Below are 83,792 nucleotides of genomic sequence, written 5' to 3'. Positions count from 1 at the left end.
AATGACACGCCCTAGTATAGCCATATTATAAATTAAAGATTGTGAATGAAAAAGCCGGCCTACAAGCTGGCTTTTTGTATTTAGAATTTAATATTTCTCATAAAACATCATTAACAACTCTAAAAAAAGCAATAAAAAAGACCATCCGTAGACAATCTTTTTTATTTATTCAGTATATTAACTAAGCCTAACCACTAAATATAATTACCAAAAGCAGTAACTAAACATAATAGCAAGGAGAGTGAGCAACAATATTAATATTAATGCTACTCTCCGCTTGAATAGCTATCATGTCGAGCATTTATAGTAAAATACGGCGCGGATCCGCAAGTAGACCTGCAACATAACGCGTAAATACTGCAGCGTCAGCACCGTTAATGACACGGTGGTCATAGGATAATGACAATGGCAACATTAAACGAGGCTCAAAGGTCTGACTTTTAGTATTCCAGTGTGGTTGCATAGTCGCTTCTGAAGCGCCTAAGATACCCACTTGTGGCCAGTTGACCAGTGGTGTAAATGCCGTCCCACCTAGGATACCTTGGCTTGAAATCGTAAAGCTAGCGCCTTGCAAATCTTTGGTGCTTAGCTTTTTATCGCGAGCTTTTACGGCTAGCTCACCAATTTCGATGGCGATTTGCTTGATACCTTTATCTTGCGCATTCTTGATAACAGGCACAATCAAGCCATCGTCAGTGGCTACGGCAATACCCATGTTCACACTTTTACGTAGGATAACTTGCGTATTATCATCACTTAAATGACTGTTAAAGCGTGGGTGCTGGGTTAGCGCATAGGCAGTTGCTTTAACGATAAAGGCTAAAATAGTAAGGCCAACCCCTTCAGCTTTCATGCCGCCTTTTAATTCACCACGTAGCTTTTCAGTTTCAGTGATATCGGATACATCGAACTGAGTTACTTGCGGCAGGTAAGTATTGTAATTGAGCTGCGGTATTGAGACTTTTTGCAAACGCGTAAGGTCTTGCGTCTCGCTCTCACCCCAAATCTCAACATTGCTCATATCAGGCAGTTTTGGAAGACTTGAGCTTGCACCACTACCGCTCGCAGGTGCTGCTTGCTGCGTGTTCAAGCTGTTTTTGACATGCGCAAACAAGTCTTCTTTTAAAATACGGTCATTTAATGCCGAACCACTAACTTGGGTAATATCGACACCCAATTGACGCGCAAGCTTACGCACGGCAGGGCCTGCATAGACTTCTGTTAACTTAGCATTTACCTGAGATTCAGTTAACTTACCACCGGCATTAGCCACTACTTCATTACTGCTAGAAGTAGACTTAACCGCTGCTTGTTTTGGCTCACCTGTAGTTTGCGAAGCTTGTTTGCCTGATGAGTCTTCTTTATTAACATCAGGCGCATCCGCTTCATCGCTTTTAGCATCTGCGCTATTAGTACTAGCATCAGCATCGCTACCAATAATCACGATAAAATCTTGACCGTTGGCAACCATATCGCCTGCTTTTACCAGTATTTTTTCAATCTTACCCGCTTCTGGCGCGGGCACTTCGACTGAGGCTTTATCAGATTCAATCAATAAAACTGACTGATCAGCAGTGACCATATCACCAACGCTAACCATAATCTCAGCAACTTGCGCTTCATCGACACCTAAGTCTGGGAGCGCATGAGTCGTTGCCGTACCTTCTTTAGCAGCAGGTTTTGAGGCATTAGTATCAGTTGCAGCAGAAGCGCTGGCGTCTTTGCTTTTTTCACTAGCATGAGACTTATCACCCTCAGACTTGTTAGCTGGGGCTTTTTCAGGCGCTTTATCAGTTTCTTCAGCACTTGCCTCTTGGCTATCACCACCAGCATCGCTGTCGAGTTCAATCAGCACTACACCTTCGCTAACTTGATCACCAACGGTAACGCTAATTTTGGTGACTTTACCAGCAGCAGAGCTCGGCACTTCAACCGACGCTTTATCTGACTCTAACAAGATAATATTATCATCTTTTGCGATGACGTCACCGACCTGCACCATAATCTCGCTAACTTCGGCGCTATCTACACCCAAATCGGGGGCTTTAATTTCCATCCTTGTTCTCCTTGTCTTATGATTATTATTCTTTGACGTCATCATCATTGAGTAACTTGGCATCGGCCTGATCTTCAGCACGACCCTCATTACTGATTTCATCATCATCTTCAGCGACAAACTCAGGTACAGGATTTGGATTCACATTACCAGGCGCCGGTGCGTCCGGAGAATGATCATAATAAGGCTGTTGCTCCCAGGCCGGTGGATGATCGATATCGATATCCAAGCTAGAAATGGCGTCTTTAACCAAGCGCATTTCTACTTCGCCTTCGTCTGCCAAACGTTTAAGTGTGGCGACGACAATGTGTTCAGCATCAACGTTAAAGAAGCTACGTAGCTTCTCACGAGTATCAGAGCGACCATAGCCATCAGTACCTAGTGTGGTATAAGGGCGGCTGTCTGGTAACCATGCGCGGATTTGTTCTGAATAGTTGCGCATATAGTCGGTGGCCGCAACGACAACCCCTTCGTGCGGCGCAAGCTGTTCGGTGACCCAGGGCACGCGCTCTTCATCCATTGGGTGCAGACGATTATAGTCATCACAAGCCATGCCATCACGAGTCAACTCATTAAAGCTGGTCACACTCCAGACGTTAGATGTAATATTGAACTCGTCTTTTAAAATCTGCGACGCTCTTTGTATTTCGCGTAATATAACGCCAGAACCTAATAGCTGCACTTGGGCTGAACCGTTGTCTTCTAACAAATACATACCCCGTTTGATGCCTTCTTCTGCACCCTCTGGCATTGCAGGTTGCTCATAGTTCTCATTCATCAATGTCAGGTAATAATAAACGCGCTCACCCTCACCATACATCCGGCGCAGACCGTCATGCATCACTACTGCTAACTCATAACCAAAGCATGGATCATAGCTGACGCAGTTTGGCACGACGTTAAATAAGATCTGTGAATGACCATCTTGATGCTGCAAGCCTTCACCGTTCAAAGTAGTACGACCAGCCGTGGCCCCTAATAAGAAGCCTTGAGCCTGACAATCGCCGGCGGCCCATGCCAAGTCACCAACGCGCTGGAAACCGAACATCGAGTAGTAAATGTATAGCGGAATCATCGGTAACGCGTTAACAGAATAGCTGGTTGCAAGCGCCATCCAAGTACTCATCGCACCGGCTTCGTTGATACCTTCCTCTAACATGTGACCGTCGATGGCTTCTTTATAGCCCATTAAGGCTTCACTATCTTCTGGGGTATATTTTTGGCCAACAGCAGAATAGATACCCAATTGACGGAACATACCTTCTAGACCAAAGGTACGTGCTTCATCAGGAACGATAGGCACGACGCGATCTTGAATGTCTTTATTTTTAAGCATGGCAGCAAGCAGGCGCACAAATACCATGGTAGTCGATTGCTCTTTACCGTTACTGCCTTTTAATACCCGATCAAAAATAGACAATTCAGGAATATTAAGTGGAATATGACCACTACGGCGATTAGGCAAATGACCACCTAGCGCTTCACGACGACCTTTAAGATACTTCATCTCTGCTGAATCTTCGGCAGGACGATAAAACGGTAGGGTTTCCAACTGCTCATCGGTAAATGGTAAATCAAAGCGATCGCGGAAATATACCAAGCCGTCTTGATCAAGCTTCTTGATTTGATGCGATTTGTTTACCGCTTGAGCTTGATCCGACAAGCCGTAGCCTTTAACTGTTTTTGCCAAAATAACGGTTGGCTGACCTTTGGTTTTCATCGCTTCGCTAAAGGCAGCGTAGACTTTCATGGGATCATGACCGCCACGATCTAAGCGTGAGATATCGTCGTCAGTCAACGCATCTGCCATTTCCTCTAGCTCAGGATACTTACCAAAGAAGTCTTTGCGGGTAAATTCAGGCGTACGCGCTTCATAGAGCTGATACTCACCATCAACTGCTTCTTCCATACGATGTTTAAGAACACCAGTATGATCATTGGCTAGCAAACTGTCCCAGTTGCCGCCCCAAACGACTTTAATCACCCGCCAGCCTGCGCCGCGAAATACAGACTCTAGCTCTTGGATGATCTTACCATTACCACGAACCGGACCATCGAGGCGTTGTAAGTTACAGTTGACTACCCAAATTAGGTTATCAAGCTTCTCACGACCTGCAAGAGAGATGGCCCCTAAGCTTTCTGGTTCATCCGTCTCACCATCACCTAAGAATGTCCAAATCTTACGACCTTCTTTCTCAAGTAAACCGCGGTTTTCCATATAGCGATGTACGTGAGCATGATAAATCGACATGATGGGGCCAAGACCCATGGATACGGTTGGGAACTGCCAATAATCCGGCATTAAATATGGATGCGGATAGCTTGATAAACCCTTGCCGCCCACTTCACGGCGGAAGTTATCGAGCTGATCTTCAGTCAAACGGCCTTCTAAATAAGAGCGCGCATAGATACCCGGTGCTGAGTGACCTTGATAATAAATCATATCACCGCCGAAATGATCACTGGCAGCCCGGAAAAAATGGTTAAAACCTGTCTCATAAAGGGTCGCACTAGATGCAAATGTCGCTAAGTGACCCCCTAAATCATCGTCATTTTTGTTCGCACGCATCACCATTGCCAAGGCATTGTAGCGAATCAACGCGCGAATCTTACGCTCGATAGTCAAATCACCGGGATACATCGGCTCATCTTCAACTGCAATAGTATTAATATAAGCAGTATCGAGGCGATTAAACGGTAAGCCTTCTTGCACCCCCATGTTGTATAGCGCTTTTAGCAAAAACTGCGCGCGGTCTTTATCAGCATGTTTAATGACTGATTCAAAAGCCTGTAGCCATTCCTGTGTTTCGGTGCTGTCAGCATCCTTATAATAATTCATCTTTATTGATCCTTTTATATCAGTCATCCCTGTGTCATGACAGGGTGTTATTGAATGGGGTAATGAGATAACGATTGACTTAACGACGTCCTTGTTACACTTAAGCAATCCATTGCCTAACGCGGTAATGTACTGCGCAGTTATATTCGAGTAATGTGCGATTAACCTTATTAAGCTAATCAGATACGGCAAGCTTGCTATTAGCATACCAAAGCTAGGGGCTAACCGTACAGTAATGTTTGAACATTTAAGAGATTAGGACAATCTATTATAGACGGTTATTGGCGAGATGTTTATGGCTGTGACGAAATGACGCCATAACAAGTATTTTTCAATAAAATAGTCATTACTTATAAAGTATATAATTATCATGAAATTAACTTGCTAATAAAAAAAATAGTGTCCAACAATGGGCTGTTCAGTCGGATCTCTCTTATAAAACAGAAGTTATCTCTCTCGACAAATGATCTTCGCCAACAGACCCCTTAAAAACTACCTTTTGTCATGATTATAGTGATATCGTGTAATCATTTTGTAAAATCATAGTACAAAAAACAAATAACTTGTATCAGTTTTATTATTTTATTATTCTGTTGTCATATTGTTGCATTGCCTCGACTGAATACCTATTCTAATGATAGTGACATTGCTCAAAATCTAAATAACTCTGACAGCATTGGGTTAAGAAAGGATCTTATATGAAATATCTTAAGTATTTGCGCAGCGCTCTATTAGTTACTTCAGCCTCAATCTGCTTGTTGGACACAGCTCACGCCGATGACGCTTTACAGATGCAGCTAACAGCTAATAAAGTCGTTACCAATGCTGCGGGTGAAGTGAGCTACTCACCCGCGCGTACTGCGCCTAAAGGGGCGGTTATTCAGTATAAAGCGACCTATTCGAACAGTATCAATAAAGATATCAAAGACTTAGCGGTGACATTACCTATTCCTGCCAACATGACCTTTACCGGTGAGGCCAGTCCCACTAGCGCCCAAGCCAGTATCGATGGCAAAAACTACGCCGACATGCCACTGATGCGTAAAGTCAACGGCCAGCTGGTCAAAATCCCATTTTCTGAATACCGTACCCTGCGTTGGGATATCAAGTTATTACCAGCAAATAAATCAGTAGTCGTTGCTCTTAATACGATTGTTGACTAAAACCCAGTTGTCCCTACCTGTCAGTGCCTACCCTTTAACCTATCGTCTAAGGCGTAATTAGTCTATACGCCAGCACAGTTACCGTTTTTTATTAGTACTATTCACTCATTTATACGGTCTATAAGTATCTACAGGTACTTATAGACCTCTTTTAGTTTAAGCATACTATCAATTTTTTTTATTGGATAAGCGACTCATGACAACGTCTATAATGCTGACGTCTAAACATATTTCATTATGTACAGCCAAGATCTCAGCGCTACCTGAATTCGGCCTCAATCTAACTCAGCCACCAATACAGACGGTGGCTCCGAACACGGTCGATCGGAATGTTGCTTTTATTAACCTGAGCTCAGGTCAGCGATTGGACAAGAAAAGCAAAGCATTACCGCATTTTATTACTATGCCGTTGAGTTTAAACCTGGACGCAATACCTTACACGGTATCGCAACCGATGTCAGTGGTAAGGTTATCTCCGAGCAAGCTCTTGAGATTCTAACCCCAGATAGTTTGCAGGCCATCGACTATCGTACGCAAGCGCAGCTAGCAGAGGCTGACGGCGTAAGTGAATATCAAGTAATTATCAGTCTAAAAGACCGTGATAATCGCCCTTATATTTCTTCAACTCAGATTACCATTGATACCAATATTGGCCGTATCAACCTAAAAGATAGTAACAACGACCAAGCTGGTATCCAAATGACTGTTAATGGTGGCGAGCTATTGGTCCCAGTAATTGCTCCAACCGTGCCGAGTAAAGGTGAGCTCGTCATCAATACTGGTAATAGTAAGCAAGTCATTCCGCTACAGTTTACCGCTAAATTGCGCCTACTTATCGCCATTGGTATCGTTGAAGGGGCCAGACTTCGACAGTAACAAGAATACTCACGCTCAAGGCGCGCCGCTATGTTCCTAAAAGGTAAAGTACGCGGTGATTACCTATTGACTTTAGCTTATGATGACAGCACCCAGCAAGGCGCTTACTTTAGACTGCACATTAAATTTGATGAGGATTTGTTTAAGCGTAACAACCCTAGTAAAAATAAACGCCTCACAGCTAGGACGGCCTTATAATTATAAGACGAAACTGTAGCTGTTGGCGTTGAGTACATATCATCATGGCTATCGTCTTAAAAATGGAGGTGGCTTATAATGAACGTTATCATAAGTATTATTTATTCATGAAAGTTAATAACCGGTTCACTGTAAAACAAGGTTTGTGCTATGTTTAACCGTACCATTTTAGCGCTCAAAGGAGCCAATCACCGACTACCGAGCAGCGCTCTATTATCAGCGTTGTTATTAGTAACGGCTGCACCAGTAACACAAGCAGCCAACAACAGCATTAATATCAGTCCAAAAACCAACATCAATAACAGTAAAGCTGGCTATGGCTGGGCTGAGCATTCTATTAATCCTGCGGCTTACTGTGATAGTGACATTAGTAGGGATGCGACAGCGCAAACTACCAAGCCCAAGCATCAAAAACACCAAAGCGCACAACGTCGTAGCATGGATTGTATGCTCACACAGCTACACATATATCAGCAAAATGATAAATCAGCGCGCCAGCAATATCTTGCTTACAAGGCACAGGCCTGGTTAAACTACGCCTATCATGAAGACAGCGTCAAGAGCAAAACTCCTGCTGGTAGCCAAGCCTTACAAACCGGCACTGCTATTTTACAAGCGCTACAAAACAATACTGCTGAGCAGATGAGTATCACTACCGATATTCCAACCACATCCGCATTAATGCGCCCCGACCTTTGGGCGACGCTGAATGCTCTAAAGGCCAGTGATGGTATAAGCGTAGCACCACGTGAAGTGGCATTTAGTGAGGTGGCACTCATTTGGGCTGCTGCTGACCAATGTGAGCACGGTTGGCGGCAATCGGGAACCCATTTTCGCATGGCGGATCGCTGGCTGGAACAAGCACGCGAGGCTTATGTGAATAGACATGACTCAACAACGAACGTGGCACTTGAAGAGCTTATAAACCGTTATTTTAAGCTATACGCACCCCTAGATAAGGGCGATGATAGTTGTCGTGGTCAAGTGCTGCCGACGAATACTCAAACCTTACATACAGAAACTGACCGCAGCCTTGCTATAGCGCAAACAACCATTATTCCTATACCGACTGCAACCCATCGCCTCGTTTATTAAACTAGCTTTATGATGCCATCAGCTTATTACTTCTAAACATTTGACACAAAAAGGCCGGCTTTACACCGGCTTTCTGATTACATTGCTTGACGAACATTTTAGCGACTTTTACGTGGTAGCTTCTCTGGTAAATAGCAGCGCAGATAAGAAATAGAAGCAGTGATCGCTTCTTGCAGATAGTTATCAGTGATACTTTCGTGATGACGATAAGATAAAGTAAATACACCATTAATAATGCTGTAGGTGACTAATAAGATGTCCTCAATATTTCCGAGCTTTGGCATCTCATAGCACTCTGATAAGCGCTTATATACCAACTGTACGATTTGATGGTCAATATCTTCACCGAAGCTATCGCCTTCAAAATCTGGAGTATTGGCGCTATATATCAACTTAGCCTTAGTCTGATCATTATGAAAAATTTTCACACCACGCTCAATCAGAGCCGTCAAATAACCTTGCCATTTGTCATAATTGGCCGTCTCGACCGTTGCTAATATCTCTAAGATATCAATAGCATTTAAAAAACGTAACGCTAAGAATATCGCTTCAATGTTAGGAAAAAAGTGATAAGCAGAAGCTCGCGGAATACCCGCTTCTTCGCAAACAGCGGCTAAAGTAATATCATTGATAGAGTGGGTTTCGCTCAGCTTTTTAGCACCCATCAATAATTTCTGACGGCGTACACGGCCCTGCTGACTGGTAAACTTAAATTTATTAGGCACAAGCTTTCTGGCTAGCTCCGAATCTACTAGTACGTCTTCAATTTTGTCGTCTTTAGTGTCACTCATTGTAAACCTCTTGATGTTACGCCCCATTTATATGGATATCTTTTTCATTGAATAGTATTTGCACCAAACTGGCGTGCTACTGGTAAATTTTTGGTCAATGTAACCACTACCAAGCTCAATGAATATGCATAATAAACACTTGTGCATATTCATTCAAGGGCGCATATGGGTTAGAATCATAATGTAACGATTAGCGTTATCAATTACTTAATCAAAAAGCTTTATTTTCGCCCGTATAATACCATGGTCAGTGACTCTATCTGCATAATCCCACTTCAGATGGTCATTGAAATAATCCACCCGCTCAACTTGCCCAAGCGCAAATTTGCTATCAGGTAAAAACTCTTCTGAGACAAACAGTTGGTCTATAACCTCGGGCATACCTTGATAGATATGGGTATACGCCACATCTTTCATCCAACCATAACGAGCTTGAATTCGTGCTGCATCGAATAGTGCGACATCACGCATACTTTTATCATAATTTACCTCCCCCGTCTCGGTCATCAACTGAGTAGTCACGCTACCTGTAACATCATTCATATCACCTAATAATATTAGCGGCTCACGAGTATGTTGTAAACGCTGAATAATAGACATACGAATGGACGCCGCTTCTGCCGCACGCATACATAAGCTGCGCAACTTAGCACGAACACGAATATTAGGATCGTCCATATCCTCTAACAAGTTACCGTCGCTATCGCGTAAGAAAAAAGCACGCTTACTTTTAAGATGGGCGGTGATAATCGTTATCGGTTGTCCAAAGGCATTCACGCGTAGTAGCAGTGGTGGACGATTGAAGCGGCGATACGGCCCAATGTCAGGAATATCTATGACAGCCTTTTCGGCAACCTCTTCTAGTAAGCTAGTTTCTAACTGCTCAAAACGGCTGATAATACCCACAGCAGGCGTCTTTTGTGCGCCGTGCCCTTGAGTATATGAGCTATTCGGATCATTACTCGCTAGCGGAATAACAACATGTTCTGGTTTAAAGCCTAACGATACCGCGACCGCCTCTAGCGCCTGACTGTCCCATACCTCTTGCACTGCAATGATGTCAGCATGAGCCTTAGCCAATAACTCTGTTATACCTTGAACTTTCTTATCATAAGTTTCATTATCGTAAGCGGGAGCATTCTCGTAATAAATACGATTGGGATTGGCAAAGTTGAGCAGGTTTGCAGTGGCAATATAAAATTGCTTATGATCCTTGCTTCGGGTTTGGTTAGTCATACAACACCTATTTTTATCTGCTTTTTATGAATCGGGTTAAATAAATTTTTAAATAACCAACGTCTTGAATATTAGTTTTTAAACCTTGAGTTTATCGTCACTTTCATACTTACTGTGTCATGAGATATCAAATAATTATATGTATCAATATATTCTTTCATTCTACAAAAACTAGGTTTTATAAATAGAAAAAGCTCCCAGAATATTGTCTGGAAGCTTTAACATGACATAGTTAATGTTCACTTATACCTTAATATTTCAACGGACTTATGAACTTATAAAGCTAAGGGATGTAAAAATTCCTTAGCTTACACGGTTCCAAGCATCACGAGATGCTGGGCGTGCCTCATTCCATTCCATACGTGACTCGCCTTTAACTTCATTCCATGAACGCTCTAAGTCAGCTTCGTGATCTTCAAAACGAGCATCAGCTGGATAGCGAGCACGATTCGCATAACCTACGGCATAGGCTGGATGTAAGTCACGGTCATAGTCATAGCCTTCTTTATAATAGTCAGCATTGGCATACTCTGCACGCCAATAAGCGTCTTCACGCGTTGGATCGATCGCCTCTGCTGCCGCATGGCCAGCGCCGCCACCAACGATTGCGCCAATTGCGCCGCCAATCAATGTACCAAGTGGGCCCGCCATAGTGCCAATAGCTGCACCTGCTGCCGCACCGCCGACACCACCAACTCCTGTGCCTACTGGATGTGAGCCCGGCTCCCCAGTAATGACATCAGCATTCAGATCCTTTTTCGACTCTTTTGATAAGTGTTTTACAGCATCACGGTCAATGTTATCGCGGTCATTCGTCATCCTATCGTTCGTCATATTATTGTTTGTTATGCCGTCATTCGTCATTCGATCGTTATCAGCTAACCTACGATCATTATCATCCATAATACGTTCTTTATCACCTGCTACAAGATTGTCACCGGTGATCACACGATCATTTTCGTCTATTACACGGTTGTTAGCGCCTGAAATGCGGCCTTTATCATTTAACTTACTGTTATTGTTATTCATAATATCGTCCTTAAATTATTTTTTATATGTCAATTCTATTTTCTGCTAAAATCTCATTTCTTGCTAAGAATTAACAGTTTTATTGAACTCATCTAAAGTATAGGAAATTAAGTGCAATAACAGGTAGGTCTGATATGTAAACTGTGTCCAAATCGCGATGACCTTACGTTACAGCGTGTAGCTTTACAACGATTTTGTACGTCGGCATAAGTTTTTGAGTAACCTTTAACACAATAATTGGCAAACCTATCAGTCAAGTATTTATTATTTAAGCAAAAACCACAGATCTTTCTATTTCATTTATCGAATAACTCAGTGGTTTATATATCCATTAATGCTCTTTTAATCGCTTGTTGCCATTTATTAAGATGCTGTTCACGTGTTTCAGTCGCCATATTCGGCTCGAAGATACGATCGACCTGCCATGATGCTTTCATCGTTGTTTCATCATATAAGCCACTCTTAATACCCGCTAATAAGGCAGTGCCTTTAGCCGTAATTTCAGTATCTTTTGGGCGCAATACGGGCACGCCAAGCAAGTCTGCCTGAAATTGCATCAATAAGTCATTATTGGCCGCGCCCCCATCAACCCGTAGCTCAGTCAGCGGGTGCGGACTGTCTTTTTGCATGGCAATTAGCACGTCATAAGTTTGATAAGCAATCGCTTCAAGTGCCGCACGAGCAATATGTGCTTTGGTTGTGCCGCGACTCATACCACTGATGCTGGCATTAATATCTGAGCGCCAATACGGCGCACCAAGACCCGTAAAAGCAGGTAACAAAACCACCTCCTCGCTACTGCCCACTTGCTGGGCCAATGCTTCGATATCACAGCTTTGCTTAATCATGCCCAAATTATCACGCAGCCACTGCACGATTGCACCCGCCATAAAGACACTGCCCTCTAGCGCGTAAGTCACGTCCCGTCCTGCTCTAGAATTAGTTGCTTGCAGCATACGCTTACCGGATTGCATCATGTGACCAATGGATAAATTATCTGCACGACTGGCTAGCGTTGTCCGTTGCCAAGCGATGGTCGTTAGGAGCTGATGCTCACTAAGCTTAGGAGTCGTGCCGATATTCATCAGCATAAAACAGCCGGTTCCATAAGTATTTTTGGCCATACCAGGTTCAAGGCAACCTTGCCCAAAGAGCGCCGCTTGCTGATCACCTAATACGGCGTGAATGGGTATTTGCTTGGCGAACAGTCCTTTTTTAGTCTTACCAAAATCTCCATCAGAGGGCAGTACCTTTGGCAATATTGCCTTTGGAATGTCAAAGCGCGCGCACAGCTCATCCGACCATGCCAGTTTATGAATATCGTATAACAAGGTTCGTGAAGCGTTCGTAATATCAATGACATGAGCGCCGCCTGTCAGCTGATAAATAAGCCAACTGTCAATAGTACCAACCGCTATCTGACCACTTTGATTACTGTTAATCCACGCCTTAATCTTAGGGTCATTTTCCAATAACCAAGCAATTTTACTGGCACTAAAATAAGGATCGAGGCGCAGTCCGGTAATACGCTGCACTTCATCCGACATATTGCTATTATTCTTACTATCACTGTTATTGCTATTTTCACTCGCTAGCTTTTCACAATAGCTTGCGGTACGCCGATCCTGCCAAATAATCGCTGGTGCTAGTGGCTTCCCCGTTTGTTTATCCCAAATAACAATCGATTCACGCTGATTGGTAATGGCGATACTAGTAATATCGGTTGCCAGCAGTCCCGCTTGGTTAATGACATCGTGGGCACAACTGATTTGCGTCTGCCAAATTTGACGGGCATCTTGTTCGACGTAACCGGCCTTTGGCGTTTGTAGCGTGGTGGGCTTTTGCACCATGTTAATCGGACGGGCATGATCATCGTATAAAATCGCCCGACTCGATGTGGTTCCTTGATCCAAGGCTAAAATATATCCTGCCATTACCGATTCCTTTTTTATGACTGCTTATTTTTATAGCATACACTATCATTAGATTATGGTTATAAGGCCTACTGTACCAAAACGTTGGTTTTTAACGATGGAAACTTTTGTATGATTTTAGGATAAAGATGCCAAACCATACTCTAATACTAAATCTCTAACATAACTGACTACTTTATTCAACATACAATAAGCCATTAATGAGCATTGACCCGTCATGATTGTGGCTCTACAGTGTACGCCTTGTTATCAGTATCACCTTCTTTTCCTAATGGCGTGCTTAACTTATGAAATTTGCTTTGTCGTCTTTGCCTACTGCCATGATTGCGGTCATGTTGATGGGCCTATCCAGTCATACGCTTGCAAATATTGAGAATGAGGCACAGAGCAGCGATAAGCGTTTAAATACCCTGACACCTGTTGCAACCAACAAGATTATTGATAATAACGTTAACTTTACTGATAACTTTAATGGCAACAACAGTAACAACACAGCTATAAATGCTGATGACCGCATCATTAAACAAAAAGAGGTTAAGCGAAACAATGTCCTTAACCTCAACACTCTAACCGATCCTATTACCCATAAACGAGTAGATAATAGCTATCCGTTAGAAGTTTCTAGTTTTTTGAGCCTTGAACAAGCACAAAATATCTTATTACAAGTCTCGCCTAAACTTGCCGCCAATCAAGCGGCTATCGCTGCCAGCAATTATCAAACGGACGCCCTTAAAACGATAGACAATCCTTTTGTATTTGCGCAGGTATCCGCTAATGCTTATACCTTACAAGCAGATATTGACTTATCGACCCTCAAAAATGGTGTCATCAACGGTGTTAATAACGCCGGTTCCGATATAGGCGCTAATGTTGGTGATATCATTCCACCTACCCCCAATCTACCTAATTTTGGTGAATTGATCGGTGAGCGTATTCCTGACTCTTATAATCTTAAACGTTCAGGCACGCGTACTGGGGCAGGTGTCGGTGTGGCGTGGCCAGTGTATACTGCAGGGCGTACTACCGCTTTGACTGGATTATCAGATGCCCGTACGCAAGAGGCACTGGCAGATAGTGTATTGGATAAAAATGAGCTGTATAACACCTTAATTGAGCGTTACTTTAAAGCACAGTTGGCAATTATTGCAGCCTACTTACGTGAAGATGCCTACGATACCTTGCAACAAACTGACCACATGGCAAAGCGACTGTTTGAAGAAGGCTTTATCTCACGTGTTGACCGCCTAGAGGCGCAGTCGGCCCTTGCCGATGCGAATAGTGAAGCCGTAAACGCCAATAATGACGCGCGCCTCGCTATGATTGCGCTGCAACGTCTGCTGCGTACCGATTATCGCATCAAGCCCACCACCCCATTATTTGTCTCTAGCCGGCCGCTACCTGATGTCAGCTACTTTCAAGACTTGGCGCTGAACCATCACCCCGGCTTACAAAAAGTCGCTGCCAAACGTGCGCAAGCTCAGCAGCTGCATTCTTTATCGGATACCGGTTATAAGCCAACCGTGATGTTATATGGTTACGGGCAAGTTGAAGAAAAACCCAGCTGGGTTGCTGGGGTATCAGCCAGCTGGAAGCTATGGGGCGGACTCGATAAAACAGCAGCACTAGCTTCCAGCACTGCCAAAATTCGCCAAGCTGATTTATCAGAGATTGAACTTAGCGATAATCTATTGCTACTGGTCGAGAAAAACTGGCACGATGTCAATAATGCTCAATCCCGTTATCAAGCTCTGCAAAGCAATGTTGACTTGTCCGCTGAGGTATTACGCCTGCGTCGTTTGGGTCTGCAAGAAGGCGTTAATACCACCGTTGATGTGGTACAAGCACAAACGCAAGCACTCAAAGCGCGTACGGAACAAGCGCAGGCCGCAAATAATTACGTGCAAGGACTTGCCACATTAATGCAAAGTTGCGGTACTCCACTGGCATTCAATGCTTATCTCAACGCCGCTGATATTCAGCTACCGACCTTGTATAAAGAATAGCTAGCAGCTGCCTTTAAACAATAGCGGCTAATAAAGAGCATAAATTTATACTGAATAGCGCTGATAAATGTTAAAAATGCACCCTTTATTCTGATTATTATTGACCTTACTGCTTTAGGAATCTCATTGTCATGCATGACCCCCACCATAAATCTGACGACTTAAGCAAGCCCGACACGCCGCATAATGAAGATGTGACTGATAATGGAATGGCTAATAGTGCTAACAACCTTGAGCAACCACAGGCCATGCTTGCCTATCATCGTGAAAAAATTGGCAAATCAAAAAATGATAAGTCAGGAAGTATCAAGAAAATTATCATTGCGCTAGTAGTTATTATCGTGCTTGGCATCATCGCTTATGGGTTATTCAAAAGTAACCAGCACAGCGAGCCAGAAATTATTACCTTGCAAGGGCAAATGCAAATGCAGCAGACCTCCATCGCTGCAAAAGTGCCGGGGCGTATTGCCAAAATTTTAGTCACTGAAGGCGATAACGTGACAGCAGGTCAGCAGCTTATTGAGATGGATTCCCCTGAAATTAACGCTAAGATTAATCAGGCACGTGCTGGTAAGCAAATGGCGCAGAGCCAATTAGATAAAGCAGAGAATGGCGCACGCCCGCAAGAGATTGCCCAAGCAAAAGCGGCATGGCAAGCCAATAAAGCGGCCTCTGATTTGGCAGCCAATACTTATGAGCGTATCAATCGCCTTTATGAAGAAGGCTTAATGGCGCGGCAAAAGCGCGATGAGGCATTCGCACAATCTTTAGCCACTCAAGACCAAACCAAAGCGGCACGCTTGCAATATGAGATAGCGATGGAAGGCACGCGCACTGAGGATAAATCAGCCGCCACCGCACAAGTCGCACAAGTCGCTGCTCAGTTAGAAGAAGCCTTAGTCGCCAAAACAGAAGCCAATCTGAAAAGTCCGATTGCGGGTATTGTAGACAATGTGATTGTCAGTGCTGGCGAGGTTATTGGCCAAGGCGTGCCCTTATTGACTTTAGTCGATACTAACAACCAATGGGTAGTATTAAATGTCACCGAAACCTATCTAAATCAGTTCGCCATTGGTAATCAGTTTACCGGTACTATTCCTGCTCTATCGACAACTGAATACCCTTATTCTAAACAGTTCACTGTCTATGCTACCTCGACCTTGTCTGACTTTGCCACGTGGCGGCCGACCAATAATGATGACGGCTTCGATGTGCGCACCTTTGAAGTTAAGGCGCGTCCAACTTCTCCAGACTCGCGTATTCGTTCAGGCATGAGTGTCATCGTGCGCATCAATCCACAAGCGTCTCAAGCTCTAACCAACAATCAGACTCCAGAGTAAACCATGCGTCTGATTCAAGCCTTTGTGCGTAGTGCCGCCTATGAGCGCCGTTTTTTAAGCAAAAATCCGTGGGATTTGGCGATGGTGGTATGGATACCACTGGCGACGGTATTGCTGATTTGGTGGATATTTTCGCAAACCCAAATTACCGATTTGCCTATCGGGGTGATTGATCAAGACAATGGCCCTGTTGCCAATACGCTGGTGCGCTATCTAGAAGCCAGTCCTGATATTACGGTCAAGCAGCTTTATTACTCGCCGACAGCAGCAAAAGACGCTATCTTGCAACGCGATATTTATGCCGTGGTTATTATTCCTCAAGATTTTTCGCGCAACATTTTATCCGGTAAGCCATCGCCATTAGTACTGCAAGTCAATGCCCAATACGGTACCCATTCTGGTATTATCCAAAAAAGCGTGCAATCAGTTGCTGGTACGTTATCGGCTGGCGTTGAGATGCAGCGCTTAGTCAAACAAGGTATGGCACCCTCGCAGGCTGCTATCGCTTACTCACCTATTGGCATTCAGCGTGTTAGCCTATTTAACGCGGCAACCAATTATCAGCAGTTTTTGGCCTCAACTGTTATACCTGCCTTGCTCCATATTTTAGCGATGGTGATTGGTGCCACTACCATCGGCCGTGAGCTACGTGATAAGCAACTTGGTCGTTGGTATGGTTTTATTGATAGCGCCAGTCCTAATAGTAATAGTCCTGATTTAACTTTATCAATAAATGAAAAGCTAGAATACAAGTTAGAAAATCAATTAATCGCACCGAGACAAGTCAGTATTTTAGTATTGCTATCGGGTCTAGCAGGTAAATATTTTTGGCCAACGCTCGCATATAGTCTATGGTCAGCATTAGCGTTATGGCTGGCCATTGGTCAGCAAGAGATTGCGAGCGCCTCTATATTAGCCACCTATCTTGGACTAGTGATGTTGATGATACTGTCATTTTGGCTGGGTGCTATTTTTACTTTGGGCTCGTTCTCACTACGTAGTGGTTTATCAGCAACTGGGTTTATATCCGCACCTTCTTATGCTTTTGCTGGGGTAACTTTTCCTTATATCGCTATCAGTGACAGCGCTAAACATTGGTCGGACACTCTACCTTTAACTCATTATCTCAAGCTGCATATCGCACAATTACAGATGCAAGCACCAGTCGCCATATCACTGCCTATCATTTATGGCTTAGTCCTAGCGACTGCCATTGCTATGATGCTGACAGCTCTGTTGACCAAACGCGCTTTGGCGCATCCTGAACGTTGGGGAGCACGCTAATGTCGCCATCATCAAAAAACAAGCTGTCAGAAGCTAAACTACTAGAAAACCAGCCACCAGAATACACACCAGCCTCACAGAATTTTTTGGGTAGCTTTTCACAAACCCTAAAAGACATTTTTGTAGATAAAGGCGTGCTGTTAATGCTTATTATCGCGCCCATTATTTATGGCTTTTTCTATCCTTGGCCGTATTCAACCGAAGTGGTCAATCATGTACCTGTAGGCATTATTGATAACGACAATAGCAATCTATCGCGCACTATTATCCGCTATGCTAGCGCCAGTCCGCAACTGGACACGCAGCACTTTATTGATGAAGAAAGCGCTAAAGAAGCTATGTGGTCAGATGAAATCGCTGGCTATATGATTATTCCCAGTGGCCTTGAGCGACAAGTACTCTCAGGTAAAGCCGCCAATGTCATTGTCCTCGGTAACGGTGGCTACTTTATTTTGAATAAAAATGTCCAAATGGGATTTTTGCAGGCAGTTAGCACCGTATCTGCAGGTATCGAGGTTGAAAAGAATGTCGCACAGGGGGCTTATCTACCGACGGCTGCCAACAATACGCAAGCCGTCCCTCTAAAAATCATTCCTTTATACAATCAAACTGAGGGCTACGGTGCTTACGTGGTGCCAGCAGTGTCTATTCTTATTTTACAACAGACCTTATTAATGGCGACCGCCATGCTTATAGGCACTTGGTATGAGCAACGCCGCCATGCGACCAGCGTACGCGGTTGGCTTGGACGTATTATGGCGCTGAGCTTAATCAGCTTTATTATGGGTTGCTTCTATTACGGCTGGGCGTTTGAGCTGCATCATTATCCACGCGGAGAGAACTTACTGGGCAGTTTACTATTTTTACTGTTGTTTTGTCCGACGGTGGCGACTCTTGGTTGCGTACTTGGATTATGGTTTCGTCAACGTGAGCGCAGTATGCAAATTTTAATTTTTAGCTCACTGCCTGTATTTTTTATCAGTGGCTATCCATGGCCGGCAAGCCAATTACCAGAGGTACTACAACTGGTACGCTGGCTCGTGCCTACTACCCCTGCTATCAATACCTCAGTGCAGCTTAATCAAATGGGAGCAAGCGTCGCGCAAGTTGTTACTGGATTTTATGCCCTTGCCAGCTTATGGTTGTTTTACTTTGTGCTACTGATGTTGTTCCGTTGGCGCACGCAAGCGAGTAATATTACAATTGAGAACAAAACAATTTTATAGCTAAAACGTGGTTTATAGATTTTAGTAACCATCACTGAAGAAAAAATTAGCCAAAAAAAAGCGCCTGCTAAAATTGCAGACGCTTTTTTATTGAATCACTTTTTATTTTAGTAACTTTTAAAGCAAACTTGAAAGAACTTAAAATACGCGGTTTAGACCGTTCAGTGCAGCTACCCGATAGGCTTCTGCCATCGTTGGATAGTTAAAGGTCGTATTCACAAAGTACTCAAGGGTATTGTTACATTTCATGACCGCCTGACCTATATGAATAATCTCTGAGGCATGGTTGCCGTAACAGTGGATACCTAAGATTTCTAAAGTCTCACGGTGGAATAATATTTTTAAGACGCCCGTACGCTCGCCGATGATTTGGGCGCGTGCAAGGTCTTTAAAGAACGCTTGCCCCACTTCATAAGGAGCCTGCTCATCAGTTAGCTCCTGCTCGGTTTTACCAATACTTGATATTTCAGGGATAGTATAAATACCCGTTGGTACGCTAGAGACAGGTTCTGCATCACTGTCACCAACCATGAAGGCTGCAGCACAGCGCCCTTGGTCATAGGCCGCCGAAGCAAGCGATGGCCAACCAATCACATCACCAGCGGCATAGATATTGTCAACTTCCGTACGATAGGTATCGTCTACTTTTAGCTGTCCACGGCTATTGGCTGTTAAACCAACGGCTTCTAGGTTTAAGCCTTCGGTATTACCTGAGCGACCATTTGACCAAAGAATCGCATCTGACTTGATTTTCTTACCACTTTTCAGATACAAAATCACATAATCATCATGAGTCTCTAAGTGGTCGATTTCTTCATTACTGCGAATAAGTACCCCAAATTGTCTAAAGTCATGGGCGATGGCGTCACTAATCTCGCTATCGAGATAGCTGAGCAGTTGGTCTGTATTATTGATCAAGTCAACCTTATAGCCGAGACCAGTAAAGATAGAAGCATATTCACAGCCAACCACGCCCGCTCCATAAATAATGATTTTTTTGACCACATAATCCATTTGTAGGATTTTGTCAGAGTCAAAGACCCGTGGATGATCAAAGTCTAACATCTCAGGGCGATATGGACGGCTACCCACGGTAATAATGGCTTTATTAAAGGTAATAGTTTCAAAGACGTTCTCTTCAATCTCAATCCGTAAGGTATGCGTGTCAACGAAGCTTGCCCAACCATGAATAACCTCAATTTGGTTACGCTTATAAAAACGGGTATGGGTACTGACTTGACGACGAATCACTTGGCGGGCATTCGCCAATACTTTATTAAGCGGGACTTGTTGATAGTCCATCGTTTTGGCGAATAGCGGATCGCGGCGAAAGTTAATCAAGTTAAATACTGATTGGCGCAGCGCCTTACTCGGAATCGTCCCAACGTGGGTAGAGTTACCGCCGACTTCCTCACGTGGATCGATGACCACTACTCTTTTACCAGCTTTGGCAAACTTCATCGCGGCCGCTTCACCAGCAGGGCCTGCCCCTAATACGACGGCATCATATTCAAACTCGTGTTTATCATTTTTTATGCGCTGTGAGTCTTTGTTGAAGCCAGACTTAACATCGATGCGGGTATCATCTAGTGGATTGACTAAATCAGGGTGATGTATGATATCGTCGGCTATTTGTTCATGCGTTTGCTCAATTTTTTCTTGTTTATCCGCACTTTTAGTCTGCTCAAGATCAGTCACAGGTGCGCTACCATTATTTTTATTTGAAACCTCGGTATGAACATCTTTACCGATATCGTTGGTAGTATCATTTTTGCGTTTATTTCCCATTGTACCCTCTTTTCTTTTTCATTTATTAGCGAACTAATATGTAATAATTAAATAATATAGTTTCAAGTTTGCTGAACCTTTACTGGTTCATGCAACTATTCATAATGGTCTTTATAACCACAATATTTGTAATAGCTAGGTTTAGATTTATAATAGCTTCGTGTGTAATCGCGGCATATGTGTCTTAGAGCTGCCCACCTTACGTTGTGATATGCCCTTTTGCAATACTCATTGGTTGTCAAGCGGCCTACAACCTTAACCAATACGACGTTTCAGACCCGTCATCTGCAAGATACGGGTGGCAATCTCTTCAACCGACATCTCAGAGACATCAAGACTTGGAATACCTTGAGAGGTATAAATGCCTTGTATCGCACGCTGCTCTTGCTGACACTGCTGATAGCTTGAATATCGACTACCCGCACGGCGTTCTTGACGAATTTTTACCAAACGATCGGTATCAATAATCAATCCGAACAGTTTGTCTTTATGCTCACGCAATGCTTTTGGTAATTGATTGTCGAATAAATCTTCTTCAGTCAACGGATAGTTGGCAGCACGGATACCAAATTGTAAGGCTAAATATAGCGAAGTTGGGGTTTTACCTGAGCGTGAGACCCCAATCAAAATAATATCCGCCATATTATAATGCCGTGTACGCGCACCATCATCATTATCTAGCGCAAAATGCACCGCATCGATACGTTCTTTATAAGTCTCAGAATCGACATTGTCATGCGCATGCCCTGAGTGTCCATCAGGCTCAATGCCCGTCTCTTCAGCAATGCGACCAATCAAGCCTTCATACATATCCAAATTACAGCTGTGCGCTGAGTTGATTTTTTCGCGAATTTCAGGGCTAACAATGGTGTCGAAAACCAAAGGCAACAGTCCATCACGTTGATACGCCATATTGATTTGCTCAACGGTATCATTGGCACGCTCTAAGGTGTCAACGTAAGGTAAAACACGAGTCTCAAATGGTACTGAAGCAAACTGACTTAAGATAGAGCGGCCCAAGGTCTCAGCGGTAATCGCTGTACCATCGGAGATAAAAAAAGCACTTCTTATCGTTTGCGAATTATCTAAACTTAAGGCATGACGGTTTTGAATAGTGGGCTTATCCTGTTCGGATGGATTGCTTGAGTACATAACTTAAAAACCTCGATAGTAGCCTTTGAGTGACTCGTAATATGAAGACAGCAGATAGCCGACACATGATCACGCTCGTTTGACAGGCGTGCTTGATAGATTCTATCCTACATTATACTCATAATAAATGCTTAATAGAAATCAATGTTAGCATAACTGGGTAGCAACTGGGCCGGCGCGCCTTTCTATTTTGCCACATTAATGTATACATCATTAGATGATCTGTTAAAGCAAAGATGGTCTGTATGAAAAGTAGAGATGGCTTATATAAAGGCACACTTATATGTTATACATAGAAACCGAAATTATGAGAATATTTTAACCAGGCTACTATTTTTTAAGTGGTTTCTTTTTTTAAGTAACTTTTTAAGTTTTAAATAGTCTCTTTAAAATCACTTCTCAACCATCTTTTTTATATAGCTTTTTAGAATAAAGTCTTACCGACTCACTCTTAAATCTATTCGGCCAAATAAGAAAATATTACCCTCAATTATTCGGGTAGTTGTCAGCCTTATCTAAATATTTGCCAGCTAATTATCACTAAATTCTATGATTTGTAACTTTTTCATAGTTTTTTTGACTTAACCCCTCGAAATTGTCCTAATATAGCGGTATAATTTGGCGTTATAATCCTTACTAAATAACCTTATTTTTTGGAGTTATCATGGCAGTTCAATCTTCAGCACTTGTAATCAACCTTGATCAGCTAGGAAAAGACGACATTAACATGGTCGGTGGTAAGAATGCCTCGCTTGGCGAGATGATCAGTCACCTATCTGATTTGGGTGTGAGTGTCCCAGGCGGCTTTGCCACTACTTCAAATGCATTTAATCGTTTTTTGACTGAAACAGGCTTACTTGATAAAATCAATAATGAGCTTAAAGACTTAGATGTTGATGATGTTAATAAACTGACCACTACGGGTAAAAAAATCCGTAACTGGATCATTGAACAAGAATTGCCAAAAGATTTAGAACAAGAAGTGCGTCAATCCTTCGAAGAAATGAGTGATGGCAAAGATATCGCAGTTGCCGTACGTTCTTCTGCAACTAATGAAGATTTGCCAGACGCTTCATCTGCCGGTCAACAAGAAACCTTCTTGAACATTCGCGGTATTGATAACGTTCTTATCGCCATTAAAGAAGTGTTTGCATCCTTATATAATGACCGTGCCATCTCTTACCGTGTCCATAAAGGCTTTGAACACGAAGGTGTTGCTCTATCTGCTGCAGTTCAGCGTATGGTACGTGCAGAGACGGGCGCTGCCGGTGTCATGTTCACCCTAGATACTGAAAGTGGTTTTGATCAAGTGGTATTTATCACGTCAAGCTACGGCTTAGGCGAGATGGTCGTACAAGGCGCGGTTAACCCAGATGAGTTCTACTTGTCTAAAAAGTTACTTGCTAATGGCAAACCTTCGGTCATTCGTCGTAACCTAGGTAGCAAGCATAAGAAAATGATCTATGGCAATGAAGGCAGCACCACTAAGTCTGTCAGTATCGTTGATGTTGAAAAACAAGACCGTATGCAGTTTTCACTATCTACTGAAGAACTGGTTGAACTTGCCAAACAAGCCATGACCATTGAAAAGCATTATGGCCGAGCGATGGATATCGAATGGGCAAAAGACGGCGATAGCGGTGAACTCTTTATCGTTCAAGCTCGTCCAGAGACGGTTAAGAGCCGTCAAGACAGTAATGTCATGGAACGTTATGTTATCAACACGACCGGTGCTAAAGTATTGTGCGAAGGTCGCTCAATCGGTCAACGTATCGGTTCTGGTAAAGTACGTATCGTTGATAACGTAAACGAGATGGACAAAGTACAAGACGGCGATGTGTTAGTTTCAGACATGACGGATCCAGATTGGGAACCCGTTATGAAGCGTGCGTCAGCCATTATCACTAACCGTGGCGGCCGTACTTGTCACGCAGCAATTATCGCTCGTGAACTTGGCGTACCAGCTATCGTTGGTTGTGGTAATGCCACTGAGCTATTGGTCGACGGTCAAGACGTCACCGCTTCTTGTGCCGAAGGGGATACTGGCTTTATTTATGAGAGTCAGATTGATTTTGAAGTACAAACCAACTCTATCGAGTCTATGCCAGATTTGGCATTCAAAATTATGATGAACGTCGGCAACCCCGATCGTGCATTCTCATTTACCCAAATGCCCAACGAAGGTATTGGTCTTGCACGCCTTGAATTTATCATCAACCGTATGATTGGTGTGCATCCAAAAGCACTACTCAATATGAATAGCTTACCACGTGAAGTGGCACAAGCGATTAATGAGCGCATTGCTGGCTATGCTTCACCTGTTGATTTCTATGTTGATAAATTGGTTGAAGGCATCTCAACTTTAGCCGTTGCCTTTATAGATCAGCCAGTTATCGTGCGTATGTCAGATTTTAAATCTAACGAATATGCCAACTTGCTGGGTGGTAAGTTATACGAGCCATCAGAAGAGAATCCAATGTTGGGCTTCCGTGGTGCTAGCCGCTACGTTTCTGATAACTTCCGCGACTGCTTTGAGCTTGAATGTAAAGCCCTGAAGCGTGTTCGTGACGAGATGGGCTTGACCAACGTCGAGATTATGATTCCATTCGTCCGTACCGTTGGCGAAGCCAAACAAGTCATTGAACTGCTTGAGAAAAATGGTCTAAAACGTGGCGAAAATGGTCTACGCGTCATCATGATGTGTGAGCTGCCCACTAACTGCTTACTCGCAGAAGAGTTCCTAGAACACTTCGATGGCTTCTCAATTGGCTCTAATGACTTAACCCAGTTAACCCTCGGTCTTGACCGTGACTCAGGTATCATCTCTCATCTATTCGATGAGCGCGATCCTGCAGTTAAAAAGCTATTATCTATGGCGATTGATGCCTGCCGTAAAGCAGACAAATACATCGGTATCTGTGGTCAAGGTCCATCCGACCATCCAGATCTTGCTTACTGGTTGATGGAACAAGGTATTAGCTCAGTATCACTTAATCCTGACTCCGTGCTCGATACTTGGTTCTTCCTAGCGGGTGAAGAAGCAAGGTAAGCCGCTGTTGTAAGATACCTTAGTAAAACACTGCTATAAGGAAATTTATTATTAGGGTCTGTTTAATTTTTACGAACAGACCCTAATATATTAAAAGGAAGTCACTATATTCTAAGTTACTTAAGCTGAAGTAACTTAGAATATAGTGACTTAAGATATGACTAACCATGCAGGCAACTATGCAGATTTTTCTTGCTCGAAATAACGTACAAGCAGGTCCTTATAATTTAGATCAGCTCAATATTATGTTGGCATCTGGCGAAGTAACGCTTGATGATTTAGTGTGGCATGACGGTTTAGATCAGTGGCAGCGTATCGGGAATTTGACAGGCAATCAATACGCCTATCGTCCGGTAAATAATACTGCGCCTAATAATACTGTTAATGATTCAATTATTAACAACGTCACTGTGTTTCCTGAAGATGCTGAGAGCGATCAAGATAGCGACAAGGTTTCTATTGATAGACTCTATGGTAAGCCTGAGCGCCCAGCTGCTGACACTAAAAAGTCTAAAGCTGATATGACCGCCAATCGTCAGCAGACGCCGCATAATAACGTGTCATTGAACAAGTCTAGCAAGGCTAAACTTGCTTCTGCTAAAGACAAGGTTGTCGGTGATGTGGTACTTGCGCCTATCATGTCGCGAATATTGGCCACCGCTGTCAATGCTTTGCTATATCTACTAGCGATCATTCCGCTAGTAATGGCACTGACTAAAATGGATATAGACTATACTAAGTTTCAAAACATTCAAGATATGGATGCTGCTTATCAATATTCTATGACGCTGATGGAAAGTATTCCAAGCTCGATCCTGATGATGTCACAAGTGATGATATTTGGGTTATTTGCCTTGCAGCTATTGTTTATCATGCTGCGTGGACAGTCGCTCGGTAAGCTACTTACTGGTATTCGCGTCGTGGATCAAACCACCCATCGTCTGCCATCATTTACCAAACTTATTTTAATGCGTACCTTACTGCTATTTATTATTTATAACTTACTGTTCTCGTTTACCAGTTTTCTAGGTTTTGTCGTAATTGCTATGCATTATTATACGGCCTCCAAAAGTCCCGAAAATATTGGTTTGCATGACAAACTGGCAAAAACTTTAGTGGTAAAAGCGGACAAGAATCAATTGGTTAAGCAACCAAAATAATTATAAAATAATAATCATAGCAATAAAATCAGCGTTTAAACGTTGCTGTTATTCTAGTTATGCTTTTTTATTCAGCGTCGTGCGCTTATAAGCCTTTGTGTTAATGCACGTTTACTGTTATAATATAGCGCTTTATAAACTAAGCTTATCTGTTGTTTTTTAGCGATTGAGCTTATCTTATAAATCTCCTTGCTATTAACATAGGGTTAATAGCTACTAATCCGTAAGGAGTCCATTATGCGACATTACGAAATGGTGTTAATTGTACACCCAGACCAGAGCGACCAAGTGGTCGGCATGGTTGAACGCTACATTAAGTTAGTTCAAGACAACAATGGCATCATCCACCGTCTAGAAGACTGGGGCCGTCGTCAGTTGGCTTACCCTATCAATAAGATTCATAAAGCTCATTACGTTCTTTTCAATATTGAAACTGACGGTGAGACTTTAGCTGAGCTTGAAGAATTATTCCGTTATAACGATGCGATCATTCGTAGCCTAGTCATGCGCCGTGACGACGCAATCACTGAAGAGTCGCAGTTAGCTAAGAATGCCGATGAAAAACGCGCACGCAAAGCGACTACTACTAACCGTCGTCCAGACAGTCGTAATGACAACAACAATAATGACGACAACAACAACAGTGAAGACTAATTAAAGGAGAATACTCATGGCACGTTTCTATCGCCGTCGCAAATTCTGCCGTTTCACTGCTGAAGGCATCACTCACATCGATTATAAAGATGTTGAATTGCTAAAACAGTATATCAGTGATAATGGTAAAATCGTACCTAGCCGTATTACAGGTACCTCTACTAAATATCAGCGTCAATTAGCTACTGCTATCAAGCAGGCTCGCTATCTTGCGCTACTTCCGTATACTGACAACCATCAGTAATTCGACAGTTAACTAGGAGTGACTCATGCAAATTATTTTGTTACAGCGTATCGTCAACCTTGGTAAACTCGGTGAAACTGTCGATGTGAAACCAGGTTACGGACGTAACTTTCTTATCCCTCATGGCAAAGCGTTACCTGCTACTGCAGCTAACATTGAAAAGTTCGAAGCACGTCGTGCTGAACTTGAAGCCGAGGAAGCAACCGAGCTTAACGCCGCTCAAGAACGTGCTGATGCCTTAACTGACGTTAATGTCATCATGCGTGCTAAATCAGGCGACGAAGGTAAACTATTCGGTTCTATCGGTACACGCGATATCGCCGAAGCATTAACCAGTTCTGGCTTAGAAGTTGATCGTGCTGAAATTAAGCTTCCAGAAGGCGCTTTACGTCAAGTTGGCGAATATAATGTTGATATTCAGCTACATCATGACGTTATCGCCAGCATCTTAGTGACTATCCTATCTGAAGATGGTGATGACGAAAATCAAGTAGAAGAAGCTGACAGCGAAGAAGATTATTCTGAAGAGTAATCTATAGAGTACCTGATTTAAGCATAAAAAAAAGCCAGTAACTTAGTTGCTGGCTTTTTTGTGGGTGGAAGATTTAAATCTCTATTTATTAAGTTATATTAGAGACATATTATTAGTATGGTCAAATTCTTTTAAAAATGTTATAAACCAAATAAACTCACCCATTATCCTCACAAATAACCATGACCTATTCACTAGATTTTCGCAAACAAGTACTCAAAAGCTTAAACGTTGGTATGACCTATGCTCAAGCGGTTGAGTTCTATGAGCTCAGCCCAACCACCATATAAAACTGGAAGAGACGTGTCCATAGTAAAGTAAAGAGACAGAATAAGCCTCATAAAATAATGGATGACGTTTTACTTAATGATGTTAAAGAATATCCTGATGATTATCAGTATGAGCGAGCTCGACGATTAAACTGTAGCACGACAGGCATTCAAAATGCCTTAAAGCGCTTGCGCATTAGCAAAAAAAAAGACGCTGGAACACCCCAAAGCCTGCAAGATAAAGAGAGCTAACTATCTAAACAAACTTAGCGACTACATTGCTCAAGGCTTTGCTATTGTATACATGGATTAGAGTGGCTTTGAGACTGAAACCATCAGACCGTATGCCTATGCACCGATTGGCACACCTTGTATTGATAGCTATAACTGGCAAGGTAAAAAACGAACCAACGTTATTGGAGCCTTGTACGAAAAAGTGTTATTCGCGCTTGATACCTTTGAGAAAAATATTAATGGTGACATATTCTATGACTGGTGCAAATATACCTTCATCCCAAGCCTTAAAATTAAATGCGTGATTGTGATGGACAATACAAGCCTTCATATGAGCGAGGATAAAGCAAAGCACTGCTTTGCCCAAGTGCAAGACGAGAGCTGTGCTCGAGGGTTCAAAAGCTTCTTAATAGGCACGGGCATCGTCTGTTGTTTTTACCACCCTACAGCCCCCGATCTAAATCCTATTGAGAAAAAGTGGGCAAAAGCTAAGTTTCTACGCCAAGGCTGGATGGAGATTAATTTAAAGAAACTATTCCATGATATGGGTTATATCTCTTTTATTTAGGATGGATTATACATTAGAATCCTCAATAACAATATATGAATTCATTGTGACCAGAATAAAACCATCAATTGAAGAATAATTATTAGCTAAGATATTGGCTATCAAGCTAGATACTACTCTTATAGAGAATGATGTAATCCCGTCATTGACTAACACCACTACTCCTCTAGATTCAGGACATTTTAGCCATTTTTTTATCTGCTGGTTTGCTTTTTTTAGCATTCTAGATATTGGTAGTCTAACCAACCTAGTATAGTCTTGCCAAAAATTGTTAGAAAACTTACCTTCAAAAACATCGCTGAATGATAGGTTATTTTCTTTAATGTGCGTATCATCTTTCTTTTTATCCAAAGACGCTGCCTGTATCTTTCTCAACTCAATAATTACTTGATATTTATCAAACCAGAAGTCAGCATTAGCAAAGTTCACAGATGTACCAAACTCATTAGATAAAAACTTGCCCTGTCGAAGTCCAACAAACTCTTGCCAAACTTCTTCTACATCCAAACTTTGACTAAGCTTATTTATTCATTCCATAACTAAAACTCCTTTTCTAAATTATTTGTATTATCTCCAATTATATTAAAATCTAGACATTAAAAAAGGCCAACCACCTAAGTGATTGACCCTTTTCAAAGTATTTGGTGGAGATGGCGGAAACTAAACTACCTACATAAGCTATTGATTAAAATACAAATAATTATTAACGAAAGCTCTTATACCAACCAATATACCAACATTAAATTTCTATTACTTCCTATCTATCAGATCGTTATCTAAGCTAAATTGGGCTATAAATAATATTGTTATTATCTGTAATTACTGATTTAAACATGCGTTAACTTCATTCGGTATTTTCTCAATCACTGGGAGGATCTTATATATTCCACTATTTTTCCATGTACCAATTTTTGAGTAACTAGTTTCTGGTTTATTCCCAAACTCATCATCCATTGCTTGTTTAATATTGTATAAAGACATACCTATATTATTGTCGTTAAGTGAAACCTTTAGGTTATATCTTATTACTGGAACAACTCCAATAAAATTACCTTTACCCCTAATACTACCAATAGCAACTATAACTTTCTGTGTGTCTAGCTTGATAATCTGCTTATCATTATTCTCGATGACATCAGCTAAACAGATTAGAACATCGTCTTTTGTAGTGCTTTCTAGTTTAGAAAAAGAGTATTCAAGCGACTTGAGATATTCACCATGCTTAGCTGGTTCTGTAGTTGCATAGCTTGGCAGCTCATTATTTGCTTTTGCTGATATACTCATTAATGCAAACAGACACAATCCAACTAGCTTTTTCATAATAACCCTCGATAAAACATTTTAAAAAATTAGTATAGCAACTTTTAATGGCGAACAAAACTTTAGTTAACACTTGCTGGTTTGCGAGCGTCAACGGTTTGAATTACTATTTTGACTGGCTGCACCTCGTTATCAAGGTAGCTGTCTGCTCTATCCAACCCCAGTAGCTTAGCTTTGCTCATTGTCGCTGCAATCATGGCGGACGGCTTTTCACACTCACTAGCGAGCTGTAAGGCGTTATCTAGCTCAGCGACTAAGTCATCAATCGTTACTTTGCTCATAAGTTACAGCCCTTGTATTTTCATTGTTGGATAACTCATTCATAAGCTCGCTAAGTGTCTGTACGTCATCAGCATTAACGTCTTTAATCTGTGGCTTGTCCAAGCCTAAAAGTTTAGCCTGTGCAATAGTAGCAATAACTAGGGCGTTTGGATTATGGTCATCAATCGCCATCTGCTTAGCTAGCTGCAAGTCCTGTATAAGGTCGTTTAAATCAGGTAGTCGCATAATGTGCCCCTATTATCTTTTGTTCTAGATGCTCATACTCTTTTAGCAGTCGATTATATGTTTTAGCATGCATTCCTTTAGGTCGTTCACCAATGCCATGAATAACGCCTACTTGCCAGCCCATATGCGCCCTGATAGCGTTTAGCTTGCTGTAAATGCGATCAATAGGTTGTTGTAGCTGACTGCCATAATTAGCCCCTATGCAATGTCTGCAAACATACAAGCCAGCATAATATAAGGTTGATGTTCTTTGATTACATTTAGGACAAAGCCACCAGTAACGATGACCGCCATAGTTGCATGATATTTTTGATAGCTGAATAGAGTATTGATAGGGTTTGCTGCGGTGGGTGTAGCTAAATTCGATACTTTTAGCGCTGCTATTTCTTAGCTGATCTCGATAGTTTGATATAACTAATTTACGATAGTCATTCAAGCTGTGAGTGGTGGCAATGGCTGGCATGACTATATTCACCTGTTATCTAAATCATTAAGTAGTTTTGTTATAATATAACATAACTAAAAATTATTTTATCAATAAAAAAGGGTTACATTCGAAATGCAACCCTCTACTGTATTCTAATTCACAAGGTCTGTTTATTCTACTGACTCAAAATACAACCATAAACCAAGAGCTTTAGATGCAATGACACCGTATTTTACATCACCAACTATTTTACTTTCTGTTGCTTCACCAGTTTGTGCAAATTTATTAGCAGCACTAATCATTAAATCCCCAACTACCTGAGATGTTTGCTCTTTTGGCAAATCTGGATTAAGTACTCTAGCAGTAATTCCACCTAGCAATATCATATTCATAGCAGCCTCATCACCCTTATCTGTTTTACCCATTATGTATGTCAGGCTTCTTAATTCACCGTTTTTATCTACACCGCCATTCAACACAAGAGCGTCACTAATCTTAATAGTAAAAGTATCATTAACTGCACCTTCTTTAATATCTACTTTATCCCAAGCATGCTCACCTAAGCCTAACTTTTTAGATTGAGCCATAAAGCGTTCCCCAAACTCATCAGGGGTCATACCAAGAGTTTTATTTTGTTCTTCTACTTGAGCTTTCTTCGCTTGTGTTTCAGCCACTACCGACTCAGGTGTAGGTTCGCCATTTACTACTTCTGCAGACGATGCTGTTGTTGCCTCGGTTTCATCAGGATCACTAGAACACATTGCCAAAATCAGAAGTAAGATAACAGCACCTATTAAAAATGAGACCCATTTTTCTGGTTTCGGTTTTTCTTTCGGTGGTACTACTGGTGCGCCACAATTAGGGCATGTTGATGCGTTTACGCTAACTTTTTTATTACAGTCAGAGCATTTAATTAATTTTGCCATAATACAACTCAATTCAATATACAATAGTTAAGTAATTACTCACTATAACTGATTAGCAACATACGAACAATGTTATGCCAATAGTTATATTTTTTTATCAATCTTGAAAAATTAGTTATATAGAGTCTTTCTTATTAAAATATGTTTTGATTAACTGAAAAAACTAATCTAAGTAATAAAAAAGGCGCTATTATTTCAATAACGCCCTAAATGCTCACTGACAAAACTGACGAAACTATAAAAGCTCTGTTAGTCTTGAGTTGATAGAGTAACGCTCTGTTGGTCTGCCTCCTTGCCCTGTGCTTTGTATCTCCTGCCAGCTCAGCCAATTGTGTTCGACTAATATTTCAAGCGCATTCAGTACGTCATCAGCATCAGTTAAACCTTTCCAACCTTTTCGGATCAGTTGCCTAGCCGTAAAGCCGTGACTACTCCAGTCGGTTGTGTCAGTTTTGTCAGCTCCCTTTTTGACCATTTTCATTATTTTACCTGCTAAATAAGAGGCTTTGATATTAGCGCTGTCAGTGACGGTGCTGTATATCCTCATCATGTGACTCTCTAATACTTCGCACCATGCTAGCGCTGCTCTGAGTGCGTTCATGTTGACTGCACCTAAAGAAGTACCGTGTTCGATACAATCCACTAGATGAAAGACTAGCGCTAATGATGGTACTGTCTTAGCATACTTGATTAGATGCTCAGCTATGATGCTATGCTCAGCTTCACTAGCTCTGATTTTAAGCGCATCATACCAATTCATAAATACTTGAAAGGCGTCATCAGTAAAGCGGTAATAGGGGCGCTTGTGGTAGTCATCAATCGGATTTGCACCATAGCGCATGAAGTCACCTAGCTGCATACTGTCAATAGTTTCAAAAAAACTATAGATTGCATCACGACTTTCTTTATCTGGTGGCAAGTCACGCTCTTTACTGTTTGGCAATGGGTCAGGATAGACCATTAATTGAAAGCGTTGTATCAAGCCGTCATTGCCTAAACCTTTCATCGTCTTAGATAAATAATACTCAAGCTTGTCAGGCTGAATACCACCAATGACTGATAGACAATGAGTGTCGATGAATACTGAGCCTCTGCCTATTCTATCGACTTGAAAGCTCCCTAAGCCATTAAAGCCCTCAAGATAGAATGACCGTGATTGTTGATTACTTTCACTCTCTAATGAGGCGAGCCAGCCTGTCAGCTCATCACGTTTCACTAACATACCGTTTTTGTGCTTGCTCTCAAGTTCTCCGATACTCTCAATCGTACCATCATCAGTAACGTAGCGTTTAATCTCAGGTATTAGCTCATCACTCTGTTTGGCTTCTGCCAACTCCTGCGCTTTGGCTTTTAAGTCATCTTGGCTTATCTCAACCTCATTATCAGTTTGAGTTGCCATTTTTTTAGCAAGGTCACTGAGCTGCTTCTCAGCTGCCTTTGTCATATGCTTGTTTAGCTCTTTTTGGGTGTCATGCTCGAGCTTGTCCTCATTGTATTTATCTTTAGCGAGTGCGACTAAATGTGATAATGGCTTCAAGCCCTCAGATAATGACGGTGATTTCTTACTCGAGGGGTTGCCAACAATTGCACCATAAAAATTAGGTACTACCTCCCAGTTATCATACATCTTAGGGTATATACTCAGCTTCGAGCCTATCAAGCTGCCTAACGATACCATCAAGGGCATCAGCACATATTCGATAGGTACGCTCAAGCGCTCAGCACTGTTTGAGCTATAATCCCATAGCAGTTTTGGCATCATAGCGCTTGTCAGCGTCTTAACTAGTGGCAGTGTTTGGCTGATAGGTTTGGGCTTTGGTTTGCCTAGCGCCTGTAAGTTGATAATCTCAGCATCAGCCATTAAGTCATCATAATCAGCGTCAAACTCGAGCGCATCATAAATAAGTGTATGTTCACATATAACGGCTTCAACATTCACGCCTTTAAGCGGTGTTATCACTTTGGCTTTATGCTGTGAGGTAGTAATAACAGTAACTTGCTTCACCTCTGCAAAATGCTTTACCGTCCGATTAAACAAACTAGGTACAAGGCAAGTGAGTACCGTAACATCAATACTTTGCTTGCGATAAGCGTTATAGCATCGCACTGCCTCAGCTAAGTCAACTATGACTATCCACTTGCTATCCTTACTCATTGAGCCAATGACAAAGGCGCTTGGTAGGTCAGTATCAGATATAAAGATACGTCCGTTATCTTCAAGCGGTACGCTGGCAAGTGTGACGATCTCAGCCTGATTATTGAATTTTAGCAGTCCTATAGTATTGGCGGTGTCGAGCTGTTTCTCTCCTGCAAGCGCTCCTGTAAATATGCTAATATCTCTATCTAGATAGATGACTGAGTTTAATACGCCATTGCTTAGTAAACTTTCTAATGTGTCGTGACCTGCTACATCTGCCAATGTAGCGAGTCTAAAGTCTGCAATATATTGTGACAAGCCTATGCTAACAGCGTGGGCTTTGTTGTCATTAGCGTCTGTCATTGTTGCCTCCACTACCTGCCTGCCAATGCTTTTTATAACTTCTTTTTTTACGCTTTATTTGTCTGTTGTACTTCGATTTTGCAAACGCAAGCTGAGCATCTAAAAAGGTTTGTTCTGTGTGCACTAAGGCGTTAGACAACTCATCATGATTAGGTTGCTGACTATCTATAGTAATATCACTATTCATCAGTATCGCCTCCTAAGTCATCAATTAATGCATTATCTGTACCATCAAAGTTCAGACTAGGTTGCATCTGCTTGAGCGTGTCATCTATCTGCCTTTTTAGTTCAGGCTTTACTTGTTTGCCTAAAATGCTTAGATAGCGACCAGCGTTACTTGCCCTATCAGATATAAGCGTAAAGTCTTGGCATAGTTGATTGAGTTGTAAACTTAGTTGCTGATGATGAATAGCTATGGAGTCAAACGCACGTATAACCATTAAAGTGAATTCAGGGCTAATCCACATAGCATAGGCGTACACAAGCTCACGGCACAAATAAGTACCTTGATTTTTACCTTTACCTTTCACAACTTTTAATGCTTTTTTCTTAGCTGTTGGATTTCCAACATCATAACTTTCTGACTCATATACTTTAATTAATGCTTTTGTCGAGTCATTCTGTAAAAAGAAAGTGATACGGTTCTTATTTTCGCCTCCACTAGCTTTGAATAAATCGTTAGCTGAATAATAAGCGCCCATAGTTCTTATGCATTGATCGGTATTAGATATAATCAACATTACACTCCCTCCACATCATCTGAGGCGAGGCTGTGACTTTCCAACCAAGCTATTACTTCTTGGTTTTTGTAAGCCACCATAGTAGGTGATAATTTGATTGGCTTAGGAAAGCGGACACCATCACTCCATTCATGCAACGTTGTACGGCTGAATGGTACGAAGTCTAAAACTTGTTTGGGGCGCATCATGCCTTGAGGTGGGATTATTTTTGCATACTCGCACTTAGCGACTTGCTCAATATCATTATTGGCTTTTTGGCTAAAGTTGACAACTTGATTGCCGATAGGATTTTTCATTAGTGTTACTCCATACAGTTTAAATTTAACGGCTGTGGTGCTTTACCGTCTGTATGGAATATAAAATAAGAATGGAGTAGTTACTTCACGTGAGTAGGTAAAGTGACATTATAGGGAGAAAAATGGTGTTCTAATCTAGTAAGCCTCTACGGTGCTTGCTAATAATATTTGATAGCGTTCGTTCCGAATAACCTAAAGCAATTCCTTCTTTTTTCTTTATATCCTTAATAATTTCACGTGCTGTTTTATCATTACTATATAGCCATTTACCATTATCTCTTTTAGCAGTGAAGTGTTTATCATGATAATTCAGAGCTTTTTGTTTAGGTTCACTAAAATTAATACCTTTTTGATCTCCTCCTTTTTTGGAGGTTTTAGCGTGTTTCAAGTAAACTTTAAGTAAAGTGCTTGTTTCATCAAAAAATGTTTTATAAGCCAATGACCAAATATAGTTTTTATCTATATATGCGACAATTACTAAATATAGCTCTAAAGCGGCCTGTATCATTAGCTCAAATTCTTTGTCTACAGTAAATAACTTTGTGAATTTATCGGATTTATAGCCATAAAACATACTATGGCAATCATATTTTACGGTTGAGGGTTTTAGTGAGTACAGATACTCAGCTAAACAATATACATCTGCTAATATTTCATGCAAGTCATCTATTATCTCGGCATCAGCAGGAATTTTATAAACTGATCCATACCGACCAATTTTTTTTGATTTAGGGTATAAGCAGTATCTAAGAAGTTGATGACCAGACTTCATAAATTCTAAATAAGCATTGTCTAAGCTATTATTAAAATTTCTGTGATTAATACTTTCAATTTTAATGAGTTGATAAGGTTCATCGTTTGCGATTTTAATGTCCATAAATCACCTTTACTACACCTTTAGATCAGAAAAGATGCAAGGCAGTGGCAGTCTAAACATGTTAATAACTGCCGTTCGGTTAATTAGTCCTAGCCTTGCAATATGGTATAACGGTTATTAACCATCAATAGGGTTCTGTCAGTTGTATCTTTAACCGTTTTGTATTTTTTCAGCTTTTGGCATCATGATTAGATTGTCAGTTTTACCAGCAAAGGCATCATCAATATAGTTTGCCCATTTATTCATCATATCGACACGGTACGGTAAATGTTGAGCGCCATTGTATGCCTTGCTGATTTTGTTCTCTCTATCGTGTGCAAGTTGCAACTCAATAGCCTCATGCATGAAGCCTTGCTCATGTAGTGTGGTGCTGGCAAGCCCTCTGAAGCCATGTCCTGTCATTCTGCCTTTATAACCTAATCTCCATAAGGCAGTAATAAAAGCATTTTGACTGTATGGTTTGCGAGTTGACGGATTAAAGAAAACATACTCGGCAGAGAAGCCTAGCTCTTTAATTTGTTTTAGCAGCTCTATGACTTGCGGTGCGAGTGGTACGATATGCAAGCGTCTAGCTTTCATTTTCTCAGCTGGAATAGTCCATAAGCCTCTCCTGAAGTCTACGTCTTGCCATTCCATGTACCTAATCTCATTGGTACGCACGAACGTATAGCACATAAACCACAAGCCTAATCTGACTAATACATCACCATCATAATTATTAATATCTTGTAGTAATTTTGGTAATTGCTGAGCATTGATACGGCTATGATGTTTAGTTCTATGAGGTTTGATAGCTTCTGTTAAGTCAATGGCAGGGTTTGAAGTGGCTAAGCCTGTGCGTATGGCGTGTTTGAATATCTGTCCGACTTCTCTGATAGTTCTACGTGCCATTTCATTAGCGCCTCTCTGCTCTACTGCTTTACCAATGGCTAGCACGTCAGGAGGTGTAATGTCATCTATGACCTTGTGACCAATAGCAGGCTTAATATCACGCTCATAAGCTGAATAATTACGGAAAAAAGTGCTTTCTGCTAGGTAGGTTTTGCGCTCCGCATACCATGACTGAGCTATATTATCGAATAGCTTTGAGCCATCTTGTGTGGCTTGCTGTTGTTTCCTATGGTCTTTGGGATTGACACCATCATCAATTAATCTTTTAAGCTCAAGATTACGCTGGCGTGCACTTTGAAGTGTTAGTGTTGGATATTTTCCAATAGTAAGGGTTTGCTGTTTACCTTGCCATCTATACGCACTAATCCAAACTTTGTTGCCTGTATGTCTAACCCATAGTTGAAGCCCATCGCCATCACTATGCTTGTCAGGTCTGTTAGGTGCGCATTTATCGCTAGGTACTAGCTTGTTGATTATGTTATGAGTTAAAGCCATGTTGGTATAATCCTGTGGTATAAATATCTATACCAACAAATATACCAACATTCTATATGGTTCACCATACCCCTACATTGTTCTAAAACCTGAAAAACGCCCAAAAATAAAGGCTTGCCGTATTGCTACGAACAAGCCCTTATCAGTGTGTGGTGGAGATGGCGGGAGTTGAACCCGCGTCCGCCAGCATTACGCTCATGAATCTACATGTTTAGTTTCTGTCTTTGGCTTTAACTCGCACCGATCCGACAGTCAGGATGGATAGAGCGATTCTCTACTTTTGAACCCAAGCGATTGAGACAATCACTTGTGGCGATCCTATATGCGGACGCTTCAACTTAGTTGACCAACTATAGGTAATCAGCAACCAAGTAAGCAGGGTTTAAGCTGCTAGAGCGTAATTTTCGTCGTTTGCGACTATAACAATATATGTTTGATTTACGAGAGGACATATACTCTCGACATGCATCATTGAGTTTCATCACCAGCGTCGAAGCCAGAACATCCCCAATAGATGAGCGTATTATATAGGAGTTAGAGGCTATATATCAACTCTTATTTGGCTAATATTACACTAAATTACATATCACATTTCAGGATAGCTCTTTTAACAACAATACTAGGCGAGAACTTTATTTAACCACTCACCAATACCCTGAATCTGCGGCATACATACTTGATGCGCCATTGGATACGTACGATAATCAACATTATAACCTTTAGACGCTAGTAATTGCTGTGCTTGCTCGCCAAGAATGACTGGCACCACTGGATCATGCGAGCCATGTTCAATCAATATCGGCATGTCTTTATTGGCGGTACTGTAGTCTAGATTGTCATTGGTTGCCAGATAAGTAGATAACGCCATCAACCCTGCTAAACGCTGCGGATAGCCGAGCGCCACATGATAAGTAACTGCTCCGCCCTGCGAAAATCCAGCAATGACAATATGCTCAGGAGCAACGCCACGTTCTATCTCACGGGTGATTAAGTCGTGAATTTGCTGTGTAGACTCTTCAATCTGGGCAATGTCAACTTTACGCTCAAGGCTCATCTCAAAGATATCGTACCAAGCTGGCATTATCATGCCGCCATTAACCGTTACTGGGCGTTGAGGTGCATTCGGAAAGAGGAAGCGTACTGCCATATCATTGGCCAAACCTAATTGCGGTACTACTGGCTCAAAGTCATGGCCGCTGGCCCCCAAACCATGCAGCCAAATGACCGATCGATTGATGGTTTTTTGATTAGGGTTGTGTTCTACAACGACGCAATCTAGATATTCACTCATACAGTTTCCTTTAGTTATTAGAGTTTTATCTGTGTAGCACGCATACGAATTAAATGCGCTTATTTTTACAATATATTTATCGTTTTTATCATCGTGCTCAGTATACTACATCTGCCCTGACCCTTGCGACCAAGCACGATTTCGGTGACTATCTGTCATTTCTTAATTCTTTTTATAATCTACAGTGCAATGGGACATTATATTGAATCTTAACGCTGTCTTTCTAAAGATATAAAAAAGCTCTTTATTTATTCCAATAAAAATTCATTAGAATAAATAAAGAGCCGTTAGCTTAAAAATAAAGAAACTAAGTAATTGAAGCTACAGGTTGCTCAACATCGGCATTTTGTCCGCGATTACGTAGATAGTGGTCCAGCAATACAATGGCTAGCATCGCTTCAGCAATAGGCGTTGCGCGAACTCCAACACAAGGATCATGACGACCTTTGGTCAACATATCAACCGCTTCGCCTTGAATATTGATACTTTTACCCGCAGTAGTAATACTAGAAGTCGGTTTGAGTGCAATACTCACTCGAATATCCTGACCGGAGGAAATACCGCCTAAAATACCACCAGCATGATTGGCGGTAAAGCCCTCTGGAGTCATCTCATCACGGGCGCTATGACCGAACTGTTCGGCGACTGCCATCCCATCGCCAATCTCAACACCTTTTACAGCATTGATACTCATCATCGCATGGGCAATCTCAGCGTCTAAGCGGTCAAATACTGGCTCGCCTAAACCTACAGGTACGCCACTAGCGATAATCTCTAGACGGGCGCCACAGCTAGTACCTTCACGGCGTAAGCTGTCAATCAAAGTCTCAAAACGGCCGACAGCATCTTTGTCTGCACAAAAGAACGGATTGCTATTCACAAATTCCCAATCAATCCGACTTGGATCTAGAACTTGGCTCTTTTCAGGACCTATTTGGGTTACATGGCCACGAACTTGAACACCCAAACGATCTTGCAAGTACTTTTTAGCAATCGCGCCAGCAGCAACCCGCATCGCAGTCTCACGCGCTGAAGAACGCCCGCCACCACGATAGTCACGGAAGCCATACTTCATACTATACGTATAGTCGGCATGGCCAGGGCGAAAAGTATCTTTAATCTCGCTATAGTCTTTTGATTTTTGATTGGTATTACGTATCAAGAGACCAATAGAAGTACCTGTCGTTTTACCTTCAAAAACGCCAGATATAATTTCTACCTCGTCAGACTCACGGCGCTGGGTCGAGTATTTTGAGCTACCCGGTTTGCGGCGATCCAAATCTACTTGTAGATCTTCTGCGCATAATGCCAAACCTGACGGCACACCATCAACGATAGCCATAAGACCTGCGCCATGTGACTCACCGCAAGTGGTCACACAAAAAAGCTTTCCAATACTATTGCCTGCCATGTTTATCCTTAAACGGGTAAAATCTATTGATTAGTCATTTGATTGACCATTGTTATCCGATGTCTAGCTACTTAACAGTATAGCTAAACCGATTATTGTCTATTATCTAATAACTTCACGTAATACGAAAACAGCTCACGATGTTCCATCAGTTCATCAAAAGTGATCGCGAATACACCATGACCACCATTTGCAAATTTGAGCCAGTTAAACTGGATATCAGGATAAGCTTGGCTCAGCGCCCACTCGCTATCACCGACTTCGCAGATTAGCAGGCCTTCAGGGCTTAAATAATCAGCCGCTTCAAAAAGAATACGATGTACCAAGTCCAGCCCATCTTGACCAGCCGCTAGCGCGTGTTCAGGTTCATATAAAAATTCAGGCGGTAAATCGGCCATGATGGCAGCATCGACATACGGAGGATTGGTGACAATCAACTCATATTGATGCTCAGCAGGCAACTTGGCAAATAAATCAGACTCAATCACATTAACCTGATGATTCAGATCATGATGATTAACGTTGACCATTGCCACCTCTAACGCACCTTTATCAATATCAACCGCATCGACCAACGCATCAACGAAACGCGTGGCAATGGCAATAGCAATACAACCAGAACCGGTACACAAATCTAAAATACGCTCTGGCTGCGACAACTGTTTCATCTCCAAGCCATGATCATAAAATGCCGTAGGCTGATCATTAACGGTTGCGCCTTGCGGCTTGGCGAGCTCATTAACATCAAAATAGGGATAAAACTGCTGACGAATCAACTCTGCTACCGGTGAGCGCGGAATTAACACCCGCTCATCAACATAAAAAGGCAGATCACAAAAATAAGCCAAATTAATCAAATAGCTTAGCGGTTTACGTTCGGCAATACGCTCTTCTAATAATGCCAGAACCGCTTGTTTTTCGGATGCGATTAGACGGCAATCCAATATTTGCTCATTAGCGGACCAATCCAAAGATAAAGAATGCAGGACGATAGCTGAAGCCTCAGCGAACTCATCGGTTGTTCCTTGCGCCACTACTACATCATGATTGCGTAGTTGAGTGACGGCAAAGCGGATAAAGTCGCGGATACTAAATAACTGCTCGCGTGCTTCTTCAAGCTCGGCATGTAGAGTCGCAAATTGACTGTGCTCGTTAAGCAGACCGGTCTCATCCGTCGCTGAATTTTTATCAGAATCAAGATCAAAGTCATGCGACTCTTGACCATTAAAATATTGATTCTGAAACTCTTCTGCACTCATGGTCTGATGTTCTGACATATCGCACCCTATTGGTTACATGCTCACTGGCTACGTACTCATTGCTACGTACTCATTAGTTACATGCTGATTGGTTAAACAAAATATTGTTAACGCATTATAAACACAAACCTTATGCTGCGCCAATGACTGTCCCTATTACTTTTAGGTTTACGCTAAACATATCAGCGCTTATTAACCTTACTAGAGGTTAATAAGCTAAACTATTATCTTACTACAACCTTGCTGTAGAAGGAATTTGGGCAAGACAGTAGATAGAGAATGACTGAATCCTCACCGCACTGTACGCAATACGTCAACAATGGCTACTCAATATTCTAATGGTACAAAAAGCTGTGTCAAAAGTTTGCGAAGCGCCCAAATTATGCGCATAATAGCCCCATTGTAACTTTCAGATGTGACCCAATATGATGAAAATAAAGCCACTTATAACCTCTATGACTATCGCAGCTTTGAGCGCCAGTATTAGTATTGCTGCCCTCGCTGCGCCTAATGATAGTAGCCGTCTGCCTGTACGTAATACCGACAAGATGCCAAGCCTTGCCGTATTAACCAGCCTTGAGATACAAGAAAATCGAAACCGGACTATAAATCGCAGCAATACAGCAGCAACGCCGGCACCTGTAACTAAAGCAAATCCAAAACCTAAGCTACAGCCGCAGCCTAAACTGCAAACTAAGCCTAAGCCCAAACCTGCCGCTGATAATATGAGCGCAGCAGAACTAACGCGTAAAGACGAACAATCTGATCGTACTGATGATATCAGTGAAGGTCAAGCGGTCGCTGCTCCTAGCAACGCTTTATCTATTGACTCATCTGATCCTTTTGATTTTGCGCCATCTGATAATAAGCAACTTCAAGGCTTCAATGACGACACTAGCATTAAAAGTATCGAAGATATCGATGGTAAAAAACACACCACCCTGAATCTATCGAGCTATGCCAAACAAGTAAACGAGGCAACCTGGTCGCCAAATATGAAGGTCAACTCAGCAATGACTATCAAAATGCAGACTCTGCTAGATTGGAATCATGCATCGCCTGGTGCCATTGATGGCGGTTGGGGCATGAACAGTAAAAAAGCCTTAATTAATTTTCAAAATATGAAAGGCTTGCCAGCAACCGGTAAAATGGATCAAAATACTTGGGATGCACTGAATAAAAACATTCCTGCTAATAAACCAGTTCTAGTCACTTATACTTTAACTGAAGATGATATTAATACCAATTTTGCCACTACACCTTCCGGCTCAGAAGCCAAGTCAAAAATGAAAGGTCTATACTATCAAGACATCAAAGAGATGCTTGGTGAACGCTTTCATATGGATGTGCGTTATCTTGGTAAGCTGAATAAAAATAAAGACTATCAAGCAGGCGAAACGGTCACCGTACTCAATACCCGTGGTCCGCTAAAAGAACGTATCACCCGCGTAGTGGCAAATAAAGCCGATAAGACTTTGTATGCCTATAATGGTGATAAACTGGTGGCGACCTATCCGACCACCGTCGGTAGTGACAGTACGCCATCACCGCAGGGCGCCTTTAAAATAGTTAATAAAGTTAAAATGCCATGGTATAAAGCCACTGTTAATAACGGCGATCAAAAGAAAGTACATATGTTACCACCAGGACCGAACAACCCAGTAGGCATCGTATGGATGGGATTGTCAAAGCCCTCTTATGGCATACATGGTTCACCTAAACCCGAAGGCATTAGCCGTCAGGCTTCAGCAGGTTGCGTGCGCTTGACCAACTGGGATGTACTAGAAGTCTATGCTAATATCGAAAACGGTGCGACAGTCGAGTTAAAATAATCACTATTTTTACTTTGACAGCATGAAGCAGTAATAATTTAGCCCATCATAATTTAACCAGTCATAAAACAATATTGATAGAAAAGGCCTTTTCATAAAGGCCTTTTTTTATGAGTGTCATAGCGTTAATATGAAACAGAAATAAGAAACAGCCCCTTTTAGGAGCCGTTTTTTATTGGTCTAAGCATTATAAATTATAATTTTTGCATCATAGCTTGCTCTACGCTTTGTAACCTTCCTCATTACCAGTAATGCTACCGACTTTTTTGGTGAAAAAAAATGCCGCAGGAATAGAAACTAAGATACCTGCTCCTACTGCCATTTGAATATGAGGAATTTGATTGAATCCGGTTATCAATGCGGCAATCATAAGCACCCCGATGCTAACGGTCGCTGCTATTGAGTAGATCACAGAGAATAATGGCCAATTCATAATGTATTCCTTATATTTCGTGTGGGTATATATCCTTTATACCCTATATCCACATAAATAGTAAGTCTTTTCGTACAAACTCGTAGGCCATTTATATCAACTGGCTTTAGGAAAAAACCATAATAATATGAGGGATTTAATTGATGTCTCATGAAAACTATCTCTTCCCTTTTTATTTATACCCCTCTCTATCTATTCTTTAACACCGCTAATATCGTCTTATGCAGGCGGGACGTTTTATTAGCAAAAAATTTACAGGTTTTTTATGGTTTATCATTACAATGGTGACTTTCTTTTATTTTATTCATAAAGCTTTGTTGCCATGACCCTATCTGCTAAACCCCCACTGCCTTCAAACAAAAGTCAAGACTCTCAGCCGCCAACTCTTACGGCAGATAACGAGTCGTCTGAATACGGTAACGCTCCTGACAACCTATCAAATGTACAAATAAAGGACAGCAGTCAAGAAGTTATTGATAGTAATACTAGTAAAGAAAATGACGCTGAGATCTCGAACTCTGTTGATATGGCAACTGATAAGATAGCAACTGGCGAAATAGATGCCGACGACGTTGATGACGACACTGGCACGCAGCTCACTGAATCTCAAATAACGATGACATCTCCTAGTCCCGATGTGGTTATCGCAACGGTAGAGACGCCCGATCCCGAAACGCAAACCTCTAATAAGGTATTAGAATCAAAGGCGCAAGGCGAAGACAGTGCTCAAGTAAAAAACAAAGAAACTGACGTTGAGGCTAAGGCTGTCGCCGAACAAAATTCAACCCCTGAACCCGCCGTTAATAAATCTACTGAATATACAAGTACTCCGGATAGTGCTGAAGTCTCCAATAGCAGTGATAGTTCTGATACCCCTAATGATTCAAATAATAATGATAGAACTGAAGAGAGTAATAGTAATGGTATATCGCTTGAAGAAGATACTACCGAAGAAGAAGGTTTTGATGCCACCTCGCACACCGACAATCACAATCAAGACGATAATGATATTGACGACGATCAAGATAGTGAACTGACAGAAGAAGAAAAAGAACAAGAAAAGGTCAAAAAAGAAAAAGAATCAAAACTTGAGTCTTATAAGCAGTTCGTTGCGGAGCAATTTAGCCATCAAAAAATAGATTATCCAGAGGTACGTGTCACTATTGAAGCAAATGCGTTGCCAAGTAAAATGTACTTTGTGATGAATGTGCTGTCTGCCATTATTGCGAGTTACGGATTGATTGCCAATTCAGCAGCAGTGGTGATTGGCGCGATGCTAGTGGCGATGATGTTAGGCCCCATTACTGGGGTAGCGCTGGCTATCATTGACTATCGAATGCCATTACTACGCAAGTCGCTATTTACAGTGGCCGCTGGCGGCTCTTTGGTGATATTTGTGGGCTTTGTGGTTGGGTGGCTACACAAAGGGCAGCCACTCACCGCTGAGGTATTATCACGGACCCAGCCGACGTCTATGGATTTAATGATTGCGCTTGCCGGCGGTACGGCTGGTGCTTACGCTATGGTATCACCACATTTATCGGTCGCGGTTGTCGGAGTCGCGGTGGCAACGGCTTTGGTGCCGCCACTCGCTGCGAGCGGTATTCTATTCGCCAACGGTGAGATGCAGCTCGGTCTTGGCGCAGCACTATTAGCACTTACTAACATTATTGCCATTCAATTTACCAATGCTATGGTACTGTGGTTTTTGGGCTTTCGGCGCTTGGTCGATGACGATTATAAATCGAGCACCTATTTGACATTTTTACGACGCAATGCCGTCACCTTATTATTGCTAGTCGGGCTGGGTGTTTATTTGACCATTAACCTCAATACCAATGCTCGGCAACAAACCTTTGAGAATAATGTCAAAGAGACCGTTAATAGCTACTTTAAGAGTAAGGGCAATGTGCTCACCAATACCCAGTTTGATAGAACAGATGGCTATGAGATTGTACGGGCTGTTATTCGCGGTGAAACCACACCAAGCTCATACGATGTGCGGCAGATTGAAGCCACAATTACCCAAAATATGGAAGACAACTTTCCCAGCTACTTACCCATCAAGCTACAACTGCGCTATCTGCCTGTACAAGTGATTGAGTCCAATCCGCTAATTCAAGACAAGCTTGACCAAACCGATGCTGCGATTTTGACTAATTAGTGTTTAACCCATTAATGATTGGTGCTTAATTTAGCATAATGAATTTTGTTAAGAATTTAAACAGTAATCGCTTAGGTAACAGTACGTACTTAGAAGCAATAAGCGCCCAAACATCGCCAGCATATTTATTGCTTAACCAGCTATTTACTCAACGCCTATTTGCGAATGGTCAAACACGCTATAGGCATTTGTGCTAAAATCGCTTGCAAAATTATTTAATCTGCTTTCATTTAGCGGTCATTTTAATACTATCTACCAGTAAGGAGCCGCTGTGAGCCAGCCATTTCGCTCAGCCGATATTCGCCAAGCCTTTATAGACTTTTTTATAAGCAAGCAGCATACCCCAGTCCCTTCATCGAGCCTGATTCCGCATAATGACCCCACGCTATTATTTACCAATGCGGGTATGAACCAGTTTAAAGAAACCTTTTTGGGTATGGAGCCACGTGATTACACGCGGGCAGTAACGTCACAAAAATGTGTTCGTGCCGGTGGTAAACATAACGACTTGGATAACGTTGGCTATACTGCACGCCACCATACTTTCTTTGAGATGCTAGGTAACTTCTCCTTTGGTGACTACTTTAAGCAAGCTGGTATCGCTTATATTTGGGAGTTTTTAACCTCTAGTGAATGGCTAGCGATTGATAAAGAGCGCTTGTACGTCACCATTTATGAGACTGATGATGAAGCGTTCGATATTTGGCACAAAGCTATCGGCTTGCCAGCGGAACGTATTATTCGCATTGGTGATAATAAAGGCGCGCCGTACGCCTCAGATAACTTTTGGACGATGGGTGACACCGGTCCTTGTGGTCCTTGTACCGAGGTATTTTATGACCATGGTGCTGATATTGAAGGCGGTTTGCCAGGTACGGCAGAGGAAGATGGCGACCGCTATATTGAAATTTGGAACTGCGTCTTTATGCAGTTTAACCGCCAAAAAGACGGCACTATGCTGCCACTACCCGCGCCTAGCGTTGATACAGGTATGGGCCTTGAGCGTATAAGCGCCATCATGCAAGGCGTGCACGGTAACTATCAAATCGATTTATTTATCCATTTGATGGATGCCGCTGCGACAATTTTAGAGATTAACAATGAGCAGCAAGCATCATTAAAAGTAATTGCTGACCATATCCGTGCAGTATCGTTTCTAATAGCTGATGGCGTGATGCCAAGTAATGAAGGTCGTGGTTATGTGCTGCGCCGTATTATTCGCCGCGCGGTCCGTCATGGTAACAAGCTTGGCGCAGTAAGTGACTTTTTCTATAAAATGGTCGCGCCTTTAGTTGCTGAGATGGGCAGTGCTTATCCTGAGCTTAAAGACCAACAAAGCGTTATCGAAAACGCCATTCAAAAAGAAGAAACCCAATTTGCCAAAACACTGGCACAAGGGTTACGTTTATTGGCCAGCGAGCTTGAAGACTTGCAAGACGGCGATGTGCTCTCTGGTGAGGCGGCATTTAAGTTATATGATACTTATGGCTTCCCACTTGATTTAACGGCTGATATCACTCGTGAGCGCGGTATTGGCATCGACGAAGCTGAGTTCGATGAACACATGCAAGCTCAACGTGAACGAGCGCGAGACGCAGGTAAATTTGACGTTGATTATAGCAGTGTTATTCAAGTGGATACGCCGACGACATTCATCGGTTACGAACAGTTAAACGATGACAATGTCAATATCAGCGCCCTTTATCAAGATGGCAAAGCAGTTACTAGCTTAGAGGAAGGTATGGAAGGCGTGGTGATTTTAGACCGCACGCCGTTTTATGCCGAAGGCGGCGGACAAGTCGGTGAGCTGGGTGAAATTCGCACGTCTGCAGGGGTGTTCGACGTTCAAGACACCAAAAAATCAGGGCAAGCCATTATTCATTATGGCATCGTCAGCATGGGTTCCATCAGTGCAAGCCAAACGGCTGATGCGCAAGTACTCTCTAGCATTCGTGCGGCTAGTGCTAAAAATCACTCGGCAACGCACTTATTACATGCGGCCCTACGCCAAGTATTGGGCGCGGAAGTGATCCAAAAAGGCTCATTGGTCTCCAGTGACGTATTACGTTTTGACTTCTCTTATGATAGGCCCGTTACTAATACAGAAATTACTAATATTGAACGTTTAGTCAATGAGCAAATTCAGGCTAATACCCCTGCTTGTATCGAAAACATGTCTATTGATGAGGCTATGGACAAAGGCGCAATGGCGCTATTCGGCGAAAAATATGGCTCAGATGTTCGCGTATTGACTATAGGTACAGAAAGTGTCGTGGATGGTAAGCCTCAGCCTTTTTCTATTGAGCTGTGCGGTGGCTTGCACGTCCAGCGTACCGGTGATATCGGGATATTAAAAATCACCAGCGAATCTGGTATTGCCGCTGGTGTACGCCGTATTGAAGCCGTTACTGGTATGAACGCGGTCAAATATATTCAGCAAAGCGAGCAACAATTGAGCGAGCTTGCCGGACAGCTTAAAGTTAAACGCCCAGAAGTAGCACAACGGGTACGTACCATGGCAGACAAGCAGCGCGAGCTTGAAAAACAACTTGAACGCTTAGAGCAAAAAATAGCCAGCGCCCAAGCTGCTAACTTATTGGATGATGTTCAGACAATTGCTGGTATACCAGTCCTTGTTAGTACCTTAAGTGGCGTTGACGGCAAGTCAATTCGCACATTAATGGACGATATTAAGTCGAAGCTTCCTGATAGCGTTATCGTCTTGATTGGTGATAAAGATGACCAGTTGGCCTTAGCTGCTAGTGTGGCTAAGTCTGTTACTGGTAAAGTCAAAGCTGGTGATATCATTCGTCATTTGGCTGGCGAGCTTGGCGGTAAAGGCGGTGGTAAGCCTGATTATGCTCAAGGCGGCGCACCAAAAACTGGTAACAGCGCGAACGTTATTAGCGCCCTACCTGCTTGGTTTGAGTCTCAGCTTAGCTAGAGCACTGAAACGCTTTTTGCGCAAAATTTTACTCAAGAGACCACTCTAAAATACTTACATGATGCGATTGGTTATAACACTTATAACCAATCGCCATATATCTAAGCCCCGCCTTGACTTAAATTTACGGCGTGAATATGGTATAAAGTACAACAGTTAGCCAATACGTCCTACCAACACAGACAATAAAAAGCGGCGCAGTTTTTATAATTCGGCTTCATCGTTATTAGCCTTAATCTAGAACCATATTGATAACTAGGCTCACTATAGATTAACGCTATTCCAATATAGATAGCCCTTGATAAATAATAGGTAAAATTTTATGGCGTTAATAGTACAAAAATACGGCGGCACGTCAATGGGCAGTATCGACCGCATCAAAAGCGTCGCGAAGCGGGTCAAACGCTGGCATGATAACGGCCATCAGATTGTGGTAGTCGTATCAGCAATGAGTGGCGAAACCAACCGTCTTATCGACTTAGCTCGCCAAATCAGCAGCGAACCTGACCCGCGTGAATACGACCAAATGGTCTCAACCGGTGAACAAATATCAATCTCTCTATTAGCAATGGCGATTAAAGAGCTGGGTATTGGCGCACATTCATTTACCGGACGGCAAGTGGCGATTAGAACCGATGGCGAGCACAATAAAGCGCGTATAGAATCCATTGAAGATAAGAATATCCGCGAGCAATTAGATGCGGACAATGTCGTTATCGTTGCAGGTTTTCAAGGAATAGATGAGCACGGTAATGCCACAACCTTAGGGCGCGGCGGTTCTGACACCACTGGAGTGGCTATTGCAGCAGCATTGGGCGCAGATGAATGCCAGATTTATACTGATGTCGACGGTGTTTATACTACTGACCCGCGCGTCACGCCCAAAGCCAAAAAACTTGAAAAGATTACCTTTGAAGAAATGCTAGAGATGGCCAGCCTTGGTTCTAAAATATTACAAATTCGCTCAGTAGAGTTCGCAGGCAAATACGGTGTGCCGTTACGTGTGTTATCTAGCTTTGATGAAGATACCGACGGCAGCTTTGATGACGACTTTAAAAAAAACGTCGGCACCTTAATTACGATAGACGAAGGAGACAATATGGAAAACGCAATCATCTCAGGTATCGCCTTTAATCGCGATGAGGCAAAAATCGTAGTACGCGCTGTGCCCGATCACCCTGGCATCGCCTCTGCGATCTTAAGTCCTATTGGTCGTGCGAATATCGAAATTGATATGATTGTCCAAAATCTCTCGACCAATGGTACGACTGACTTTAGCTTTACCGTTAACCGCACCGACATGGAAAAAACCATGAAAGTACTGAATGATGAAGTTAAAGACGAGATTGGTGCTAAAGAGGTCATCGGTAATAGCGAGGTGGTCAAAGTCTCATTAGTGGGTGTGGGCATGCGCTCGCACGCTGGAGTTGCTAGCCTAATGTTCCAAACCCTCGCTGAAAACAATATCAATATCCAAATGATATCGACCAGTGAAATTAAGGTTTCTGTTCTTATCCAAGAGCAATACTTAGAAAAAGCGGTCAAATCATTGCACACCGCTTTTGGTCTCGATCGCGAAGACGGCGATAGCAAAATTGCGGGTCAGTAGCTGCTAGATTCCGGCAGGGGTAAAAACAGCGCAAAGTATATGGGTAAAGTACTAGTAGCTGTTTTTAGTGTTTAACCCATTTTACTCAGTAAGCTATATATTATATAGGGCCTTAAATGGTCCTACTTTTATGACTTTTATGACTTTTATGACTTTTATGACTGGTAGGGTCAGTATATAGCTCGTAGTTTTGTGAAAAGCCGTGACAGTGTCGCTTATGCCACCTATAATGGGTTGTTCATTTGGGCTAAATGAACAACCCATTATTACTGCAGCTTATAACACCTATGACGCGCATATTTTGAGCAATTTGCCTCGCTGCGCTATTTTTTATTGATCATATGATAAATAAAATGTTTTATTATAAAAAGCATGAATGTTTTTTGCTGCGGTGATAGCCTGCAATCAGGATATACTTTAATGAGAACTATGTTGTTAATGCGACATAAGGAGTGTGACGCATGTTAATTTTGACACGCCGCGTGGGCGAAACTTTGATGATTGGTGATGAGGTCAGTGTGACTGTCCTAGGTGTCAAAGGCAATCAAGTACGAATTGGTGTTAATGCCCCAAAAGATATTGCCGTACACCGCGAAGAGATTTATCAGCGCATTCAGCATGAGCGTTCAGTACAATCACAAATGCAACACCTTGAGCAAGGCAACTTTGCACCTTCATTCGATGACGAAGACTATTTTAATCGCTAAGCCGTCATTCCTAACATCTAATCACTAAGCATGAATCAAGCACAGATCGCCTTCTGCTCTTTTAATCTGCTTTGAGGTCACATACTTATGAGTATCCGCCAATCAGACGTTTCGGCCCTACTTAATGGTTTGAGCAAAAAAGCCATTGGATTTAATGATGTCATCAGCTTTATCGATGATTTTTATCGTTATGCCCCTGCTCCATTTGTTAACGGTATGCTACATAATGCCGCCGGCGAAAACGAAGGCAGTGCCAAGATTTTCGGTTTTGCTAAGCATCATGGCCTAGATCAGCTGGACACGTTGAAACTATTTGGTGAGCATTACGAACAAGTTCAAGCAACACCAAATGGGACGGATCATGCCAATATTCGCAACTTTTTACATTGGGGTTGGCAAGGGTTTTTAATGCAACACAATCCATTGACCGTACGCCCAAGCGTTGATACCACAGCACTTTAATGTTGTATCAATGCAATATTGTATTAATATTAGGTTTTGCTAAAATTATAGCTGTTGAGTTAATAGACTAAAAAAGCCACGTTATCAATGATAACGTGGCTTTTTTCTTCAAGCGCAAGTAGATTTTAAAGGCTATTAAAATAAATACTACTTATCGCGAAATTTCACAGGTTGAATCGCACCTTTAGGATTAGGCATATTGGGATAGTGATGCTCATGTTCGACATCGCATTCGGCGCCAACGACAGAGCCATCATTTTTTACCGGCTTATGAATGTAGCCAGTACGCTCAGAGGGTGCTAGATGCTCATGCTCCCAAATCATGACCGCTTGCATACAGGTTTCGCGTTGGTCGGCAGCTAGCGGGCGACCGTCCGCCCATTTGCCCAGCTCAATTGCCGCACGGAACTTATCGACCACTTCAGGCGTTAGGTTTGCTAATATCGTCTCTTTATCCATCTTACTTACGCTCCTCTACCTTATTTATCGATTTTAATACTATTAATACACTTAATAAACAATTATTGATGCACTTATTCGTCGTCCATCATATCATCATCGGCATCAAGGCTGAACTCTTCAGCGTGCACATTCCAGTGCAGCTTCGTACGGCAAGCTTCATAAAAATCAAAACCTGGTGGATGCAATAAGGTTAATTTATCAGGGTGTTTACGAATGTATAAACGCTGCTCTTGGTCCAGCGGTATGCTTTGTCTGCCATCGGCACTAACCATAGGCTGAGTACGATTGTCCTCGTGAATACGGATACAAATTTCACTGTTTCCACTAACCACAATCGGACGGCTAGATAAAGTATGTGGATGCATAGGTACCAGACAAATAGCATCCATGCTCGGGTGAATGATAGGACCCCCACCCGATAACGCATACGCGGTTGAGCCGGTCGGTGTGGCTGCAATCAAGCCATCACTGTGCTGACGATACACATCCTGACCATCAATCTTCATCTGAAAATCAATCATGTGTACTGATTTTCCGGCATGCAATACGATATCATTTAGGGCCATATCTTCATGAATAATTTGTTGACCTTCCCGAATCTCCATGGTCAATAAAAACCGATGATCTAACTGATAATCGCCCATCAATACTTGGCGTAATTTAAAAGCAACTTCATTAGGTTTTACATCAGCCAAGAATCCAAGGCGGCCACGATTGACACCCAATACGGGTACCCGATAACGTGCCAGCGCTTCAGCAGCGTGCAAGATTGAACCATCGCCGCCTACGACGATAACCAAGTCACAAATCTCACCAATCAAGCTTCGTTTGACGATTTTGACCTTTTCAATCTCTACTAGGTTTAATGCCGGTAGATTGGCTGTTTGTACATCCATGATTAAGGTCAAGCCCATCTCGTTAACGATTTGGGCGACCTGAGTGAGGCTTTGGATCACGCTACGTTTCCCTGCACGTCCCATCAAACCAATACGCCGAAAGGCAGGGTTTTTGATGGCGTGAAACAGCTCTGATTCATGTAAGTGCGGCAATCGTGCTGATTGCACTGAGTTTTCCATAAAACGACTCGGTATAACTTTAAGTGCGCGATATCATTAAGATACGCGATAATGGTAGAAATTATGCGACAATGATAGCGATAAACGAGCGCTTAAACTAGCATATTTTACTAATTACCGCTGTTAACTGTCGTAATTGACCCCATATAACCACTATCCTAGATACTTCTCGAGCATATCAATTCTACTATAGAAAAGGACTGCTACTATTAGCGAAGAGGCTATCAAACAATAGCTTCACGCCTTGAATACTGTCACGTAAACACAGTTGACAATAATAGCGATTTTGCTAGAGTAGCTGATATCTATAACTTGTATTTATACTGTTTTTTATTTATATTATTGAGGACTTAAGTATGGCAAATCCTATTGTCAGTCGCGCAGAGCTTGCGATCGGTGGTGAGCCGATGACCGTCAAGGGCGTAATACAAAAGACAAGTCTGTTACTTGGGCTATCTGCTTTCACTGGTGTGGGCTTCTTCTTTTATGCGCTTATGGCAGGATTATCGCAAGGTTTTATCACTGCTGCTGCCTTTGGTAGTATGTTCGCCGCGTTTGGCTTAGCACTATATATCACTTTTAAGCCCCAAAAAGCCAAAACCTTGGCGATTCCTTATGCCTTATTAGAAGGTATCTTTTTGGGCGGTATCTCGCTGTTCTTTATGAGAATGTATCCCAGCGTTCCAGTTACGGCTATGTGTGCGACCTTTGTGACTGCTGCTGTTATGCTCGGACTGTATCGTTCTGGCCTCATCAAAGTCACGGAAAAATTTCGCTCTATCATGACCTCAGCTATCATCGCTATTATGTTGGTTTACGTCGCTCAATGGGTGCTTTCTTTAGCCTTTGGTTCAAGCCTACCATTCTTGTTTGAAGGTGGCATGATTTCTATTGGCTTTAGCCTATTCGTGATTGTTATCGCCTCTTTTACTCTTTTATTAGACTTTGATAACATCGATCGCGGCGTCGCTATGGGTGTATCAGAGGACTACGAATGGTTATTTAGTATCGGCATCCTTGCGACCCTAGTATGGATGTACATTGAATTTATGCGTCTGCTAAGCTATTTGCAAGACTAATTAAAAAAAACTTTATAATAATTAAAAATAAAAACCGTCTGTTGCTACAGACGGTTTTTTTATGGATAAAGCTTTTAGTAGGTTGATAATAAGTGCATAAATTCATTGGCTAACACTTCTTATATTTACTTCAATACCTAAGCTCGTTTTAGACGCAGCGCATTTAACACTACCAATAACGAGCTGAGCGACATGCCGATAGCTGCCAGCCACGGCGGTACATAGCCAAAGATAGCGGGTAATAGCACAATGCCGTTATAAGCTAATGCCCAGCGGAAGTTTTGTTTAATAATACGTTCAGTTTTATCCGCGACACGTTTAGCCGCAGCAATCGCTTCAATTCGGCCATTTAAGATAATGCTATCACTTGATACCTGAGCCAAATCTGCCGCGCCAGCAATCGAAGTTGAAACGTCAGCCGCTGCCAATACTGGCGCATCATTAATACCATCGCCAACCATCAATACCACCGCATTTTTCGCCTGCAATTGCTGAATATGATTGACCTTGTCGGTTGGTGATAGACCATTATATGCCGACTGAATGCCTAAAGACTCTGCCATAATCAACGCTTGCGGGCTTGGGTCACCAGTCAACATTACCGACTCAATATCTAGCGTCTTCAGCTTATCCAGCATAGGTTGCGCAGTATCACGTACCTTATCATTAAAGTAAAAACACGCCAGTGCCTGCCATGAATTTGGCTGTTCGTCATCACTAGCAATAATGTACTCGGCGGATATGGGACGGCAAGACAATACCACTGCTGAGCTGGCACGATGCGCGGCTAAATCAATTTTCAAGCTGTCGCTTGCATGAGCATCACCGGACTTTTCATGATTGGCCTTTCTATCTAACGCAAAGTCAACATGACCAATCCTGTATAACATGCCATCAATTATTGCCTCGACGCCGCCCGCTGGGTAATAGGTTAGTTCTTGGGACGCCGGTAAATGCAATTGATAAGCAGCCGTGAGCAGCGCATGAGCAATTGGATGGCGGCTACCGACTTCAAGAGCAGCGGCGATAGCCAATAGCATATCTTTTTGAGCGGCTGTTTCCGTTGATTGATTAGCTGTTGATGCGGAGTTTGGTTTTAGTGCAAACGGTAGCAGCTCAATATTTAATAAGTTAGGCTTACCATAAGTGAGGGTTCCAGTTTTATCAAAAGCCACATGAGTAATCTCCGCTAAGGTCTGCAAGGTATGACCACGAGTGGTTAAAAAACCATAGCTGGCCAGACGGTTGGTGGCGACCGTTAGAGCAATCGGCGTTGCCAATGATAACGCACAAGGGCAAGTGGCGACTAATACCGCTACCGTTGCCCAAATAGCTTGACTGGGGTCTACAATATACCAGCCGATAAAGACCAACGCCGATAATACCAAAATCCGTGCCACAAACCAGCGTGCTAGCTTATCTGCTTGCTGCGCGAGCTTTGGCTTTTCACTCATCGCACGGTTCATAAGACGATCGATTAGGCCAATCTGACTGTCTTCAGTTAGCGCAGTAACCAACATCTCAAAGGGCTGACTGTCGTTTTGTGCACCGCCAATAATATAATCGCCTTGGCTTTTTATAATCAAGTCGCCCTCGCCCGTTAATAAGCTTTGGGAGACGGTGGCGGTTTGACTGAGCAAAATACCATCACTGATAATCTCAGCGCCGGCTTCAATCATGATGATATCACCCACTTGCAAACTTTGGGCAGTGACCATCTTTTTTTGGTCGCTCAAGACTGGCTGCTGACGGGTCGCCTGCTGCCAGTCTTGAGCGATACTTGATGTAATCTTATAAACACTAGCATCCATACTTTTCATAAAGTCTGGCATGGGGTTTGGTGCAGTAGCTGCTAAGGTATCAGTTTGAGCGCTTGCATTATTAGAAGGCGCTATATTATTAAAAGGCAAATTATCAAGCTTATGAGCTTCTTTATTATTATCAGAGAATTGAATTTTCTGTAAAATCAGCTCAGCGGCGTCTTTATCTTCAGCTATTTTTTGTACTAATACTGGCTCGACAACGACCAAATCATTGGCCATAGTTGCCGCTTTTAAACGTGCATTGTGCTCAATGTAACGCCCCGCTAATAAGAAGAAAATAAACATACTTACCGAATCATAGTAGGTCTGTCCATGTCCGGTCACGGTGGCATATAAACTGGCAAAGAAAGTGACAATCAGCGCCACGCTGACGGGCACATCCATATTGACTTGACGGGCGCGAATCGCTGACCACGCCGAGGTAAAGAATGGAACACCCGCATAAAAGAACACCGGCACACTGACAAATAAAGACACCCAACGTAAAAAGTCCCGCTGCAATATCAACATGCCGCTATACTCACCAAAGTATATCGCTACGGCATACATCATGGCTTGCATGGCACCAAGCGCGGCAATACCGAGCCTTAATAGCATCTTATTAGTATGTTTCGCCAGCATCGCTTCATGAGTATCTTGCCGATAAGGTTTGGCCTCATAGCCAATCTCATTAATCACCGCTAGGATACGACTGATGGGCAGTTTGGTCTCATCCCAAACGATACGCATACGCTGATTGGTCAGATTGACCTGACATTTACTAATGCCATCAATCTCGTCTAACCGCGACTCAATCAGCCAAGTACAAGCCGCACAACGCAAGTTATTAACCGATAATTCAGCGACTGACAGACCATCTTGAGCGTAGACAAATTGCGACTTAATTTCGTCGTGGTCATAAGCTTCAAGGCGAGTCATTTGGGAGGGCAGACTTGCAGTCCGATTAATCTCTGAGCGGTCGAGATAATATTGCTCAAGCCCGGCCTCAACGATACTTTGTGATGCCAGCTGACAACCCATGCAACACATCTCGCGCTCTGAGCCTAATACGTCGGTATAAAATGGCGGCTTTGGTACCGGATCGCCGCAATGAAAGCAGTGTCCCGCTGGCGGTAGCACTAACCCTTGAGTAATAGAGTTATCGTCGTAATGAGGCATGGTTGTCGATGACAGGGTGCTGGACATGGCTGATATGGTTTCCTTTAGACAGGCTTACTTTAACCCGATGAACTTTGGACAAACTCACGTTACCTAATAGGCTTTTTCGTTATTCAAACGTCTTACGACAAAAACCAGCTTAATAAAGAGCGAGCGTGGTCAAAATCTGACTTAATCAGAATAGTAATTACGAGCTTAGGCAAAGACATCGTTGCCGTACTGATAACTTGCTATTTTATATGGCCTTTAACTGTCAAATTAAAAGTCTAATAAATTAAGCAAAATATTGGTAAGGATTAGCGGTATCTATTATACACCCACAGCCTTTCACACTAATGAATGCTTGCGTTGACGATGATAGATTGAAAATTTTGTCAATTTGCGTCATTATGAAGCAGTTTTTTTATGTCAAAATGGTGCGTTATCAGTGCAAAAATCCCATTCTACTCTACCACAGTCGCCTAAGTCTGCCGGACATACCCTACCATCGCAGCAGCGCGGACTTGTGTTTAGCAGTATTTTATTACTTATTGTCATCGTTGGTATGGTGTTATTGGCGCTGTATTTGGTCAAGCTTGATCGTACCATTACTCATAAGTTCGAGGGTAAGCGCTGGGATATTCCTGCAAAGGTCTACTCACAACCGCTTGAATTGTACCAAGGCGCAAGCGTTGACAATGATACTATTAAGACCTGGCTTGAGCTGCTCAATTATCGCAGCAATAAAGCTTATGAGCGTACGGGTAGTTATCATAAATCAGGCAATAACTATTTTATCCATACGCGCGGCTTTACCTATAGCGCTAATGACATCGATAAAGAACAAGTCATTAAGATGACCATTGCCGACAATAAGATTGAGTCGATTCAAAGTACTGAGCAAAATGAATCGGGCATCATTCGACTTGAACCGATAAACATGGGTGGTATTTATCCTGATAATAATGAAGATCGACTGGTCATCTCATTGGATGATGTACCGCAGCCTCTGATTGATGCCTTAGTTGCCACAGAAGACCGTGGTTTTTATGAGCATAAAGGGGTCTCAATACGCGGTATTGCTCGCGCTGTGCTCAATAACTTCTCTGGCGGCCATCGGCAGGGTGGCTCGACTATTACCCAACAGCTGATTAAAAACTTTTATCTCAACTCTGACCGTACCATGAAACGTAAAGCCAATGAGGCGATGATGGCGGTGCTACTTGAGCTGCATTATAGTAAAGATGAGATTCTGCAAACCTATCTAAACGAGATTTACTTGGGTCAAAATGGCAATCGCTCGATTAACGGATTTGGCTTGGCATCAGAGTTTTATTTTGATCAGCCACTCAATGAACTGAGTATCGAACAGCAAGCATTGTTGGTGGGAATGGCGAAAGGTCCTAGCGTCTACAATCCGCGCCGCCATCCAAACGAGGCCAAAGCGCGCCGTGATACGGTACTCAATAACATGCTGACTATTGGTACACTCAGCCAAGAAGAGTATGATACCGCGATTGAAAGGTCGCTGGGCGTGATTGATAAACCAGTTGAAGGCAAAAGCCGTTTTCCTGACTTTTTAGATATTGTCAAACGCGAGCTAAATGATGTTTATTACTCAGACGACCTCAAAAATGAAGGGCTGATTATTATTAGTACTCTGGATCCTATTACCCAATTGGCCGCTGATAAAGCGGTGAGTAAAAAGCTTGGAGAGCTGCGCCGTAAGGGTAGCAAGACTAAAGACTTACAAGGGGCTCTGGTCAGCGCCAATCCCGAAACCGGCGAGCTGGTCGCAGTGGTGGGCAGTGGCAGCGAGTTTACCGGCTTTAACCGCGCAGTCGATGCCAAGCGACAGGTTGGCTCGTTATTAAAACCAGTCATCTACATGACAGCATTAGAGAGCGGCCGTTATAATTTGGCAAGCTCAGTAGATGATTCGCCGATTACGGTCAATTTAAGCGATAGTAGCGACTGGAACCCAAAAAACTACGATGGCCATGATCATGGCTATGTACCCTTGACCACGGCGCTTGCAAAATCTTATAACCAAGCGGCGGTACGCTTAGGTATGGAATTTGGAATCGATACCTTTGCTAAACAATTACGGCGTTTGGGCGTGGAAGAAAAAATCCCTGATTACCCATCAATACTATTAGGTTCCGTTAATCTCAGCCCTATGGATATGCTTGGCATCTATCAAGTGTTTGCCACTGGTGGCTTCCGTACCCCCATTCATAGCATCCGTACGGTCATTGATGATCGCGGGCGAATCTTACAGCGTACAGGCCTAAATACTCAGCGTAGTATCCCGCCTGAGACCAACTTTTTGACCAATTATGCCCTGCAACAGGTGGTTAAAAATGGCACAGCCAAACGTATTGAATCACTAGGTAGCAATCTTAATCTGGCTGGAAAAACGGGTACCACTAATGACTTCCGTGATGCTTGGTTTGCTGGCTATAGTGGCAATTATGTCAGCGTGGTTTGGGTCGGTCGTGATGATAATAAGCCGATTGGTCTTAGCGGCGGTACTGGCGCACTACCCGTATGGGTCGATTATATGAATCGTCTTAAGCTGACGCCAGTATCGATGCCAGAACCTGAAGGCATTGAGTGGCTATGGTTAGAGAATAACTCCGGTAAACTGTCTAATGAGCGCTGTGCGGATGCACGTTATCTGCCCGTTATGTCGGCTTATCTCCCAGAAGAAGCCAGTAGTTGCGCAATCGAGTTGTATCAGCAAGACCGCGCACGTGAACAGATGCAGTGGCAACGTGAGCAAGGCAGTATCAATCAGCAACGTCGCCGTGAAGGTTTAGATATTCCCAATAGCGACGTTATTGAAGAGCAAGACAATAACAATAATGACACCAATAGAACACTTGGTGAATTGGTCGAACGCGCCCTTGAATGGTTCTAGAGCGTGTCGGTATTATTTTCAATCTTATCATCTTTAAACTTATTCTTTTTAAAACTTAGGAAAAGGTCTTGATATGGTGTTGTTTATGCAACCATCGGTATCATCTACGCAAAAGTGGTCTATACGGCCATTTATATTAGCTAGGACTACGCTTGTAACCAGCGTTATTATCAGTATGCTAAGCGTAAGCGCCTGTCAGACTTTGCAGGTACCCGCGCCGGCGCCGAAAGCGGCTACTACAACGACTGTGATCCAGATGCCAGCGATCAACGAAGACGACTATGTAGACGATAGCTATGCAGACGGTGGCTATGAAGAAGATTACCCTATTGAGCCTTATGTTCCACCTGAACACGTCACTACGCCCGACCCAGTGGCAGAACAAGCGCAAGCACCTGTCGTGCATCCTAATCCGATTATTACCGCGCCCTCTCGTAATAACTCCAATACACCACCAGCACCGCCCTCACGTAATGAGCTGTTAGAGCGTGCACGGCAAAATTCGCAGCTGCAAAGCCGCCCAGCTACATCCAATAATAGCAATATACCAGCATTTCAAAATTTAATGCAATCCGGTATCAACCAGTTAAAAGCGGGCAATCTAACCACCGCTGAAAGTAGCTTTACTCGCGCTCAACGTTTGGCACCAAAATCAACGGCTGTTTATTTTTATTTGTCACAAGTGGCACTCAAAAAGAACCAACCGCGCAAAGCAGAAGCGATGGCACGGCGCGGTCTTAGCATCTCAACAGATAATAGTCGTCGCAACGCACTATGGCAGCTGGTTTTGCGCTCAGGGCAAATGCAAAACAATCCACGCGTTATTAAAGAGGCGCAGCAGGCATTGCGCTAGATGTTCAGTTTTTAGGTGTTTTATAGTAAACAAACAAATTTAGACTTTCAGCGTACCACTTATTTATTATTCATTTCTAATTTAATCTAAGGTTATCGTTATGGCATGGCAACAACTGCATTTACAATGTGAAAAAGCAAACGTTGATTTCGCAGAAGCACTTTTATTAGAAGCGGGCGCACTCTCCATTGCATTAGATGATGCCGGTGACCAGCCTTTATTTGAACCCTTGCCTGGTCAGTCCCCACTGTGGGATGAGGTTATATTGACAGGGCTGTTTGATGCTACAACAGAGATTGGTACCCGGCAAGCCGTTGAGCAATTAGGCAGTGAGATTGCAGCTCAAGTACATGCCAGCCGTATATGGCTAAGCGCAGTTGATGACAAGGATTGGGAACGCGAGTGGATGACGCACTACCACCCGATCGAATGCGCCAACGATTTATGGATAGTACCGAACTGGCTGACACCGCCTAATCCTGATGCAACCAACATCATTATGGACCCCGGCCTTGCCTTTGGGACTGGCTATCATGCCACTACCCGCTTATGTCTCGACTGGTTAACCGAGCAGGACTTAACCGATAAAGTGGTTATTGATTATGGTTGCGGTTCCGGTATTTTAGGCATTGCAGCCTTATTATTAGGAGCGCGGCACGTCTACGCCGTCGATATTGATCCACAAGCGGTACTGGCTACCAATCAGAATGCAGCGCGCAATCACGTTGAGGGGCAACTGCAAGCTTTCTTGCCGGAAGACTTTAACAGTTACTGCGCTGAGCATGATGTGGTACCAGTCGATGTGATTGTCGCCAATATATTAGCCAAGCCGCTGATTGGTCTTGCTCCTTATTTTGTAACATTGATCGCTCCAAAAGGTCGCATCGTGCTAGCAGGTTTGATTGAATCACAGTCGCAGCAAGTCAGCGATGCTTATAGCCCTTACTTCGCGCTAGATACTAAACATGCCTTTACCGCTCAGGAAGACCACCATTGGCAACGCCTATCAGGTACATTTACAGGATAGAAATATTTAATTGTATCTGTTACGATAAGTTACTGGCATTAGTTCAAAAATTTATCTCTGCAGCCTAATCGTAGGTAGTCTCACCTGAGTTTAAGTCATGACACTAGGGCAACAGTCGTTTGTTAATCAGTGGCTAAACAGCATAACTGCCAAATCTTTTTGGATTTAAACCTATGGCTACGCCCATAAAAACCCAGTGTCCGAATTGTCATGCCCCTTTTAACTTACCGCACGCGCAATTAAACCAAGCCGATGCCAAAGCGCGGTGCGGTTGTTTTCAGCATATTCTTTTGGTAAATAATCATCTAATTGTTCCAGCTCATAAGGCTACAATAAATACGCTCTCAGCCCTCAAGGCCTTCGCCTTCTAAAGAGACAGATATTGATTTAGACACTAATGTTCTTATTCATGATGATATGGAGATTGATGAGACGCCCGGCCCTATTACGGATTATAACTCACTTGATGAAATGGAGGCTGGGCTAACCCAATTAGATGCTGCACCAGCAAATAATACTAATAACACCAATAGCCTCAAAACTGCCAAACCAACACCCACAGACAATGACTCAGACACGCAAGTTAATCCCAATACAGCGTGGACACAACCTATAATTGTGCCAGCTATCAACAATACCAGTAGGCAAACCTCCAACACGGCCGTAAGTTCAACCACTGCCAATGATATTCATGCCAGTGTCGCTGCTGTCGCCTTTAGCGACATTCAAGCCGATTTGATCAATACCAGTACATATGCACAACTGCTCCCTAGTCTTAAAGTGAGCCTTTACGGAAGTAAAGCCGTGATTGGCGAGTTATTGCACAACCTACGGACTATCTACCGAGTATTGAAAGCCAACTGGGCGCTGAACGTAGCAAGTCTGTGATGTTTACTCTCCCTGTGACGGCCAAGTAAATTAACGATGTGACTATTAGTCCTATTTATTGATTCTGTTAAGCCAAAAATTCAAATCAATTATAAACTTTGAATGTTTACTCTCAACTATTACTTTTAAGGACATAACCTTATGGCACACCAGACGCGCCCCTCTGCCAACCGTTTTGCCCACCGCGCAGACCCCTCAAATGATTACGACAGTCTAGAGCACTTTTATCACTCAGAGACGCAACACGCGGCAATGCCATTGCCAAATAATATCACTGAGCCTGCAAACAATGACGCACAGCATATTCTGGCAGCGGAGCCCCAAGCACCACTACGTACACACGTTGAGCGCGTGGTACGAGAGTATTTTGCCGCGTTAGGTGATGAGCTACCAACAGACTTATATGCGCTGATTCTTAAAGAGGTCGAGTTACCCCTATTGACAGTCACCCTTGAGCAAACACGTGGTAATCAAACTAAATGTGCGCAAATATTAGGCCTAAATCGCGGCACATTGCGTAAAAAGCTTAAGACTTACAACCTAATGCCATAGTATTATTTATTATAAAACGGCGTAGAATTTTGTGTAAAATGCCTAAATGTTTTATGATAGCTGTGATTAATATTTATTATACAGGTTAAGCGCGGCAATTCATGACGACACCTTATCATGGCTATGATTGTCATTACTATTTTGCCAGACGGTTGCGTCGGGCTTTTTTATGGAATAGATCTTATGGGTACCACACCACTTGCACTCCTTTCAGTCTCCGACAAATCGGGTATTGTTGAGCTTGCTCAAGGCTTAATTGGTTCAGGATTTGGCTTACTGTCTACTGGCGGTACTTATCGTCTGCTCAAAGAACATGACGTTGCGGTAACTGAAGTGTCCGATTACACCGGCTTTCCAGAAATGATGGATGGTCGCGTTAAAACCTTACATCCTAAGATTCATGGTGGTATTTTGGGACGCCGTGGTACTGATGATGCGGTTATGAGCGGCCATGCGATTGAGCGCATTGATTTAGTGGTGGTCAACCTATACCCCTTTGCTGAGACTATCGCTCGCTCTGACGTCACGATGAATGACGCTATCGAAAATATCGATATCGGTGGTCCTACTATGGTGCGAGCAGCGGCAAAGAATCACGCCCATGTTGGTATTGTCACTGACCCTGCCGACTATCAACGCGTCATGACCGCATTAGGTGACAGCACTGAACTTACCGCATTTTTACGTTATGATTTGGCGGTTAAAGCTTTTGAACATACCGCACAATACGACGGTATGATTGCTAATTTCTTGGGTAGCCGTGTTAATGAAACCCAGCAACCAGAAGATTTTGCACGCACGCTCAACTTGCAGCTTGATAAAGTTCAAGACCTGCGTTACGGCGAAAACCCGCATCAAAAAGCGGCATTTTATATTGAAAGCCAGTCTACTCAAGCTAAGCAAGCCTCTATTGCCACTGCTGAACAGCTGCAAGGCAAAGCTTTGTCTTATAACAATATTGCTGATACTGATGCCGCGCTTGAATGTGTTAAAGCCTTTATTGCGCCCGCTTGCGTTATTGTTAAACATGCCAATCCATGCGGCGTTGCCATCGATAACGACCAAGTAGCGGCATACCGTACTGCATTTAGTACCGATCCTGAATCCTCATTTGGCGGTATTATTGCCTTTAACCGTCAATTGACCGTTGCTGCAGCCAAAGCCATTATCGATAATCAGTTTGTAGAAGTTATCATCGCGCCAAGTTTAGAGGACGGCGTATTACAAGCAACGGCCAGTAAGAAAAACGTGCGGGTGTTGATTTGCGGTGAGCTACCAGCACCTACAGAGCGCTTAACACAGTTGGACTATAAACGTGTTAATGGCGGCCTATTGGTACAAGAGCAAGATGTGAGTATCATTGGTGCCAATGACTTGAAAATCGTCACTGACGTTCAGCCAACAGAAGCACAGATTGCTGACCTATTATTTACATGGGCAGTGGCCAAATACGTCAAATCTAATGCTATTGTCTATGGTAAAAACCAGCGTACTATTGGCGTCGGTGCCGGTCAAATGAGCCGCGTGAATTCAGCACGTATCGCCGCCATTAAAGCAGAACATGCTGGTTTAATTACTGAAGGTGCAGTAATGGCTTCTGATGCCTTCTTCCCATTCCGTGATGGCATTGATAATGCAGCGGAAGTGGGCATTTCTGCGATTATTCAACCCGGTGGTTCAATGCGTGATGATGAGACTATTGCTGCTGCAAATGAACATGGTATCGCTATGGTATTCACCGGTATGCGTCATTTCCGCCATTAATTCTGATATTAAACAGACAGTAAATAGCCGCTCAAAGTTATTTACTGCCTATGAGTAGCATCTACTAAAGCTATTTATTAATACTTTTTATTAAAAACTTAATAAAGCCATCTATTAAAATTATCCATAAAAAAAGCCACTATTAATAATAGTGGCTTTTTTATATCATTTCATTCAGCTTCGCAAAAAGATTAACGGCCGCGCGCTCCTGCCATATTAGCTTCATTAATCTCAACTTTATAGAGCAGGCGTAGATAATCTAGATAGTCTTGCAGCTGATCTTGGCCCAAGTTATCACGGATAATGGCTGCCGTTTGCGATTTCTCTAAATCGGACAACTGTGACTGCTGCTGAGTCTTAATCGTATCTCCGGCTATGACTGTCGCACCCATCTCAGTCTCACCAGCCAACGCTACAATATCATTGACAGCGGCTTGCTTGCTAAATGCCAAGCTACGCTCTTTATCCGTCAACAGAGGCGTTTGGCGATTAATCTCTCCCAATGCTTGGAAGCTAACCGCTTGCTTATTAATATCAGCAGCCGTTTTGATACCAGCAGCCACTTTCTTGGCATCTTTAAGCGCCAAGGCACTGGCTTTTTGCTGACGTAATGTCTGAGTAATTAGCGGAGTGGCTGCTGCTAATGTCAGGGTTTTGGTAGGACGATAGTTACTTGGTTGTACCCAAGCCATACCCTCGCCAATCTCAATACCCGTGGTTACCGCTTGATCTTGGATGGTAAACTCATCAAAGGCTTGCTTGATAATCGCAGGTTGCGCAAGCACCGACGTATTGTTTTCTTTACGATAATCTATAATACGTTTTAGTGCCACATTCTCTTGCTGAGCAATATCTGCAATACTAAACCCATCTGCGGCTAAGTCATTAATCGCAGTGACTTTATCGGCATAAATTGATTGACGCTTGTATTCTTTAGCTTTCGCTGTTAGCTCTGCGCGCATGCTATCTAAGCTAGGCACTTTACTGCCGTTATCTTCAGTCACTGTAAATATCTGATAACCAAAGCTGGTCTTGATAGGCGCAGTAACGTCACCAACGCTCAAACCGTCTAATGCTTTTTCAACCGCAGCAGCATCGCTACCAAATACGGATGAGTTAAAGCTTCCAATCGCGCCGCCACTGGAGCCTGATGGATCGTCAGATTCTTTTTTAGCAATAGCCGCAAAGGACTCACCTTTAGCAAGGCGCGCTTTTATTTTATCTGCCTGCATTTTGGCATCTGTACCGGTCAATAGGATTTGACTAATTTTACGCTCATCAACGACAGCAAGACCTTGTTTAAAGCCTTCATACTGCTGCTGCAACTCCTCATCAGTGACACTATCGACTTTAATCGCCGCAGGACTCAGCTTAATATAAGCCAAATCAACCATGGCAGCACTTTTTAAAGTCTCTTTATTAGCATCATAGTAAGCTTGTAGGTCAGTTTTGCTTAATTTTACTTGTTGCTGATAGTCTTGCCAGTTAAAACGATGCAACCAGATATTACGCGCCTCTAACTGTAAGTCAATCAGCTGATTCACCGCTTTCATCGGATAAATTGCGGTACCTACAATACTGGCATTGAGCTGATCAAGACTCAACTGATTGCGGAATTCTGCAAATAGCTGATCTTTATTCATGCCGCGCTGACGCAAAAAGTTTGAAAACTGCTCGTTAGAAAAACCACCGTTCTCATCTTTAAAGATATCCTCTTGGCGCAGTAGACGATTAATCGTATCGTCAGATACTGTCATACCAAGCTTGCCGGCTTGCTGCTCAAGTAAGGTGCGATCAATCAGACCTTTTAAAACTTGCTCATGAAGCACATCTTCATTCAATAAGCTAGCATCATCGAGTTGGTCTAAAATTTCCGCACGCCGACTGTTGACTGCGGTTTGATACTCTGACAATCCCACACTTGCCTCACCTACCTGAGCGATTCGGTTGGGATCAACGCCACTTTGGAAGTAGCTTTCGATACCCAGTAGAGCAAGCGGCGATAGGCATAGAATCAATAAAATGCGACCAGGCCAGCTTTTTAAAAAATCGCGCAATTTATCCATAGTTATTTCTGCTTTATTAACCTATATTGATGAAAAACCATTGCAATACTATTAGCGCTAAAAGCGATAACGGCTCTCAAGGCGGACAATGGTAAGGTAGGGGGCGGCTGTATTCTATAAAAATCAGACACAGCTTATTTGAGCCATACAGGCATACGCACCCTATGATACGTGAATTTTAAGCCAGACTCAAAATATTCACGCTATCCGCTGCATAAATATCATCTATAAAAAAAGCACCTAAAATTAGGTGCTTTTTTATTACTTGTTTTGCAGCCATTATCAGCAGCTGCAGACTTACCGCGTTACTTTACTTATAGGAATTAGATAGCGGCTTAGTTCAAGCGTTCTTTTAAGTTTTTACCGGCTTTGAAGCTTGGAACTTTACTTGCTGGGATATCAAGCTCTTCACCTGTTTTAGGGTTACGGCCAGTACGGGCTTTACGGTCTTTTACGCTAAAAGTACCAAAGCCAACTAATGAGATACTTTCGCCTGCTTCTAAAGCTTCACCGACACTTTCCATAACGGCATTTAGAGCATCACCAGCTTGGGTTTTGTTTAGACCACTTTTATCTGCGATGCTATCAATTAATTCTGACTTATTCATAAAACTTCCTTCAAGTTTAAGGGCTATAATAAACGCTAACCTCAGGCATTGTATCGCTCTCAATTAACTTAAGCAATAAAAACAACTTCTGACGCACGTATCTACGAGTCACACATTATTAACGTCTTTATATCAAGGCAGCATAAGGAGCGCAAGCGATTTTACACTTTTTCGCGTTGCGCACTACGTATTTGACACTTAACATTACGCAAAACCCCTGTAACTTGCCATTTAACCTTCTAATCTCCTATATTTTCGGATTAGCACGTAGTTTTTCGGCGTTGCCACTTATTCCTTGAATTTCCACTTATTCCTTGAATTTCCACTTATTCCTTGAATTTCCACTTACTCCTTAAACAGTAGGGTTTAAAATAGTAGTACTTAATTTTTTAGCCTCATTTGTTGGCTTAAAGCTTCCTTAGTCTATTTAGTGTGGGTTTAATGAGCAGCGGTCGTTACTTATTTTTCGGTAGTGCAACAATTTGCTAACTGACACAGGTAGGCATTACTTTTTATGATGGAGACGTTATGATAAGCCTATTGAAATTCGCTACACCTTTATACTTTGTGTCAACACGGATTGTTACCGATTTTTCTTATGCTTAACTTTACTTTTCACTTGCCAAACAAAAATGGATAATTTACATGAAGCGTTCTACGTTGTCTCACTCTCTTCTTAGTATCATTCTGGTGTTCATTGAGTCAGCATTGACGCTGCTGCTACGCTTAGACCCAGAGTTACGCAAAGCGGCTTATCCGCTTGCCAAGCAAAGCACTGTCGTCTGCCTGCGCTTGTATCTGCCTCATGTACAAATCTTTGCAACCTTTGGTTATAAAGGCGTGCTATTGGATGCCAAACTGCCAGCGAATCGTAGTGAGCCTGATGTTATTATTAATGCTTATAGTATTCAGGTTTTGAACGCCATTACCACTCATGACAGTGAGACTACCGATAAACTGCAAATGCGTGGTGATTCTGTGCAAGTTCAGCTGGTTAAACAATTCATTATGCAGATGGGTCTCGGCAGTTTAATTCAAAGCGTTATTAAAAAGATTAAAGGCGATAAAAGTACATCCAAGCCTAGTGATGCTGAGATGGAAGAGAAAAAGAACAATTACAAACGACGCATCACTGAGCAGCAAACCCAAATTAACACCCTAACCATCAAGAACCGCGAGCTTGAGACCACAGTTAAAGAGTTACACAGTAAGCAAAAAGTGACGATGATTACTGCTGTTGTCGCAGCTATCATTGCTATTGGCGCTCTCATTGCTTTATTTATGAGCTAACAGTTTATGAGCCAACGATCTTGAACTGACAATTTAAGAGCTAATATTAGTACGCCTATCAGTCTCGTTAATAAATTTTAGATTCCTAAAGGTAAGCTGCAAGCGCTTAATAAATATTTACCATTGAGCGCTGTTGTAATTTTGACCACAATTATTTCATCAATTCTGTTTGATTTCTTTTGCCAATGTCGGTGTTAAATAGTATTAACCATACAACCACATTCTAATCTTGACTAAATTAGTCAGGATTGAGTATAATGACTCTATCGCAGCACACATCGGGTTAATCATCTGATCTTTAATAGCGATGAAGATTGTCTTAGTGGCGTATCAATTTATAATTTTCATAGGATGAGTTCCTTATCATAATTTCCTTAAAGATTATAAGTTCCATAGAATACCTCAACCTAAGCTCGCTATTGAATTAGGCTTATAACCGACAAGTTTGGAGACATTATATGCGTTTGACCACCCGAGGCAGATATGCAGTTACTGCATTACTAGATTTGGCATTGCAAACCAGCCAACAAGATGGTGCCGTACCCCTATCTGATATTGCCAAGCGGCAGTCTATTTCAATCTCTTACCTTGAGCAATTATTCTCTAAACTACGCAAAAGTGGTTTAGTAAGCAGTATTCGCGGTGCAACAGGCGGTTATTATTTAGCCAAGCCCTTAAATGATATTGATGTGATGAGTATCATCTCAGCCGTCGACGAGTCAGTCAACGCCATGCAGTGCGAAGGACGTGGAGACTGCCAAGGCGGTGCGATGTGCTTAACCCACGATTTATGGTGTGCGCTGTCTAATCATATCGAACAGTACTTGAAAAACATAACATTAGCACAATTACTAGAGATGGAAAACGTGCAGTTTATATCCGAACGCCAGCACGCCTCTTCCATAAAAGACATTAATACTATTACTCTATCGACCAGCGAGGCAAACCCAGCATGAGCCAACATAACAACCTTATATACTTAGATTATGCCGCCACTACGCCAGTTGCCAAGTCAGTCGCCGCCAAGATGAGCGAATATTTGACTGTAGATGGCGTCTTTGGTAACCCAGCATCACGCTCACATGGCTATGGCTGGCAGGCTGAAGAAGCGGTTGAAACCGCACGTCAACAAGTCGCTGACGTAATTAATGCCGACCCCCGCGAGATTGTCTTTACCTCTGGTGCGACAGAATCTGATAACTTAGCTATTAAAGGTGCAGCGCATTTTTATCAGACTCGTGGCAAACATATCATCACCAGTCAAATTGAACATAAAGCTGTACTTGATACCTGCCGCGAGCTTGAGCAAGAAGGCTTTGAGATTACATACCTTCAGCCCCAAGCCAGTACTGGACTGATCTTACCTGAACAAGTTAAAGACGCATTACGTGAAGATACTATTCTAGTATCCCTAATGGTAGTCAACAACGAGCTTGGCACCTTGACAGATATCGCTGCTATTGGTGAGATTACTCGCGCCGCCGGTGTTGTATTCCATGTCGATGCCGCACAAGCAGTTGGTAAAGTTCGTCTTGATGTCGAAAACACTAAAGTTGACTTAATGAGCTTTTCGGGTCACAAAGCCTATGGTCCTAAAGGTATCGGCGCATTATTCGTACGTCGTAAGCCTCGTATTCGTCTAAAAGCAGAGCAACATGGCGGCGGTCATGAGCGTGGTATGCGTTCAGGTACATTACCAACGCATCAAATTGTTGGAATTGGTGCTGCATTTAGCTTAGCCAATGAGCGTTATGAACAGGACCATGCTCACGCAGCAGAATTACGCCAAAAGCTATGGGACGGTCTGCAAGATATCGAAGAGATTTACCTAAACGGTGATCTTGAGCACAGTGTTCCTAATATCGTGAACATCAGCTTCAACTTCGTCGAAGGCGAATCACTCATGATGTCGCTAAAAGACTTGGCAGTATCATCAGGTTCAGCCTGTACTTCCGCCACACTTGAGCCATCATACGTGCTACGCGCTATTGGTCGCCCAGATGAATTGGCACACAGCTCGATTCGCTTCAGCTTCGGTCGTTATACTACCGAAGAAGATATCGATACGGTTATTAAACAGATGCATGAAGCCGTTGACAAATTACGTGCCCTATCGCCACTTTGGGATATGTATCAAGAAGGCGTTGATTTAGATTCAGTAGAGTGGGCGGAGCACTAAATTTTAGGTGCTAGAATTCAGGCTAAAAGACTATTGTGTTAAAGACTCAGTTTTGAAACACAACAGCTCAAAATAAAATATAACGATTATATTATTAATCAAAGTACCAATCAGACAATTATAATTTAAGTGTCTGACCTCAATTATCGATGAGTATAGACACAAGTGCTCATCATCCTAACTAGGAGAAGACTCATGGCCTATAGTGACCAAGTTATTGATCATTACGAAAACCCACGTAACGTTGGCAACCTTGATAAAAACGCCAAAAATATTGGTACCGGTATGGTCGGTGCCCCAGCCTGTGGCGATGTGATGCGCCTACAAATCCAAGTCGATGATAATGGTATCATTGAAGATGCGCGCTTTAAAACTTACGGTTGCGGTTCAGCAATTGCTTCAAGCTCACTAGTAACTGAGTGGCTCAAAGGCAAAAGCTTGGATCAAGCTGGCGAAATCAAAAACAACGATATCGCAAAAGAGCTCGCGCTACCACCAGTAAAAGTGCATTGCTCAGTATTGGCAGAAGACGCTATCAAAGCAGCGATTAGCGACTATCGTGGCAAGACCACCAATGCAACGGCAGAAGCAGAAGTGGCAACCAGTTAAGTTGCTTGACATAGGTGTTGTTTTTTAAACAATACCTGGTGTTAAAAACGGTTAATACTATTTAGCACTAAGGAGGTGACAATAACGCTTATGTAATTGTCACCTTTTATTTTCCAGTTTTTATTAACCGTCTTATTATTAGTTGTCGTATTATTAACAATCAATAGGAGTTGGCATGATTGAAATGACAGAACGCGCCGCTCAGCATGTCCGAGACTTTTTGGACAATCGCGGCACAGGTGCAGGAATTCGTGTAGGTATACGTACAGCAGGCTGTTCAGGCTTAGCTTATGTCTTAGAGTTTGTTGATGTTCCTGATGAAAATGATACCCGCTACGATAGTCGTGATGTGAGTATCTTTATAGATCCTAAGAGCTTGGTTTATTTAGATGGCTTACTAATGGATTACGAAAAAGAAGGCTTAAACGAAGGCTTTAAGTTTACCAACCCGAACCAAAAAGGCGAATGTGGTTGCGGCGAATCTTTTACAGTATAGCTTTCTATGGATCATAGATATTTACGCTGTAAGTGAAAATAACATAGGCGAAAGCACTATGATTAAAAGCACCATAAGTGATAGTGCTATAAATAAAGGCTACCTATAACTGATTGCACTCGTAGCTCACTGCTAACGTTGGCTTGTCAATCAACACCCCAAAGTCATTAATAAAAATAAAAACCAGAATGTAAGGCGTATGCTATGACAGATAATATGATAGATAGCACCACAGAGGCGCAGTTTGACAATTTCTTTACTTTGTTTGAGCAGCCTGTACAATTTGAGCTACTGCAAGACAGTCTCGATCAACGTCTGCGGGTCTTGCAAAAACGCTATCATCCTGACAATGTCGCAAAAAACCTTACTGATACCGCTAAAGCACAACAGCATTCAGAACAAGCATCTGCCCTTATTAATCAGGGTTACCAGACTTTAAGCGCTCCCGATAGCCGTGCAAGCTACCTACTCGATATGGCAGGCCAAGCACAGGATGTTGAGCAGTCTATCGCTGACCTCGACTTTTTAGAAGATGCCATGCAAATGCGCATTGACCTGGATGAAGCTATTGAGGATAAAGATCGTCCTACCCTACAGCAGCTGCATCCAAAGATTGTGGAACGTCTAAATGCTCAATCTACACGCTTTACAACCGCCTATCAAAATAAAGAGTGGCAAACTGCTATTGATGCTACCCAAAAGCTAAAATTCTTAGTAAAACTCGATGCCGATATTACGACGGGACTTGATGATGTTGCAAACATTGAGCAGTCTGACGATGATGATTTATATGTCTAATACCGGTTAAGCATTAAGTTAAGCCAGTACTAATAGTTGAACTAATAATGATGGTTAAAATAATAGCCACAATACCGTATAATCAACCGCTGTAGACGCAGATAAGTATAGTTCCTCATATCGCCATAAACTTATTATTTTATATTAATAAGCGATAGCTTAGGGTACGAGTAAATTATATATAGCTCAATGGCTATTGGCTTTATTAATATTTATGCGTCCATCGATTTTGCTAAATACTTCTTATTCATTTTATATCTGAGTTGTCCTATGTCTTTATTGCAAATTGCTGAACCCAATCAAAGTGCCCAGCCCCACCAGCATCATTTCGGTATTGGTATCGATCTCGGTACGACTCGCTCATTGGTAGCGGTAGTACGGTCGGGCAAATCGCAAGTCTTAGAGGCAGATTCAAATACGAATACCTTACTACCCTCAGTAGTCTATTATCCTAGCTCAGGTGCCCCGCTTGTCGGCTATGAGGCTTTAGCTCATCTGCCTGATGATCCAAAAAACACTATTATTTCTGCTAAACGCTTTATGGGTCGCAGCCAAAGTGATATTAAATTCTCTCATCCTTATGAGTTAAGTGGTGACGCTGATGCTATGCCCGCGTTTGTCACTGCTCAAGGTGAAGTATCACCCGTTGAGGTGTCAGCGCGTATTCTGGCAGCACTTAAGCAGCGTGCAGTAGGTGCATTGCCTGAAGACAGTATTGAAGGCGCGGTGATTACCGTCCCTGCTTACTTTGATGAAGCCCAGCGTCAAGCCACCAAAGACGCTGCCCAAGCCGCTGGTATCACTGTATTACGCTTACTTAATGAGCCGACCGCTGCTGCTGTGGCCTATGGTCTAGATAAACCAAGCCAAGAAGGCGCCGAGCAAGAACAAAGCTATTATCTTATTTATGATCTTGGCGGCGGTACTTTTGATGTGTCTATCTTAAAGCTAACAGATGGTGTGTTTGAAGTGTTAGCGACTGGCGGCAACAGCGCTTTGGGCGGCGATGATATTGACCGCTTATTGACTAATTGGTTAATTAAACAGCTTAATATTGCGCCTGCCCATGTCAGCTCGCATGATAAATCAGTATTAGCGCAGCAGGCCAAAAGTTATAAACAAGCCCTGACAAATGCTGCGCAAGTGGATATTGATATTGTTGTTAATGAGCAGTCTTTCCAAGGTATATTAAACCGCGAAAATTTGCTTAAAATTACTGATCCTGTCAGCCGCCGAACGCTTAGTGTCTGCGAGCAAGTATTACGTGACGCTAATTTAAGTACCCAAGATTTGGACGAAGTTATCTTAGTTGGCGGCTCAACAAGAATGCCAGCCGTTCAGCAAGTAGTAACGGATTTCTTTGCTAAGGAACCTCTGTGCCGTCTAAACCCAGATGAAGTAGTGGCGTTAGGCGCGGCGCAAACGGCACATCAATTGGTCAATGGCGATAGCGATAACAACTTATTGTTGCTCGATGTGACACCGCTGTCCCTTGGACTTGAGACCATGGGCGGCCTGGTCGAAGTACTCATTTCACGTAACACCCCTATTCCTGTTAAAAAACGCCAAGTGTTTACCACTTACCAAGACGGTCAAACTGGTATGGTTATCCATGTAGTACAAGGCGAACGTGAGACGGTAGATAACTGCCGCTCACTAGGACGCTTCGAGCTGTATGGTATTCCGCCTATGAAAGCTGGGTTTGGCCGTATTGAAGTGACCTTTAGTATTGATGCCAATGGCCAACTGACCGTCAGCGCGCAAGAGACGACGACGGGTACTGAAAGTCAAATTGAGATCAAACCCGCTTATGGCTTATCCGATGAACAAAAAGAGCAATTGCTTGTCGCAGGATTTCAGCATGCTGAAGAAGACAAGAACACACGCTCTTTAATTGAAACCAAAGTAGAGGTTGAACGTGAGCTACTGGCATTACAGTCGGCTCTCACTGATTTTGCGATTTTATTGACTTCAGATGAACAGCAAGTGTTATCCACAGAGATGCAACAGATGCAAGTCGCTCTAAACTCTGACGACTTAACGGTGATTGAAGCTCAGCAAGCCAAGCTCAAGCCTTCTAGTGACACCTTTGCCGCCCGCATTATGGATCAAAGTGTCAAAACAAGTATGGCAGGCACTAGCGCTCAAGATTGGTAGCCCCTACAACTAATAGCATCACTGTTGCATTACAGAACTCTTATATCATTTAGATATTAAACTTTTTGAATTTATTAGCACTGGATAAATTAACCATGCCAAAGATTACGATACTACCCCATCACGAAATTTGCCCAGAAGGCGCTGAAGTTGAGCTAGAAGCTGGTAGCAACTTATGTAAGACCCTAGTGGAAAAAGGCATAAAAATTGAACATGCCTGCGAGATGTCAAAGGCCTGTACCACCTGTCACGTTGTAGTGCGCAAAGGCTTCAATGGTTTAGATGAGATGGACGATATCGAAGCGGATTTACTAGATCGCGCTTGGGGGCTTGAGGTTGACTCACGGCTATCGTGTCAAGTTATAGTTGAAGATGAAGATTTAACCATTGAGATACCTAAATATACCCTGAACCATGCGAAAGAAAACCATTAAGTACTGATTACTAAGCTGATATAGAAAAGCCCATCATTATTATGACGGGCTTTTTTTGTGGCTGATTTTTAATTGATTGCTTTTTGATGACCAGTCTTATTCTGGCTTATTATTATTTAATACGCTTCACTACGGTTTATTACCATTATCATTCTGCTCCTCATTTGAGGTTATCACGACGCTCAAGCATAAAATTCAAGCGCTTTTTAATCTATGGATAACAGTAGTTTTTCATATCTTTAAAGTTTAAATGTAGATTAAAGCCAGGTAGAGTATGGTCAACCCGTCTAGATAGTTGACCCTTATTTGCATCAGAATCAAACACTTGCCATGCATTAATTTTGTCGAAGCCTTTTAGCGAAAAGGCACCGGCATACGCGCATTCATAATCATAACAGATATAATCATAAGTACTCTGATTGATAAGTATCTCTCCTTTGCCAGCAGCGGCTTCAAGCCAAATTAGCTTCTTTACCAATAAGCGTATAACCAAGACGATTATTGCTGCCGAAGTTGCCGACGTGGCAATAGCCGGTGGTAATGCTGATACGCACATACAAAACTCAGCAGTCGCCACTTGTGCCGTAGCGTACGCATTTCGCGGCGCATATCAATCCAATCGCCGTTGCTACGCAGTCAGGCGCATCTTGGCGTATGCCGCGACTGTTAGGTTCGCCAAAAAAGCACACCATACCATCGCCAATAAACTTATCAAGTACGCCGCCGTGCTTATTAGCGATCAGACAGCTCTGTGAAGCCCACAATATCTGAGAACATAATGGTCAGCTTGGCCCGTTTATTAAATACATTGACGGGACTGCCGGTCTTCACCATCGGTTGCCAAATTCGTGGCGGCACAAAGCGAGTCAATTTATTGATAACGGACACCATAATATTCAGTCGCCCTATTGCTCGCTGCACGGCTGTATTATCATTTATATATTTGCGATAGATGTCCCAGAACTGCCATAGACCAGAACTGCCATAGAATAGTAAAAACACTTGTCAGTAATACCGTTGGTACTAAAAACCCATCGTTACACTCTATTTTCATACCGTTTAAAGTAACACGGACGTAATAGAACATCACGATAGTAACGACGGATATCATAATGAGCTTGATACGATTTTCAGGGGCGCTGACAATCATTCGAACGCCCATTAATAGCGCTATACTTAGCGATATTACGCTACAAAACTGCACGGGGCCAATCACTATGGACAGTAAAATGACCACAATGTTTGATGTCCGAAACTTGGCTGCCAACGATAATTATAAATTAGAATCATCAAGCTTGGCAAACAGACGATGACCAGTAGCGCCATGAAGGTAGGACTGAACTCAAAGTGTAGACCAATCAACCCTACGGTTAGGATGAGCACAAAGGCTTCAGGATAATCGAAGCGACCGACTTCATCGTTCTTTAACCTAGTTAAGGCTGTCAATTTATTTTAAAAAGGAATGCTAGGTGTCCGCTTAGACAAGAAAAAATGAGGAACATTGGTGCAATTAAGTGTCGCTCGATATTGGTTTACCAGCAGGTGTTGATTAGGTGGGTTCTTATTCTTAAAGTTGTACTAACTTATATTTAGAACAGTTAATATCGATGATATATGTGTGCACTCAGAAATTGTGGTAACGGAAATTATTATACTGGCGCGACGCCTCAGAACATACGTTACTGATAACCAGAAACACACCACTTATCGCTCATTCACAGTAATGATAGCGTTAAGTGGTGTTATATATTTAGAGAACTGAAATAGCTGAGCGCTTAACTTCTTTAGATTATACTTACTTAGCTACGCTTTTTTGCAGACAGATGCTTGGCTACATTTGCCAATCAAACGGCATTTGATGATGACCACGTAGCGCCATCATTAATGTTTGCTGCATTTGCGCCAATACTTCTTGAGTATAAGGTAAGGCTGGGATGCCCCACACTGGATCTGGCCACTGTATATCGTTTTGATAGCGCACGATATGATGAAAATGCAGCTGTGGCACTTGATTGCCTAGAGCGGCGACATTCATCTTCTCAGCCTGAAAAGTCTTAGCAAGTTGGTTTGATAGCCAGCTCGACTCACGTAAAAACTGGGTTTGATCAGATTCAGACAGCTCATACAACTCTTTAACGCCAGAAACGCGCGGTACTAAAATCAACCAAGGAAACTGACAGTCATTAATCAAACGACACGTCGATAATGGAAAATCGCCCACCAAAAAACTATCGGCAGCAAGCTTAGGATGCAGTTGGAACATAATGACGGGTTCTCTTGTTATAAAATATCAATAAAAGTAAATAATAAGTGCATAAAAATAGATGCTGGCGCTATTTTATCAGGTATCCAAGGGATAAAATAGCGCCATCTCCTTTTAGGTGGTAGCTGGGTAATAGCAATGCCGTTCGAGCTATATAACAGGTAGTTATATGGCTTTTACTACCTAGCCAGCCCAGCTACCAATACAGTTTCTACCAGCTAGGCAGCTTCTACGATCAGGTGCTCTCTAAAATAGCGCAACAGCTCTTGTACCGCAGTGACTCGTTGCTGCGCAGTCTCAAGCTTACCAGCATCGCTATAGCGAATACCAGAGGCGCCATTCATACGATAACGCTGACCATCCGATTGAATCAATTTTATAATCGCCAAAGCATCAACTGGCGTGTCAGGAGCAAACTCCAAAGTAACGCTATTAGTATTCGCATCAATTTTATTAATCTTCAATGGTTCAGCTTGCAGACGTAGACCATGAACGGCAAACAGCTGCTTGGTTTGATCCGGCAATATACCAAAGCGATCTATCATCTCGGTACGGATATCAATCAGCGCTTCTTTATCATCCGCTTTACCAATACGCTTATAAAACAATAAACGCTGATGGACATCATGTACATATTCTTCAGGAATTAGTGCGGAGCTGTGCAAATTAATCTCACTAGTGAGCGACAATGGCGTATTCAAATCTGGCTCTTTTCCGGCTTTAATCGCCTTAGTAGCGCGCTCTAGCATGTCCATATATAAGCTAAACCCAATCGCTTGCATGTTACCACTTTGCTGTTTACCAAGTAACTCACCAGCACCGCGAATCTCTAAATCTTCACTTGCCAGCATAAAACCAGCACCCAAAGTATTCGCACGCTCAATGGCATGTAGACGGCGCTTCGCATCACCTTTGAGACCTTTGAGCGACGATACTAGCAAATAGCAGTAGGCTTGATGATGGCTACGTCCTACCCGGCCACGCAGCTGATGCAATTGAGCAAGACCAAATTTATCAGCACGCTCAATGATAATAGTATTGGCATTAGGAACATCGATACCGGTTTCAATAATAGTCGAACAAATCAGCACGTTGAATTTTTTATGATAGTACTGCTGCATGATTTGTTCAAGCTGGCGCTCTTGCATCTGTCCATGCGCGACCCCGACTCGTGCTTCAGGCACCAGCTCGCGGATGGTTTCGGCCATACGCTCAATGCTAGCGACATCGTTGTGCAGCAGATACACTTGTCCGCCGCGTAACAATTCGCGCAGAATAGCTTCTTTCATTAATGCATCTGTTTTTTGCATGACAAAGGTTTTAATCGCTAAACGCCGAGCCGGCGGGGTTGCGATAATCGACATATCACGCATGCCTGATAATGCCATATTAAGGGTACGTGGAATGGGAGTGGCAGTCATCGACATACTATCCACATTGGTCTGAATGGCTTTGATACGCTCTTTATGGCGCACGCCAAAGCGATGTTCTTCATCGACAATCATCAAGCCTAAATTGGCAAATTTAACATCAGATTGCAGTAGCTTATGGGTACCGATAACAATATCGACTTTACCCGCTGCTAGATCAGTGAGCACAGTCTGCTGATGCTTTTTACCACCAAAGCGTGATAAAGTTTCAATCCGTACCGGCCAATCAGCAAAACGGTCTAAGAAGTTATCTTCATGCTGTCCTGCTAATAAAGTAGTCGGCACCAATACTGCCACTTGATAGCCCGCACTGACTGCAATGAAGGCCGCGCGCATAGCCACTTCAGTTTTACCAAAGCCCACATCCCCGCAAATCAAGCGATCCATCGGCTGGTTTTGCTTCATATCGTGCATGACCGCATGGATGGCATTGGCCTGATCTGGCGTTTCCTCAAATTCAAACTGACTGGCAAACATCTCATACTGGGAAATATCAATTTTAAAATGAATGCCGACTTTTGCTTCGCGGCGTGCTTGTATATTAAGTAGCTCAGCAGCGACATCATGGATTTGTTCCATGGCTTTTTGTTTGGCTTTATCCCATTTACCGCTACCGATTTTATGTAGCGGCGCCAATGCTGGATCACCACCACTATAACGGCTAATCATTTGTAAATTAGCGACCGGCACATAAATACTAGCATCATCGGCATATTTTAGATGAATAAATTCTTGTTCACCATCACCCACGTCTAAAGTAACCAGGCCATTATAGCGACCAATACCGTGCTCAATATGGACGACTGGACTGCCCTCGGTAATCTCGGTAACACTCTTAACTAAGAACTCTTCTGAAACCCCACTCTGCCGCCGCCGACGCGTTTGTAATACTTGCCGACCAAATAACTGGGTCTCACTAATCATCACCAGACGTTCAGGAATATAGACCCCGCGCTCGATAGGAGCAACGGTTAGCCCGATATGCGGACGACCATTATGCGTAATACTACTCTTATCTGCTGCTAGGAATTCTTCAAAGCTAATATAGGCATTAATATCAATCTTGCTCTTGAACAGCTCAATTAAAATCTCACGGCGCCCAGCCGTTTCAGCGACTATTAATACTGGCGTGCCCGTTTGCGCTTGTAGCAGTAAAAACTCCAATAGCTCCGCTAACGGTTCGGCTTTTTGGTGATTGATAGGCAACTGCGGCGGAACTTGCGCGCTCAGAGTCACTAAACCTTGGAGCTGATTGGTTGCTAATGCCAGCTCATTACGGTCACTTAAGATAACTCTTGGATAATGATTAAGGTGTTCATTGAGAGTATTGGATAATAAATACAATAGTTCAGGCGCGACGATAGGCTTATCGATATCATGACGTCGTTCCTCATAACGGCGCTGAATTTGTGACCAGTAATCGGCTTGGCGCTCGCTAATCAGCTCATCAGTGATAAATAACGCATCACTAGGAAAATAGGCAAATAGACTGCTCTCCTGCGCCCAATCGTTTAAATCAAAGAATAGTGGCTGATAATATTCCAGACCACTACTGGCAATACCCCCCATCACATCTTTATATAGCTCAAATTTACGGCTACTGGTATTGGGGAACATAGCAGCGAAGTTCATCCGAAAGGTCTCTTTGCCCTCTTCTAACGGGAACTCTTTTGCCGGTAGTATTTGGAACTGCTCAATCGGCTTTGAGATATCTGGAAGCTTATGAAGTAGAGATAATGGCTCTTTGCCCATGCTACTGTCATTGCCTGACAGCATATTTTTGAGGTCGTCCTCAGTAAGCGTGCGCTGAGTTTGTGGATGAAAAAAGCGAATGGTCTCAATTTCATCATCGAACAAGTCTAAGCGCAGCGGAAATGGCTGCCCCATAGCAAAAATATCAACAATGCTACCACGTACGGCGAACTCGCCCGGCTCAAACACATTATCAACCGCACGATAACCGGCCTTTGCCAATAGCTCACGCTGGGTATTAATATCAAACCTATCACCCACACTTAAATCAAAGTGCTGCCCAATCAACCAACTGGGTGGCGCCACGCGGTGCATTAAGGCTTGTACCGAGATAAGCAAAACGCCTGAGGTGGGCATATCCGTTAGCAGATTAATTCGTTCACTAACAATATCCTGATGCGGCGACAACTCATCATAGGTCAAGGTTTCCCAATCAGGAAATACATAAGCATCAACCCCGCAGAATGCCAGTTCAGTTTCCATTTGATTGAGCTGGTTTTGATCGCGCGCAACGACAACTTTTAGCCGATTGGCCACATCCCATATGGGTACACTGGCCAAACTTGCCAGCCATAAACTGCTGACAGCTCCATGCACGGGCGCAAGCCAACGCCGTTGCGTGTCTTGGATAGGGAATAGCTGCTGATTAATAGGGGCAAACGCATCAGTTAAAGCAGAGATAGGCATAGCAAATAGGGTCAGGGTTAAGAGTCAGAGTGCTATTATACGAACATTTTGGCCTTTGACCAAAATTTATGCCGTAACGGTTTGTGACCCGATTTTTTTATTTTGTTCTCTGACTATAATTTGTAGCAACCATGTTGGGTTTCCGTGCCCATTTGACAATGGGAAGTATTTTGTTAACATAGACGACTTTGCTCGACCAGCATATTTATATCTTATTACTGACAATCCACACCTTATTATGAATAAGCGGCGGGTTTAGTCATTCTTTCTGCCTATTTGGCGGTCTCAGATAAGCGCTTAAAGTCCTTATCCTAGTGATAACTTTTATTTTAGTTACCATTAGGATATTGAGCGCTTTAATTGATTCTAACCGCTTTATATTGTGCATCTTATTATACGGCAAGCTGAAAACCTGCGTAGTACAGCATCGAGTGCTGTGATAACTGCGCGTACAAGCAAACCACTTGCCAAATCCATCAGGAAATTCATTACCTATGAGAGAGCACAAAAAAATCCCCAAAGTATTACTCGACAAGTTTCAACGTAAGCTTTATACCACTAAGCATAAAATTGGTGAAAATAATGTCAATATTCTCGGGTTAGAGCTCCATAACCCTGTGTTTTTTGTCACCGCTCTTGCTGTTATTGGCTTTGTATTATTTACCCTACTGCTCCCTGAGACCTCTAAGTTATGGCTCAATGGCACCAAAGACTGGGTAGTCAACAGTTTTGATTGGTTCTTTGTCAGCGCGGCCAACATTATGGTGGTATTCAGTCTGCTGCTTATTGTCTCACCCTATGGCAATATTCGGATCGGCGGTATCAATGCCAAGCCCGACTTCAAACGGGCCTCCTGGTTGGCTATGCTGTTCGCTGCGGGTATGGGCATTGGCTTGATGTTTTGGAGTGTCGCTGAACCTTTAGCGTATGCTAGCGGTTGGGCAGGAACGCCACTTGGGGTCGAGGCCGATAGCCCCGAAGCCTTTAGAGCCGCAATGGGCGCGACGATGTATCATTGGGGGCTACACCCATGGGCCATCTATGCGGTAGTAGGCTTGTCATTGGCGATATTTGCCTATAACTTTCGCTTTCCTTTGACCATGCGCTCGGCATTTTATCCACTTTTAAAAGAAAAAACGTGGGGATGGCCGGGGCATATTATTGATGTATTGGCGGTATTGGCCACTATCTTTGGTTTAGCGACATCTCTCGGTCTTGGTGCCCAACAAGCGGCAAGTGGACTGAACTACTTATTTGGTTGGGACTTTGCAGGCAATACTCTTGAAATAATTATTATTGTATTGGTCACCGGGCTGGCAACTATTTCGGTAGCACGAGGTATTGATGGCGGCGTAAAGTTGTTAAGTAATATTAATATGCTGGTAGCGGCATTGCTATTATTATTTGTCTTCTTTGTGGGCAATTCCCTAGGGCTTATCGGTAAAATAGTTGAAACAGCCGTAGACTATGTCACTTATATTATTCCTTTATCCAATCCCGTAGGCCGTAGCGACAGTGACTTTTACCATACTTGGACTATATTTTATTGGGCGTGGTGGATCAGCTGGTCGCCATTCGTTGGGATGTTTATCGCACGGATATCTAAAGGGCGTACCGTACGTGAATTC

Annotated in this window: 73 protein-coding genes, 1 other RNA gene and 1 pseudogene (1 of these 75 only partly in view); 38 read left to right on the top strand and 37 right to left on the bottom strand. The window is 42.8% G+C overall.

The features are described 5' to 3' along the window. Nucleotides 1–301 precede the first annotated feature (301 nt). Nucleotides 302–2,056: a 2-oxo acid dehydrogenase subunit E2 gene (locus JMY06_RS04465; protein ID WP_201616498.1), complete on the bottom strand. Its 1,755-nt coding sequence runs from the start codon at nucleotides 2,054–2,056 to the stop codon at nucleotides 302–304. Nucleotides 2,057–2,081: 25 nt separating this feature from the next. Further along, nucleotides 2,082–4,895, bottom strand: coding sequence for a pyruvate dehydrogenase (acetyl-transferring), homodimeric type (aceE, locus tag JMY06_RS04460; RefSeq protein WP_201528178.1), 2,814 nt, complete (start codon nucleotides 4,893–4,895; stop codon nucleotides 2,082–2,084). A gap of 698 nt (nucleotides 4,896–5,593) precedes the next feature. Between aceE and JMY06_RS04455 the strand changes: the two genes are divergently transcribed. From JMY06_RS04455 to JMY06_RS04440, 4 genes are all read left to right on the top strand, one after another. Further along, a complete protein-coding gene (locus tag JMY06_RS04455) occupies nucleotides 5,594–6,058 on the top strand; it encodes a hypothetical protein (RefSeq protein ID WP_201528176.1) in 465 nt (154 codons plus the stop codon). A 510-nt stretch (nucleotides 6,059–6,568) separates the two neighbouring features. Further along, nucleotides 6,569–6,934 (top strand): hypothetical protein, encoded by a 366-nt coding sequence (locus JMY06_RS04450; protein ID WP_201528271.1) that lies wholly within the window; start codon nucleotides 6,569–6,571, stop codon nucleotides 6,932–6,934. A gap of 30 nt (nucleotides 6,935–6,964) precedes the next feature. Then, nucleotides 6,965–7,132 (top strand): hypothetical protein, encoded by a 168-nt coding sequence (locus JMY06_RS04445; protein ID WP_201528266.1) that lies wholly within the window; start codon nucleotides 6,965–6,967, stop codon nucleotides 7,130–7,132. Between the two features lie 150 nt (nucleotides 7,133–7,282). Beyond that, the gene (locus JMY06_RS04440; RefSeq protein ID WP_201528174.1) at nucleotides 7,283–8,227 is read left to right on the top strand and encodes a hypothetical protein; all 945 of its coding nucleotides are present in this window, start codon (nucleotides 7,283–7,285) and stop codon (nucleotides 8,225–8,227) included. A 98-nt stretch (nucleotides 8,228–8,325) separates the two neighbouring features. Here the strand turns inward: JMY06_RS04440 and JMY06_RS04435 are convergent, their stop codons facing one another. The 4 genes from JMY06_RS04435 to glpK all read right to left on the bottom strand — a co-directional run bounded on the left by JMY06_RS04435 (nucleotide 8,326) and on the right by glpK (nucleotide 13,217). Further along, entirely contained in the window at nucleotides 8,326–9,018 is a 693-nt protein-coding gene (locus JMY06_RS04435) for a TetR/AcrR family transcriptional regulator (RefSeq protein WP_201528172.1), read from the bottom strand. Between the two features lie 207 nt (nucleotides 9,019–9,225). Continuing rightward, complete coding sequence (locus tag JMY06_RS04430; protein ID WP_201616496.1) at nucleotides 9,226–10,254, bottom strand: endonuclease/exonuclease/phosphatase family protein; 1,029 nt, start codon at nucleotides 10,252–10,254, stop codon at nucleotides 9,226–9,228. A gap of 303 nt (nucleotides 10,255–10,557) precedes the next feature. After that, nucleotides 10,558–11,073, bottom strand: a complete 516-nt coding sequence (locus JMY06_RS04425) for a hypothetical protein (RefSeq protein WP_201616542.1) — start codon at nucleotides 11,071–11,073, stop codon at nucleotides 10,558–10,560. Between the two features lie 530 nt (nucleotides 11,074–11,603). Further along, nucleotides 11,604–13,217 carry a glycerol kinase GlpK gene (glpK, locus tag JMY06_RS04420; protein WP_201616494.1) on the bottom strand — a complete coding sequence of 538 codons (1,614 nt, stop codon included), beginning with the start codon at nucleotides 13,215–13,217 and terminating at the stop codon, nucleotides 11,604–11,606. Between the two features lie 287 nt (nucleotides 13,218–13,504). Here glpK and JMY06_RS04415 point away from each other — a divergent pair, with 287 nt between their 5' ends. The 4 genes from JMY06_RS04415 to JMY06_RS04400 all read left to right on the top strand — a co-directional run bounded on the left by JMY06_RS04415 (nucleotide 13,505) and on the right by JMY06_RS04400 (nucleotide 19,070). Next, the gene (locus JMY06_RS04415; RefSeq protein WP_201616492.1) at nucleotides 13,505–15,220 is read left to right on the top strand and encodes a TolC family protein; all 1,716 of its coding nucleotides are present in this window, start codon (nucleotides 13,505–13,507) and stop codon (nucleotides 15,218–15,220) included. A gap of 131 nt (nucleotides 15,221–15,351) precedes the next feature. Next, entirely contained in the window at nucleotides 15,352–16,560 is a 1,209-nt protein-coding gene (locus JMY06_RS04410; RefSeq protein ID WP_265087867.1) for an HlyD family secretion protein, read from the top strand. A 3-nt stretch (nucleotides 16,561–16,563) separates the two neighbouring features. Beyond that, the gene (locus JMY06_RS04405) at nucleotides 16,564–17,844 is read left to right on the top strand and encodes an ABC transporter permease (RefSeq protein WP_201616490.1); all 1,281 of its coding nucleotides are present in this window, start codon (nucleotides 16,564–16,566) and stop codon (nucleotides 17,842–17,844) included. Then, entirely contained in the window at nucleotides 17,844–19,070 is a 1,227-nt protein-coding gene (locus JMY06_RS04400; protein ID WP_201616488.1) for an ABC transporter permease, read from the top strand. Before JMY06_RS04405 ends, JMY06_RS04400 begins: the two co-directional genes overlap by 1 nt. A 138-nt stretch (nucleotides 19,071–19,208) precedes the next feature. Here JMY06_RS04400 and sthA read toward each other — a convergent pair whose 3' ends face one another. Both sthA and JMY06_RS04390 read right to left on the bottom strand, forming a co-directional pair. After that, a complete protein-coding gene (gene sthA / locus JMY06_RS04395; RefSeq protein ID WP_227672160.1) occupies nucleotides 19,209–20,858 on the bottom strand; it encodes a Si-specific NAD(P)(+) transhydrogenase in 1,650 nt (549 codons plus the stop codon). A 255-nt stretch (nucleotides 20,859–21,113) separates the two neighbouring features. Then, entirely contained in the window at nucleotides 21,114–22,010 is an 897-nt protein-coding gene (locus JMY06_RS04390; protein ID WP_201616486.1) for a pyruvate, water dikinase regulatory protein, read from the bottom strand. 664 nt (nucleotides 22,011–22,674) lie between these two features. Here JMY06_RS04390 and ppsA point away from each other — a divergent pair. The 7 genes from ppsA to JMY06_RS04355 all read left to right on the top strand — a co-directional run bounded on the left by ppsA (nucleotide 22,675) and on the right by JMY06_RS04355 (nucleotide 28,720). Next, nucleotides 22,675–25,059 (top strand): phosphoenolpyruvate synthase, encoded by a 2,385-nt coding sequence (gene ppsA / locus JMY06_RS04385; protein WP_201616484.1) that lies wholly within the window; start codon nucleotides 22,675–22,677, stop codon nucleotides 25,057–25,059. 167 nt (nucleotides 25,060–25,226) lie between these two features. Further along, nucleotides 25,227–26,219, top strand: a complete 993-nt coding sequence (locus JMY06_RS04380; protein ID WP_201616482.1) for an RDD family protein — start codon at nucleotides 25,227–25,229, stop codon at nucleotides 26,217–26,219. Nucleotides 26,220–26,456: 237 nt separating this feature from the next. After that, the gene (rpsF, locus tag JMY06_RS04375) at nucleotides 26,457–26,873 is read left to right on the top strand and encodes a 30S ribosomal protein S6 (RefSeq protein WP_201528155.1); all 417 of its coding nucleotides are present in this window, start codon (nucleotides 26,457–26,459) and stop codon (nucleotides 26,871–26,873) included. Between the two features lie 16 nt (nucleotides 26,874–26,889). Further along, the gene (gene rpsR, locus JMY06_RS04370) at nucleotides 26,890–27,117 is read left to right on the top strand and encodes a 30S ribosomal protein S18 (protein ID WP_068404827.1); all 228 of its coding nucleotides are present in this window, start codon (nucleotides 26,890–26,892) and stop codon (nucleotides 27,115–27,117) included. A 25-nt stretch (nucleotides 27,118–27,142) separates the two neighbouring features. Continuing rightward, nucleotides 27,143–27,649: a 50S ribosomal protein L9 gene (gene rplI / locus JMY06_RS04365; RefSeq protein ID WP_201616480.1), complete on the top strand. Its 507-nt coding sequence runs from the start codon at nucleotides 27,143–27,145 to the stop codon at nucleotides 27,647–27,649. Nucleotides 27,650–27,996: 347 nt separating this feature from the next. After that, nucleotides 27,997–28,170 (top strand): IS630 transposase-related protein, encoded by a 174-nt coding sequence (locus JMY06_RS11960; protein WP_320157844.1) that lies wholly within the window; start codon nucleotides 27,997–27,999, stop codon nucleotides 28,168–28,170. 82 nt (nucleotides 28,171–28,252) lie between these two features. Then, nucleotides 28,253–28,720 carry a transposase gene (locus tag JMY06_RS04355; protein WP_201616537.1) on the top strand — a complete coding sequence of 156 codons (468 nt, stop codon included), beginning with the start codon at nucleotides 28,253–28,255 and terminating at the stop codon, nucleotides 28,718–28,720. A 6-nt stretch (nucleotides 28,721–28,726) separates the two neighbouring features. Here JMY06_RS04355 and JMY06_RS04350 read toward each other — a convergent pair whose 3' ends face one another. From JMY06_RS04350 to prmB, 16 genes are all read right to left on the bottom strand, one after another. Further along, complete coding sequence (locus JMY06_RS04350; protein ID WP_201616478.1) at nucleotides 28,727–29,227, bottom strand: hypothetical protein; 501 nt, start codon at nucleotides 29,225–29,227, stop codon at nucleotides 28,727–28,729. 312 nt (nucleotides 29,228–29,539) lie between these two features. Then, on the bottom strand, nucleotides 29,540–30,040 hold the full coding sequence (locus tag JMY06_RS04345; protein WP_201616476.1) for a hypothetical protein: 501 nt from the start codon (nucleotides 30,038–30,040) through the stop codon (nucleotides 29,540–29,542). Nucleotides 30,041–30,102: 62 nt separating this feature from the next. Next, nucleotides 30,103–30,321 carry a hypothetical protein gene (locus JMY06_RS04340; RefSeq protein WP_201616475.1) on the bottom strand — a complete coding sequence of 73 codons (219 nt, stop codon included), beginning with the start codon at nucleotides 30,319–30,321 and terminating at the stop codon, nucleotides 30,103–30,105. Next, nucleotides 30,302–30,547: a hypothetical protein gene (locus JMY06_RS04335; protein ID WP_201616473.1), complete on the bottom strand. Its 246-nt coding sequence runs from the start codon at nucleotides 30,545–30,547 to the stop codon at nucleotides 30,302–30,304. Before JMY06_RS04335 ends, JMY06_RS04340 begins: the two co-directional genes overlap by 20 nt. Next, the gene (locus tag JMY06_RS04330) at nucleotides 30,534–31,010 is read right to left on the bottom strand and encodes a hypothetical protein (protein ID WP_201616471.1); all 477 of its coding nucleotides are present in this window, start codon (nucleotides 31,008–31,010) and stop codon (nucleotides 30,534–30,536) included. The genes JMY06_RS04335 and JMY06_RS04330 overlap by 14 nt, the downstream gene beginning before the upstream one ends. A 134-nt stretch (nucleotides 31,011–31,144) precedes the next feature. Then, nucleotides 31,145–31,900: a zinc ribbon domain-containing protein gene (locus tag JMY06_RS04325; RefSeq protein WP_201616469.1), complete on the bottom strand. Its 756-nt coding sequence runs from the start codon at nucleotides 31,898–31,900 to the stop codon at nucleotides 31,145–31,147. Between the two features lie 235 nt (nucleotides 31,901–32,135). Further along, on the bottom strand, nucleotides 32,136–34,400 hold the full coding sequence (locus JMY06_RS04320; protein WP_201616467.1) for a YfjI family protein: 2,265 nt from the start codon (nucleotides 34,398–34,400) through the stop codon (nucleotides 32,136–32,138). Further along, nucleotides 34,387–34,587 (bottom strand): hypothetical protein, encoded by a 201-nt coding sequence (locus JMY06_RS04315; RefSeq protein WP_201616465.1) that lies wholly within the window; start codon nucleotides 34,585–34,587, stop codon nucleotides 34,387–34,389. The genes JMY06_RS04320 and JMY06_RS04315 overlap by 14 nt, the downstream gene beginning before the upstream one ends. Further along, nucleotides 34,580–35,140, bottom strand: coding sequence for a KilA-N domain-containing protein (locus tag JMY06_RS04310; RefSeq protein ID WP_201616463.1), 561 nt, complete (start codon nucleotides 35,138–35,140; stop codon nucleotides 34,580–34,582). Before JMY06_RS04310 ends, JMY06_RS04315 begins: the two co-directional genes overlap by 8 nt. After that, nucleotides 35,140–35,436, bottom strand: coding sequence for a helix-turn-helix transcriptional regulator (locus tag JMY06_RS04305; protein ID WP_201616461.1), 297 nt, complete (start codon nucleotides 35,434–35,436; stop codon nucleotides 35,140–35,142). Before JMY06_RS04305 ends, JMY06_RS04310 begins: the two co-directional genes overlap by 1 nt. Nucleotides 35,437–35,566: 130 nt before the next feature. Beyond that, the gene (locus JMY06_RS04300) at nucleotides 35,567–36,313 is read right to left on the bottom strand and encodes a hypothetical protein (RefSeq protein WP_201616460.1); all 747 of its coding nucleotides are present in this window, start codon (nucleotides 36,311–36,313) and stop codon (nucleotides 35,567–35,569) included. A 150-nt stretch (nucleotides 36,314–36,463) separates the two neighbouring features. Continuing rightward, nucleotides 36,464–37,699 (bottom strand): tyrosine-type recombinase/integrase, encoded by a 1,236-nt coding sequence (locus tag JMY06_RS04295; protein ID WP_201616458.1) that lies wholly within the window; start codon nucleotides 37,697–37,699, stop codon nucleotides 36,464–36,466. 150 nt (nucleotides 37,700–37,849) lie between these two features. Beyond that, nucleotides 37,850–38,208: a transfer-messenger RNA gene (ssrA, locus tag JMY06_RS04290) on the bottom strand. A 110-nt stretch (nucleotides 38,209–38,318) separates the two neighbouring features. Further along, on the bottom strand, nucleotides 38,319–38,990 hold the full coding sequence (locus JMY06_RS04285) for an alpha/beta hydrolase (RefSeq protein ID WP_201616456.1): 672 nt from the start codon (nucleotides 38,988–38,990) through the stop codon (nucleotides 38,319–38,321). 307 nt (nucleotides 38,991–39,297) lie between these two features. Beyond that, nucleotides 39,298–40,401: a chorismate synthase gene (gene aroC / locus JMY06_RS04280; protein ID WP_201616453.1), complete on the bottom strand. Its 1,104-nt coding sequence runs from the start codon at nucleotides 40,399–40,401 to the stop codon at nucleotides 39,298–39,300. 92 nt (nucleotides 40,402–40,493) lie between these two features. Then, nucleotides 40,494–41,678, bottom strand: coding sequence for a 50S ribosomal protein L3 N(5)-glutamine methyltransferase (prmB, locus tag JMY06_RS04275; protein ID WP_201530014.1), 1,185 nt, complete (start codon nucleotides 41,676–41,678; stop codon nucleotides 40,494–40,496). 437 nt (nucleotides 41,679–42,115) lie between these two features. Here prmB and JMY06_RS04270 point away from each other — a divergent pair, with 437 nt between their 5' ends. Next, nucleotides 42,116–43,492: a L,D-transpeptidase family protein gene (locus JMY06_RS04270; RefSeq protein ID WP_227672159.1), complete on the top strand. Its 1,377-nt coding sequence runs from the start codon at nucleotides 42,116–42,118 to the stop codon at nucleotides 43,490–43,492. A gap of 220 nt (nucleotides 43,493–43,712) precedes the next feature. On the opposite strand, the gene JMY06_RS04265 is transcribed toward JMY06_RS04270, so the two are convergent. Further along, a complete protein-coding gene (locus tag JMY06_RS04265) occupies nucleotides 43,713–43,925 on the bottom strand; it encodes a hypothetical protein (protein ID WP_201616440.1) in 213 nt (70 codons plus the stop codon). Nucleotides 43,926–44,247: 322 nt separating this feature from the next. Here JMY06_RS04265 and JMY06_RS04260 point away from each other — a divergent pair, with 322 nt between their 5' ends. The 5 genes and pseudogenes from JMY06_RS04260 (at nucleotide 44,248) to JMY06_RS04240 (ending at nucleotide 51,811) form a co-directional block, all read left to right on the top strand. Next, complete coding sequence (locus JMY06_RS04260) at nucleotides 44,248–46,089, top strand: DUF389 domain-containing protein (protein ID WP_201616438.1); 1,842 nt, start codon at nucleotides 44,248–44,250, stop codon at nucleotides 46,087–46,089. A gap of 271 nt (nucleotides 46,090–46,360) precedes the next feature. After that, nucleotides 46,361–49,033, top strand: coding sequence for an alanine--tRNA ligase (gene alaS / locus JMY06_RS04255; RefSeq protein ID WP_201616436.1), 2,673 nt, complete (start codon nucleotides 46,361–46,363; stop codon nucleotides 49,031–49,033). A 322-nt stretch (nucleotides 49,034–49,355) separates the two neighbouring features. Next, nucleotides 49,356–50,642 carry an aspartate kinase gene (locus tag JMY06_RS04250; RefSeq protein ID WP_201616434.1) on the top strand — a complete coding sequence of 429 codons (1,287 nt, stop codon included), beginning with the start codon at nucleotides 49,356–49,358 and terminating at the stop codon, nucleotides 50,640–50,642. Between the two features lie 461 nt (nucleotides 50,643–51,103). Continuing rightward, nucleotides 51,104–51,271, top strand: a pseudogene (gene csrA / locus JMY06_RS04245) (carbon storage regulator CsrA); the annotation flags it as partial. A gap of 165 nt (nucleotides 51,272–51,436) precedes the next feature. Then, nucleotides 51,437–51,811: a HopJ type III effector protein gene (locus JMY06_RS04240; RefSeq protein ID WP_201616432.1), complete on the top strand. Its 375-nt coding sequence runs from the start codon at nucleotides 51,437–51,439 to the stop codon at nucleotides 51,809–51,811. 147 nt (nucleotides 51,812–51,958) lie between these two features. Here the strand turns inward: JMY06_RS04240 and JMY06_RS04235 are convergent, their stop codons facing one another. Together JMY06_RS04235 and JMY06_RS04230 are read right to left on the bottom strand one after the other, a co-directional pair. Then, the gene (locus JMY06_RS04235) at nucleotides 51,959–52,270 is read right to left on the bottom strand and encodes a YeaC family protein (protein WP_201528586.1); all 312 of its coding nucleotides are present in this window, start codon (nucleotides 52,268–52,270) and stop codon (nucleotides 51,959–51,961) included. 74 nt (nucleotides 52,271–52,344) lie between these two features. Then, entirely contained in the window at nucleotides 52,345–53,349 is a 1,005-nt protein-coding gene (locus tag JMY06_RS04230; protein ID WP_201528588.1) for an NAD(+) kinase, read from the bottom strand. A 356-nt stretch (nucleotides 53,350–53,705) separates the two neighbouring features. On the opposite strand from JMY06_RS04230, the gene JMY06_RS04225 reads away from it, so the two are divergent. Beyond that, nucleotides 53,706–54,428 (top strand): Bax inhibitor-1/YccA family membrane protein, encoded by a 723-nt coding sequence (locus JMY06_RS04225; RefSeq protein ID WP_201528590.1) that lies wholly within the window; start codon nucleotides 53,706–53,708, stop codon nucleotides 54,426–54,428. Nucleotides 54,429–54,565: 137 nt separating this feature from the next. Here the strand turns inward: JMY06_RS04225 and JMY06_RS04220 are convergent, their stop codons facing one another. Further along, nucleotides 54,566–57,409, bottom strand: coding sequence for a heavy metal translocating P-type ATPase (locus JMY06_RS04220; protein ID WP_413786884.1), 2,844 nt, complete (start codon nucleotides 57,407–57,409; stop codon nucleotides 54,566–54,568). Between the two features lie 544 nt (nucleotides 57,410–57,953). Between JMY06_RS04220 and mrcB the strand changes: the two genes are divergently transcribed. From mrcB to purH, 7 genes are all read left to right on the top strand, one after another. Further along, complete coding sequence (gene mrcB / locus JMY06_RS04215; RefSeq protein WP_413786883.1) at nucleotides 57,954–60,311, top strand: penicillin-binding protein 1B; 2,358 nt, start codon at nucleotides 57,954–57,956, stop codon at nucleotides 60,309–60,311. Nucleotides 60,312–60,486: 175 nt separating this feature from the next. Next, nucleotides 60,487–61,164, top strand: a complete 678-nt coding sequence (locus JMY06_RS04210) for a tetratricopeptide repeat protein (RefSeq protein ID WP_227672158.1) — start codon at nucleotides 60,487–60,489, stop codon at nucleotides 61,162–61,164. 100 nt (nucleotides 61,165–61,264) lie between these two features. After that, a complete protein-coding gene (gene prmA, locus JMY06_RS04205) occupies nucleotides 61,265–62,191 on the top strand; it encodes a 50S ribosomal protein L11 methyltransferase (RefSeq protein ID WP_201528598.1) in 927 nt (308 codons plus the stop codon). Nucleotides 62,192–62,364: 173 nt separating this feature from the next. Continuing rightward, nucleotides 62,365–62,562 carry an MJ0042-type zinc finger domain-containing protein gene (locus tag JMY06_RS11995; RefSeq protein WP_201528600.1) on the top strand — a complete coding sequence of 66 codons (198 nt, stop codon included), beginning with the start codon at nucleotides 62,365–62,367 and terminating at the stop codon, nucleotides 62,560–62,562. Between the two features lie 46 nt (nucleotides 62,563–62,608). Beyond that, entirely contained in the window at nucleotides 62,609–63,079 is a 471-nt protein-coding gene (locus JMY06_RS04195) for a hypothetical protein (protein ID WP_201616428.1), read from the top strand. A gap of 252 nt (nucleotides 63,080–63,331) precedes the next feature. Beyond that, nucleotides 63,332–63,631, top strand: a complete 300-nt coding sequence (locus JMY06_RS04190; protein ID WP_201528653.1) for a helix-turn-helix domain-containing protein — start codon at nucleotides 63,332–63,334, stop codon at nucleotides 63,629–63,631. 183 nt (nucleotides 63,632–63,814) lie between these two features. Beyond that, entirely contained in the window at nucleotides 63,815–65,395 is a 1,581-nt protein-coding gene (gene purH, locus JMY06_RS04185) for a bifunctional phosphoribosylaminoimidazolecarboxamide formyltransferase/IMP cyclohydrolase (RefSeq protein WP_201616535.1), read from the top strand. Nucleotides 65,396–65,586: 191 nt separating this feature from the next. On the opposite strand, the gene JMY06_RS04180 is transcribed toward purH, so the two are convergent. Beyond that, entirely contained in the window at nucleotides 65,587–67,461 is a 1,875-nt protein-coding gene (locus JMY06_RS04180; RefSeq protein WP_201616427.1) for a SurA N-terminal domain-containing protein, read from the bottom strand. Between the two features lie 335 nt (nucleotides 67,462–67,796). After that, on the bottom strand, nucleotides 67,797–68,069 hold the full coding sequence (locus JMY06_RS04175) for an HU family DNA-binding protein (RefSeq protein ID WP_201528608.1): 273 nt from the start codon (nucleotides 68,067–68,069) through the stop codon (nucleotides 67,797–67,799). A gap of 645 nt (nucleotides 68,070–68,714) precedes the next feature. Between JMY06_RS04175 and JMY06_RS04170 the strand changes: the two genes are divergently transcribed. The 8 genes from JMY06_RS04170 (at nucleotide 68,715) to fdx (ending at nucleotide 76,032) form a co-directional block, all read left to right on the top strand. After that, nucleotides 68,715–69,359 carry a hypothetical protein gene (locus JMY06_RS04170; protein WP_201528610.1) on the top strand — a complete coding sequence of 215 codons (645 nt, stop codon included), beginning with the start codon at nucleotides 68,715–68,717 and terminating at the stop codon, nucleotides 69,357–69,359. 458 nt (nucleotides 69,360–69,817) lie between these two features. Further along, nucleotides 69,818–70,315, top strand: coding sequence for an Rrf2 family transcriptional regulator (locus JMY06_RS04165; protein ID WP_201528612.1), 498 nt, complete (start codon nucleotides 69,818–69,820; stop codon nucleotides 70,313–70,315). Next, complete coding sequence (locus JMY06_RS04160; RefSeq protein WP_201616426.1) at nucleotides 70,312–71,538, top strand: IscS subfamily cysteine desulfurase; 1,227 nt, start codon at nucleotides 70,312–70,314, stop codon at nucleotides 71,536–71,538. The genes JMY06_RS04165 and JMY06_RS04160 overlap by 4 nt, the downstream gene beginning before the upstream one ends. A 195-nt stretch (nucleotides 71,539–71,733) precedes the next feature. Next, nucleotides 71,734–72,147: a Fe-S cluster assembly scaffold IscU gene (iscU, locus tag JMY06_RS04155; RefSeq protein WP_201528616.1), complete on the top strand. Its 414-nt coding sequence runs from the start codon at nucleotides 71,734–71,736 to the stop codon at nucleotides 72,145–72,147. A 175-nt stretch (nucleotides 72,148–72,322) separates the two neighbouring features. Continuing rightward, complete coding sequence (gene iscA, locus JMY06_RS04150; RefSeq protein WP_201528618.1) at nucleotides 72,323–72,643, top strand: iron-sulfur cluster assembly protein IscA; 321 nt, start codon at nucleotides 72,323–72,325, stop codon at nucleotides 72,641–72,643. Nucleotides 72,644–72,847: 204 nt separating this feature from the next. Further along, nucleotides 72,848–73,441: a Fe-S protein assembly co-chaperone HscB gene (gene hscB, locus JMY06_RS04145; protein ID WP_201528620.1), complete on the top strand. Its 594-nt coding sequence runs from the start codon at nucleotides 72,848–72,850 to the stop codon at nucleotides 73,439–73,441. Between the two features lie 270 nt (nucleotides 73,442–73,711). Next, complete coding sequence (gene hscA / locus JMY06_RS04140; RefSeq protein WP_201616425.1) at nucleotides 73,712–75,598, top strand: Fe-S protein assembly chaperone HscA; 1,887 nt, start codon at nucleotides 73,712–73,714, stop codon at nucleotides 75,596–75,598. Nucleotides 75,599–75,693: 95 nt separating this feature from the next. Beyond that, nucleotides 75,694–76,032 (top strand): ISC system 2Fe-2S type ferredoxin, encoded by a 339-nt coding sequence (gene fdx / locus JMY06_RS04135; RefSeq protein WP_201528623.1) that lies wholly within the window; start codon nucleotides 75,694–75,696, stop codon nucleotides 76,030–76,032. Nucleotides 76,033–76,243: 211 nt separating this feature from the next. On the opposite strand, the gene JMY06_RS04130 is transcribed toward fdx, so the two are convergent. From JMY06_RS04130 to mfd, 7 genes are all read right to left on the bottom strand, one after another. After that, on the bottom strand, nucleotides 76,244–76,588 hold the full coding sequence (locus tag JMY06_RS04130; protein WP_201616424.1) for a hypothetical protein: 345 nt from the start codon (nucleotides 76,586–76,588) through the stop codon (nucleotides 76,244–76,246). A 7-nt stretch (nucleotides 76,589–76,595) separates the two neighbouring features. Continuing rightward, nucleotides 76,596–76,796 carry a hypothetical protein gene (locus JMY06_RS04125; protein ID WP_201616410.1) on the bottom strand — a complete coding sequence of 67 codons (201 nt, stop codon included), beginning with the start codon at nucleotides 76,794–76,796 and terminating at the stop codon, nucleotides 76,596–76,598. Then, nucleotides 76,765–76,953, bottom strand: coding sequence for a hypothetical protein (locus tag JMY06_RS04120; protein ID WP_201616408.1), 189 nt, complete (start codon nucleotides 76,951–76,953; stop codon nucleotides 76,765–76,767). The genes JMY06_RS04125 and JMY06_RS04120 overlap by 32 nt, the downstream gene beginning before the upstream one ends. A gap of 10 nt (nucleotides 76,954–76,963) precedes the next feature. Next, a complete protein-coding gene (locus JMY06_RS04115; RefSeq protein WP_201616405.1) occupies nucleotides 76,964–77,269 on the bottom strand; it encodes a hypothetical protein in 306 nt (101 codons plus the stop codon). After that, nucleotides 77,248–77,478, bottom strand: a complete 231-nt coding sequence (locus JMY06_RS04110; RefSeq protein WP_201616403.1) for a hypothetical protein — start codon at nucleotides 77,476–77,478, stop codon at nucleotides 77,248–77,250. The genes JMY06_RS04115 and JMY06_RS04110 overlap by 22 nt, the downstream gene beginning before the upstream one ends. A gap of 385 nt (nucleotides 77,479–77,863) precedes the next feature. After that, nucleotides 77,864–78,295, bottom strand: a complete 432-nt coding sequence (locus tag JMY06_RS04105) for an HIT domain-containing protein (protein WP_201616401.1) — start codon at nucleotides 78,293–78,295, stop codon at nucleotides 77,864–77,866. A 218-nt stretch (nucleotides 78,296–78,513) separates the two neighbouring features. Continuing rightward, the gene (gene mfd, locus JMY06_RS04100; RefSeq protein ID WP_201616398.1) at nucleotides 78,514–82,164 is read right to left on the bottom strand and encodes a transcription-repair coupling factor; all 3,651 of its coding nucleotides are present in this window, start codon (nucleotides 82,162–82,164) and stop codon (nucleotides 78,514–78,516) included. A gap of 494 nt (nucleotides 82,165–82,658) precedes the next feature. Here mfd and JMY06_RS04095 point away from each other — a divergent pair, with 494 nt between their 5' ends. After that, a protein-coding gene (locus tag JMY06_RS04095; RefSeq protein ID WP_201616396.1) for a BCCT family transporter crosses the window boundary here: on the top strand, nucleotides 82,659–83,792 show its 5' portion. It continues 501 nt past the right edge of the window; the window shows 1,134 of its 1,635 coding nt (coding positions 1–1,134); its start codon is at nucleotides 82,659–82,661; the stop codon falls past the right edge of the window.

This window comes from Psychrobacter urativorans, assembly GCF_904846675.1.
In the GTDB taxonomy this organism is placed as follows: domain Bacteria; phylum Pseudomonadota; class Gammaproteobacteria; order Pseudomonadales; family Moraxellaceae; genus Psychrobacter; species Psychrobacter urativorans_B.
Note: the sequence above shows the minus strand (reverse complement) of the source record. Positions and strands in the feature narration are given on the sequence as shown.

Bases quoted from the DNA above. Each gene is read 5' to 3' on its own strand.
- JMY06_RS04465 (WP_201616498.1), bottom strand. From the start codon at position 2,056: ATGGAAATTAAAGCCCCCGATTTGGGTGTAGATAGCGCCGAAGTTAGC.
- aceE (WP_201528178.1), bottom strand. From the start codon at position 4,895: ATGAATTATTATAAGGATGCTGACAGCACCGAAACACAGGAATGGCTA.
- JMY06_RS04455 (WP_201528176.1), top strand. From the start codon at position 5,594: ATGAAATATCTTAAGTATTTGCGCAGCGCTCTATTAGTTACTTCAGCC.
- JMY06_RS04445 (WP_201528266.1), top strand. From the start codon at position 6,965: ATGTTCCTAAAAGGTAAAGTACGCGGTGATTACCTATTGACTTTAGCT.
- JMY06_RS04440 (WP_201528174.1), top strand. From the start codon at position 7,283: ATGTTTAACCGTACCATTTTAGCGCTCAAAGGAGCCAATCACCGACTA.
- JMY06_RS04435 (WP_201528172.1), bottom strand. From the start codon at position 9,018: ATGAGTGACACTAAAGACGACAAAATTGAAGACGTACTAGTAGATTCG.
- JMY06_RS04430 (WP_201616496.1), bottom strand. From the start codon at position 10,254: ATGACTAACCAAACCCGAAGCAAGGATCATAAGCAATTTTATATTGCC.
- JMY06_RS04425 (WP_201616542.1), bottom strand. From the start codon at position 11,073: ATGACGAATGACCGCGATAACATTGACCGTGATGCTGTAAAACACTTA.
- glpK (WP_201616494.1), bottom strand. From the start codon at position 13,217: ATGGCAGGATATATTTTAGCCTTGGATCAAGGAACCACATCGAGTCGG.
- JMY06_RS04415 (WP_201616492.1), top strand. From the start codon at position 13,505: ATGAAATTTGCTTTGTCGTCTTTGCCTACTGCCATGATTGCGGTCATG.
- JMY06_RS04410 (WP_265087867.1), top strand. From the start codon at position 15,352: ATGCATGACCCCCACCATAAATCTGACGACTTAAGCAAGCCCGACACG.
- JMY06_RS04405 (WP_201616490.1), top strand. From the start codon at position 16,564: ATGCGTCTGATTCAAGCCTTTGTGCGTAGTGCCGCCTATGAGCGCCGT.
- JMY06_RS04400 (WP_201616488.1), top strand. From the start codon at position 17,844: ATGTCGCCATCATCAAAAAACAAGCTGTCAGAAGCTAAACTACTAGAA.
- sthA (WP_227672160.1), bottom strand. From the start codon at position 20,858: ATGGGAAATAAACGCAAAAATGATACTACCAACGATATCGGTAAAGAT.
- JMY06_RS04390 (WP_201616486.1), bottom strand. From the start codon at position 22,010: ATGTACTCAAGCAATCCATCCGAACAGGATAAGCCCACTATTCAAAAC.
- ppsA (WP_201616484.1), top strand. From the start codon at position 22,675: ATGGCAGTTCAATCTTCAGCACTTGTAATCAACCTTGATCAGCTAGGA.
- JMY06_RS04380 (WP_201616482.1), top strand. From the start codon at position 25,227: ATGCAGGCAACTATGCAGATTTTTCTTGCTCGAAATAACGTACAAGCA.
- rpsF (WP_201528155.1), top strand. From the start codon at position 26,457: ATGCGACATTACGAAATGGTGTTAATTGTACACCCAGACCAGAGCGAC.
- rpsR (WP_068404827.1), top strand. From the start codon at position 26,890: ATGGCACGTTTCTATCGCCGTCGCAAATTCTGCCGTTTCACTGCTGAA.
- rplI (WP_201616480.1), top strand. From the start codon at position 27,143: ATGCAAATTATTTTGTTACAGCGTATCGTCAACCTTGGTAAACTCGGT.
- JMY06_RS11960 (WP_320157844.1), top strand. From the start codon at position 27,997: ATGGATGACGTTTTACTTAATGATGTTAAAGAATATCCTGATGATTAT.
- JMY06_RS04345 (WP_201616476.1), bottom strand. From the start codon at position 30,040: ATGAAAAAGCTAGTTGGATTGTGTCTGTTTGCATTAATGAGTATATCA.
- JMY06_RS04340 (WP_201616475.1), bottom strand. From the start codon at position 30,321: ATGAGCAAAGTAACGATTGATGACTTAGTCGCTGAGCTAGATAACGCC.
- JMY06_RS04335 (WP_201616473.1), bottom strand. From the start codon at position 30,547: ATGCGACTACCTGATTTAAACGACCTTATACAGGACTTGCAGCTAGCT.
- JMY06_RS04330 (WP_201616471.1), bottom strand. From the start codon at position 31,010: ATGCCAGCCATTGCCACCACTCACAGCTTGAATGACTATCGTAAATTA.
- JMY06_RS04325 (WP_201616469.1), bottom strand. From the start codon at position 31,900: ATGGCAAAATTAATTAAATGCTCTGACTGTAATAAAAAAGTTAGCGTA.
- JMY06_RS04320 (WP_201616467.1), bottom strand. From the start codon at position 34,400: ATGACAGACGCTAATGACAACAAAGCCCACGCTGTTAGCATAGGCTTG.
- JMY06_RS04315 (WP_201616465.1), bottom strand. From the start codon at position 34,587: ATGAATAGTGATATTACTATAGATAGTCAGCAACCTAATCATGATGAG.
- JMY06_RS04310 (WP_201616463.1), bottom strand. From the start codon at position 35,140: ATGTTGATTATATCTAATACCGATCAATGCATAAGAACTATGGGCGCT.
- JMY06_RS04305 (WP_201616461.1), bottom strand. From the start codon at position 35,436: ATGAAAAATCCTATCGGCAATCAAGTTGTCAACTTTAGCCAAAAAGCC.
- JMY06_RS04300 (WP_201616460.1), bottom strand. From the start codon at position 36,313: ATGGACATTAAAATCGCAAACGATGAACCTTATCAACTCATTAAAATT.
- JMY06_RS04295 (WP_201616458.1), bottom strand. From the start codon at position 37,699: ATGGCTTTAACTCATAACATAATCAACAAGCTAGTACCTAGCGATAAA.
- JMY06_RS04285 (WP_201616456.1), bottom strand. From the start codon at position 38,990: ATGAGTGAATATCTAGATTGCGTCGTTGTAGAACACAACCCTAATCAA.
- aroC (WP_201616453.1), bottom strand. From the start codon at position 40,401: ATGGCAGGCAATAGTATTGGAAAGCTTTTTTGTGTGACCACTTGCGGT.
- prmB (WP_201530014.1), bottom strand. From the start codon at position 41,678: ATGTCAGAACATCAGACCATGAGTGCAGAAGAGTTTCAGAATCAATAT.
- JMY06_RS04270 (WP_227672159.1), top strand. From the start codon at position 42,116: ATGACTATCGCAGCTTTGAGCGCCAGTATTAGTATTGCTGCCCTCGCT.
- JMY06_RS04265 (WP_201616440.1), bottom strand. From the start codon at position 43,925: ATGAATTGGCCATTATTCTCTGTGATCTACTCAATAGCAGCGACCGTT.
- JMY06_RS04260 (WP_201616438.1), top strand. From the start codon at position 44,248: ATGACCCTATCTGCTAAACCCCCACTGCCTTCAAACAAAAGTCAAGAC.
- JMY06_RS04250 (WP_201616434.1), top strand. From the start codon at position 49,356: ATGGCGTTAATAGTACAAAAATACGGCGGCACGTCAATGGGCAGTATC.
- JMY06_RS04240 (WP_201616432.1), top strand. From the start codon at position 51,437: ATGAGTATCCGCCAATCAGACGTTTCGGCCCTACTTAATGGTTTGAGC.
- JMY06_RS04235 (WP_201528586.1), bottom strand. From the start codon at position 52,270: ATGGATAAAGAGACGATATTAGCAAACCTAACGCCTGAAGTGGTCGAT.
- JMY06_RS04230 (WP_201528588.1), bottom strand. From the start codon at position 53,349: ATGGAAAACTCAGTGCAATCAGCACGATTGCCGCACTTACATGAATCA.
- JMY06_RS04225 (WP_201528590.1), top strand. From the start codon at position 53,706: ATGGCAAATCCTATTGTCAGTCGCGCAGAGCTTGCGATCGGTGGTGAG.
- JMY06_RS04220 (WP_413786884.1), bottom strand. From the start codon at position 57,409: ATGCCTCATTACGACGATAACTCTATTACTCAAGGGTTAGTGCTACCG.
- mrcB (WP_413786883.1), top strand. From the start codon at position 57,954: ATGGTGTTATTGGCGCTGTATTTGGTCAAGCTTGATCGTACCATTACT.
- JMY06_RS04210 (WP_227672158.1), top strand. From the start codon at position 60,487: ATGCTAAGCGTAAGCGCCTGTCAGACTTTGCAGGTACCCGCGCCGGCG.
- prmA (WP_201528598.1), top strand. From the start codon at position 61,265: ATGGCATGGCAACAACTGCATTTACAATGTGAAAAAGCAAACGTTGAT.
- JMY06_RS11995 (WP_201528600.1), top strand. From the start codon at position 62,365: ATGGCTACGCCCATAAAAACCCAGTGTCCGAATTGTCATGCCCCTTTT.
- JMY06_RS04195 (WP_201616428.1), top strand. From the start codon at position 62,609: ATGGAGATTGATGAGACGCCCGGCCCTATTACGGATTATAACTCACTT.
- JMY06_RS04190 (WP_201528653.1), top strand. From the start codon at position 63,332: ATGCCATTGCCAAATAATATCACTGAGCCTGCAAACAATGACGCACAG.
- purH (WP_201616535.1), top strand. From the start codon at position 63,815: ATGGGTACCACACCACTTGCACTCCTTTCAGTCTCCGACAAATCGGGT.
- JMY06_RS04180 (WP_201616427.1), bottom strand. From the start codon at position 67,461: ATGGATAAATTGCGCGATTTTTTAAAAAGCTGGCCTGGTCGCATTTTA.
- JMY06_RS04175 (WP_201528608.1), bottom strand. From the start codon at position 68,069: ATGAATAAGTCAGAATTAATTGATAGCATCGCAGATAAAAGTGGTCTA.
- JMY06_RS04170 (WP_201528610.1), top strand. From the start codon at position 68,715: ATGAAGCGTTCTACGTTGTCTCACTCTCTTCTTAGTATCATTCTGGTG.
- JMY06_RS04165 (WP_201528612.1), top strand. From the start codon at position 69,818: ATGCGTTTGACCACCCGAGGCAGATATGCAGTTACTGCATTACTAGAT.
- JMY06_RS04160 (WP_201616426.1), top strand. From the start codon at position 70,312: ATGAGCCAACATAACAACCTTATATACTTAGATTATGCCGCCACTACG.
- iscU (WP_201528616.1), top strand. From the start codon at position 71,734: ATGGCCTATAGTGACCAAGTTATTGATCATTACGAAAACCCACGTAAC.
- iscA (WP_201528618.1), top strand. From the start codon at position 72,323: ATGATTGAAATGACAGAACGCGCCGCTCAGCATGTCCGAGACTTTTTG.
- hscB (WP_201528620.1), top strand. From the start codon at position 72,848: ATGACAGATAATATGATAGATAGCACCACAGAGGCGCAGTTTGACAAT.
- hscA (WP_201616425.1), top strand. From the start codon at position 73,712: ATGTCTTTATTGCAAATTGCTGAACCCAATCAAAGTGCCCAGCCCCAC.
- fdx (WP_201528623.1), top strand. From the start codon at position 75,694: ATGCCAAAGATTACGATACTACCCCATCACGAAATTTGCCCAGAAGGC.
- JMY06_RS04130 (WP_201616424.1), bottom strand. From the start codon at position 76,588: ATGTGCGTATCAGCATTACCACCGGCTATTGCCACGTCGGCAACTTCG.
- JMY06_RS04105 (WP_201616401.1), bottom strand. From the start codon at position 78,295: ATGTTCCAACTGCATCCTAAGCTTGCTGCCGATAGTTTTTTGGTGGGC.
- mfd (WP_201616398.1), bottom strand. From the start codon at position 82,164: ATGCCTATCTCTGCTTTAACTGATGCGTTTGCCCCTATTAATCAGCAG.